This window comes from Ruegeria sp. H9, from assembly GCF_056532915.1.
The window spans coordinates 1-115,343 of sequence record NZ_JBQFNX010000006.1 but is presented as its reverse complement, the minus strand read 5'-3'; the positions used below and the strand labels follow the sequence as shown (position 1 = coordinate 115,343).

At 57.2% G+C, this 115,343-nt stretch carries 94 protein-coding genes and 2 tRNA genes (1 of these 96 running past the window's edge); 46 read left to right on the top strand and 50 right to left on the bottom strand.

Annotation, left to right across the window (positions count from 1 at the left end; all coding sequences use genetic code 11):
- Nucleotides 1-282, bottom strand: the 5' portion of a protein-coding gene (locus tag ACR0CZ_RS19360) for a complex I NDUFA9 subunit family protein (protein WP_170466705.1). The gene continues 702 nt to the left of window position 1, outside the view; 282 of the gene's 984 nt are visible here — the first part of the coding sequence; it begins with the start codon at nt 280-282; the stop codon falls past the left edge of the window.
- 198 nt (nt 283-480) lie between these two features.
- Between ACR0CZ_RS19360 and ACR0CZ_RS19355 the strand changes: the two genes are divergently transcribed.
- Nucleotides 481-567: transfer RNA gene (locus ACR0CZ_RS19355), tRNA-Leu, on the top strand.
- Nucleotides 568-877: 310 nt separating this feature from the next.
- Nucleotides 878-2,239: a homogentisate 1,2-dioxygenase gene (gene hmgA / locus ACR0CZ_RS19350; RefSeq protein WP_170399180.1), complete on the top strand. Its 1,362-nt coding sequence runs from the start codon at nt 878-880 to the stop codon at nt 2,237-2,239.
- An 88-nt stretch (nt 2,240-2,327) separates the two neighbouring features.
- On the opposite strand, the gene ACR0CZ_RS19345 is transcribed toward hmgA, so the two are convergent.
- A tRNA-Arg gene (locus tag ACR0CZ_RS19345) sits at nt 2,328-2,404 on the bottom strand.
- Between the two features lie 114 nt (nt 2,405-2,518).
- On the opposite strand from ACR0CZ_RS19345, the gene ACR0CZ_RS19340 reads away from it, so the two are divergent.
- Both ACR0CZ_RS19340 and ACR0CZ_RS19335 read left to right on the top strand, forming a co-directional pair.
- Nucleotides 2,519-3,544, top strand: coding sequence for a LacI family DNA-binding transcriptional regulator (locus ACR0CZ_RS19340; protein ID WP_170399205.1), 1,026 nt, complete (start codon nt 2,519-2,521; stop codon nt 3,542-3,544).
- A 6-nt stretch (nt 3,545-3,550) separates the two neighbouring features.
- Nucleotides 3,551-4,765 carry a winged helix-turn-helix domain-containing protein gene (locus tag ACR0CZ_RS19335; RefSeq protein ID WP_480537239.1) on the top strand — a complete coding sequence of 405 codons (1,215 nt, stop codon included), beginning with the start codon at nt 3,551-3,553 and terminating at the stop codon, nt 4,763-4,765.
- Here the strand turns inward: ACR0CZ_RS19335 and ACR0CZ_RS19330 are convergent.
- Together ACR0CZ_RS19330 and hpaR are read right to left on the bottom strand one after the other, a co-directional pair.
- A complete protein-coding gene (locus ACR0CZ_RS19330) occupies nt 4,758-5,672 on the bottom strand; it encodes a helix-turn-helix transcriptional regulator (protein WP_170399212.1) in 915 nt (304 codons plus the stop codon). The two genes, ACR0CZ_RS19335 and ACR0CZ_RS19330, sit on opposite strands and share 8 nt — an antisense overlap.
- Nucleotides 5,673-5,835: 163 nt before the next feature.
- Nucleotides 5,836-6,270: a homoprotocatechuate degradation operon regulator HpaR gene (hpaR, locus tag ACR0CZ_RS19325; RefSeq protein ID WP_170399215.1), complete on the bottom strand. Its 435-nt coding sequence runs from the start codon at nt 6,268-6,270 to the stop codon at nt 5,836-5,838.
- 127 nt (nt 6,271-6,397) lie between these two features.
- On the opposite strand from hpaR, the gene ACR0CZ_RS19320 reads away from it, so the two are divergent.
- On the top strand, nt 6,398-7,807 hold the full coding sequence (locus tag ACR0CZ_RS19320; RefSeq protein WP_170399218.1) for a pyridoxal-dependent decarboxylase: 1,410 nt from the start codon (nt 6,398-6,400) through the stop codon (nt 7,805-7,807).
- Here ACR0CZ_RS19320 and ACR0CZ_RS19315 read toward each other — a convergent pair.
- Complete coding sequence (locus ACR0CZ_RS19315) at nt 7,804-8,946, bottom strand: DUF3095 domain-containing protein (protein ID WP_170399221.1); 1,143 nt, start codon at nt 8,944-8,946, stop codon at nt 7,804-7,806. The two genes, ACR0CZ_RS19320 and ACR0CZ_RS19315, sit on opposite strands and share 4 nt — an antisense overlap.
- Before the next feature lie 145 nt (nt 8,947-9,091).
- On the opposite strand from ACR0CZ_RS19315, the gene ACR0CZ_RS19310 reads away from it, so the two are divergent.
- From ACR0CZ_RS19310 to ACR0CZ_RS19300, 3 genes are all read left to right on the top strand, one after another.
- Nucleotides 9,092-10,264 carry an MFS transporter gene (locus ACR0CZ_RS19310; protein WP_170399224.1) on the top strand — a complete coding sequence of 391 codons (1,173 nt, stop codon included), beginning with the start codon at nt 9,092-9,094 and terminating at the stop codon, nt 10,262-10,264.
- Nucleotides 10,265-10,279: 15 nt separating this feature from the next.
- Nucleotides 10,280-11,314 carry a glycosyltransferase family 4 protein gene (locus tag ACR0CZ_RS19305; RefSeq protein ID WP_170399227.1) on the top strand — a complete coding sequence of 345 codons (1,035 nt, stop codon included), beginning with the start codon at nt 10,280-10,282 and terminating at the stop codon, nt 11,312-11,314.
- Nucleotides 11,315-11,426: 112 nt separating this feature from the next.
- A complete protein-coding gene (locus ACR0CZ_RS19300; protein WP_170399241.1) occupies nt 11,427-12,449 on the top strand; it encodes an aspartate-semialdehyde dehydrogenase in 1,023 nt (340 codons plus the stop codon).
- A 143-nt stretch (nt 12,450-12,592) separates the two neighbouring features.
- On the opposite strand, the gene ACR0CZ_RS19295 is transcribed toward ACR0CZ_RS19300, so the two are convergent.
- The 3 genes from ACR0CZ_RS19295 to ACR0CZ_RS19285 all read right to left on the bottom strand — a co-directional run bounded on the left by ACR0CZ_RS19295 (nt 12,593) and on the right by ACR0CZ_RS19285 (nt 14,788).
- On the bottom strand, nt 12,593-13,285 hold the full coding sequence (locus ACR0CZ_RS19295; protein ID WP_480503942.1) for a M48 family metalloprotease: 693 nt from the start codon (nt 13,283-13,285) through the stop codon (nt 12,593-12,595).
- A 400-nt stretch (nt 13,286-13,685) separates the two neighbouring features.
- A complete protein-coding gene (locus ACR0CZ_RS19290; RefSeq protein ID WP_170399247.1) occupies nt 13,686-14,222 on the bottom strand; it encodes an SRPBCC family protein in 537 nt (178 codons plus the stop codon).
- Between the two features lie 86 nt (nt 14,223-14,308).
- The gene (locus ACR0CZ_RS19285; RefSeq protein WP_170399250.1) at nt 14,309-14,788 is read right to left on the bottom strand and encodes a phosphoribosyl-AMP cyclohydrolase; all 480 of its coding nucleotides are present in this window, start codon (nt 14,786-14,788) and stop codon (nt 14,309-14,311) included.
- Between the two features lie 214 nt (nt 14,789-15,002).
- On the opposite strand from ACR0CZ_RS19285, the gene ACR0CZ_RS19280 reads away from it, so the two are divergent.
- The 3 genes from ACR0CZ_RS19280 to ACR0CZ_RS19270 all read left to right on the top strand — a co-directional run bounded on the left by ACR0CZ_RS19280 (nt 15,003) and on the right by ACR0CZ_RS19270 (nt 17,572).
- Entirely contained in the window at nt 15,003-15,392 is a 390-nt protein-coding gene (locus ACR0CZ_RS19280; protein ID WP_170399254.1) for a hypothetical protein, read from the top strand.
- 63 nt (nt 15,393-15,455) lie between these two features.
- Entirely contained in the window at nt 15,456-16,838 is a 1,383-nt protein-coding gene (locus tag ACR0CZ_RS19275; protein ID WP_170399495.1) for a M17 family metallopeptidase, read from the top strand.
- Complete coding sequence (locus tag ACR0CZ_RS19270) at nt 16,835-17,572, top strand: NlpC/P60 family protein (protein WP_170399257.1); 738 nt, start codon at nt 16,835-16,837, stop codon at nt 17,570-17,572. Before ACR0CZ_RS19275 ends, ACR0CZ_RS19270 begins: the two co-directional genes overlap by 4 nt.
- Here ACR0CZ_RS19270 and ACR0CZ_RS19265 read toward each other — a convergent pair.
- From ACR0CZ_RS19265 to ACR0CZ_RS19220, 10 genes are all read right to left on the bottom strand, one after another.
- A complete protein-coding gene (locus ACR0CZ_RS19265; RefSeq protein WP_170399260.1) occupies nt 17,569-17,919 on the bottom strand; it encodes a DUF2794 domain-containing protein in 351 nt (116 codons plus the stop codon). The two genes, ACR0CZ_RS19270 and ACR0CZ_RS19265, sit on opposite strands and share 4 nt — an antisense overlap.
- Before the next feature lie 78 nt (nt 17,920-17,997).
- The gene (locus tag ACR0CZ_RS19260; RefSeq protein WP_170466711.1) at nt 17,998-19,662 is read right to left on the bottom strand and encodes an ABC transporter permease; all 1,665 of its coding nucleotides are present in this window, start codon (nt 19,660-19,662) and stop codon (nt 17,998-18,000) included.
- 106 nt (nt 19,663-19,768) lie between these two features.
- Nucleotides 19,769-20,986, bottom strand: a complete 1,218-nt coding sequence (locus ACR0CZ_RS19255; protein WP_170399266.1) for an acyl-CoA synthetase family protein — start codon at nt 20,984-20,986, stop codon at nt 19,769-19,771.
- A gap of 19 nt (nt 20,987-21,005) precedes the next feature.
- Nucleotides 21,006-21,839: an ABC transporter ATP-binding protein gene (locus ACR0CZ_RS19250; RefSeq protein ID WP_170399269.1), complete on the bottom strand. Its 834-nt coding sequence runs from the start codon at nt 21,837-21,839 to the stop codon at nt 21,006-21,008.
- A gap of 72 nt (nt 21,840-21,911) precedes the next feature.
- Nucleotides 21,912-23,195, bottom strand: a complete 1,284-nt coding sequence (locus ACR0CZ_RS19245) for an ABC transporter substrate-binding protein (protein ID WP_170399273.1) — start codon at nt 23,193-23,195, stop codon at nt 21,912-21,914.
- A gap of 73 nt (nt 23,196-23,268) precedes the next feature.
- Entirely contained in the window at nt 23,269-24,345 is a 1,077-nt protein-coding gene (locus ACR0CZ_RS19240; protein WP_170399276.1) for a branched-chain amino acid ABC transporter permease, read from the bottom strand.
- A 3-nt stretch (nt 24,346-24,348) separates the two neighbouring features.
- Entirely contained in the window at nt 24,349-24,606 is a 258-nt protein-coding gene (locus ACR0CZ_RS19235) for a hypothetical protein (protein ID WP_170408766.1), read from the bottom strand.
- A gap of 3 nt (nt 24,607-24,609) precedes the next feature.
- Nucleotides 24,610-25,596, bottom strand: a complete 987-nt coding sequence (locus ACR0CZ_RS19230) for a branched-chain amino acid ABC transporter permease (protein WP_170399282.1) — start codon at nt 25,594-25,596, stop codon at nt 24,610-24,612.
- Nucleotides 25,597-25,625: 29 nt separating this feature from the next.
- Nucleotides 25,626-26,444, bottom strand: a complete 819-nt coding sequence (locus tag ACR0CZ_RS19225; RefSeq protein ID WP_170399285.1) for an ABC transporter ATP-binding protein — start codon at nt 26,442-26,444, stop codon at nt 25,626-25,628.
- A 75-nt stretch (nt 26,445-26,519) separates the two neighbouring features.
- A complete protein-coding gene (locus tag ACR0CZ_RS19220) occupies nt 26,520-28,463 on the bottom strand; it encodes an AMP-binding protein (protein WP_170399498.1) in 1,944 nt (647 codons plus the stop codon).
- A 189-nt stretch (nt 28,464-28,652) separates the two neighbouring features.
- On the opposite strand from ACR0CZ_RS19220, the gene ACR0CZ_RS19215 reads away from it, so the two are divergent.
- Nucleotides 28,653-29,162: an LCCL domain-containing protein gene (locus ACR0CZ_RS19215; RefSeq protein WP_170399288.1), complete on the top strand. Its 510-nt coding sequence runs from the start codon at nt 28,653-28,655 to the stop codon at nt 29,160-29,162.
- 15 nt (nt 29,163-29,177) lie between these two features.
- On the opposite strand, the gene mutT is transcribed toward ACR0CZ_RS19215, so the two are convergent.
- From mutT to ACR0CZ_RS19200, 3 genes are read right to left on the bottom strand one after another with little or no spacing between them, the layout of a single operon-like run.
- Nucleotides 29,178-29,576 carry an 8-oxo-dGTP diphosphatase MutT gene (gene mutT, locus ACR0CZ_RS19210; protein ID WP_170399291.1) on the bottom strand — a complete coding sequence of 133 codons (399 nt, stop codon included), beginning with the start codon at nt 29,574-29,576 and terminating at the stop codon, nt 29,178-29,180.
- Nucleotides 29,573-30,799 (bottom strand): bifunctional glutamate N-acetyltransferase/amino-acid acetyltransferase ArgJ, encoded by a 1,227-nt coding sequence (gene argJ, locus ACR0CZ_RS19205; protein WP_170399294.1) that lies wholly within the window; start codon nt 30,797-30,799, stop codon nt 29,573-29,575. Before argJ ends, mutT begins: the two co-directional genes overlap by 4 nt.
- A gap of 4 nt (nt 30,800-30,803) precedes the next feature.
- The gene (locus ACR0CZ_RS19200; RefSeq protein WP_170399297.1) at nt 30,804-31,652 is read right to left on the bottom strand and encodes a peptidylprolyl isomerase; all 849 of its coding nucleotides are present in this window, start codon (nt 31,650-31,652) and stop codon (nt 30,804-30,806) included.
- Nucleotides 31,653-31,828: 176 nt separating this feature from the next.
- Here ACR0CZ_RS19200 and secA point away from each other — a divergent pair, with 176 nt between their 5' ends.
- The 3 genes from secA to ACR0CZ_RS19185 all read left to right on the top strand — a co-directional run bounded on the left by secA (nt 31,829) and on the right by ACR0CZ_RS19185 (nt 37,146).
- Nucleotides 31,829-34,546: a preprotein translocase subunit SecA gene (secA, locus tag ACR0CZ_RS19195; protein ID WP_170399300.1), complete on the top strand. Its 2,718-nt coding sequence runs from the start codon at nt 31,829-31,831 to the stop codon at nt 34,544-34,546.
- Between the two features lie 100 nt (nt 34,547-34,646).
- Nucleotides 34,647-35,564 (top strand): hypothetical protein, encoded by a 918-nt coding sequence (locus tag ACR0CZ_RS19190; protein WP_480503936.1) that lies wholly within the window; start codon nt 34,647-34,649, stop codon nt 35,562-35,564.
- Between the two features lie 25 nt (nt 35,565-35,589).
- Entirely contained in the window at nt 35,590-37,146 is a 1,557-nt protein-coding gene (locus ACR0CZ_RS19185) for a phosphate ABC transporter substrate-binding/OmpA family protein (RefSeq protein WP_170399302.1), read from the top strand.
- A gap of 3 nt (nt 37,147-37,149) precedes the next feature.
- Here ACR0CZ_RS19185 and radC read toward each other — a convergent pair whose 3' ends face one another.
- From radC to dnaK, 3 genes are all read right to left on the bottom strand, one after another.
- Nucleotides 37,150-37,905 carry a RadC family protein gene (gene radC / locus ACR0CZ_RS19180; RefSeq protein WP_170399305.1) on the bottom strand — a complete coding sequence of 252 codons (756 nt, stop codon included), beginning with the start codon at nt 37,903-37,905 and terminating at the stop codon, nt 37,150-37,152.
- 159 nt (nt 37,906-38,064) lie between these two features.
- Nucleotides 38,065-39,216, bottom strand: coding sequence for a molecular chaperone DnaJ (gene dnaJ, locus ACR0CZ_RS19175; RefSeq protein WP_170399308.1), 1,152 nt, complete (start codon nt 39,214-39,216; stop codon nt 38,065-38,067).
- Between the two features lie 74 nt (nt 39,217-39,290).
- Entirely contained in the window at nt 39,291-41,198 is a 1,908-nt protein-coding gene (gene dnaK, locus ACR0CZ_RS19170) for a molecular chaperone DnaK (protein WP_170399312.1), read from the bottom strand.
- Between the two features lie 214 nt (nt 41,199-41,412).
- Between dnaK and ACR0CZ_RS19165 the strand changes: the two genes are divergently transcribed.
- On the top strand, nt 41,413-42,015 hold the full coding sequence (locus tag ACR0CZ_RS19165) for an alpha-ketoglutarate-dependent dioxygenase AlkB (RefSeq protein WP_170399314.1): 603 nt from the start codon (nt 41,413-41,415) through the stop codon (nt 42,013-42,015).
- On the opposite strand, the gene ACR0CZ_RS19160 is transcribed toward ACR0CZ_RS19165, so the two are convergent.
- On the bottom strand, nt 42,012-42,833 hold the full coding sequence (locus ACR0CZ_RS19160) for an ABC-2 transporter permease (RefSeq protein WP_170399317.1): 822 nt from the start codon (nt 42,831-42,833) through the stop codon (nt 42,012-42,014). The genes ACR0CZ_RS19165 and ACR0CZ_RS19160 overlap by 4 nt on opposite strands.
- Nucleotides 42,834-42,955: 122 nt before the next feature.
- Between ACR0CZ_RS19160 and cysQ the strand changes: the two genes are divergently transcribed.
- The 7 genes from cysQ (at nt 42,956) to ACR0CZ_RS19125 (ending at nt 50,846) form a co-directional block, all read left to right on the top strand.
- Entirely contained in the window at nt 42,956-43,753 is a 798-nt protein-coding gene (gene cysQ, locus ACR0CZ_RS19155; protein WP_170399504.1) for a 3'(2'),5'-bisphosphate nucleotidase CysQ, read from the top strand.
- Entirely contained in the window at nt 43,753-44,553 is an 801-nt protein-coding gene (locus ACR0CZ_RS19150; RefSeq protein ID WP_170399320.1) for a 3-deoxy-manno-octulosonate cytidylyltransferase family protein, read from the top strand. Before cysQ ends, ACR0CZ_RS19150 begins: the two co-directional genes overlap by 1 nt.
- Complete coding sequence (gene galE / locus ACR0CZ_RS19145; protein WP_170466715.1) at nt 44,550-45,533, top strand: UDP-glucose 4-epimerase GalE; 984 nt, start codon at nt 44,550-44,552, stop codon at nt 45,531-45,533. Before ACR0CZ_RS19150 ends, galE begins: the two co-directional genes overlap by 4 nt.
- Nucleotides 45,530-46,576, top strand: coding sequence for a glycosyltransferase family 2 protein (locus ACR0CZ_RS19140; RefSeq protein ID WP_480537237.1), 1,047 nt, complete (start codon nt 45,530-45,532; stop codon nt 46,574-46,576). The genes galE and ACR0CZ_RS19140 overlap by 4 nt, the downstream gene beginning before the upstream one ends.
- 146 nt (nt 46,577-46,722) lie before the next feature.
- The gene (locus tag ACR0CZ_RS19135; RefSeq protein ID WP_170399507.1) at nt 46,723-47,709 is read left to right on the top strand and encodes a glycosyltransferase family 2 protein; all 987 of its coding nucleotides are present in this window, start codon (nt 46,723-46,725) and stop codon (nt 47,707-47,709) included.
- Nucleotides 47,706-49,406: a DUF5927 domain-containing protein gene (locus tag ACR0CZ_RS19130; protein WP_170399329.1), complete on the top strand. Its 1,701-nt coding sequence runs from the start codon at nt 47,706-47,708 to the stop codon at nt 49,404-49,406. The genes ACR0CZ_RS19135 and ACR0CZ_RS19130 overlap by 4 nt, the downstream gene beginning before the upstream one ends.
- Nucleotides 49,407-49,412: 6 nt before the next feature.
- Entirely contained in the window at nt 49,413-50,846 is a 1,434-nt protein-coding gene (locus ACR0CZ_RS19125) for a sulfotransferase family protein (RefSeq protein WP_170466718.1), read from the top strand.
- Between the two features lie 7 nt (nt 50,847-50,853).
- On the opposite strand, the gene ACR0CZ_RS19120 is transcribed toward ACR0CZ_RS19125, so the two are convergent.
- From ACR0CZ_RS19120 to hslO, 8 genes are all read right to left on the bottom strand, one after another.
- Nucleotides 50,854-51,372: a L,D-transpeptidase family protein gene (locus ACR0CZ_RS19120; RefSeq protein WP_170399336.1), complete on the bottom strand. Its 519-nt coding sequence runs from the start codon at nt 51,370-51,372 to the stop codon at nt 50,854-50,856.
- A gap of 62 nt (nt 51,373-51,434) precedes the next feature.
- Nucleotides 51,435-52,220 carry an ion transporter gene (locus tag ACR0CZ_RS19115; RefSeq protein WP_170466720.1) on the bottom strand — a complete coding sequence of 262 codons (786 nt, stop codon included), beginning with the start codon at nt 52,218-52,220 and terminating at the stop codon, nt 51,435-51,437.
- 22 nt (nt 52,221-52,242) lie between these two features.
- Complete coding sequence (locus tag ACR0CZ_RS19110; RefSeq protein WP_170399342.1) at nt 52,243-53,466, bottom strand: class I SAM-dependent RNA methyltransferase; 1,224 nt, start codon at nt 53,464-53,466, stop codon at nt 52,243-52,245.
- Nucleotides 53,467-53,505: 39 nt separating this feature from the next.
- On the bottom strand, nt 53,506-55,338 hold the full coding sequence (locus ACR0CZ_RS19105; protein ID WP_170399345.1) for an ABC transporter ATP-binding protein: 1,833 nt from the start codon (nt 55,336-55,338) through the stop codon (nt 53,506-53,508).
- The gene (locus tag ACR0CZ_RS19100; RefSeq protein WP_170399348.1) at nt 55,335-57,173 is read right to left on the bottom strand and encodes an ABC transporter ATP-binding protein; all 1,839 of its coding nucleotides are present in this window, start codon (nt 57,171-57,173) and stop codon (nt 55,335-55,337) included. Before ACR0CZ_RS19100 ends, ACR0CZ_RS19105 begins: the two co-directional genes overlap by 4 nt.
- 194 nt (nt 57,174-57,367) lie before the next feature.
- Nucleotides 57,368-58,522, bottom strand: coding sequence for a CCA tRNA nucleotidyltransferase (locus ACR0CZ_RS19095; RefSeq protein ID WP_480537235.1), 1,155 nt, complete (start codon nt 58,520-58,522; stop codon nt 57,368-57,370).
- Nucleotides 58,519-59,118, bottom strand: coding sequence for a CoA pyrophosphatase (locus tag ACR0CZ_RS19090; RefSeq protein WP_170399354.1), 600 nt, complete (start codon nt 59,116-59,118; stop codon nt 58,519-58,521). The genes ACR0CZ_RS19095 and ACR0CZ_RS19090 overlap by 4 nt, the downstream gene beginning before the upstream one ends.
- Nucleotides 59,108-60,094, bottom strand: a complete 987-nt coding sequence (gene hslO / locus ACR0CZ_RS19085; protein ID WP_170399357.1) for an Hsp33 family molecular chaperone HslO — start codon at nt 60,092-60,094, stop codon at nt 59,108-59,110. Before hslO ends, ACR0CZ_RS19090 begins: the two co-directional genes overlap by 11 nt.
- Nucleotides 60,095-60,170: 76 nt before the next feature.
- Here hslO and ACR0CZ_RS19080 point away from each other — a divergent pair, with 76 nt between their 5' ends.
- Nucleotides 60,171-60,614 carry an NUDIX hydrolase gene (locus ACR0CZ_RS19080; protein ID WP_170399359.1) on the top strand — a complete coding sequence of 148 codons (444 nt, stop codon included), beginning with the start codon at nt 60,171-60,173 and terminating at the stop codon, nt 60,612-60,614.
- On the opposite strand, the gene ACR0CZ_RS19075 is transcribed toward ACR0CZ_RS19080, so the two are convergent.
- Entirely contained in the window at nt 60,611-61,885 is a 1,275-nt protein-coding gene (locus tag ACR0CZ_RS19075; protein ID WP_170399510.1) for a SpoIIE family protein phosphatase, read from the bottom strand. The genes ACR0CZ_RS19080 and ACR0CZ_RS19075 overlap by 4 nt on opposite strands.
- Before the next feature lie 121 nt (nt 61,886-62,006).
- Here ACR0CZ_RS19075 and ACR0CZ_RS19070 point away from each other — a divergent pair, with 121 nt between their 5' ends.
- Nucleotides 62,007-62,357 carry an Hpt domain-containing protein gene (locus tag ACR0CZ_RS19070; RefSeq protein WP_480537234.1) on the top strand — a complete coding sequence of 117 codons (351 nt, stop codon included), beginning with the start codon at nt 62,007-62,009 and terminating at the stop codon, nt 62,355-62,357.
- Here the strand turns inward: ACR0CZ_RS19070 and ilvA are convergent.
- Both ilvA and ACR0CZ_RS19060 read right to left on the bottom strand, forming a co-directional pair.
- On the bottom strand, nt 62,354-63,580 hold the full coding sequence (ilvA, locus tag ACR0CZ_RS19065) for a threonine ammonia-lyase IlvA (RefSeq protein ID WP_170399362.1): 1,227 nt from the start codon (nt 63,578-63,580) through the stop codon (nt 62,354-62,356). The genes ACR0CZ_RS19070 and ilvA overlap by 4 nt on opposite strands.
- A 57-nt stretch (nt 63,581-63,637) precedes the next feature.
- Nucleotides 63,638-64,405, bottom strand: a complete 768-nt coding sequence (locus ACR0CZ_RS19060; RefSeq protein WP_170399365.1) for a hypothetical protein — start codon at nt 64,403-64,405, stop codon at nt 63,638-63,640.
- A 138-nt stretch (nt 64,406-64,543) separates the two neighbouring features.
- On the opposite strand from ACR0CZ_RS19060, the gene ACR0CZ_RS19055 reads away from it, so the two are divergent.
- From ACR0CZ_RS19055 to msrA, 3 genes are all read left to right on the top strand, one after another.
- A complete protein-coding gene (locus ACR0CZ_RS19055) occupies nt 64,544-65,770 on the top strand; it encodes an argininosuccinate synthase (protein WP_170399393.1) in 1,227 nt (408 codons plus the stop codon).
- A gap of 135 nt (nt 65,771-65,905) precedes the next feature.
- On the top strand, nt 65,906-66,187 hold the full coding sequence (locus ACR0CZ_RS19050; protein ID WP_170399516.1) for an SCP2 sterol-binding domain-containing protein: 282 nt from the start codon (nt 65,906-65,908) through the stop codon (nt 66,185-66,187).
- Nucleotides 66,188-66,278: 91 nt separating this feature from the next.
- Nucleotides 66,279-66,950: a peptide-methionine (S)-S-oxide reductase MsrA gene (msrA, locus tag ACR0CZ_RS19045; protein ID WP_170399396.1), complete on the top strand. Its 672-nt coding sequence runs from the start codon at nt 66,279-66,281 to the stop codon at nt 66,948-66,950.
- On the opposite strand, the gene ACR0CZ_RS19040 is transcribed toward msrA, so the two are convergent.
- Nucleotides 66,947-67,819, bottom strand: a complete 873-nt coding sequence (locus ACR0CZ_RS19040) for a ribokinase (RefSeq protein WP_170466732.1) — start codon at nt 67,817-67,819, stop codon at nt 66,947-66,949. The genes msrA and ACR0CZ_RS19040 overlap by 4 nt on opposite strands.
- A gap of 3 nt (nt 67,820-67,822) precedes the next feature.
- Nucleotides 67,823-70,078, bottom strand: a complete 2,256-nt coding sequence (locus tag ACR0CZ_RS19035) for an NADP-dependent malic enzyme (RefSeq protein WP_170466734.1) — start codon at nt 70,076-70,078, stop codon at nt 67,823-67,825.
- Nucleotides 70,079-70,239: 161 nt separating this feature from the next.
- Here ACR0CZ_RS19035 and mutS point away from each other — a divergent pair, with 161 nt between their 5' ends.
- Nucleotides 70,240-72,852 (top strand): DNA mismatch repair protein MutS, encoded by a 2,613-nt coding sequence (gene mutS / locus ACR0CZ_RS19030; RefSeq protein WP_170399519.1) that lies wholly within the window; start codon nt 70,240-70,242, stop codon nt 72,850-72,852.
- Nucleotides 72,853-72,883: 31 nt separating this feature from the next.
- On the opposite strand, the gene ACR0CZ_RS19025 is transcribed toward mutS, so the two are convergent.
- Both ACR0CZ_RS19025 and hrcA read right to left on the bottom strand, forming a co-directional pair.
- Nucleotides 72,884-73,447: a nucleotide exchange factor GrpE gene (locus ACR0CZ_RS19025; protein ID WP_170399405.1), complete on the bottom strand. Its 564-nt coding sequence runs from the start codon at nt 73,445-73,447 to the stop codon at nt 72,884-72,886.
- Between the two features lie 10 nt (nt 73,448-73,457).
- Nucleotides 73,458-74,522, bottom strand: a complete 1,065-nt coding sequence (hrcA, locus tag ACR0CZ_RS19020) for a heat-inducible transcriptional repressor HrcA (protein WP_170399408.1) — start codon at nt 74,520-74,522, stop codon at nt 73,458-73,460.
- Between the two features lie 112 nt (nt 74,523-74,634).
- Between hrcA and rph the strand changes: the two genes are divergently transcribed.
- From rph to ACR0CZ_RS19000, 4 genes are read left to right on the top strand one after another with little or no spacing between them, the layout of a single operon-like run.
- Nucleotides 74,635-75,348: a ribonuclease PH gene (gene rph, locus ACR0CZ_RS19015; protein WP_170399411.1), complete on the top strand. Its 714-nt coding sequence runs from the start codon at nt 74,635-74,637 to the stop codon at nt 75,346-75,348.
- Complete coding sequence (gene rdgB, locus ACR0CZ_RS19010; RefSeq protein WP_170399414.1) at nt 75,345-75,959, top strand: RdgB/HAM1 family non-canonical purine NTP pyrophosphatase; 615 nt, start codon at nt 75,345-75,347, stop codon at nt 75,957-75,959. The genes rph and rdgB overlap by 4 nt, the downstream gene beginning before the upstream one ends.
- Nucleotides 75,949-77,103: a radical SAM family heme chaperone HemW gene (gene hemW, locus ACR0CZ_RS19005; protein ID WP_170399417.1), complete on the top strand. Its 1,155-nt coding sequence runs from the start codon at nt 75,949-75,951 to the stop codon at nt 77,101-77,103. The genes rdgB and hemW overlap by 11 nt, the downstream gene beginning before the upstream one ends.
- A 3-nt stretch (nt 77,104-77,106) precedes the next feature.
- Complete coding sequence (locus ACR0CZ_RS19000) at nt 77,107-77,460, top strand: YbaN family protein (RefSeq protein ID WP_170399420.1); 354 nt, start codon at nt 77,107-77,109, stop codon at nt 77,458-77,460.
- On the opposite strand, the gene ACR0CZ_RS18995 is transcribed toward ACR0CZ_RS19000, so the two are convergent.
- From ACR0CZ_RS18995 to hemJ, 7 genes are all read right to left on the bottom strand, one after another.
- Nucleotides 77,450-78,343, bottom strand: a complete 894-nt coding sequence (locus ACR0CZ_RS18995) for a ParB/RepB/Spo0J family partition protein (protein ID WP_170399423.1) — start codon at nt 78,341-78,343, stop codon at nt 77,450-77,452. The two genes, ACR0CZ_RS19000 and ACR0CZ_RS18995, sit on opposite strands and share 11 nt — an antisense overlap.
- 20 nt (nt 78,344-78,363) lie before the next feature.
- Complete coding sequence (locus ACR0CZ_RS18990) at nt 78,364-79,167, bottom strand: AAA family ATPase (protein WP_170466742.1); 804 nt, start codon at nt 79,165-79,167, stop codon at nt 78,364-78,366.
- Nucleotides 79,160-79,783, bottom strand: a complete 624-nt coding sequence (rsmG, locus tag ACR0CZ_RS18985) for a 16S rRNA (guanine(527)-N(7))-methyltransferase RsmG (protein WP_170466745.1) — start codon at nt 79,781-79,783, stop codon at nt 79,160-79,162. Before rsmG ends, ACR0CZ_RS18990 begins: the two co-directional genes overlap by 8 nt.
- Complete coding sequence (gene mnmG / locus ACR0CZ_RS18980; RefSeq protein WP_170466748.1) at nt 79,780-81,648, bottom strand: tRNA uridine-5-carboxymethylaminomethyl(34) synthesis enzyme MnmG; 1,869 nt, start codon at nt 81,646-81,648, stop codon at nt 79,780-79,782. The genes rsmG and mnmG overlap by 4 nt, the downstream gene beginning before the upstream one ends.
- A gap of 12 nt (nt 81,649-81,660) precedes the next feature.
- The gene (gene mnmE / locus ACR0CZ_RS18975) at nt 81,661-82,947 is read right to left on the bottom strand and encodes a tRNA uridine-5-carboxymethylaminomethyl(34) synthesis GTPase MnmE (RefSeq protein ID WP_170399435.1); all 1,287 of its coding nucleotides are present in this window, start codon (nt 82,945-82,947) and stop codon (nt 81,661-81,663) included.
- A 31-nt stretch (nt 82,948-82,978) separates the two neighbouring features.
- Complete coding sequence (gene rho, locus ACR0CZ_RS18970) at nt 82,979-84,250, bottom strand: transcription termination factor Rho (RefSeq protein WP_170399438.1); 1,272 nt, start codon at nt 84,248-84,250, stop codon at nt 82,979-82,981.
- Between the two features lie 126 nt (nt 84,251-84,376).
- Complete coding sequence (gene hemJ, locus ACR0CZ_RS18965) at nt 84,377-84,826, bottom strand: protoporphyrinogen oxidase HemJ (protein ID WP_170399440.1); 450 nt, start codon at nt 84,824-84,826, stop codon at nt 84,377-84,379.
- A gap of 403 nt (nt 84,827-85,229) precedes the next feature.
- Between hemJ and ACR0CZ_RS18960 the strand changes: the two genes are divergently transcribed.
- Genes ACR0CZ_RS18960 through dnaQ form a run of 4 tightly spaced genes read left to right on the top strand, consistent with a single transcriptional unit; the run spans nt 85,230 to nt 87,964 of the window.
- Nucleotides 85,230-85,829 (top strand): Maf family protein, encoded by a 600-nt coding sequence (locus ACR0CZ_RS18960; protein WP_480537233.1) that lies wholly within the window; start codon nt 85,230-85,232, stop codon nt 85,827-85,829.
- The gene (locus ACR0CZ_RS18955) at nt 85,826-86,659 is read left to right on the top strand and encodes a shikimate dehydrogenase (RefSeq protein WP_170399446.1); all 834 of its coding nucleotides are present in this window, start codon (nt 85,826-85,828) and stop codon (nt 86,657-86,659) included. Before ACR0CZ_RS18960 ends, ACR0CZ_RS18955 begins: the two co-directional genes overlap by 4 nt.
- The gene (coaE, locus tag ACR0CZ_RS18950) at nt 86,656-87,249 is read left to right on the top strand and encodes a dephospho-CoA kinase (protein ID WP_170399449.1); all 594 of its coding nucleotides are present in this window, start codon (nt 86,656-86,658) and stop codon (nt 87,247-87,249) included. The genes ACR0CZ_RS18955 and coaE overlap by 4 nt, the downstream gene beginning before the upstream one ends.
- Complete coding sequence (gene dnaQ / locus ACR0CZ_RS18945) at nt 87,242-87,964, top strand: DNA polymerase III subunit epsilon (RefSeq protein WP_170399452.1); 723 nt, start codon at nt 87,242-87,244, stop codon at nt 87,962-87,964. The genes coaE and dnaQ overlap by 8 nt, the downstream gene beginning before the upstream one ends.
- 25 nt (nt 87,965-87,989) lie before the next feature.
- Here dnaQ and secB read toward each other — a convergent pair whose 3' ends face one another.
- Entirely contained in the window at nt 87,990-88,493 is a 504-nt protein-coding gene (gene secB, locus ACR0CZ_RS18940; RefSeq protein ID WP_170399455.1) for a protein-export chaperone SecB, read from the bottom strand.
- A gap of 54 nt (nt 88,494-88,547) precedes the next feature.
- Nucleotides 88,548-89,048: an FxsA family protein gene (locus ACR0CZ_RS18935; protein WP_170399458.1), complete on the bottom strand. Its 501-nt coding sequence runs from the start codon at nt 89,046-89,048 to the stop codon at nt 88,548-88,550.
- Nucleotides 89,049-89,156: 108 nt separating this feature from the next.
- On the opposite strand from ACR0CZ_RS18935, the gene ACR0CZ_RS18930 reads away from it, so the two are divergent.
- From ACR0CZ_RS18930 to ACR0CZ_RS18905, 6 genes are all read left to right on the top strand, one after another.
- The gene (locus ACR0CZ_RS18930; RefSeq protein ID WP_170399461.1) at nt 89,157-89,816 is read left to right on the top strand and encodes a Tim44/TimA family putative adaptor protein; all 660 of its coding nucleotides are present in this window, start codon (nt 89,157-89,159) and stop codon (nt 89,814-89,816) included.
- Nucleotides 89,813-90,853, top strand: coding sequence for a murein transglycosylase A (gene mltA, locus ACR0CZ_RS18925; RefSeq protein WP_170399463.1), 1,041 nt, complete (start codon nt 89,813-89,815; stop codon nt 90,851-90,853). Before ACR0CZ_RS18930 ends, mltA begins: the two co-directional genes overlap by 4 nt.
- On the top strand, nt 90,853-91,440 hold the full coding sequence (locus tag ACR0CZ_RS18920) for a Smr/MutS family protein (protein WP_170399466.1): 588 nt from the start codon (nt 90,853-90,855) through the stop codon (nt 91,438-91,440). Before mltA ends, ACR0CZ_RS18920 begins: the two co-directional genes overlap by 1 nt.
- Nucleotides 91,441-91,739: 299 nt before the next feature.
- Nucleotides 91,740-99,707, top strand: a complete 7,968-nt coding sequence (locus tag ACR0CZ_RS18915) for a SpvB/TcaC N-terminal domain-containing protein (protein ID WP_170466751.1) — start codon at nt 91,740-91,742, stop codon at nt 99,705-99,707.
- A gap of 28 nt (nt 99,708-99,735) precedes the next feature.
- The gene (locus tag ACR0CZ_RS18910) at nt 99,736-106,683 is read left to right on the top strand and encodes a neuraminidase-like domain-containing protein (protein WP_170399472.1); all 6,948 of its coding nucleotides are present in this window, start codon (nt 99,736-99,738) and stop codon (nt 106,681-106,683) included.
- Between the two features lie 19 nt (nt 106,684-106,702).
- The gene (locus tag ACR0CZ_RS18905) at nt 106,703-110,062 is read left to right on the top strand and encodes a Tc toxin subunit A-related protein (RefSeq protein ID WP_170399475.1); all 3,360 of its coding nucleotides are present in this window, start codon (nt 106,703-106,705) and stop codon (nt 110,060-110,062) included.
- 23 nt (nt 110,063-110,085) lie between these two features.
- Here ACR0CZ_RS18905 and ACR0CZ_RS18900 read toward each other — a convergent pair whose 3' ends face one another.
- On the bottom strand, nt 110,086-111,615 hold the full coding sequence (locus ACR0CZ_RS18900) for a sulfatase-like hydrolase/transferase (protein ID WP_170399478.1): 1,530 nt from the start codon (nt 111,613-111,615) through the stop codon (nt 110,086-110,088).
- Nucleotides 111,616-111,990: 375 nt separating this feature from the next.
- Between ACR0CZ_RS18900 and ACR0CZ_RS18895 the strand changes: the two genes are divergently transcribed.
- The 3 genes from ACR0CZ_RS18895 to ACR0CZ_RS18885 are packed head-to-tail and all read left to right on the top strand — an operon-like array spanning nt 111,991 to nt 115,245.
- Nucleotides 111,991-112,794, top strand: a complete 804-nt coding sequence (locus ACR0CZ_RS18895) for an inositol monophosphatase family protein (protein ID WP_170399481.1) — start codon at nt 111,991-111,993, stop codon at nt 112,792-112,794.
- A 4-nt stretch (nt 112,795-112,798) separates the two neighbouring features.
- A complete protein-coding gene (locus ACR0CZ_RS18890) occupies nt 112,799-114,499 on the top strand; it encodes a Na/Pi cotransporter family protein (RefSeq protein WP_170399484.1) in 1,701 nt (566 codons plus the stop codon).
- A complete protein-coding gene (locus ACR0CZ_RS18885) occupies nt 114,496-115,245 on the top strand; it encodes an N-formylglutamate amidohydrolase (protein ID WP_170399487.1) in 750 nt (249 codons plus the stop codon). Before ACR0CZ_RS18890 ends, ACR0CZ_RS18885 begins: the two co-directional genes overlap by 4 nt.
- Nucleotides 115,246-115,343 lie beyond the last annotated feature (98 nt).

Genomic DNA, 115,343 nt, shown 5'->3' with positions numbered 1-115,343 from the left:
GGCCTGCACTGCGTCGAACGCATTCTTGCCCAGCTCATTCAATACGCCAACGCAATTCACCACGGCGTCCACACCATGCATCGCTGCAGCGACCGAGGCGTCATCACGGATATTGCACAAGATAGGCTCGACCTGACCAACCGCGCCATAGGGTCTGACGAACATCGCTTCATTGGGCCGCCGCACAGCGACGCGGACACGCCAGCCTTCGGCAGCCATACGCCGCGCGATATATCGGCCGACAAAGCCCGATCCACCGTAAATCGTGACGAGTTTCGACATGATGGCGCTCCTGCTGTCTTGGTCTGAATTGATCTAGCGCCCACGAGCCCGTCGAACAAGGCGCAATAACGCCGCGCTTCTCTGAAAATCCGTCGCGTGAACCAGAAGTTGGGGCACGCATCAAAAAACTTTCAAAAACACCCCCGAATCTGGTTGACGCCCCCTGCCAGTCAGCTTAAACGCCCCTCCACGACACCTGCCCAGGTGGCGGAATTGGTAGACGCGCTAGCTTCAGGTGCTAGTGTCCGTATGGACGTGGAGGTTCGAGTCCTCTCCTGGGCACCAAAATTTCCATGAAATTTGAACCCCTGGCACTTCCGGTCACTTGACCGATGTACAATCAGACTGGTTTGGCCTGTCTGAGTCAATTTCTTTGTTTGACCCCGAGAATCGACCCGTAGCTACCGGAATTAACAATCTCTGTTGCACTACCTTTTGCCAGTCTAAGAAGGACATGGTGCAAGGCTATGGCAATTTCCTGCAAATCAAACTCATCTTTTTTGAAGATACCTTCCCGTCACGCTTGTTAGTTACAAAGTCAACTATTACCACACCGATTAAATTCGATCGTATCTGTCCGGAAGGAACGTGCAAAATGAATGAGCTGACCAAGAATGAACGCATGACAGTTGCCCCATCCTTGAAAGGGCCGCACGAAGGGTACATGCCGGGCTTTGGCAACGATTACGAAACCGAAGCGCTTCCTGATGCTCTGCCCCAGGGTATGAACAGCCCGCAGAAATGCAATTACGGCCTCTATGGTGAGCAGCTTTCAGGCACTGCGTTCACGGCACCCTCGCACCAGAACGAGCGCACCTGGTGCTATCGAATCCGCCCGTCAGTAAAGCATTCACATCGCTATGAAAAAATCGAAGTTCCCTATTGGAAATCAGCGCCAAATGTCGATCCTGACGTTGTCAGCTTGGGACAGTACCGCTGGGATCCGGTGCCCCATACCGGTGAACAGACAACCTGGGTCACGGGCATGCACACCATGACCACTGCCGGGGATGTGAACACTCAGGTCGGGATGGCCAGCCATATCTATATGGTGAATACTTCGATGCAGGATGATTACTTCTTCTCGGCTGACTCCGAGCTGCTGGTGGTGCCGCAAGAGGGCGTTCTGAGATTCTACACCGAATTAGGGATCATCGACCTTGAACCCAAGGAAATCGCTATCATTCCACGCGGCCTTGTCTACCGGGTCGAAGTTGTGGAAGGCCCTGCGCGCGGGTTCGTGTGCGAAAACTACGGCCAGAAATTCGAATTGCCTGGCCGCGGCCCGATCGGCGCCAACTGCATGGCCAACCCGCGTGATTTCAAAGCACCGGTCGCGGCGTTTGAGGACCGCGAAGTGCCTTCAACCGTGACCGTCAAATGGTGCGGCCAGTTTCACCAGACTAAAATCGGTCACAGCCCGCTGGACGTGGTGGCGTGGCATGGCAACTATGCACCCGTTAAATACGACCTGCGTACCTATTGCCCGGTCGGAGCCATCCTGTTCGATCATCCGGATCCGTCGATTTTCACCGTTCTAACCGCACCTTCAGGCCAGCCCGGCACCGCAAATATCGACTTTGTTCTGTTCCGCGAGCGCTGGATGGTCATGGAAGATACCTTCCGCCCGCCTTGGTACCACAAGAACATCATGTCCGAACTGATGGGCAATATTTACGGCCAATATGATGCTAAACCGCAGGGCTTTGTTCCCGGTGGTATGAGTCTGCACAACATGATGCTGCCCCATGGACCGGATCGCGAAGCCTTTGAAAAGGCGTCGAATTCAAACCTGGGGCCAGACAAACTGGAGAACACCATGTCCTTCATGTTCGAAACCCGCTTTCCGCAACATCTCACAGCTTTCGCCGCCAATGAGGCACCACTGCAGGACGATTACATCGACTGTTGGAGCGACATCGAAAAGAAATTCGACGGCACACCCGGCAAGAAGTGACGAGGGTATAATTCCTTCGTCTCCCAAAGGGCAGAGATTTAGAACGCTTGATCTGTAACGCATTTAATCGGGTACGTTCAGAAAAGCTTGGCGACCCCGGCAGGATTCGAACCTGCAACCTGCCCCTTAGGAGGGGGCTGCTCTATCCAGTTGAGCCACGGGGCCGCGCGTCGTTTTCTCTAGCGGGGTTTTTTCAGATTGTCATGGGCTTTGCACAACAGTTGAACAATTCGCCCTGTTCACGCTACCATCGGCCAAACAAACAATGCAGGTATCTCGGTGACAACAGAAACAAAACGCCCGCTTACCCTTCGTGATGTCTCGGAAGCGTCCGGAGTATCCGAAATGACCGTTAGCCGGGTGCTACGTAATCGCGGGGATGTGTCGGATGCCACCCGTACCCGTGTTTTGGCCGCCGCAAAAGAGCTGGGATATGTGCCCAACAAGATCGCGGGAGCATTGGCGTCAAGCCGGGTGAATCTGGTCGCTGTGATCATCCCGTCATTGTCAAATATGGTCTTCCCCGAAGTTCTAACCGGTATCAATCAGGTGCTGGAAGATACTGAACTGCAGCCGGTGGTTGGCGTCACGGACTATCTGCCAGAAAAAGAAGAAAAAGTGCTGTACGAGATGCTCTCGTGGCGGCCCTCAGGCGTGATCATTGCCGGGCTGGAGCATACCGAAGCCGCGCGCGCTATGCTGGATTCAGCTGGCATACCGGTGGTCGAGATCATGGATACCGATGGCAAACCGGTGGATGCGATGGTGGGAATCTCTCACCGCCGCGCCGGGCGCGAAATGGCGCAGGCAATCCTGAAAGCGGGCTACGAGCATATCGGGTTTATGGGCACCAAGATGCCGTTAGACCACCGTGCCCGTAAACGGTTCGAAGGGTTCACCGAAGTATTGGGCAAGCACGGGATCGAGATTGAGGACCGTGAATTTTATTCGGGTGGCTCAGCGCTGGCCAAGGGGCGCGAGATGACACAAGCGATGCTGGAACGCTCGCCCGAGTTGGATTTTCTGTATTATTCCAACGATATGATCGGCGCGGGTGGGCTGCTGTATTTGCTGGACCAAGGGATCGATGTGCCCGGTCAAATCGGATTGGCCGGATTCAACAATGTGGAGCTGCTGCAGGGGCTACCACGCAAGCTGGCCACCATGGATGCCTGCCGGACCGAGATTGGGCGCACCGCGGCCGAGATCATTGCGGCGAAGCTGGCCGATCCGGATTCCGAGGTTGAAACCCGCGTTACCCTAACCCCCAAGATCAGCTATGGCGACACGCTGAAACGGCGATAACGCCAGATGGCGCAGCAACGTCTGGACAACCGCGCTGCGCGGGCGCTGTTCATGGATCGGCACGCGCTTTTGGAACAGCCTACCGGAAGTTCCAAAGGCGATGACTTGTTACAGCTGATCCATCGTTTAGGGTTTGTCCAGCTTGACAGTATCAACACCGTCGCCCGCGCGCATGACATGATCCTATATGCGCGTAAGCCCAGCTATCGCGCGCGCCACCTCAAACACCTCTATGAACGCGACCGCGCGCTGTTTGAGCATTGGACGCACGATGCGGCGGTGATTCCAATGGAATTCTATCGCCACTGGCATCTGCGGTTCCTGCGCGATGCCGACATGCTGAAAGCTCGTTGGAAGAACTGGCGGCGAGACGGGTTTGAGCAAAAGTTCGAAACCGTCCTACAACATATCCGCGACCATGGTCCGGTTGGCTCGTCCGATGTGGGAAAGGACGAGAAAAAGGGTTCTGGCGGTTGGTGGGACTGGCATCCATCCAAGACCGCGCTGGAATATCTCTGGCGATCCGGCGCGCTGACCGTGGTTGGACGCGATGGGTTTCAGAAACGCTATGACCTGACAGAGCGGGTTATAGAAACTCAACTTTGCCCCGGCAATTTGCACAGCGACGCAAATGAAACTGTGGATTGGTTGTGTAACGCCGCACTCGACCGGCTGGGGTTCGCCACATCTGGAGAGCTTGCCGCGTTCTGGGATACGGTAAGCGCTGCCGAGGCAAAATCCTGGTGCCAACAGGCTCTAACACAGGGTGAAATCGAAGAGATCTGCGTCGAATGCGCAGACGGGCGGGAACGAAAAGTGTTTGCCCGCCCCGGTCTATGTGAACACGCAGTGGCGCTGCCGGATGCGCCGGGCCGGATCAGAGTTCTCAGCCCTTTTGACCCTATGTTGCGTGACCGGAACCGGGCCGAGCGGTTGTTTGGATTCCACTATCGTATCGAGGTGTTCGTCCCCGAACCCAAGCGTACCTACGGCTATTATGTCTTTCCGTTGATTGAGGGGCACCGGTTGATCGGACGCGTCGACATGAAGGCCCAGCGAGACCGTGGACTGTTGCAAGTCCGATCCGTATGGCCAGAACGGTCGGTGCGTTGGTCTGACGCAAGAACCCGCCGCCTGCAGGCCGAATTGGACCGGGTACGGCGATTTGCGGAACTGGACGGGGTGAAATTTGAAAAGGATTGGCTGAAAGATCCTAAATAGAACCCAATTTTTCGATCAGGAAACCTTGTTCCTCAATCAGTAGGCGCAGCTCGTTCAGCGAAACATGGGGCGCCCTGCCCGATGTATCCAGCTGCGCATTTGCCCGCCCATACAAAGCCTCGCGACTGGCCAATATGTTCTTGAGCTGTTCCATCGCCTTGGGATTTCCGGCCATCGGGCGTTCGTCGCCTTGGGCGCGCACGCGATCCATATGCTCGGTCGGTGACGCGCGCAGCCAGATGGTGTGAAACCGGCCAAGCAGGGTAGCATAGGTCGAAGGCTCTGATACGATCCCGCCCGCGACTGCCAGTACGACCCGATCATGCTCTGCAATCACCCGATCCAGCGCCTGCGCTTCCAGATTGCGATACCCGTCTTGCCCGTAGAACGCCATCACTTCAGACATGGGCATGCCGGCCATCTCTTCAATCATGGCTGTGAGTTCAACAAACGGCAGTCTTTGTGCGGCAGCCAGCATAGCACCAAGAGTTGACTTACCCGCTCCGCGTAATCCAATCAGACAAACCCGATGCGCACGTGCATCCTCATCTGGGTGAGGTTGCAATGCACGCCTGACGCTTTCTTTGACGTCGTCGCTGGCTTGTCGGAAAAGCTCAACTATCTGCAAAGCATCCGAATCCCACGGATCATCTTCACCAATCAACCATTCGGCTTTGTAATCCAGTGCCTGTGCGACACGGTGCAACACGCCGATCGAGATGTTGCCCTCACCCGCCTCAAGCTGCGCCAAATAGCGTGGGGAAACGCCCGAGTTCTCAGACAGAATCCGGCGCGGGATGCCTCGCATTTGACGCGCCCGGCGTACTCGCGCGCCCACTCGCTCGCTTAAATCCTGCTTTGCAATATGTGCAGGCAGTGCCGGTTCTGGCGGTTTGGGCCCATCCATCTGCATTGAACCGTTTGTTAAAGGTAAGGATGAGGCTACGACGCGAACCATCTACGGGCAACGAATATTACCTTCTCCGCCCACAATGCTTATCGTTTGGGGCCCTGAACGAGGTCTGAACGACGACAAGCAGTTTGGTTAGAGCCTGTTCTGAGCATTGCGCTCAGCCTTCCAGCTGGTGAAGCTCTACCAGAAGGTCCAGCAACTTCTCGTGCTGCTCTGCCCCGAGCAAAGAGCGGGTGTGTTCCGCCAGCTCCAACATTTCCGCCAGATTTGCGTCGATAATATGCAACCCATTCTCGCTGATTTCGACAATCTGTCGGCGGCGGTCTTTGGTATCCGGCCGCCTCATGATCAGCTTGCTGTCTTCGAGCTTTTTCAGAATGCGCGTCAGGCTGGGCAACAAGAGGCAGGCGCGCTCGGCGATCTGAGTAGGCTCCTGAGGTCCTTCTTCCTGCAAAACGCGCAGAACGCGCCATTGTTGCTCGGTGACGCCAGCATCCGTTAGCACACCACGAATAGGCCCCATCACCTTTTCCCGAGCGCGCAACAACGCTATCGGCAATGATCGGGACGTCTGTGGTAAGTTCTTTGACATATGGAATTTTCGCGCAATTCCAAATATTTCGCAATAGAACGTTGGTTGTGGTTGAGTTTCGTTTACTGGACTTTACTTAACTTGTTTAGCATATGATACTGACAAAAAGGCTACCGAGGCGGATAAGATGAAATGGAATGAATTCTCCGATTGGGGCAAGAAGGTTGCCGAGTGGACGCAAGACTATCACCTGACGGTGGGCGACAAGCCCGTGCGCGCCCGGACCGAGCCGGGCGATATCCTGAACGCTCTGCCCGCGCATCCCCCTGAGCAGGGCGAGCCGATCGAGGACATCTTTCATGATTTCGAACAAATCGTGATGCCCGGCATTACCCATTGGCAACACCCTCGGTTCTTCGCCTACTTCAATTCGAACGCCTCGGCCCCGTCTGTTCTGGCCGAGTTCCTGGCCAGCGCCATCGCGCCGCAATGTATGCTGTGGCAGACCTCGCCCGCCGCAACCGAGATGGAAACACGAATGATGGACTGGCTGCGCGAAGCGCTGGACCTGCCCAAAGGTTTTGCCGGGGTCATTCAGGATTCGGCGTCATCTGCGACATTGGCGGCTGTGCTGACCATGCGCGAGAAGGCGATGAACTGGCAGGGCAACACGCTGGGGCTGTTCGGTCAAAAGCCACTGCGCATTTATTGCACTTCCGAGGTTCATACCTCAATCGACCGCGCAATCTGGGTTGCGGGGATCGGACAGGACAATCTAGTGCGCATCCCCGTGCAAGGTGATTGGCGTGGAATGAACCCCGAGGCGCTTGAAGCAGCGATTCAATCAGATTTAGAGTCTGGTTTCCACCCGGCGGGCGTGATCCTTTGTGTTGGAGGGACCGGAACCGGGGCAACTGATCCAGTGGATCGCTGCCTTGCGATCGCACAGAAATACGGCCTTTATTCCCATGTCGATGCAGCCTGGGCGGGGTCGGCGATGATCTGCCCCGAATATCGTCACTACTGGCCGGGGATCGATCAGGCCGACAGCATTGTATTCAATCCCCATAAGTGGCTGGGCGTGCAATTCGATTGCTGTGCGCATTTCCTGAAAAACCCCGATGATCTGGTCCGCACGCTTGCGATCAGCCCGGAATATCTGAAAACCCACGGCAAGGACGGGATCATCAATTACTCGGAATGGTCGGTGCCATTGGGACGTCGGTTCCGCGCGCTGAAACTGTGGTTCGTCATCCGCACCTATGGGCTGGAGGGGCTGCGCGAACGGCTGCGGAATCACGTCAATTGGTCGCGCGCGCTGCATGACCGTTTAGCAGCAGAACCGGATTTTCGGATCGTGACGCCTCCAATGTGGTCTCTTTGGACCTTCCGATACGAGCCGGATGGGGCCGACGATCTGGATGACCTGAACCTGCGGCTGGTGAATGCAATCAATGATGATGGGCGGATCTACCTGACACAGACCCGCGTGGATGGCGATCTGGTCATCCGCTTTCAGGCCGGTCAGTTTGAAACCACAGAACAGGACGTGATGATGGCCTATGACGTGATCACTGAAATCGCTCGAGGGCTTTAGGCCCTCATTGACGCTGCAGCCTGAGCGTATCCCCCCGAGGCCCCGTCAACAAAGTGCACATGGTCGTCGCGTATGGCCGATGGAACAAAGCAGGTCATCATCGCCTCTTGCTGGGCGTGCATGCCATATCTGATTTTGCCTTTTGTTTGCGCGTCGTCCAGCATCTGAGTGAGCTTTTCCAACGTGCTCGAGTCACAATCCAGCGTCATTTTCAGACCGTCATCAAACTTTCGGAAATCAGCGTTGCGACTGACCATCTCTTTGTAATGCTTGGGTTCGAATTGACCCAGGCGCATCCCGGTTTTGAACAACAAGCCGATCAACATATTCCCGATCATCAAGCGTGTTTTCTGCATCAGAAGATTCCGACCCGCGCGTGAGACATGGGCATCGATATCGACGCCGGGCGGAGGGAAACTCATCGGAGGTCCTTTGGCCGGAACCGGGTGACCGGCGCGTTCTAGCCCTTCGGCGACGGACAGGATGGATTGAGTCAGGGCGGCGAATTCAGCCTCATTAGACTCTGATGTAGGCTGAATAACCAGTGAAACGATCTGACCAACCCTCGCTGGACTGTTGGACCAACGACAAGATAGGCCGGTCAGATCGGGCTGCGCGTCAGGTCCGGCTGGTTGCACAACAAGTTGCCCGGATTTCATCTGAGCCTCGGCCCAGGCCAGTCCCCCGCCGGTAAACATCGCATAGTCAACGCCGGTGGACGGCGCAAAGCGCGCAACACGCAGATCACGTCCAGCGGCGCGGATGTCGGCCACCGAAACCAGCGCCGCGCGCAGAGTGATGGCGAATTCCGTTTCGGCCCAGCTTTGCAATGTTGCCAGCGTATCCCGCGCGATCTCGGCATCCTCACCCGATACGGCGAATCCAGCACCATCACCACCGAAGACATACGGAAATATGCGCCCGCCCAGCGCATTGATCATGCCTGAAATCACGGCCGCCCCCACCATGTTGACGGTCTTGTACCGGCCCCGCGCGATTTCACCGGTCGAATCTACGATATCGGCGACGCCCAGAACCCATGTCTCTGGCAAAGGTGTGAACTGCGCGGGGTCACTGAGGCTGAGGAAATTGTCCGAAATGGGGACGGAGTCATAAAATACAGAGTCTGAGAGGGTCATAACACACTCGGGAAATCCAAAATCTGCCGTGATGATAGCTCAATTGTGAAGAATGTCCGCCCCAATCGATTCAATCATGGCACTTGTGCCGATCAACGCGGCGTGCCAAGCATCGGGGCGGGGCAGCTAGACAATAGGTCAAGAAATGCAGGCAGGTTTGGTGATCTTGTGTCTGGCCTATGTACTCAGCCAGTTTTTCCGCGCTTTTCTGGCAGTTTTGAGCACCGATCTGGGACGCGATATCGGCGCAACACCCGAAGACCTCGCCTTTGCCTCAGGTCTTTGGTTTCTAATCTTTGCGGCGATGCAGATCCCGGTGGGCTGGGCACTGGACCGCGTCGGTCCTCGGCGCAGTTCTGCGGTGCTGCTGCTGATCGGCGGGGCTGGCGGGGCTGGCCTGTTCGCGGTCGCAACGACCCCATTCCATGTGGCACTCGCCATGGCGCTGATCGGGGTAGGATGCTCGCCGGTTCTGATGGCATCCTACTATATCTTTGCACGAGAGTTTCCGCCCGCCAAATTCGCCACGCTCGCCGCCGTGATGCTGGGCGTAGGGTCTGTCGGCAATCTGGTCGCCTCATACCCCACGGCGCTGGCGGTCGAGCTGATGGGCTGGCGCGCTACGCTGGCCGGTCTGGCGATCATCTCTGCCGCAGTGGCTGCGGGGATCTGGCTGACGGTACGTGACCCTAAAAAGGCCGAAACCGAGCAAAAAGGATCACTTCTGGACCTGCTGAAAGAACCTGCGCTGTGGACCATTCTGCCGCTCATGCTTGTGTCTTATGCGCCATCGGGTGCGATCCGAGGGCTTTGGGCCGGGCCGTATTTGAATGACGTGTTCGGGCTCAGCACCGCTCAGATCGGGACGGCAACGTTGATCATGGGGGCCGCGATGATCGCGGGAACCTTCGCCTATGGGCCGCTGGACCGTATGCTGGGCACCCGGAAATGGGTGATCCTGGGCGGTAACGTGTTAGGGGCCACGACGCTCGGCCTGTTGTGCCTGTGGGTCGACAGCGGCGTTTGGGTCTCGGTGCTGCTGTTGGCAGTGATCGGCTTTCTGGGCGCCAGTTTTCCGGTGATCATGGCCCATGGCCGGGCCTTCGTGCCGCCGCATCTGGTCGGGCGGGGCGTGACCCTGCTGAACCTTTTTGGCGTCGGCGGCGTCGGTCTGGCGCAATTTGCCACCGGACGCATCCATGCGGCCAGCGCCGGGATCAACCCCTCAGCGCCTTATACGGCGATCTTCGGCTTTTTCGCGGTCACTCTTGCCATTGGCTGCGTGATCTATCTATTCAGTCGGGACAGCGTAGACTGAAACCGGAGACCGCCCGTGCAAGATATTGAGGTGATCGCGCCCAATCTGAAGCATTCCCTGTCGGGCGTGACAACCACGGTGATCCGACTGCTGCCAATCCAGCAGAAAATGATCGGCATCCGCGCCACCGGTCCCGGCCTGCCGGCAGATTTGCCCCATATCAGACTCTGGAAACTGTTGTTTCTACCCAATCGCAAACGGGTCTGGCATGCACGCCGGAATACCGAAATGCTGATGGGTCTGATCCTGCGCACTGTGTTCCGACGCAACTATAAACTGCTGTTCACTTCGGCCGCGCAACGTGACCATTCCGGATTCACCAAGCAGCTGATTTCGAAAATGGACGCGCTGATCGCGACGACGCCTCAGGCCGCTTCCTTTCTGGAGCATCCCGCAACCGTCATCATGCACGGTGTGAACACCAAACTGTTCCATCCCACCGATGACAAACACGCTTTGCGCCAGAAGCTCGGCTTGCGAGATGGCCTGCTGATCGGCTGTTTTGGCCGTATCCGCCCTCAGAAAGGGGTGGACCTGCTGGTCGATGCCGCCCTGAAGGTGCTGCCTAATCACCCCGATGCGCATGTGATCTTCACCGGGCGCGCCACCAAAGAGTTCGAAGCGTTTCAGGCTGAACAGGAACAAAAGCTGCAGGATGCCGGGCTTGGCGACCGCGTGCATTTTCTGGGTGAACGCCCTTGGGATGAGATTGTCGAGACCTACAGCGCGCTCGACCTGTTCGTCGCCCCTGCGCGACACGAAGGTTTCGGCCTGACCCCGCTGGAGGCGATGGCCTCGGGTGTACCCGCCATTGCCTGCGATGGGGTTGGCGCGTTCAGTGCGCAGATCAAGGATGGCGAGACGGGTCGATTGGTCGAGAAAGACAATGCCTCAGCACTAGCCGAAGCGCTAGAGGATATGGTGCAGGACCGCGCCGCGCTGGCCGCCGCCGGGCAAACTGCGCGTGCCCATGTTGAACAGAATTTTCGAATCGAGGGCGAGGCGCAGGCCATCGTAAAGGTCTATCGGCAGCTTCTGGACGCGGACTAGTCCCCGGCAACCGTGACAAATCGGTGTGCGCAGGCGAAATATGCCCCAAAGGCCCTTTTTTCTTCGCCGCAACGCAGCTATGAACGCGCGTCCTTAACTTTGGAGACATGAAATGGGCTATCGCGTCGTAGTCGTCGGCGCCACGGGTAACGTGGGCCGCGAAATGCTGAACATCCTGGCGGAACGCCAGTTCCCCGTCGATGAACTTGCCGCTCTGGCAAGCCGTCGTTCGCTGGGCACCGAGGTGACTTTTGGCGACAAGACGCTCACTACCAAAGACCTGGACACCTTCGATTTCACCGGCTGGGACATGGCGCTGTTTGCCGTGGGTTCCGAGGCCACCAAGGTCTACGCCCCCAAGGCGGCGGCGGCTGGCTGCGTGGTGATCGATAACTCGTCGCTCTATCGCTATGACCCGGACATTCCGCTGATCGTGCCGGAATGTAACCCCGAGGCGATCCACGACTATAAAAACAAAAACATCATCGCCAACCCCAACTGCTCGACCGCGCAGATGGTCGTCGCGCTGAAGCCTCTGCATGACCGTGCCAAGATCAAGCGCGTGGTTGTGTCGACCTATCAGTCGGTGTCGGGCGCCGGTAAGGAAGGCATGGATGAGCTTTGGGATCAGACCAAGGCCATCTATAATCCCACGACCGAGGTTGAACCGAAGAAATTCCAGAAGCAGATTGCCTTCAACGTCATTCCGCAGATCGACGTCTTCATGGAAGACGGCTCGACCAAGGAAGAGTGGAAGATGGTTGTCGAGACCAAAAAGATCGTCGATCCGTCGATCAAGGTCACCGCAACCTGCGTTCGCGTTCCGGTATTCGTCGGCCACTCCGAGGCCGTGAACATCGAGTTCGAAGAGTTCCTCGACGAAGACGAAGCCCGCGACATCCTGCGCGAAGCACCGGGCATCATGGTGATCGACAAGCGCGAAGCCGGTGGCTACGTCTCGCCCATCGAATGCGCGGGCGACTTCGCCACCTTCATCAGCCGTATCCGTCAGGACTCGACCATCGAGAACGGCCTGAACCTGTGGTGCGTATCCGACAACCTGCGCAAAGGCGCGGCGTTGAACGCTGTTCAAATTGCAGAATTGCTGGGCCGTGAAGTTCTGAAGAAGGGGTAACCTTCGCCAGTTGGTTATGACTCTATTAAACCCCGCTGCACCGCCAGTGGGGTTTATTATTTTGTGGACGGGCAGAGATGGCAATATTGCGGGGCAAAGCCGCCCTGTGCATGCGTTGCCATTGCCTATCCAGCACCAGTTGGTCAGCCACCGATCTGGGACATTGTCGCTTTTACCGCATGGTATCTTTGAGAGTTTGGGGGATGCGTCCCCAGAAAGCGATCACCAGGATCAGGAACTCGTGCGAAGTACAGCGCACCCTTGAGTGGATCATAACCCGCTTTGTAGGCTATTACAGTGCCTAGTCGATCAGCTTCCAATTCAAAGTTCTTTGAATAGCTGCGGCCGCCAACAAAGGCTCCAATGTCTTGTGCTGCGGCAATGTCATTCGGCCCTGACCCCGCAATTGTTGCTAGACCGGCCAAAAGCACCGCACCAGCCGCCGCATTTTGGGCCTGTCGCGCCAAATGCCCTTGAATGTGGTGAGCGGCCTCATGCGCCATAACAAATGCAAGTTCGTCAGTGTTGTTTACATTCCCTATCAGCGCTTGAGTCATTGTGATAACGGGGCGCCCCGACTTGCTTAAACTCTGATACGCGTTTGAGGGTGCTTTTTTGTCTGGATCAATGCGGATCAAAAAATCACAATTCACATTCTTAGTGCGGCGGCGGCATTCTCGTTCTGCCACAGGTTCTATTCGTGAGGCGACCTGACGGAACCTTATTTGTGCCTGTTGTGAACTGACGGGCGCGCTCGCGCGACCGGGGTTTGGAATAGGTGCTGATGGAGGAGTGGTGGTTGAAGCGCATCCCGCTAATGCCAAAACAGCTAACATCAATACCGTTCGCCTCATAAACACACCTTTCCAAATGTTCAGAGCATCAAAATCGAATCTGTGGCTTTCGAGAAACCAACTTGCACATTCGAACCTACGGTCTTCACGATTTGATATTCAATAACAGACGGGTTGTCGGTGGTCGCCCCGATAAGCTGTCGTCAAAATGGTAGGCACTACAAATGGCATTGAAGCGAAGGACCAACCGATCCACGCCCCGTTCTGTATGGGCTTGAACCGAGTTGAACACCGCATCAGCGGAGGCGATTTGCGCTGCACGATGGCTTGATCCCAGCCTCCTGCGCGGCAAAGGGACTGCTATGAGCGCACGTACAGTTCAACAATCGTTTCTGGTATGGCCTCAAAGCAGTCATCAGAGAGATGCCTCCTGCCTGATCGTTCACCCCTGTCCCTCGACCAGCGTCTTCAAATTCTCCAACCCGCGCTCGTAATCTCCGCCGACCCAATTGTCCATCATTAGGCCCATCCAGCGGGACATGGGGTTCATACCAAGGTCGGATACGAATCCCCAGGTAACCTGTGTGCCTGATCCTTCGGGCCGCAACTGGAACGAGGCGGTGGCTGTCCCCATCGGGCCAAAATCCAGTGCGGTTTGCACGGACTGATCCTGGGTGCTCTCGGTGATTTCCTGCGAACCGGTGCCCACCTGCGGGTTATCCGAGGCCCAGTTCAGTGTGTTTCCGACACCCGCTTCCGGGCCACTATAGCTCAGCTTGGTTTCGGGGTCTCGGGACAGCCAGGGGGACCATTTCTCGGTCTCCTGCATCGAATTCACATAGGGAAAGATCGCCGAGGCTGGTGCGTCGATTGTGATGCTGCGGGACACCTCGGCCTGACCAGGCAAAAGATATGATACTCCGACAAGCGCCAGAATGATCACCAGTAGGGTGACGAGAATACGTTTAATCAATTTCATGAGCTCGATCCGATTCTGACAACATCATCGGAAACATATCAAAAAATCGACGTAATTTCAGAGGCCCGATCGTATGGCCCGCAGGATCAGGCCGGTGGCTGGTAAGGCAGCGACGAATGGTGCAGCACGATGCGAAGCACTCCGTCAGCGTCTTTTTTGTAGCCGAAGCTTTTGTCGACTTGCGTTATGTTACCTTGGCTATCCGTCAGAATGACCTTGCCCATCCACATGGCGACATCGCCTTCGACGAAGCTGGCCGATGTCTCACTTGCCATTTCGCGCCAACCCTTGATTCCGAAACCGCCATCAAGCGGAAATTCGGCATCGTGACCGACAAAATAGGCCAGTGCACCGTGGCGAGTCGGGCGAAAGGTTTGATCTCCGGATGCCATAGTTGGTTTGAACAGGACCGGACCCAGATTATAGCCGTATGCCGCATCTAGAACACCCTCGGCAACGGAACGGGCCGCATCGATCCCACCGTCTTCAAAAGCTTTGGAGATCGCAATCAACCCATCGCCCCAGGCGGTACGGGCAGCGGCCAGCTCGTCAGTGGTAATCGGCATGATCCTGTCCTTCTCTGTCCGGTTTCTATGGTACTGGCAGCAAGTGAGCGTCAACGCAAGAGGTGTGACCTGACTCTCGCCCGGTTTTGCCCACAGAACCGCGTGGAAGCCTGAATTCTCAGAAAATTCGACCCATTCTTTTGAACCGGTGCAAGGTTTTGCAAAGTATTTTGCCGCCAATCTCTGACAGTGCCGTGGGGGCACTTCAATTGGGGTGAATGTGGTGGACAAGATTATCACACTGGAACAGAAAGAACCCGTGCGTCTGGACCCGGACCGCCTGAGCAGCCTGTACAATCAGCTCGGCGACACCAACGCGATGGACGTGCTGTGCCGCACGGTTGAAGAACTGGCGTTGCGGCTGTCGAATTGTGAACGGTTTTGGCGGCAACGCGATTGGGCCGGGCTGCGCAAATGCGCAAAATCTCTCGTGGCCATATCCGAGCAAATCGGCATGACAGCACTGGCACGTGTGGCAGGCGATGTAGCCTGTACTGTCGACGCTGGCGATGCTGTGGCGACAGGGGCGACTCTGAGCCGCCTAATCCGGGTGGGTGAGCGATCGCTGACCGCCGTCTGGGACCAGCAAGATCTATCCGTCTGAGGGGGGTTGCGAGTGCGCCGCAGACAGATAGTCTGGGCGAAAATCCAACCAGCCGAGACACGCATGACCCTGTCCTTCGCCCCTGCCTCCGACCCATCGCTGCCACTACATGTGTTAGAGCAATCAGATTTTGAAAGCTGGCTGACCGATCAGCCGGATCATATCCGAGCTTGGGTTGCGGCCGATGGGTTTTCCGGAGCTCTGGGTCAAACACTTCTGGTGCCCGGCACAGATGGTAATCCGCAGTTTGCCTTGGCGGGATATGGCAGCGCGGCAAAACGGGTACGCAAGCGGTTTCCGCTAGCCGCTGCGACAGAATCGCTGCCCAAGGGCACCTATCATATCGCCTCGGGCGTTCCCGCAGATGTGCTTGAGGCCGAATGCCTGGGCTGGCTGATGACGGGATATGCCTTTGATCGCTATGCGGCGCAAAGCCCGGCTAACGCCACGCTGATCGCGCCCGAGGGCGTAGATGCCCGGCGGATCGAAATCATGGCCAATGCCGAGGCATTGACACGGGATCTGGTCAACACACCCGCTTCGGACATGGGCCCGGCGCAATTACAACACGCGGTTGAGGCACTGGCACGGGAACACGGCGCAGACATCTCGGTCATCACAGGCGATGCGTTGCTGGAACAGAATTTTCCGATGATCCACGCGGTCGGGCGTGCTGCCGAACAGGCCCCGCGTCTGATCGAGATGAACTGGGGTGACCACGGGCCAAAACTAACATTAGTTGGGAAAGGGGTCTGTTTCGATACCGGCGGCCTGAATCTGAAACCCGGTGCTTCGATGGGGTTGATGAAAAAAGATATGGGCGGAGCGGCCAATGTGCTGGGTCTGGCCCGTATGATCATGGCGCTGGATCTGAAGGTGCAATTACGGGTCCTGATCCCGGCGGTCGAAAACGCAGTAGCGGGCAATGCTTTCCGCCCCGGCGACATCCTGACGGCGCGCAATGGGCTAACGGTTGAGATAAACAACACTGATGCCGAGGGTCGGTTGGTGCTGGCCGATGCCCTTGCTCTGGCGCATGAAGGGGCACCAAACCTGCTCATCTCGATGGCCACTTTGACTGGCGCGGCCCGGGTTGCATTGGGCGCTGATCTGGCCCCGTTTTATACCGATGACGACAAAGCCGCGGACGTGCTGGCGCATGCTGGCCGGGCTGCCGCTGATCCGGTCTGGCGTATGCCTTTTCATGACCCCTATGAAGCGATGATCGAACCCGGCATCGCTAACCTCGACAATGCGCCTTCTGGTGGATTTGCAGGCTCTATCACCGCGGCACTGTTCCTGCGCCGGTTCGCTGCCGAAAGTCGCTATATGCATTTTGACATCTATTCGTGGCAACGCAGTAAGGAACCCGGTCGCAGCAAGGGTGGTTTGGGCCAAGGCCCGCGTGCCCTTCTGGGTGCTTTGCCAGAGATCCTTGGCCTATGACTCAGGCGCACATCATTCAACCGGTCATAGACCTGCTACGCCACCCTGACGGTCCGCGCGACCGGCAATTGTTGTTCGGCGACACGGTCACTGTTTTGGACGACCAAAACGGCTGGAGCAAGATCTCAGCCAGCAAGGACGGCTATACCGGATGGGTGGCGACGGACCATCTGGGACCAATTGAGCCACAGACTCACTGGATCGTCGCCGCTTCGACCCATGCCTATGAGAAGCCCGATATAAAAAGCCGCGATCTGACCTCGCTGAGCTTTGGCAGTAAAATCAGGGCTCTGTCTGAGGAGGGCGGATTTCTGGAAACGCCAATCGGGTTCATTCCGGGGGTGCATGCCGTGCCCGCCTATTCCCTGCTGACCGATCCCGTTTCCGCGGCCGAACTTTTTCTCGGCACCCCTTATCTTTGGGGTGGTAACAGTCGATTCGGGCTGGATTGCTCGGGCCTCGTACAGCTCGCACTGCTCGCCTGCGGCGTTCCTTGTCCCGGAGACAGCGGCGATCAGGAACGCGAAGTTGGTGGATCGGTGCCCGAGGGCGATCCCGCACGGCGCGGAGACTTGCTGTTCTGGAAAGGCCATGTTGCCTGGGTTGCCGCCGAAAACCTTCTACTTCACGCCAACGCCTATCACATGGCCGTTGCGCTCGAACCGATGGATCAGGCGATTGCCCGGATCGCCGCCCAGGGTGACGGGCCGGTTACAGCGCATAAAAGGCTCTAATCTAGGTCAACGGCCCGGATAAGCTTGCGTTCCAGAACCCTCAGAACCGCGCGCAGATCGTGCCCGCGCTTCAAAATACGCCCATCCATGCCGACCACGGAATACATGCCCTGACGTAGCCGCAGGCGCGGGTGCTTCTCGACCCTGTAGATGGGATGTTCCGCCGTGCGCCGAAAAATCGAAAATACCGCCATATCCCGCAGGTTCGAGATTCCGTAGTCGCGCCATTCACCGGCAGCGACCATTCGGCCATAAACAGACAGGATTTGAGACATCTCACGCCGGTCAAACGCGACCGGCATCTGGGCAGAGCCGGACCCGAACCGGCTGGGAGGCTGCATGTTCATATGACAAGCCTTGCCGGAAATCGCCGTCGAATCAAGCCCACTGGCATCAAGGTGTTGTATTTTTGGATCGCCCGCCCGCTATCTGCGCCCAACCTGACGGCAAATCAGGATCACCGGCAACAACCCAACCGCCAGAATAACCAGCGACGGAACCGCTGCACCTTCAAGCCTCTCATCCGAGGCCAGACGATAGGCCTGCACTGCTAGCGTGTCGAAGTTAAAAGGCCGCATGATCAGGGTCGCGGGCAGCTCTTTCATCACATCCACAAAGACAATCAGCAGTGCCGTTAGCAGCGAAGGCGTAAGGATCGGCAGATGCACCCGTCGCAGCGTTCCTAACGGGGTTTGACCCAGTGACCGCGCCGCGGCATCCATATTGGCGTGAACGGTACTCTGCCCACCCTCATACGCGCTGAGCGCGGCGGCCAGAAAGCGTACCATATAGGCCGCGATCAACAACCAGATAGATCCCGTGACCAACAGTCCGGTCGAGATACCAAAGGTTTGGCGCATCCACGCATCCAGTGCGTTGTCGAATCCCGCAAAGGGGACGATCAGCCCCACGGCAATCACGCCACCCGGCACCGCATAGCCCAACCGCGCCACATAAGCCGCCATTGCGGCCCCGCGTCCGGGGCGCAGGCGTTGGAAGAATCCTATCGAAATCGCCGCGCTGACGGTGATAACCGCCGCAGTCCCCGCCAGTGTCAGCGAGTTCTGTATGAACCCGATATATCGGCGCGACAGCAGGTTCTGCTCGGATTCCAACCCCATCTGCACCAGGATAACCACAGGCAGAAGGAATCCGAACAGGACGGGAATTGCGCATAGCAGAAATGCCGCAAGTGATTGCCATCCCTTGAGTTGCGCCGCTGGCAGACCTGCGTGGCGCTTGCCTGCCTGATAATATTTGGCTTTGCCGCGCTGTGTCCGCTCGGCCACGGCCATGACAAGCGCAAAACCCAGCAGACAAAGGGCGAGTTGCGCCGCAGCAGCGCGATCAGCCATGGAAAACCAGCTTGTGTAGATGCCAGTGGCAAAAGTCTGCACACCGAAATAGGCGACTGTGCCGAAATCGGCGATGGTTTCCATCACCGCCAGCAAGACGCCCCCTGCAATCGCCGGGCGTGCCATCGGCAGGGATACGCGCCAAAAGGCATGCCAGGGGCCGTTGCCCAGCGCCCGGGCCGCCAGAAAGGCCGTGGCGCTTTGCTGCAGAAATGCCGCGCGCGCCAGCAAATAGACATAGGGATACAACACCAGAATCAACATCACCGCCGCGCCCTCGGTCGAGCGAATCTCGGGGAACCAATAGTCGCGCGGGCCCCAGCCGGTCACATCCCGCAGCGTGGTCTGAACGATTCCGGGGTGATCCAGAATGAAGGTATAGGCATAGGCCAGCACATAAGCCGGAAAGGCCAGCGGCAGGACCAGAGCGATTTCCAGCCACCGCACTCCGGGAAAGCGGGTCATCGTGACCAGCCAGGCAGCGCCGACACCAATCGAAAACGTCCCTGCTGCGACCAGCACCACCAGGATCACCGTGGTCAGCACATAGCCAGGCAAAACAGTCTCTAACAAATGGGAAATTGTGTCGGTGCCACCGGTCACCGCCGCTAGAACAACCGCCACCATTGGCAACAGACAAGCGGCCGCCACGACATAGGCAATGCCGCCCACAAAGCGTGTACCTAAGGCGCCGCGATTATGCGTTCCGTGTTCTGAATATTCGACTTCGGCCATGGCGTCTGACTGAGAATCCCGTAGGGTCTGCCTTTAATCGACTAAAACTCTAAGAAACACCAGTGGGCGGACTAACAAAAACTGCGGCAATGTTCGCCGCAGATGCCTATTCATAAACGCGCTGATCCTCGATCACCAAGCCATCTTTTGGTAATGAGCCCGGCGCCACTACCTCGATCGCGCCTTTCAGCTTCAGCACCTCGACCACCGATTTTGCATAGGCACCATCGTTCTCGCAGGGGCTTTCGATCTGAACGGTCATGGTATCCATCTCGCCCTGTCGCGCCGCAATGACACGCGCCTTGACGATTTCATCATGCTTGTCGACCAGCGCGGCCACCTGTTCGGGGCGGACGAACATGCCCTTGATCTTGGTGGTCTGATCGGCGCGACCCATCCAGCCTTTGATACGCATATTTGTGCGCCCGCACGTAGACTCTCCGGGCATGATCGCCGACAGATCACCGGTGGCAAAACGGATCAACGGGTAATCGGGGTTCAGCGTGGTCACAACCACCTCACCTACTTCACCAGGTGCAACCGGGGTTCCTGTGCCGGGGGTGACGATCTCAACAATCACGTGTTCGTCGATGATCATACCCTCCATCGCAGGGCTTTCATAAGCTATGTTGCCCAGATCAGCGGTCGCGTAGCATTGCAGGCAGACGATGCCCCGATCGGCGTAATCTTGTCGTAGGCTAGGAAACAGCGCCCCGCCACCCACAACGGCCTTGGAAAATTTCAGCGCGACGCCCATGGCTTCGGCTTTATCCAGAATGACTTTCAGATAGTCAGGCGTACCTGCATATGCGGTGCAACCCACATCGCGCGCAGCTGTCACCTGCAACTCGGTCTGACCTGTACCTGCAGGCAGGACCGACGCGCCAACGGCCTGCGCGCCGCTTTCAAAGATCATGCCCGCGGGGGTGAGGTGATAGCCAAAACAGTTCTGAACGATATCGCCTGGACCAACCCCAGCAGCATTCAGGAACCGGCCCATGCGCCACCAGTCGTGATCAGTGCTGCCGGGCTCGTAAATCGGACCCGGAGATTGAAAGACATGCTGGAAATTCTGCGCTGGTTTGACGGTGAACCCTCCAAACGGAGGTCGGGTGCCCTGCGCCTTTGTCAGATCGGATTTTCGCAGAACCGGCAGTTGTGCCAGCGCCTGCATGTCTGTCACTGTGCCGGCGTCCACGTTGGACAGGATGCCGGCATATCCGGGCGCTTTTTGCGCGCGGGCAATCTGTTCTGGCAAGGCGCGCGCGTGATCAGCGGTGCGCTCGTCAGCGGATCGGGTTTCAAGCTTATCAAAATAGGTCATTGAAATATCCTCCACCCGCTTACAGCCATCTCTTGCGGCGGCGGTATGAGCGCACGTCTCGAAAGCTCTTGCGGCCTTCGTCAGACATGCCGAGATAAAATTCCTTTACGTCCGGGTTTTCGCGCAATTCAGCGGCGGGGCCGTCCATCACCACGCGGCCAGATTCCAGAATATAACCGTAATGAGCAAACCTTAGAGCCACATTTGTGTTCTGCTCGGCCAGCAGGAAGGACACGCCTTCCTTCTCGTTCAGGTCCCTTACGATGCCAAAAATCTCTTCGACAAGTTGCGGAGCCAGACCCATTGAGGGTTCATCAAGAAGGATGGTCTCGGGGCGCGACATCAGAGCCCTGCCCATCGCAACCATCTGCTGCTCACCTCCCGAAGTATAACCGGCCTGACTACGACGGCGTTCCTTCAAGCGTGGGAAGTAATTGTAAACCAATTCAAGGTCCTGCTGGATCGCGGCAGACCCGTCCTTCCGGGTATAGGCACCGGTCAGCAGATTTTCCTCGACTGTGAGGTGTTCGAAACAGTGGCGGCCTTCCATGACTTGAATGACGCCCTTCTCCACCAAGGCAGCCGGGTCGCTTTCATGCACGCCCTCGCCGCGATATTTAATCGAGCCTTTGGTGACCTCGCCCCGTTCCGAATGCAGCAAGTTCGACACGGCCTTCAATGTGGTTGTCTTGCCCGCACCATTGCCACCCAGTAGGGCTGTGATGCCGCCCTTGGGCACAGTCAGGCTGACGCCTTTCAGAACAAGGATCACATGGTTGTAGATCACCTCGATATTGTTGACCTCAAGCAGGGTTTCCGCCTGCACGTCAGTGGTTTGTGCCGCATCCAACATCAGCGCGTGTCCTTGTGCGAGTGTGGGGTTCGGGGCGGCAGCGATCCGCCGCCCCGTTTGGTTCAGAGCACCTTATTCGCAGCGCTGAGAAATATTGTTCTCAGCAGCATATGCGCCCGAGTCTTCGTCGATCAGTGCGTTGATGACCTCAGCGTCAGTCGGTTCGAAGCCCTGAATCGAGTTCCAGGTACCCGCCGCTGCATCCCACTGAACAACGCCGACAAGGCCGGGGCCGCCGTGGTTTTCGCATGAGACCGCGAATTCAGGTCCGAAACCGGCCATACCCAGCGCTTCCATCTTGGCGTTGGTGATCTCCAGCGCCTCCATGCCATCGCGCATCATCGATGCGTCGATTTCGGCAGTGCCGTGCATCTCTTGCGCGGTTTTCACTGCTTCTGCGGCCAGCATCGCAGCATAGAGGCCGCGGTTGTACTGCACTGTACCCAGTTGATCACCGGCGCCTGCAGCTTTGCCCGCGTCGACGACATATTTCTTCAGGTCGTCATAGACAGGATAGTCGTCGCCCAGACCGGTGAAGGTCAGCGCTTTGTAGCCGGTGGCCTTATCACCCGCAGGCTCAACATCAAACTCGGCCCCGGACCACCAGACACCGATGAAGTTCTCCATTGGGAAGCGGATATTGGCAGCTTCTTGCACGGCGACCTGGTTCATCACGCCCCAGCCCCACATGATCACATAGTCGGGCTTTTCCCGGCGGATTTGCAGCCACTGCGACTTCTGCTCCTGACCGGGGTGGTCGACGGGCAGCAGGGTCAGGTCATAGCCATGTTTTTCAGCCAGTGTTTCCAGCGTACGGATCGGTTCCTTGCCATAGGCCGAGTTGTGATAGACCAGCGCGACCTTCTTGCCGCTCAAGTCGCCACCGTTTTCGTCCAGCAGATAGTTGATCGCGCCCGACGCCCCGTTCCAGTAGTTGGCAGGATAGTTGAACACGTTGCTGAACACCTTACCGTTCGCCGCCGAGGTGCGGCCATAACCCATTGTGTGCAGCGGAATGCCGTCTGCGGTCACTTTAGGGATCAACTGATAGGTGATGCCGGTGGACAGGGGCTGATAGACCAAAGCACCTTCGCCCTTGGTCGATTCATAACATTCCACGCCTTTTTCCGTGTTATATCCGGTCTCGCATTCGATCACGTTGGCCGCAACACCGCCGATACCGCCATCGCGTTCGTTCAGAAGTGTGAAGTAGTCGGCATATCCGTCCGCAAATGGGATACCGCCGGCCGCATAAGGCCCGGTCCGGTAACTGAGCGACGGGAATACGAGGTCGGCCATGACCGGACCTGCGGCCATCACGGCGCCCAGCGCCAGGGTTGCCAGTTTCTTTTTCATCGGGTGTCTCCTCCCTTGATTGATCCGATGTTGGGTTTCGGGTTTCACACCCGTCTTTTCGTTGGGCCGGTCCTTAGTGCGGGAACGGCCAGAGTCTGAGTTTCTCTTTCGCCACACGCCAAAGCTGCGCCAGACCGTGCGGTTCGAGGATCAGGAACATGATGATCAGAGCACCGACGATGACGAGGTTCAGGTGCGCCACGATATCTGTGGGCCAGCCCAGCAGATCGACGCCAAGCAGTTTCAAAACGACTGGCAGCAGCACGAGGAAGGCGGCACCGGCAAAGGATCCAAAAATAGACCCTAATCCGCCGATAATCACCATGAACAGCACCAGGAACGATTTTTGAATGCCGAACACTTCTCCAACCTCGACCGCGCCCAGATAGACCGCAAAGAACAGCGCCCCGGCGATGCCCACAAAGAACGAACTGACGGCAAAAGCTGTCAGCTTGGCCTTGAGCGGGTTCACCCCGATGATCTCGGCAGCGATGTCCATGTCGCGGATTGCCATCCAGGTACGACCAGTGGTGCCGCGGGTCAAGTTACGCGCGATGATCGCGCAGACGGTCAGGAAGATCAGGCAGAACAGATAAGTCGCCCATGCCGGAGCATTCGGGCCGGTGATGATGATCCCAAATACGTCGCGTTCCGGTGCATTGATCTGACCCGAAGCCGAATAGTTGTAGAACCACGGCACCCGGTTGAACAGCCACACCAGAAAGAACTGCGCCGCCAGCGTCGCCACCGCCAGATAGAACCCCTTGATCCGCAAGGAGGGCAAGCCGAACAACACGCCCACGATGGCCGTGATCCCGCCTGCCAGCAGCACATGAATGAACATGCTGACATCCGGAAACGCTGTCATCAGTTTGTAGCAGGCATAAGCCCCCACCGCCATGAACCCGCCGGTGCCCAGCGAAACCTGTCCGCAATAGCCCACCAGAATGTTCAGCCCGATCGCCGCAATCGCATAGATCAGGAATGGCAGCAGCAGCGCGTTGGCCCAATAATCGTTGATGATGAACGGAATTATTCCGAACGCCACCGCCAGAACGACATAGTACCGATACCGGTCAAACTTGATCGGGAAAGTCTGGCTGTCGGCGATATATGAGGTTTTGAAATCCCCGGCCTCACGATAGAACATATCTTACTTACCCCATTCTTCCTGTGCCCGATTGCGGGCAGCGGCGTCCAGTTGATTGGACCCTTTGGCATATCCGGTGGCCTCGGAAGCGCGCACCAGTTTCATGTAAGCCAGGATGCCCATGACCAGCCCGGCAAAGGCCAGAATTACAGCGATCACAAGCTGGCCCTCGGTCAGATCGCTCGATGTCAGGGCGATGTAGCCGAAAGCCCAAAACCCCGCCCATGCGATCACGTTGATGATGGCAATCAGCTTGGTCACGCCCTACACCCTCTCGATGATCTTCTCGCCGAACAGGCCCTGAGGTCGGAACACGAGGAATATCAGCGCCAATACATAGGCAAACCAGTTCTCAGTCGCACCGCCAACCATTGGGCCGATGGCGAACTCGAACAGCTTCTCGCCCACACCGATGATCAGGCCACCGACGATGGCTCCGGGGATTGAGGTGAACCCGCCTAGCATCAGCACCGGCAGCGCCTTCAGCGCGATCAGCGACAGCGAGAACTGAACGCCCGATTTGGTGCCCCACATGATGCCCGCGACCAGCGCCACAAACCCGGCGACCGACCAGACCATGATCCAGATGAAGTTCAGCGAAATCCCGACCGATAGCGCCGCCTGATGGTCATCCGCCACCGCACGCATCGCGCGGCCCTGCTTGGTGTACTGGCTGAACGCGACCAGAGCCACCACCAGAAGCGCTGCGATGATCGTGGCCACGATGTCCAGATTGTCGATGAAGAAACCGTAGTCGAAGATGTTAAAAGTCGTCTCGTCAATCCACAGGTTGATACCCTGCGGCAGACCCACATCCAGCGTCTTGATCTCGGACCCCCACATCAGGTCGGCGACGCCCTCAAGGAAATAGGCCAGACCGATGGTCGCCATGAACAGGATGATCGGCTCTTGCCCGACCAGATGGCGCATGACAAACCGTTGCACACACCAGGCCAGCAACACCATCACGGCCATGGTCAGGATAATCGCCAGCAAAGCGGGCACATTCCAACCAAAATTATAGACATGCGTGCCGAAAGTCGCGTTGATCAGATGCGCAAAAGGTACCTGCCCATTCATGATTCCGACCAGCGTCATCGCCGCAAACAGGGCCATAACCCCCTGGGCATAATTGAAAATCCCCGACGCCTTGTAGATCAAAACAAAGCCCAGTGCGACCAGCGCATACAGCACCCCAGCCATCAGACCGTTGAGGATGACCTCCATCGCGAAGATTAATTGTTCAGGCATGCCAGCCCCTCCCCAATTCTGCCCGGACCTCAGTCATGGCTGACCCCCAAATAGGCATCAATGACTTCTTGGTTGTTGCGCACCTCATCCGGGGTGCCGTCACCAATCTTTTTGCCGTAATCCATCACAACCACACGGTCGCTCAGATCCATTACCACGCCCATATCGTGCTCGATCAGCGCAATCGTGGTGCCAAACTCGTCATTCACGTCGAGGATAAAGCGGCTCATGTCCTCTTTCTCTTCGACGTTCATCCCGGCCATCGGCTCATCCAGCAGCAGCAGTTTCGGTTCCGCCGCCAGCGCGCGCGCCAGTTCGACGCGTTTCTTCAACCCGTAAGGCAGGCGGGACACCGGCGTTTTGCGGATGTGCTGAATCTCAAGGAAATCAATGATCTTCTCGACCGCCTCGCGGTTCTCGGTCTCTTCTGCCTCGGCCTTGCCCTTCCACAGCGCTTGCTGAAGAATATTGGTCTTCATAAAACCCAAACGCCCGGTCATCACGTTATCCAACACGCTCATGCCTTCGAACAGAGCGATGTTTTGAAACGTCCGCGCGATCCCCTGCTGCGCCACCTCAAACGGCCGCATCGGAGGGCGCTTGGAGCCGTGAAACCAGACCTCACCTTCTTGCGGGACATAGAACCCCGAGATCACATTCAACATCGAGGATTTGCCCGCGCCGTTTGGCCCGATGATCGCACGGATCTCACCCTCACGGATGTCGAACGAGATATCCTTGATCGCCACCACGCCGCCAAAGCGCAGGGTGATGTTCTTCATCTCCATCACCACACCGCCGATCTTGCGGCCGTCTTCGGTGACATATCCTTCGGAGTTATCCAGCATCAGAACCTCCCTGACACAAAAACGGGACGGCGGGCGGGGCGATGACCGCAGGTCGAGCGGCGCGCTTCAGCCCACTCATTCCGCCGCCACCTTGTGCTGCGCGACCGGAACCACTGGCGCATCGACAATTTCCAACGTCGCAGAAATCGATCCCTTACGACCATCTTCATAGGTCACTTCAGTCGTGGTCGAAACGCTCGACGACCCGTCATACAACGCCGCAATAATGTCGCTGAATTTGTCCTCGACAAACCCACGCCGCACCTTGCGGGTCCGAGTCATCTCGCCATCATCGGCATCCAGTTCCTTGTGCAGAACCACAAAGCGATGCACCTGACAGCCCGATAGCATTTCATCCGCCGCGACCGACTTGTTTACCTCTTCAACGTGGCTCCGAATCGTCTCTAACACACGAGGATGTCCCGCAAGTTCCTGATAGGACGCGTAGGCCACGTTGTTGCGTTCCGCCCAGTTTCCGACCGCCGTCAGGTCGATATTGATGAAAGCGACGCATCGATCCTTGCCATTCCCGAACAGCACGACTTCAAGAATATCGGGATAGAATTTCAGCTTGTTCTCGACATATTTCGGCGCAAACATCGAACCATCAGCCATCTTGCCCACGTCTTTGGCACGATCAATGATCCGCAGATGGCCTGAATTCTCCTCGATGAACCCGGCATCCCCCGTCGCCACCCAACCTTCGGCATCCTTGGTCGAAGCCGTCGAATCCGGGTTGTTGTAATACTCGACGAACACGCCGGGTGAGCGGTAATGAATCTCGCCCTTATCATCGATCTTCAGCTCGACATCCGGCGCCGGAACACCAACCGTATCCGCCCGAACCTCGCCATCCGGCTGCACGGTGATGAACACGGTCGCTTCGGTCTGACCGTAAAGCTGCTTCAGGTTGATGCCCAAAGAGCGGTAGAAATCAAAGATTTCCGGCCCAATCGCTTCACCCGCCGTATAGCCCACACGGAACCGGCCATAGCCAAGCGTATCCTTGAGTGGCCCATAGACCAGCAGATTGCCCAACGCATATTTCAACTTGTCGCCAAAGCCCACCGGCTTGCCGTCCAGCAGCAATCCACCAACCCTCTTGGCATGGGCCATGAAATAATGGAACATGCGCTGCTTCAGCTTGCCCGCATCCTCCATCCGGATCATCACATTGGTCAGCTGGGTCTCGAACACGCGCGGTGGAGCAAAGAAATAGGTCGGCCCGATCTCGCGCAGGTCGGTCATCATCGTATCGGCGCTTTCGGGGCAGTTCACACAGAACCCGCACCAGTAGGCCTGACCGATGGAGAATATGAAATCGCCAACCCAAGCCATCGGCAGGTAAGACAGGATGTCTTCGTTCCGGGTAAGATGATCGAATTCCGCCGAGTTCTTAGCGCTTTCGATAACATTCCGGTTCGACAGCACCACGCCTTTGGGCTTGCCCGTGGTGCCTGAGGTATAGAGCATCACGCAGGTATCGTCATAGGTGATTGCCGCAATGCGCTTATCCAGTTCCGCATCAAACCGCGCGTGACCCGCGCTGCCCTCGGCCATGATGTCCTCAAGCGCGTTCATCTGCGAGTGGTCATACTTCCGCATCCCGCGCTTGTCGGTATAGAGTATGTGTTTGACTTGATGCAGGTTTTCCTGAATCTCGATGACTTTGTCGACCTGCTCCTGATCACCGCAGACGACATATTTCGCGCCGCAATGCTCCAGCACATAGGCCATCTCTTCGGCGACCGAATCCTGATACAGAGGCACCGGCACCGCGCCTACCATCTGAGCGGCAACCATCGACCAGTAATGGGCGGGACGGTTCCGACCAATCACAGCAATATGGTCACCCTTTTCAACGCCAAGTTCTAGAAACCCAAGCGCGATGGCACGGATTTCTTTGGCGGCTTCCGCCCAGGTCCAGCATTGCCAGATCCCGAATTCCTTTTCCCGATAGGCCGGGGCATCCCCGAACTGGGTCACATTGCGGTGTAATAGCGCCGGAAGAGAGTCCATCCCTTCAGCGCCCGACTGCGTCTGAGCCAATCTTTCTCTCCTCCCCATCCGACCCCTCCCCGGGCCGAAAATGGCGGGTTCGGGATGGTGCCCGAACGCCAATGCCCCGATAAGGGACGTCGTAACGATCAGCGTCAAGTTTTGCCTGATGTTTTCTCAATTCTTACGAATTGTAACAGGGGCTGAGGAATGAAGTTCCGAGTTGTACAAGATGTAAAAATCGTTGAACTGGATAAACCAGCGCTGCCAAAAGCGAATACAACCGCCGCATTTTTTTGGGCAACGCGTGAGTTCGTGATAGAATTGATAATGCATAGAGCTCAGCAGATCATATTTGTGGCCATCGCGGTTTTTGTGATCGCTGGTAGCGGGAGTGGACCGATTTCAGCCGATGAGCTAAAGGATTGCCCCGGCCATATTGGTGAACTTGACTTACCCATTGAGTGCATGTGCACAAAAGAGGCGCAACGGATACGGCCGTTCAATGTACAGGGATGCGAAGTGTACGCTTGGTGGAGCAACATTTGTATGGCCGCGGTGCATGCGGGAATTGCTACGCGTGAGGGCGGGCCAGTCCGGATCGAACAAAGGGAACCTCAAGCAGAATACGTCGGTTGCCTTCGTAACGATATGTTCAGCAATGACATGCACCACAGTGATTTGCCAAGCTTTGTCGTTTTGCCAGTTGAGTCAGATTAGAGTCTTTTTAAGGGCTTATAGCCAATCCCTCAGAACCGGGATCAACGGCACATCTGCCGCAGGCATCGGGTAGTTCCTCAGATCATTCGCACGCACCCATTTCAGCGCCTGACCTTCTTTCGACTGCGGAATCCCCTCCCATTTGCGGCAGGCAAATAGCGGCATAAGCAGATGGAAATCGTCATAGCTGTGGCTGGCAAAGGTCAGCGGGGCGAGGCACGAGGCCCAGGTGTCGATGCCCAGTTCCTCGTGCAACTCGCGGATCAGGGCGGCCTCGGGGGTTTCTCCGGGTTCGATCTTGCCGCCGGGGAATTCCCAGAGACCGGCCATGGATTTGCCTTCGGGGCGTTGGGCCAGTAGGACGCGGCCCTCGATGTCGATCAGAGCGACAGCAGACACCAATACTGTCTTCACGAGCGATAATCCGCGTTGATCTCGATATATCCGTGGGTCAGATCGCAGGTCCAGACGGTGGAAGCGCCCTGACCCAGTCCCAGATCGACTGCGATCACCAAATCCTGACCTTTCATATAGGCCGCAGCGTCTTCCTCGCGGTAGTCGGGGCTGACCCAGCCTTTTTCAGCCACAAGGATGTCTCCGAACGATATGCTCAAAAGGTCGCGGTCTGCAGCAGCACCGGATTTGCCGATGGCCATGACGATGCGGCCCCAATTCGGGTCCTCGCCCGCGATGGCGGTTTTGACCAGCGGGGAGTTGGCGATAGCCAGCCCGTGGGTTTTGGCATCAGCATCCGTGGCGGCGCCGGTCACACGAATTTCGACGAATTTCGTGGCCCCTTCGCCGTCGCGGACCACTTGCTGCGCAAGGTCCAACATCACTGTTTCCAGCGCTTGCGCGAAAGCGGCATTGCCGGTGGCATCGACGCCCGATGCCCCGGTGGCGCAAAGCAAGAGGCTGTCGGATGTCGAGGTATCGCTATCCACAGTGATGCAGTTGAAGGTCCGGTCGGTCTGCGCGCCCAGCATCGCCTGCAGCGCTGTCTGCTCGATCTGAGCGTCGGTGAAGATATAAACCAGCATCGTCGCCATATCGGGCGCGATCATGCCGGAACCCTTCGCTATCCCCGCAATAGAGACTGTTTGGCCGCCAATATCGACCTGCGCCGACGACCCCTTCGGGAAGGTGTCGGTGGTCATGATCGCGCGCGCCGCGTCCTCGATCGCGTGACGGCTGAGGCCCGCCTTCAACGCCTCAAGCTGTGCAACGATGCGGTCATGGGGCAGCGGCTCGCCGATGACACCGGTCGACGAGGTAAAAACCCGATCTACCTCAACACCGGTAGCTTTGGAGACGGCTTGCGTCACCTCGGCCACTGAGGTCTGCCCGTAATGGCCGGTAAACGCATTGGCGTTGCCCGAATTCACAAGGATCGCTGCAGGCCCGTCGCCGGGCCCGCCGATCTTGTCCTGACAATCCAGAACGGGGGCCGCACGGGTGGCCGAGCGGGTGAACACTCCGGCCACCGAGGTGCCCGGATCAAGAACGGCCAGCATCACATCGGTGCGGCCTTGATATCGGACACCAGCCTCGACAGTGGCGAAGCGCACACCGTCGATCGCGGGCAATTCGGGGAAGGCCGCCGGGGCCAGCGGTGAAACCTTGGTTATCGTGGCCACGGGGTTACTCCTGCAGCAGCTCCAGCTGGCGCATGACCTCGGGGCCGGCGCCCTCGAGCGCGGGACGCTCGATCTGCGCTTGCTGCGTCAACTCGTCAATCTTGGCCTGAATTGCTTCTTGCCGAATGGTCTGAGCCAATTCATCGCGCACGACCGCCAATTCGGGGGCCTCGGTCTTGCGCTTGTCGTTCAGCGTGACCACGTGCCAACCAAACTGGGTTTGCACCGGATCCGAGACCTGACCCTTTTCAAGGCCAAGCACGGCACCTTCAAACTCGGGCACCATCTGGCCTTTGCCGAACCAGCCCAGCGCACCGCCATTGGGGCCAGAGGGTCCTGTGGATTTTTCTTTCGCTAGCTCAGCGAAATCTGCGCCTTCTTCAAGTTGGGCTTTGACAGCTTTGGCTTCGTCCTCGGATTCGACCAGAATGTGGCTGGCATTGAACTCGTCTTCGCCCTGAAACTCGGCGAATTGCGTGTCATAGGCGGCCTGTATGGCCTCATCAGTGACACTGGCGGCTGTCAGCGCTTCGACGGTTTGTACGGCGCGCAGGGACCGGGTTTCGTTTTCCAGTCGAAGGGCGTTTAGTGTATTCAGCTCTTCCTGTTCAAGGCTCAGCAGGTGCTGCTGGACCAGTTGCTCGAGGATGAAATCATATAGCACCTCATCTTCAAGCTGCTGATACTGCGCCGGCAGCGCCGAGGCGGTGGCGATGACGTGACCCAATGTGATCTCGTCGCCGTTCACGCGGGCAACCACGGTGTTGGCATCCGGTGCGTCCTGGGCGGCCAGCGGCAACGCCATCACGGCAGCAAGCGCAAGCGATGGCAGAAAAGTGAGGCCTTTGGGCATGGAATTATCCTATTTCTTTGCCGCGACAGGGCGCAGCGTTGACACTGTGGAACCTGCCCCTTACATCGCTTTGAAGCCTTGGACAGGGCCGCCTTTCACCCCCCGTATCTAGGGGCTGCGCGCAAGGTGGGCAAGCCTGTCGCAACCAAGAAAAAAACAGATCCGCTGGAGTGAACATGCTGGGACTCGGAACGCTCGCCAAAAAGGTGTTCGGAACACCGAACGACCGCAAGATCAAGGCGGCCCGCCCGCTGGTCGAAAAGATCAATGCGCTGGAGCCGGAGTTCGAGATCCTGACCGACGATGGCCTGATCGAGAAAACCGCTGAGCTGCGCAAACGAGCGCTGGACGGTGAAAAGCTGGATGACTTGCTGCCGGAAGCATTTGCCAATGTCCGCGAAGGGGCCAAGCGCGCCCTGGGTCTTCGGGCCTTTGATGTGCAGTTGATGGGTGGTTTGTTCCTGCACCAGGGCAATATCTCGGAAATGAAAACGGGTGAGGGCAAAACCCTGGTCGCCACCTTCCCCGCCTATCTGAATGCTCTGACCGGCAAGGGCGTGCATGTGGTCACGGTGAACGAATACCTGGCCAAGCGCGACTCGGAATGGATGGGCAAGGTGTTTGCGTCCGTTGGCATGACGACCGGTGTGATCTGGTCGGGCCAACCGGATGCCGAGAAGATGGCGGCGTACAAGTGTGACATCACCTATGCCACAAATAATGAGTTGGGTTTTGACTATCTGCGCGACAACATGAAGGCCGATCTGGAACAGGTCTATCAGAAGCACCACAATTTCGCGATCGTCGACGAAGTCGACTCGATCCTGATTGATGAGGCGCGGACGCCGCTGATCATCTCGGGGCCGGCACAAGACCGATCGGACCTTTATACTGCCATCGATACCGTGATCCCGACGCTGCAGGACGATCATTACTCGCTCGATGAAAAAAGCCGCAGCGTGACGTTCACCGATGAAGGCAACGAGTTTTTGGAGCAGCAACTGCTTTCAGCGGGTCTGCTGCCCGAGGGGCATTCGCTGTACGACCCCGAAAGCACCACTGTAGTGCATCACGTCAATCAGGGCCTGCGCGCGCATAAACTGTTCCAACGTGACAAGGACTATATCGTTCGGGATGGCAATGTGGTGCTAATCGACGAATTCACCGGTCGGATGATGCCGGGCCGCCGCTTGTCGGAGGGTCTGCACCAAGCCATCGAAGCCAAGGAAGGCGTACAGATTCAGCCCGAGAATGTGACTCTGGCCAGCGTGACATTCCAGAACTATTTCCGCCTCTATGACAAGCTGTCCGGCATGACCGGCACTGCGCTGACCGAGGCGGAAGAATTTCAGGAAATCTATGGTCTGGGTGTGGTCGAGGTTCCGACCAACAAACCAATCGCGCGTGAGGACAAAGACGACCAGGTCTATCGCACGACAGCCGAAAAGTACGGTGCCATTATTGAACAGGTCAAAAAGGCCGGTGAAAAAGGTCAGCCGGTTCTTGTCGGTACCACGTCGATCGAAAAGTCCGAAGTGATCAGCCAGATGCTGGACAAAGAGGGAATCGAGCACAACGTTCTGAACGCCCGCCAGCATGAACAGGAAGCGCAGATAGTGGCCGATGCAGGCCGTCTTGGCGCGGTGACCATCGCCACCAACATGGCGGGCCGCGGCACCGATATTCAGCTGGGCGGCAATGTCGAGATGAAGGTGCTGCAGGCGCTGGCCGAAAACCCCGAGGCTGACCCGGCCGAGTTGCGTGCGGCAGAAGAAGCCAAGCACGCGGAAGAAAAGGAAAAGGTGCTGCAGGCCGGTGGTCTTTACGTAATGGCGTCCGAACGTCATGAAAGCCGCCGGATCGACAACCAGCTGCGCGGGCGTTCGGGACGCCAGGGTGACCCGGGCCGCACCGTGTTCTACCTGAGCCTGGAAGATGACCTGATGCGCATCTTCGGTTCGGAACGTCTGGACAAGGTCCTGACCACGCTGGGCATGAAAGAGGGCGAGGCAATCATTCACCCCTGGGTGAACAAATCGCTGGAACGGGCGCAATCCAAGGTCGAAGGTCGCAACTTTGACATGCGCAAAAACGTTCTGAAATTCGACGACGTGATGAACGATCAGCGGAAAGTCGTGTTCAGCCAGCGGCGTGAAATCATGTCAGCAGATGATCTGTCGGATGTCGTGTCCGATATGCGTGAGCAGGTGATCGACGATATGATCGACGAATTCATGCCGCCAAAATCATATGCAGATCAATGGGATACAGAAGGTCTGCACGAAGCGGTCAAAGAGAAGCTGACCATCGATGCGCCGGTTCAGGACTGGGCCGCCGAGGAAGGCGTAGATGACGAGCAAATCCGCGAACGTCTGATCAAGGCCGCCGATGAAATGATGGCGCAGAAGGCCGTGGCGTTTGGCCCGGAAAACATGCGCAACATCGAAAAGCAGGTTCTGCTGCAGACTATCGATGGCAAATGGCGCGAACATCTTTTGACGCTGGAACATCTGCGCTCGGTCGTGGGTTTCCGTGGCTATGCACAGCGCGATCCGCTGAACGAGTACAAGAACGAAAGCTTCCAGCTGTTCGAAGGGATGCTTGATTCCTTGCGCGAAACCGTCACTCAGCAATTGTCGCGCGTGCGCCCGCTGAGCGAAGAAGAACAGAAGGAAATGCTCGCGCAGATGGCAGCGCAACAGGCACAGGCGCAGAAAGCTGTGGATCAAGCTGCCGGGAATGCCGAGGCGATCGCCGAAGCCGAAGCGTCTGGTGACAGTCGTCCGGGTTTTGTCGAGGATGATCCTTCGACTTGGGGTAACCCGTCACGCAATGATCCTTGCCCTTGTGGCTCGGGGAAAAAATTCAAACATTGCCACGGCAGGTTGACTTAACGTCACCTGTTTTCCACCACAATGAGTCCGCCTCACGGCCACATATTGGCCTTGATTGGGAAGCAAATTGCGACTCGCTCCTTCAACTGGGGAGGGTGTCTTGTTTGTCATTAAGAACTACGTGACCACGGGCGGAACCGTTGCCTGCGCTCTGGCCATTGGATATTTGATGCAAAGCGGATCGGCGCAGCAACCCAATGCTGAGCCGAGCGGCGAACGCGTCGCTTCGATCTCGGAGCAGGACTCGGACCTGACCGGACTGGAAAGCGTTGTCCTGACCTCTTCTTCCCCGACAGAAGCGCGTCCCAAGGATCTATCTCAATCCACGCGCCCGGCGCAAGAAACCAGCCGTTTGCCTTCGAATTGCGATATGAGCGCGCGCGCCATGGCTGTGCCCGGCGCCAACGTACGGCTGCGGGTCAAGGCCCCCTGCCACGCCAATGAGATCATTGAGGTTCATCACAACGGGCTGGTTTTCAGCACCGAGACCGATGCGCTTGGCGGCTTGAACCTGACCATCCCGGCGCTGTCGGAATACGCTATTTTCCTGATCTCGCTGCCGGATGAGAAAGGCACCGTTGCGACGACGCATGTGCCCGAGATCAACAGCTTCAACCGGGTTGCCTTGCAGTGGCAGGGCGAAACCGATCTGCAGCTTCATGCGCTGGAATTCGGCGCAGGTTACGGGGAAGAAGGCCACGTGTGGTCCGGGTCCCAGACCGGCGGCGCGGGCTCGGTGATCCATCTGGGTCAGGGTGGTTCGGACGTCGCGCGCAATATCGAGGTTTATTCATACCCCATCGAGACCGCAACCGAGGCCGGAAGTATCACTCTGTCGGTTGAAACTGAGGTCACCGAAGCAAATTGCGGCAAGCCCCTAAGCGTGCAATCGTTGGAATGGCGCGCGGAACGGCTACGCTCACGCGACCTGTCGCTGGATATGCCCGGTTGTGAGGCAGCTGGCGATTTTCTGGTGTTGAATAATCTGTTCTCAGACCTGACAATCGCTGCCAAATAAGCAGCAGGCAAATCTACGGTTTCCAATGAACATTCTTCGTGCGGCGTTCGCCGCGCTTTTTGCCTTATCCTTGGCACAAAGCGTATTCGCGCAGGACATCACTTTGACCTCGCATGACGGCAAGGTAGAAGTGGTCGGCACCCTTCTTGGTTACGACGGTGAATTCTACCGTGTCGATACGCAATTCGGAGAGCTGACGGTCGATGGATCGGGGGTCACCTGCGACGGCCCAGCCTGCCCCAACCTGACGGATTTTGTGGCCGAAGTTCGTTTCTCTGGCTCATCAGTGATCGCCGAGACACTGCTGCCCGCCCTTGCACAGGGCTTTGCCATCGAGGAAGGGTTAACCCTGTCACAGCCCGAGGGCACCGGAGACCTGCGGATCTACGCTCTGAATCACCCTGATCGGCAGGCGCCTTTGGCGAGGTTCATATTTCGTGCAACGGATACGGCTGACGGCTTTATCGATCTAGTTGATAACACCACAGATGTCGTGTTGGCGCAGCGGGAAATTCGATCAGACGAACTGGAGTTGACCAAAGCCGCTGGGCTCGGAGATCTGACGCAAACCCGCCGGTCGCGCGTCTTGGCTCTGGATGCAATCGTGCCAATCGTGTCGGCCGACAATCCCGTGCGCCAGATATCGCTTGCTGATCTGGTGAAGGTTTTCACCGCCGAGGTCGCAAATTGGGGCGATCTCGGTGGGCCTGATGCGCCGATCTCTCTGCATCTGCCAAAGGTCGGCTCCGGGCTGGATCAGGCGGTCGAGGATTTGCTGTTAGCACCTGCCAACGCACATATGACCGCTCAGATCACGCGCCACGATCGAAACAGCAATCTGGTGCGCACGGTCTCGAACGACCCGTTCGCGCTCGGCGTCGCCAGTCTTGCCGAGGCCGGGACTGTGCGCGCCCTGCCTCTGACCGGTGGGTGCGGACATGCCCTGTCGGCAACACGGCAATCGGTCAAGACCGAAGATTATCCGCTGACCTCACCCATGTTTTTCTATTTGCCACAAAGACGATTGCCCAAAGTCGCGCGACAGTTTTTGGCCTATACCCAAAGCAGCGCCGCACAGATGGTCATCCGGCAAGCCGGATTTGTCGATCAATCCCTTGAAACAATCCAGGTTGGGCTGCAAGGCGATCGGCTGGCCAATGCGATCAGCACCGGTGGAGCTGAGGTCGGGTTGCAAGAGTTGCAGCGCATGATCGAAACCCTCCGTCCACTTTCGCGGCTATCTTTGTCCTTTCGGTTCGAACCGGGGTCTTCGCGACCCGATGCTCAGTCCCGGTCAAACATCTTGAACCTTGCGCAAGCTTTGGAAAGCGGAACGTTGGAGGCGCGTCAATTGATCTTTGTTGGGTTTAGTGACGGCGAGGGCGCGGCGGTCGCCAATTCACGTATTGCCCTGCAGCGAGCCAAAACCGTCCGAAACGCAGTGCTGGCATCGGTCGAAACCAGCCTCCCCGACAGCATCGAAATCAGTGTCGAGGGCTTTGGCGAGGCCATGCCGATGGCCTGCGACGACACCGAATGGGGCCGCAAGGTGAATCGTCGGGTCGAAGTTTGGATCCGATAACCCTTACAAATAGCCTTGCGAGCGGAAACTCAGTTCAGCCGATTTCCCGATGATCAGGTGATCATGCAAAGTCAGCCCAAGGGCGGAACACGCATCCTGAATCCGGTTGGTCATATCGATATCCGACTGCGACGGCGTCGGATCACCGGATGGATGATTGTGGACCAGGATCAGAGCCGAGGCATTGAGTTCCAACGCCCGCTTCGCAACCTCTCGCGGATAGACCGGCACATGATCCACCGTGCCTTTGGCCTGCTCTTCATCCGCAATCAGCACATTCTTGCGATCTAGATAAAACACACGAAACTGCTCGATCTCGCGGTGCGCCATCGTGGTGTGACAATAGTCCAGAAGCGCATCCCATCCCGAGATCACATGCCGTTGCATCACCCGGGCACGCGCCATGCGATGGGCACAGGCCTCAAGGATTTTCAGATCGGTAATCACCGTGTCCCCAACGCCTTTGATCTGACGCAGCCGTTCCTCGGGTGCAGTCAACACACGATTGAAATCACCAAACTCTTCCATCAGTGCCCGAGCCAGCGGTTTCACATCCTGACGCGGGATGGATCGGAACAGAGCAAGTTCCAGCAGTTCATAATCCGGCATCGCTGCTGATCCGCCAGACATGAACCTTTCGCGCAGCCGCTTGCGATGGTCTTTGATGTAGGAGGGTAACCGACCAACGGGCAGCGGCTGCGCCGGTGCTTCATCCGTATCGAACAGCATGGGGGCTTCGGCAAAGGCGTCTTGGGTCATAACACCACTCTGACGCAGAATCGGTTTCCGAAAAGTTAACGCGCCTTATCCCTGCCCGCCGGATCGGCAACACACGGATCCCCTGCTTCATCTGGCCATAAATATCTCGGGGGGGTCGCCCAAAGGGCGATGGGGGGCAGAGCCCCCCTGCTTAACCGTTTAACCCTTCATGCCATCCCAGAAGGACTTTACAGAAGAGAAAAAGCTTTTAGATTCCGGATGGTTATCCTCACCCAAATCGTCAAACTCACGCAGAAGTTCTTTCTGACGACTGGTCAGATTGACCGGAGTTTCCACGGCAAGTTCGATGAACATATCCCCGATGCCTCCGCCACGCAGGGCGGGCATGCCTTTGCTACGCAGGCGCATCTGGCGACCCGACTGGCTGCCGGCAGGAATCTGTACACGACCGCGACCACCGTCGATGGTCGGCACCTCGATCGAACCGCCAAGTGCTGCCTTGGCCATGCTGACTGGCACACGGCAATAGAGGTTCACGCTGTCACGTTCGAACAGCTTGTGCTCGGAAACTTCGACAAAAATATAGAGGTCACCCGGAGGACCACCACGCATTCCGGCCTCACCCTCACCGGCCAGACGAATCCGGGTGCCGGTCTCGACACCGGCAGGGATGTTCACGGACAATGCGCGATCTTTTTCAACGCGCCCCGCACCTTGGCACGACTTACAAGGATTCTTAATGATCTGACCCAAACCAGAGCAGGTCGGGCAGGTGCGCTCAACCGTGAAAAAACCCTGTTGCGCGCGAACCTTGCCCATGCCGGAACAAGTCGGACATGCAGTAGGTTCAACCCCACCTTCGGCACCAGTTCCCTCGCAAGAGGAACAGGCCACAGCCGTAGGAACGTTTATGGTTTTCTGTAGGCCTGCATAAGCCTCTTCCAGCGTGACCCGCAGGTTATAGCGCAGGTCTGAACCGCGTGCGGCGCGACGGCCCCCGCCTGCCCCACGCTGGCCACCCATGAAGTCGCCGAACAGATCGTCGAACACGTCAGAGAACGCGCTGGAGAAATCGCCCTGACCGAAGCCGCCACCGGGACGGCCGCCGCCGCCACCCATGCCGTTTTCAAACGCAGCGTGACCAAAGCGGTCATAAGCGGCTTTCTTGTCAGCATCACGCAGAACATCGTAAGCCTCGTTGGCCTCTTTGAACTGCGCTTCGGCATCGGGGTTGTCCTTGTTGCGATCGGGATGCAGCTGTTTGGCTTTCGAGCGAAAGCCTTTCTTGATCTCATCCGCAGAAGCGCCCTTGGACACGCCGAGCACTTCGTAATAGTCGCGTTTGGACATCAGTATTTCCTTCTGCCTCAACGTAATCGGGCCGGCCCGGCAACCGGACCGGCCCAAATTGGCCCGGTTACCCGTTAGTTACGCTTGTCGTCGTCCAGATCTTCGAACTCGGCGTCGACAATGTCATCGTCACCCGGCGCGGCATCTGCGGCTGCGGGCTCATCTTCGCCCTCTTCCGCCTGTGCCTTATAGATCGCCTCACCCAGTTTCATGGCCGCTTCGGTCACGTTCTGGATGCCCGACTTGATCTTGTCGGCATTGTCCGTTTCCAGCTCATCCTTGAGCGCAGCAACGGCCAGCTCGATCGCTTCTACGGTCGACGGGTCGACCTTGTCGCCATGTTCCTCGATCGATTTCTCGGTCGCGTGGACAAGGCTTTCGGCCTGGTTCTTGGCTTCGACCAGCTCTTTGCGGGCCTTGTCTGCCTCGGCGTTTTCCTCGGCATCCTTGACCATCTTGTCGATATCTTCGTCCGACAGACCGCCCGAGGCCTGAATGGTGATCTTCTGCTCTTTGCCAGTGCCTTTGTCCTTGGCCGAAACCGAGACAATGCCGTTGGCGTCGATGTCAAAAGTCACCTCGATCTGAGGCATGCCGCGCGGTGCGGGCGGGATCTCTTCCAGATTGAACTGACCCAGGATCTTGTTGTCCGCAGCCATTTCGCGCTCACCCTGGAAACAGCGGATGGTCACGGCGTTCTGGTTGTCCTCGGCGGTCGAGAAGACCTGAGACTTCTTGGTCGGGATCGTGGTGTTGCGGTCGATCAGGCGGGTGAACACGCCACCCAACGTTTCGATGCCCAGCGACAGCGGGGTCACGTCCAGCAGAACCACGTCTTTGACGTCGCCCTGCAGAACACCGGCCTGAATGGCGGCACCCATAGCAACAACTTCGTCCGGGTTCACACCCTTGTGCGGCTCCTTACCGAAGAACTTGGTGACCTCTTCGATCACTTTCGGCATCCGGGTCATACCACCAACCAGAACAACCTCATCCACGTCGCCAGCCGACAGGCCTGCGTCTTTCAGGGCAGCCTGGCAAGGCTTCATCGACTTCTTGATCAGGTCGCCAACCAGCGATTCCAGCTTGGCACGGGTCAGTTTCATGACCATGTGCAGCGGTTGACCGTTCGAGCCCATCGAGATGAACGGCTGGTTGATTTCGGTCTGCGAGGTCGAGGACAGCTCGATCTTGGCTTTTTCAGCAGCTTCTTTCAGACGCTGCAGGGCCATCTTGTCGGCAGACAGATCGACACCGTGTTCCTTTTTGAACTCATCCGCCAGGTAGTTGACGATGCGCATGTCAAAGTCTTCACCACCCAGGAAGGTGTCACCGTTGGTCGACTTCACCTCGAACAGGCCGTCGTCGATTTCCAGAATGGTTACGTCGAAAGTACCACCACCAAGGTCATAAACCGCGATGGTTTGGGTTTCTTCTTTGTCCAGACCATAGGCCAGTGCGGCAGCTGTCGGTTCGTTGATGATCCGCAGCACTTCCAGACCGGCGATTTTACCGGCGTCTTTGGTGGCCTGACGCTGTGCGTCGTTGAAGTATGCCGGAACGGTGATAACCGCCTGCGTGACTTCCTCACCCAGATAGCTTTCTGCGGTTTCCTTCATCTTGCCCAGAGTGAAGGCCGAGATCTGGCTTGGGGAGTACTTTTCACCACGGGCTTCAACCCACGCGTCGCCATTGCCGCCATCAACGATGGCGTAGGGCACCATTTTCTTGTCTTTTTCGACTTCTGCATCATCCACACGACGACCGATCAGACGCTTGACGCCAAAGATCGTGTTGTCGGGGTTGGTGACCGCCTGACGTTTTGCAGGCTGACCGACCAGACGCTCATCTTCTGTAAAAGCGACGATCGAGGGCGTGGTCCGCGCCCCTTCAGCGTTTTCGATGACCTTCGGCTGCGAGCCGTCCATGATGGCCACACACGAGTTGGTGGTACCGAGGTCAATCCCGATTACTTTTCCCATATTTTCAATCCCTTTCCATTCAAGGCGATGTCCCGAGGGTTGGACCCGTTGCGGCATCCTGCCCCCCGATTGATGTGCGCGACAGCACTACACCATCGCGCGTCGAGGCGTATATAAGGGCGAGAACAGGGGCCTGCAAGCGTTCAGAAACGCAGGTTTTCGGGAATCTGTGGCCTTTTTTGGCAAGGTTTTGGCAAGGTTTGGGGATTCTGGAATGGCGCGGCTGCTATTGCGCGGATTTGATATTCGGAAAGGCTATTTGGATGCGGCGGCGCAGTCGCATCTAGTTGACCTGCTTAGGCCGATACTGAAAGTGGCACCGCTTTATCGGCCCGTGACACCTTCGGGCAAGGAAATGTCAGTGCGCATGACCTCGGCCGGGGTGCTGGGATGGGTCACTGACCGGGCGGGCTATCGGTATCAGGACACGCACCCAAAGGGCATGACATGGCCCGCGATTCCAGATGAGATTTTGACCATCTGGCAGGACCTGACCGGCGCGGATCGCCGGCCCGATTGCTGTCTGATCAACTATTACGGTGAAGGCACCAAGATGGGCCTGCATCAGGACAAGGATGAGGCCGATTTCTCGTGGCCCGTCCTGTCGATTTCATTGGGCGATGACGCGCTGTTCCGAATCGGCAACACCACACGCGGCGGCAAGACTGAATCGATCTGGCTGGGCTCGGGCGACGTGGTGGTCATGGGTGGCCCGGCACGGCTGACCTATCACGGGGTGGATCGCATCCGGTTCGGATCATCCAAACTGCTGCCGAAGGGCGGGAGGATCAACCTGACGCTGCGAGTTGCGACCTAACGGCGGGCGTCCCAGCTTTTTGAAACCTGCTTGCGCGTGTAGAATTCGGCGAGCAAGCCGATCATAGTCAGCACGATGCCGATCCACAGCGCATACTCCCAGCTGGAATTGCGCGGAAAGTAATTGCGGAACACAAAGCCCCGACATTGATCAATGACATGAAACAATGGGTTCCAGGCGAACATGGTCAGCATGAATCCACCCAGTGCGTTGCCGACGACCATCTTGCCGGAAAACACCATATTCATGCGACGATAGACATTGGTCAGGATGGCAACCGTATTGGGAAACCACGGCTTGAGTGACAAGAACACAAGGCCCACCGAACACCCCGTGAACCAAGCCAGCGCGAGCATGGCAAAGGCGCCCCCAGGTTCCTGAATTTCAAGCGGTGAAACCGTAACGCTGTAGACAAACAGGATCACCAGGATCGAGGCGAGCTGCGTATAAAACGTGCCAAGAGCAGCAGCAGATAACATCACCATCATGGTCATGGGCGAATGCAGCGTCATGGGATTGTTGCCATCCCCGACGCCCGCTATAGCGCCGACCGACTTGATATGTGTCAGGAACAGAAACACGCCGGACAACAGGAACAGGATGAACTCTCCCCGTATCTTGGCAATCCGGGTGCCCATCAGCGAGAGGATAAAGTAGAACGCGGATGCGACAATAACGACTTGCAGAATATTGATCAGGATCGCTATGACCGCGTTTGAATGCTGCGAGCGGATATTGCGGACCACCGCATGGAAAATAAGCTCGGCGGTGGTGAAAACCCCGCCCAGCAACGACTGATTTCGCTTGTAGTGAAACACTCGAATACTCTTTCCTGCTGTGTCAGCCGCAAATTGGCACGAAATTCTTGCTGTTCCGTATCCATCGCATCATAAGTCCGTGAGATGCCTTGATCAACAAACCACAGGAACGGAGCTTTTTTGTGACTTATGACGCGCTTATTCCCGTCATCCGGCGGCTGGCCTTGCAGGCAGGCGACAAGATCATGCAGATCTATGAAGCGGATGATTTCGACGTCAAGGTCAAGTCAGACTCAAGCCCGGTAACCGAGGCGGACGAGGCGGCGGATGCTTTGATCTCGGCCGGATTGCGCGAGGCTTTTCCAGATATCCTGCTGGTGACCGAGGAACAGGCAGCTTCGCATTCCGAAAAGGGCGAGACCTTTCTGATTGTTGATCCACTGGACGGCACCAAGGAATTCATAAATCGGCGCGGCGATTTTACCGTAAATATCGCTTTGGTCGAAAACGGCGTACCGACGCGTGGCGTGGTCTACGCCCCTGCACGGGGCCGGATGTTCTATACGCAAGCTGACGGGCAATCGGTTGAAGAAATCGGGGATCTGGACAAAGATCAGCCGGGCGCGTTGACGCCAATGTCAGTCTCTAAACCAAACAATTCTGCGCTGATGATCGTTGCATCCAAGTCGCATCGGGATCAGGCGACCGAGGACTACATCAACAAATATCAGGTGCGCGACAGCAAAAGTGCCGGGTCGTCGCTGAAGTTCTGTCTGGTGGCGACGGGAGAGGCCGACCTCTACCCCCGTGTTGGCCGCACCATGGAGTGGGACACCGCTGCGGGCCACGCGGTTCTGGCCGGTGCGGGCGGACATGTGGTGCGCTTTGACGACCATTCGCCGCTGACCTATGGCAAAGACGGCTATGCCAATCCATTTTTCATCGCCTATGCTCCGGGCGTTGAGCTGAAGGAAGCCTGATGTCAGTATTGATTGTCATTCCCGCGCGCTACGCTTCGACCCGCTATCCAGGCAAACCTCTGGTTCCGCTGACCGGGGCAAACGGAACCAGCATGACTCTGATCGAACGATCCTGGCGCGCTGCGATTTCCGTGTCAGGCGTAGATCGCGTGGTTGTGGCAACCGACGATGACCGTATCCGCGAAGTCTCAGAGGAATTTGGTGCCGAGGTGGTGATGACTTCAGACACCTGCCGCAACGGTACCGAACGCTGCGCCGAGGCGCACTCGGCTCTGGGTGGCGGTTATGACATCGTCGTCAACCTGCAAGGGGATGCGCCTTTGACCCCGCATTGGTTTGTTGAAGACCTGATCTCGGGTCTGCGCAACGCGCCAGATGCGGGTGTGGCCACCCCCGTGCTGCGCTGTGGCGGGGACGCACTGAACGGATTACTGAACGATCGCAAGCAAGGCCGGGTCGGGGGCACTACAGCGGTGTTCGGCAATGACCACAGCGCGCTTTACTTCTCGAAAGAAGTGATCCCTTTCACTGCCGAGACCTATGCCAGCAGTGACCCGACACCGGTATTCCACCATGTCGGAGTTTATGCCTATCGGCCGGACGCTCTGACTGCTTATCCGGGCTGGACCAGCGGTCCGCTGGAGACACTGGAAGGGTTGGAACAGCTGCGCTTCATGGAAAACGGCCGCAAGGTTCTGTGTGTCGAAGTTGAAGCCAAAGGTCGTCAGTTCTGGGAGCTGAACAACCCGCAGGACGTGGCCAAGATCGAAGAAATGATGGCCGCTATGGGGCTTGAATGACAAATATTCTGGTTACAGGTGGCGCAGGTTATATCGGCTCTCATGCCTGCAAGGCACTGGCAAGGGCGGGGTATACGCCCGTAACCTATGACAATCTTGTCACCGGATGGCAGGACGCGGTGAAATTCGGCCCTTTCGAGCAGGGCGACCTGCTGGACCGCGCCCGGCTGGACGAAGTGTTCGCCAAATACCAACCCGCCGCCGTGATACATTTCGCCGCCCTCAGTCAGGTCGGCGAAGCGATGGTTGAGCCCGGAAAATATTGGTCGAACAATGTCACCGGTTCGCTGACACTGATACAGGCGGCTGTGGATGCGGGATGTTTGAACTTTGTGTTCTCGTCGACCTGCGCCACCTATGGCGAACATGACAACGTTGTGCTGGACGAGAGCACTCAGCAGCAGCCATTGAATGCCTATGGTGCCTCGAAACGAGCGATCGAGGACATCTTACGTGATTTTCAAGCCGCATATGGCCTGAAGCACGTGATCTTCCGCTATTTCAACGTGGCCGGGGCCGACCCGGATGCCGAAGTTGGAGAGTTCCACCAACCAGAAACCCATCTGGTGCCGCTGATGCTAGACGCCATCGACGGCAAGCGGAGTGGCTTGACTGTATTCGGCACCGATTACGATACACCCGACGGCACCTGCATCCGCGATTATGTACATGTTTGTGATCTGGTCGATGCACATGTTCTGGGGTTGAAATGGCTTGAGCAAGGCAAAGAAAGCCGCGTGTTCAATCTGGGCACCGGGTCGGGGTTTTCGGTGATGGAAGTCATCGAGCATTCCAAGGCCGTCACCAACCGCGCGGTACCCTACAGCATCGGCCCGCGCCGGGCCGGGGATTGTACGCTTCTAGTTTCAGGCTCGGTCCGAGCCAAGGAAGAGCTGGGCTGGACACCAAAAAGATCAACGTTAGAGACGATGATCACGGATGCCTGGCGTTGGCATCAGAATGGCAGCTATACCAAGTGAACCTTGAGGATCAGCCGCTTACCTGGGTGCAGCGCTACAAGCTGCGCCTGAAACGCAAGCGGCTGTTGTGGCGATCTTTTCGCAGCCGCCATCAACTGAAGTCGTTGACTGACAACACGCAAAAGATCACACCCGGCGCCATTCTGGCCTTTACCACGCTGCGGAATGAGATCAGCCGTCTGCCGTGGTTCTTTCACCATTATCGCACGCTGGGCGTTGATCATTTTCTGATGGTGGATAATGGCAGCGATGACGGCTCGGTCCCGTATTTGCTTAAACAGCCGGATGTGTCGCTGTGGCGGACTACGGCAAGCTATCGCGCGTCTCGGTTCGGGTTGGATTGGCTGACTTGGCTGCAGTGGAAATTTGGGCACGACCACTGGACGTTGATGGTCGACGCCGATGAGTTGCTGATCTACGCCCATCACAACACCCATACGCTGCGCGATTTGACCGCATGGCTGGACGCGCGCGGTCAAACCACGTTTGGGGCGATGATGCTGGATCTCTATCCCAAAGGTCGGCTGGGCAAGCAAAGTTATGATCCGCATTCCGATCCAACCGATTGCCTGAACTGGTTTGACCCCGGCCCCAATCGTGCCCAGCGCCAAAGGCCGATGGGCAACCTTTGGGTTCAGGGAGGCGTACGCGAGCGGGTGTTTTTTGCAGATCAGCCCCAAAAATCACCGACCCTGAACAAAATCCCTCTGACCCGGTGGTCACGGCATATGGCCTATGTGAATTCGTGCCATTCCGCGCTGCCCCGGTTCCTGAATTTTGAATATGACGGTCCGGGTGGGCAGACCGCCTCGGGCGTGTTGCTCCACACGAAATTCCTGCCCGAGGTTGTCGACAAATCGCGGATCGAAAAACAGAGGCGGCAACATTTTCACGACCCCGATCGGTTCGGCGCCTATTATGACGGGATCATCAGCGGGCCTGATCTTTGGACTTCTGACTCGGTCAAACTAGGTGATTGGCAACAGTTACAAGACCTTGGGCTCATGAACGCGGGCGGATTTCCTGCCACAGGGGGGAAGTAAACCGGATTTAAACCCGTTGCCTCACAAGGTGCAGAGATGTCATAAAACGTTAATGTCCGGCACCACTCAGGCCTCAGGCGGCCCCGGGCAGACGCGCGTATCAAAAAAGGTTGGGCAGCCGCGTGAGCCTTTTGGATTCCTATCGCATGAGATTGCGGCGCAAGCGCCGCCTGCTGCGTTGCCTACGTCGGCGTCGGGATCTGAAAGCGGTGCAAGATAACACCAACAAGATCAAAGAAAACGACATCTTGTTGATGAGCGTGATGCGGAACGAAAAGATCCGCCTTCCCTATTTCTTAGACTACTATCGAAAGCTTGGCATCAATCACTTCCTGTGCGTGGACAACAACAGCGATGACGGCACCCACGAATACCTGAGCAGCCAGCCGGACGTTTCGCTGTGGTGGACGGATGTAGGTTACAAGAATGCGACCTTTGGTCTGGATTGGTCCAACTACCTGCTGCGCCGCTATGCGCATAAGCACTGGGTTCTGACGGTCGATCCGGATGAATTCTTTATCTATCCTTTTTGCGATACCCGCCCGATCCGCGCCCTGACCGATTGGCTGGACGATACTGGTGTGCGCAGTTTCGGCACCATGCTGATCGACATGTATCCCGAAACCGGAATCATGGATGCGCCCTATCATGAGGGCCAGAACCCCTTTGAAGTCGCGCCTTGGTTCGATTCAGGCAACTTCATGATTACCCGCAACCCGACCTATGGGAATCTGTGGATTCAAGGCGGTGCACGCGCACGGGTTTTCTTTCAGGACAATCCCCTGAAGGCTCCGGCCCTGAACAAGATACCTCTTGTGAAATGGCACCGGCGCTACGCCTATGTCAGCTCAACCCACGCCTTGCTGCCGCGCGGGCTCAATCAGGTCTATGAAGAGCAGGGCGGTGAAAAAACCAGCGGAGCGCTGCTGCATGCAAAGCTGATCAATACGCTTGGGGAAAAAGCTAAAGAAGAGTTGCTGCGCGGACAGCACTATGCTGCGTCGGGCGAGTACAAGGCTTATGCCAAGCAGTTAGAGGATAATCCGGTTTTCTGGAACAAATGGTCCGAGAAATACATCAACTGGCGACAGATTGAGATCCTCGGCCTGATGTCCAAGGGGAACTGGGCATGAGCAGCTTGGGCATCGTAATGCTGGTGCACACTGCGCTGGATCGGGTTGAGCAGGTGGCACGCCATTGGGCCGCCTCGGGCTGTCCTGTGGTCATTCATGTAGATCAGAAAGTCGGCGATCCGGCTTATTCCGATTTTGTCGCCGCTTGTTCGGATGAACCGCTGATCCTGTTTTCAAAACGCCATGTCTGTGAATGGGGCGGCTGGGGTATTGTCGCCGCATCACAATCCGCCGCATCGCTGATGTTGGAGAGGTTTCCAGATGTCCGGCATGTGTATCTGTCTTCAGGCGCGTGTCTGCCGCTGCGTCCGGTCGCTGATCTGATCGACTATCTGGCCGACCGGCCCCGTGTCGATTTCATCGAAAGCGCCACCACGCGCGACGTGAGCTGGACGATCGGCGGCCTGGACCTGGAGCGTTTCACCCTGCGGTTCCCCTTCTCATGGCGCAGGCAACGAAAACTGTTTGACAATTACGTGCGATTGCAACGCGCCCTCGGTCTGCGCCGCAGAATTCCAGACGGTCTGGTGCCCCATATGGGCAGCCAGTGGTGGTGTCTGACCCGCCAAACCTTGTCGGCCATTCTTCAGGATCCTAAGCGCGCCGAATATGATCGCTATTTCCGCCAGGTCTGGATTCCCGATGAAAGCTATTTTCAGACACTGGCACGGCTCTATTCCACCCATATCGAAAGCCGATCGCTGACTCTGTCGAAGTTCGACTATCAAGGTCGGCCGCACATGTTCTACGACGATCACCTACAATTGCTGCGCCGGTCCGACTGTTTCGTGGCGCGCAAAGTCTGGCACAGCGCGAACCGGTTGTATCAGACCTTCCTGACCGACCACGAAGGTGCACTGACCCCGGCCGAGCCCAACCCCGGCAAGATCGACCGGGTGTTTTCCAAAGCGGTCGAGCGGCGCGTTCGCGGTCGTGATGGTCTTTATATGCAAAGCCGCTTCCCTCGCGCGGCTACGGAGCGCAGCCTGACAGCCTTTCCCTATTCGGTGTTTCAAGGCTTTACCGAGTTGTTCGAGGATTTCGAACCTTGGCTGACAAACGCCATCGGCGGGCGGGTGCATGGGCACCTGTTCGGTCCCGAACGGGCGCAATTTGCCGAAGATGAGACGATCATCAACGGTGCGCTCAGCGATTGCGCCACGCTACGCGACTATAACCCCTCGGCCTTTCTGTCGAACCTCATCTGGAATACACGAGGCGAGCGTCAGTGCTTTCAATTCGGGCCAACGGATATTCAGAAAATCAATGAATTCCTGACGCAAGACCAGAATGCACATATTGCGGTCATCTCGGGGGCCTGGGCGGTTCCATTGTTCCGTTCGAACCTGAATTTTGCCGATATCCGGTGCGAAGCTGCCCGCCTACAACAGATCGAAAGCAAACAGCTCAAGCTGCTGGATGCCGCCCGCGCAAAGACGCGCATTCGAATATGGACGATGGCAGAGTTTGTGGAATCCCCCATGGAACAACTGCAGACCGTTCTGGAAGACATGGGCGCGCCCAAACCCACCCATCTGACTGAGGCACCGACGATGGTGGATCTGACCGGGTTCGGAAAGTTCCTGCAAAACCTCAAGAACCAAGGGATGCATCCCTATCTGATGGGGGATTTCCCTGTGAATGACGTGTTTGGCGCACAGTCCAAATCGTTCAAGAAGCCCTATTTGGTGCAGTAACCTAAAATGACCCGCCGCTTCGATTATTTCATCGTTCTGGCCGATATGCGCACCGGTTCGAACCTGCTTGAATTACAGCTGAACACGCTGGATGGCGTCACGTGTCACGGAGAAGCGTTTAACCCCTATTTCGTCGGCCTGCCAAAACTGGACAGCGTTCTAGGCTTTACCCTGGAAGATCGTGAACGCGACCCGATGGCGCTGATCGACGCCATCCGAAACGCGCCGGGCGAGATGAACGGCTTTCGCTTTTTCAGCGACCACGATGCGCGGGCGCTGCCACCGGCGCTGGATGATCCGCGCTGCGCCAAAATCATTCTGATGCGCAACCCTCTGGATAGCTACATATCGTGGAAAATCGCCTTGGAAACAAAGCAGTGGCGGTTAGTGAACATCAAGCAACGGCGGGAGGCTCAGATCACCTTCGATGCCGAAGAATTCGCCGAACAGCTCGACCAGCGGCAAGCATTTCAACAAACAGTGCTCAAACATCTGCAGACCACCGGGCAAACACCGTTCTATATCGACTATGACGATCTAACAGATTTGGACGTTCTGAACGGCCTTGCCGCGTGGCTTGGCGTCAGCGCACGTCTTAAGGAGCTGAACCAGCATCTCAAACGTCAAAACCCAGCGCCTGCCCTGTCGAAAGTGACCAATCCGGATGATATGGAGCTGGCCCTGTCGCAACGTGACCGCTTCAAGCTACACCATATCCCAAGTTACGAGCCGCACCGCGGGCCGGCTGTTTCGCGCTATGTGGGTGCTGCGCAAACTTCGCTGATGTACCTTCCGGTGCGCGGCGGCCCCGAGGCTGAAGTGGTGCAGTGGATTGCCGATCTGGACGGGGTGTCACAAGCCGACCTGATCACCGGCCGCAATCAAAAACAGACCCGTCAATGGATGCAGGATCATCCCGGTCACCTCAAATTTACGGTGCTGCGCCATCCGCTGGCGCGCGCGCACGCTGTGTTCTGCGACCGTATTCTGCACACAGGCCCCGGCGCATATGTCAGCATTCGCAATATGCTGAGCCGACGGTACAAGGTCCCGCTGCCTGCCAAGGGTGATCTCAGCAATTATACCCGCGATCAGCATTCCGAGGCGTTCGCGGCCTTTTTGGGCATGCTGCGCAGTATTCTGGCGGGTCAAACCCCGATCCGTGTGGATGGGGAATGGTGCGGACAGGCGCAGACGCTGGAAGGCATGGCCGGTTTCACCATGCCCGACCTGATCCTGCGCGAGGATGAGATGGAAACCGCCTTGCCCGACCTTGCCTACAAAGTTGGGCATACAGCCCCGCCAACCCCAAACAGGGCCAAGCCGGACGCGCCGTTTGCACTTGATCAGATTTACGACGCACAGCTTGAAGCGCTGGCGAAGGAAGCATACCAGCGCGACTATACAATATTTGGATTTGGTGACTGGAAACCGCTTTGAACCTTGCTTAGGGGCGCAGGGTAATCACGGTTCCTTCATTCACCATGGCGTAGATCTCTTCGATCTCATCATTCTTGACCGCAATACAACCTGCCGTCCAATCCGGGGTCTTCTTCGCCCGCTTGAACTCGGATCGCAGATTGGGTTGTCCGTGAATGAAGATGTCGCCGCCCGGATCAACACCTGCGGCCTTGGCTTTAGCCAAGTCTTCCGAATTGGGATACGATATACCCAACGATAGATGATACCTGCTGCGCGGATTGCGACGGTCGATCAGATAGGTACCCTCGGGCGTACGGCCATCGCCTTTTTTGTTTTTCGTGCCGGTGGGCGCAAATCCTAGATCGATATCATACTCCCGCAAAATCTGCTCGTTATGGAGCAAATACAGCTTGCGTGCACCTTTGTTGATGACCATCGAGGTCACCTCGGGCCCGCGATAAGAAAGAAATCTGGGTTTGGCTGAGGCACACGCTGAAAGGCTCAGCGTTGCCATTGCGCCCATTCCGAATGCTCGACGATCCATTATTTTCACTGCCTGATGCTCTTTTTTGTCAATTATTATGTCAGATTTTCGCGAAACTTAAATCACTTTTTGCTGTTCGACTGTTCCGTCAGTCGGCGTTCAATCGATTCCAGCCTTTCAAGAACCTCATCACGATATGCATCGGTCTTGACCTCATCCTCGGCATGGTGGGCATCCTGCATCGAGTTCACGATGAGACCGACCAGCAAGTTCACCACCGCAAAGGTGGTCACCATGATGAAGGGAACAAAGAAAAGCCAAGCGTAGGGATACACCTCCATCACAGGGCGGACGATGCCCATGGACCAGCTTTCCAGCGTCATGATCTGGAACAGCGTATAGGCCGACAGACCCAGATCACCGAACCAATCGGGGAACGTGCTCGAGAAAAGCTTGGTTGAGATCACAGCGCCGATGTAAAACAGGATCGCCATCAGCAGGAACACGCTGGCCATGCCCGGCAGGGCTGAGATGAAGCCTTCGACCACTCGGCGCAGGCGCGGCGCGACCGAGATAACGCGCAGGACCCGGAGGATACGCATTGCCCGCAGAACCGAAAGCGCCCCTGCACTGGGAACTAGGGCGACGCCCACGATCACGAAATCAAACACATTCCAGCCGCTGGTGAAGAACCGGCGCCCTGTGGCGATCAGTTTCATGACGATTTCGATGACGAATATGGTAAGGCACAGCTTGTCCAACGTCACGATCAGTGGACCCGCTGCGTCCATCAGCGTGGGCGATGTCTCCATCCCCAGCAGTACCGCGTTGAACAGGATCACACCGGTGATGAATTTCCCGAAAGCCGGTGCTTCGATGATGGGCAGCAGTCGTTGGGCGATCACCATGCGGGCGGTCCTTATCTCAGGGTTATTTGTTCAAAATGAACCGAGCGGCAAGTTCGGTGTGTGACGACCATCGAAATTGGTCAACCACCTGTACCCATTCAAGGGCATATCCGGCGTTAACCAGCATTTTTGCGTCACGGGCAAAGGTGATCGGGTTGCACGAGACATAAACAACCACCGGGCGCATGGCCTGCGCCAGCTCGGCCACCTGCGCCTCGGCCCCAGCGCGCGGCGGGTCAAGCACAACGGCGTCGAATTTCTTGAGTTCATCGGGCATGAGCGGGCGGCGGAACAGGTCTCGGGCCTCGACTGTGACCTGTTTCAAACCTTGCGCCTTGCGCCAGCCCTGATCCAAGGCCTTCGTCATCTCGGCCTCACCTTCGACTGCATGAACTTCAGCTGTCTGTGCCAGCGGCAGCGAGAATGTCCCGCATCCAGCGAATAGATCGACAATCCGCTTTGCCCCCGACGTAGCGTCGGAAACAGCCCGTAATAGAGCCTGTTCTCCGTCTTTTGTGGCTTGCAAAAACGCTCCGGGCGGTGGGGTGACGCCAGCGGTTCCAAAGCGTTGGATCGGAGGCACACGCATGGCGATAACCTCATCATCCCAACTAAGCCGGGCAAGGCCGTGATGCTCGGTCGCTTGCGCGAGCGCAAGTTCCAACGGTCCATCCAGCGGTTTGCCGCCCTTGACCACAACATCCAAACCGCCTTCGGACAGGGTCAGCGTTACGGCCAACACACCTTTCCGACTTCCACCCAACAACGCCAAGGCTTCGGCCACCGGGATGGCAGCAATCAAGGTTGGGTGCAGCAAATGGCAATCCGGGATTTCGGTAATCGTGTCAGAAGCGCGACCATGAAACCCGGCCAGCGTACCCTTCTTGGTGCGCCGCACGGCGATGGTGGCCCGACGGCGGGATCGATCAGGCGAAGTGTAAATGGGCCGCATCGGGGCATCGAGCCCCTGCGCGGCCAACGCGTTGCGCACCACCTCAACTTTCCACTCGGCGACAAAATTATCGGTCGCATGTTGCAACTGGCAGCCGCCGCAGGCCTTGTAATGACGGCAGGGTGCCTTCACCCGCTGATCCGAGGGTGTTTCGACGCGAATATCGTTCAGAAACTGACCCAGCAACGTACCGCTGACCACTTCACCCGGCAGAGTGCGTGGCGCATAGATCGGACCATCGGCGATTCCGTCGCCCTGATGTCCAAGGCGGTTTATTGTGTATTGCTGCGTCATGGAGGCCTGATAACTGGGGTTTGAGCGCAACAAAACCCTTTATTCTGCAGCCTCGGCCTGAATGAAGCCGCCCGATTGGCGATGCCAGAACCGGGCGTACAACCCGCCACGCTCCAGCAGAGCCTCGTGCGTCCCGCTTTCAACGATGTGACCGTGGTCCAGAACAATAATCCGATCCATCTCGCTAAGCGTGGACAGGCGGTGGGCAATAGCCAGCACGGTCTTGCCCTGCATCACCCGGTGCAGTGCCGTCTGAATCGCTGCCTCGACCTCGGAGTCCAATGCCGACGTCGCCTCGTCCAGAACCAATATCGGTGCGTCTTTCAGGATAGCGCGAGCCAGGGCGATCCGCTGTCTTTGCCCGCCGCTCAGCTTCACGCCGCGTTCGCCCAGATGCGCGTCATAGCCCTTGCGTCCTTGCGCATCCTCGAGACCGAGTATGAATTCATGCGCCTCGGCTTTGGTCGCGGCCTCTATCAGCTCATCTTCAGTCGCGTCAGGACGACCATAGAGGATGTTCTCGCGCGCCGAACGATTGAACATTGCGGTTTCCTGCGTGACCATGCCGATCTGGCGGCGCAAGCTGTCCTGAGTGACTTGGCTGACATCCTGCCCGTCGATGCGAATGACGCCTTTTTCGCCGTCATAGAGCCTGAGCAGCAGTGAAACCAACGTTGATTTCCCTGCACCAGACGCCCCGACAATGCCCAGCTTTTCGCCCGGTGCGGCGGTGAAATGCAGATCGGAGACACCGCCAATATCGCGGCCATAAGCAAAACTGACATGATCAAACGCAATCTCCCCTTCTGAGACGATCAGTTCAGAGGCGTTCATCGCGTCCTCGACCCGGTCGCGCTTGGTCAGAGTATGCATCCCGTTTTCAATCTCACCGACATTTGCGTAAAGACCCATCAGTGTGAAACTGACCCAGCCTGTCATTTGTGAGATACGGATCGCCACGGCCCCCGCCGCTACGATATCCCCGGCGGTCGCGCCACCCGCCCGCCACAGCCATAGCGTTGCGCCGATCAACAGGACCGGCAGAACCCCCGCCAGAGTCATCAGGATGAACCGGAAACTGGCCGATAGTTTGCCGAATTCCAGCGACCGTTCACGCAGGTCGACCATGGAATTTCGGGCGGTATGATCTTCGAACTCGGAATGGGCAAACAGCTTGACGGTCTTGATGTTGGTGATCGTATCGACCACCTGCCCCGACACCATCGCCCGCGCCCCCGCCCGCGCGGCAGAGCGTACGCGGATGCGTGGAAGATACCAGCGCACCAGCAGGAAATAGACTACAAGCCAGGCAACAAATGGCAGCATCACAAGCGGGTGAATAGACCCTAATAAAAGCAATGAGCCTGCAAGTGAGGCAATAGCGAAGACAATAGCGCTGATTGTTTCGGACACCACTTGCGTCATGGCGTTCGATGTCTGCATCTGTTTTTGGGCGATACGTCCGGCGAAATCGTCATCGAAATAGGTCACAGACTGGCCCAGCGTCCAGCGGTTCAGTTTTGCCAAAACCAACGGCGTGATGTTGGGCATGACGATGTAGTTGTTTGCCACCGATGACAGTCCGAACAGTGCGGGGCGTAGAAGCATGAAGAATGCGACAGCACCCAAAATGATCGCGAGATTGCCGCCGGTCAGAAACGCCTCGGGGCTGCTGTTGGTGGTCAGATCAATCACGCGGCCCAAGACCCAGGCGGTGCCAGCCTCCATCGCACCCGCGATCGCCGAGAAGGCGGCTGCGACGAACAGCATCGGCCAGGCGCCGGACAAGCTCCAACGGATGAACGCCCCCAGCGTTTGCGGCGGGGGCGTTTCTGTGTCTTTGAACGGTTGGATGAGGTCGGCAATCCTCATTCAGCAGCCTCCGGGTTCAGGAAGCCTCCAGATTGCCGCGCCCAGAACTGGGCGTAAAGCCCTCCTTGCGCCAATAGATCGGAATGGCCGCCTTGTTCAACGATCCGGCCGCCATCCATCACCAGGATGCGATCCATCTGTGCAATCGTGCTGAGCCGGTGCGCGATGGCGATCACGGTCTTGCCTTGCATCATGCCGTAGAGTGTTTCCTGAATCGACGCTTCGACTTCGGAATCTAGGGCGGATGTGGCCTCATCCAACAGCAAAATCGGAGCATCTTTGAGGATCACCCGCGCAAGCGTCACCCGCTGTCGCTGACCACCCGAGAGTTTCACGCCCCGCTCGCCCACATGCGCATCGTAGCCGGTGCGGCCCTCCGGGTCCTGCAGGTCAAGGATGAAATCATGCGCCTCGGCCTGTTTCGCAGCGGCGACCATCTGTTCCTCGGTCGCATCAGAACGACCATAGAGGATGTTAGCCCGCACCGATCGATGCAGAAGAGCGCTGTCTTGTTGGACCATCCCGATATGGCTGCGCAAACTGTCCTGCGTGACCTTCGAGATATCCTGGCCATCGATCAGGATCGCGCCCTTCTCGACGTCGTAAAACCGCAAAAGCAGCTTTACTAGGGTCGATTTTCCGGCTCCTGAGCGACCGATCAGGCCGATCTTTTCGCCTGGCCGGATGGTCAAGTTGACGTGATCCAAACCACCGGTTTCCCGTCCATAGTGATGAGACAGATCGCGTATTTCGATCTGGCCATTACCCAGCCGCAAAGGTTTCGCATCAGGTTCATCCAACAGATCGATGGGCTGCGCGATGGTCTGCATACCCTCGGCAACGATACCCAATTCGCGAAAGAAGCTGGTCAGCGCCCACATGATCCAACCGGTCATGGCATTCAGCCGCAGCGTCAAGGCTGTGGCGGCGGCCACCACACCGACCGTTGCGCTTCCTTGCGCCCAAAGCAGGATTGCCCAACCAACGACACCCACGATCAGCACACCGTTCAACGCAACAAGCGCGGCATCCATAATGGTGAAAATCCGCATCTCGATCTGGAAAGTGCGGCGGGTTTCCGCAATCGCCTCGCGCGCATAGTCCTGTTCCTGAGTGTCATGGGCAAACATCTTGATGGAGTGGATGTTGGTATAGCTGTCCACCACCCGGCCCGTCACGGTAGATCTTGCATCCGACGCCGCCTGCGACGCGGGGCCGACCCGCTTGACGGTCCACCGCACCAAGGCCCCATAGAACACCAGCCAAATCAGCAACGGCAGCAACAGGCGCGGATCAGCTGCCATCAGCAAAATGGCCGCGCCGATCATGTAGGCGATCGAGAATGAAATCGCGTCAAAGACCTGAAACACCACCTCGCCCGCGGCGGGTGGGGTCTGCACGACCCGGTTTGCGATGCGCCCGGCAAAGTCATTCTCGAACCAGCCAACCGATTGACGCAGAACATGTTTATGCGCCCGCCAACGGATCAGAGTGCCAAAGTTCGGCAGGATTGTGTTGTTGAGCAGCAAGACGTCAACAAGCTGAAGGATGGGACGAATAAACAGGATCAAGGCGGCAACCACGATCAATTCAGTCCCGTGCGCCTGCCAGAATTCAGCAGGAGAACTGCCCAACAGGTCCACAACGCGACCCATATAAAAGATCAGCCCGACCTCGACAGCAGCAACGACCACGGACATCAGCGCGGCCAATACGAAAACGCGTTTGAAAGGCTGCGAGTAGCCCAGCATGAAAGGCCATAGCCGCGTCGGTGGCTTGTCCACCTGTTCATAGGCAACAAAAGGGTCAATGAGATTTTCGAAGTAGCGAAACATGGAGAGTGCTCCGATTGAGCAGAAAATAGGTCATGCGAAGAAAGATGGCGCCAGAACACCACCCCTACGGGTCAAAGTGTTCCGGGCTTTAGCCGAACCAGATCCCGTAATACATTCGCATTCCTCCCTCCATGTGAGTCAGGCGCACCCTGCCAAATCAAATCGGGTTTGTCATCCCTTTTTGAGACTTCAAATCAGTCGGCCAGCAATTCTTCGCGGCTAAGCGCGAAATCCGACGCGATCCAACGCGCCTCAAGCTCGGCCAGTTTTGCGCCCAGCGCGGGGCCCGAGAAGGCGGGGATCAAATCCGCCGCCTTGATCGGGAAACTGGCCGCGGACCCTTTTTGCAAAGCTCGGTTCAGGTCTTCGGACCAAGGCTGTTCAAGAAATGCATGACGCAAAAGTGTCTCGTGCAATCCGCCTTCCGACCCATAGCGATAACCCAATTCTGCGACACTGGTCGTCGCCATCGCTTCGTCGCGCATCCGAGCCAGACGCTGCAGTTGCGCGCGGCTAAGACGCAGGGTTTTGGCCACTTCGGGCGATGCAATCGCGGCCAAACGACGAATCGCTTCGGGCGCTGCATGGGCGTCTTGTTCCAGCTGAACCAGGATCGCCAGCGCCCGGTCATCAGCCCCGGGCAAAAGCTGCGCCAAAACGCCAGTGACGCGCATGGCGGCAACCGACGGCGCGGGGTCAGGCGCTGCGAGCAGTTTAAGCATCTCGGCCCCGACCCGTTCGCGCGAAAGTGTCTCTAACCCGTCCAAATTTGCAGCTATTGCATCCAGTGCAGCGGGGTCAAAGCCACTGTCCGCATCCCCGTACCAAGCATGAAACCTGAAATATCTGAGCGATCGTAGGTAGTCTTCTTGGATGCGATCACAGGCCTCCCCGATGAACCGCACGCGACGCGCCTGTAGATCCGGCAGACCGTTCAGCGGGTCAAGGATTGTGCCGTCAGGTTTGGCATAAAGCGCGTTCATGGTGAAATCACGACGCGCGGCGTCTTCTTCGACCTTGTCGGAAAAGGCGACGACAGCACGCCGACCATCCGTTTCGACGTCACGGCGAAACGTCGTGACCTCGTGCGGGATACCTTTGCTGACAATCGTCACGGTGCCATGGTCTATCCCTGTTGGTATCGGCTTCAGCCCAGCTTTCTGCGCCAGTTCCACGACGTGTTCCGGCTCGGCGTCTGTGGCGATATCAATGTCAGAAACCGGCGCCTGCAGCAGAGCATTGCGCACACAGCCACCAACGAATAGCGCCTGCGCCCCGCCGTTGGTCAGGGCGGTGCATACATCCTGCGTGGCTTGGTCGGTTAACCAATCTTCTGTGATCCGCTTCATTCACTCATCCGCGCTGCCAATCCCCGCAGCATCCGTGCCGTCGCACCCCAGATATAATAGGGGCCATAGGGCACAGCATAGTAATACCGTCTTTGGCCACGCCAACGGCGCGACTCGACGACATAATTCTCTGGGTTCAGGACATGCGCAAGCGGAACGAAGAAGATCTCATCCACCTCGCCCGGTTCGGCGACTGGTTCAAAACTGGCTTCAAGGATCGCAACAACCGGCGTGACCGAAAAGGACGTCACGGTTTCATGAGTCGGCAGATGACCCAGAATACTGGGTAGTTCTGGCGGAAGACCAATTTCTTCCTGTGCTTCGCGCAAAGCTGTCGCAGTAACGTCGATGTCGCCCTCATCCTGTTTTCCACCCGGAAAGGCGATCTGGCCCGGATGGTGTTTCAACGCCGAAGAGCGTTTGGTCAGGATCAATCTGGGTGCGTCTCCGGTCACGGAAACAGGCACTAACACGCCTGCAGGGCGCAGTTTGCGTCCCGCCGGCAGCACCGTTTCCGGGTTCAAATCAAAGTCACTGGACCCGGACCCATCACGGCTCAGCGCCTCGGTCAGGTCTGTGATCAGATCACGCGCCATCCGGGCCTTCGGCCTCGAACCCGACGGTCGCAGGGTCCAGCACATAGTGCGCACCGCAGAATTGGCAGTCTGCTGTGACGGTGCCTTCGTCCGTGGTCATTGTCGCAATATCCTGCGCCGAATAGATCGACAGGCTTTGGCGCACGCGATCTTCGGAACAAGTGCAACCGAATTTTACCTGCTGTGCATCATAGACGCGAGGCTGTTCCTCGTGAAACAGACGCACCAGAAGGTCGGTTGGCGCAACGGATGGCCCGATCATCTCCAGATCATCCACGGTGTCGAGCAGGATGTTGACGCGATCCCAGTTCTCGCCCTCTTCACCATCCACCAAATCCGAGGCAGACAGGATCTCTCCGCTGCCCTCCCCGGAAGCGGCAAAGGGCGAGGCTTTGGGCATGTGCTGCAGCATGATCCCGCCAGCGCGCCAGTGTTCACCGACGCCGGGTTCGGTCGATTTGCCGAAGCTCAGCGAAAACCGGGTCGGCAGCTGTTCGGACTGCGCGAAATAGGCTTCCGCACACGCGCTCAGTGATCCCCCGGCCAGTGGGGTGATGCCCTGATAAGGCTGTGTACCTTCACCTTGGTCAATCATGATGGCGAAGTACCCGTCACCCACCTGATCGAAAGGGGCTGCATCGGTCAGCCGGTCGCGGTCAAAGCTCGCATAGGCGCGGATCTGCGCGGGTTCGCCCTCGACCTGTGGCGCATAATAATCGGTTGCGATCATCCGCACCGCGCCCTTGGATTGCACCTGCAGAGACAGCTTCCAGCGCAGCGATACCGTTTGCCCTATCAATGCAGTCAGCAGGGCCATCTCGGCCACCAGCGCCTCGACCACCTCGGGGTAGTCGTGCTGTTTCAAGATGCCGCCCAACACGCCGTCCAGCCGGGCCACGCGGCCTCGCATGTCGGGTATATCGAGTTGAAAGGGCAGGACGGTATCGTCCCACGCGATTTTGGTTCCAATAGACATGGGGTTTCCTTAAGCGCCACAGGTTGGCATACCGCCACCATATAGGTTGAACAGTTTGGGTTGAAAGGGGCCTTACATGATCAGACGGTTCGGTGAAAGCCCCGAGGCAGAGCGAAAATACACCCGGCGGGTCGGCGTTTATGCCCTATTGCCACAAGGCAACCGATTGCTGCTGACCTGTCAGCTGGAACCCGGACCCGATCTGCAGCTGCCGGGCGGCGGCATCGATCCGGGGGAATCACCCATTACAGCGCTTCACCGTGAGGTTTACGAAGAAACCGGCTGGCTGATCGCCGCGCCCCGGAGAGTGGGTGCGTTTCGTCGATATACCTATATGCCGGAATACGATCTGTGGGCCGAGAAGGTCTGCCTGATTTACCGCGCCCACCCGGTCAGACGCCTAGGCCCTCCGACCGAAGACCTTCACGAGGCCATTTGGATGGAGACCGCAGATGCCGTTCATCTGTTGGGCAACGAGGGCGACGCCCATTTCGCCCAGCGCCACCTGCATGGGCTTTAAGGTCCGTTATATTCAAAAAACACTGCAGAGACATCATCCGCAATTCCGCTGTCCGGTGACATCACCTGTGTAAGACGCCAGAACATGTCATCCAGAAATTCCGGTCCACCGTGATCGGCGGCGCATTCAACAGCCATCGCCTTCAACCCGTCATCATCCAGCAGACTGCCGTCGGCGAGCTGGCATTCGGTGAACCCGTCCGAATGCAAGAGCAGCTTGTCGCCCGGTTGCATATAGGTTTCCGTCTGCTGAAACTGCGCCTCAGGCAGCAGACCAATGGGCAACCCGCCTTCGCCCAGAAACTCGGTTTTACCATCACGGCGCAGCAACAGCGGATGCGGGTGTCCGGCCTGCACCATTTTCAGATGTCCGTTGCGCAGATCGATGATGGCATAGACCATGGTGAAATATTCTTCGATCCCGGCATCGGCGATCAGACGCGAGTTGAGCAACGACGCGACCTCTTCGGGTGGCAGAAGGGCGTAGAATTTATTAAAACGCCGCTCCATCGCGATGTTCTGATCGAAATGCGTACTGGACAGATACCCGCCTAGCCGTGCCGTCATCATCGCAGAGGTGATCCCGTGGCCGGAGACATCGATGCTGTAAAACCCGAGCCGATTGACACCGGGCGAGAACATCCCCACCAGATCACCGCCGATATGACCACAGGGTTTCAGAAGCAGGCTGACCTGTGAGTTGCCAAAGGTCCCCTTCAATTCAGGCACCAGCGAATCCTGAATTTTGCGCGCCTGCATCAGGTCTTTATCGATCGCATCATGGGCAAGCTTCAGTTCGTTCAGCGCTGTTTCGATCAATTGGTTTTTTCGGGACAATTCGCGTTGCATGTCAAGAATACGCGCCCCGGCCGATATGCGAGCACGCAGCTCATCAGCCTCAAGCGGCTTGATCAGAAAATCGTCTGCCCCAGCATCCAGACCGCGCGCGACCTCCTGCTTTTCGCTTTTTGAGGTCAGAAGAATGAAATAGCTATATTGCTCACTGTCCAGCTCTCGGAAGGCGCGACAGAACTCAAGCCCGCCCATACCTGGCATGACCCAGTCGCTTAGAACAAGATCAGGTGGGTCCGAGGTGCAAAGCTCTATCGCGGCTTCACCACTGTCGGCTTCAAGAACCTCGAATCCCCACTTTTTTAGCGAGGCCACCAGAATGCGCCGCTGCAGACGGCTGTCGTCCACAACAAGAACCTTGCGGATCGCGCCAAAATCCAGCTCGACCCGGGCCTCTACTTGACTGGCATCCGGCACCATGAAGTCCCTGTACTTGCTCAACTCTCCAGTTGTCGCAACGCTATGCCTCTCAGCTTAACATCCTATGAAAAACCAAATGGCCGCGATTTAACCCCATCTTTACCCGCGACGGTCTAACAATATGCAAACGCAAGAGGGTGGCATGATTCAGTGGTCCAGAGTCAGACAGTTACGTGATGAAGTCGGCGCAGACGAGTTCACCGAGGTTGTCGAAATCTTTTTGGACGAGGTTCAGGAAGTTATCACTAAGCTACGCGATGACACTACCCGCTCCGAGATCGAACAGAACCTACATTTCCTGAAGGGCAGCGCGCTGAGTCTTGGCTTTGATAGTTTCTCGAAACTGTGCCAGGACGGTGAGCGACGCGCAGCCGCAGGTGAAAGCGCCGCCGTTGATTTGCTGGCGATTATCGCGGCCTACGACGAGTCGAAAATACTGTTTCAGGCCGGTCTGGCCGAAAACCTGCGCTAGATCACAAACTGTGCCAGCGTCTCGTCTTCGGTGATATCCGTATAAGTAAACCCGGCTTCATCCAGATGCGCAAACAGGCGCATGAAATTCTCGGGCTTGCGGGTTTCGATCCCGATTAGCACCGAACCAAAATTGCGCGCCGATTTCTTCATGTATTCGAACCGTGCGATATCGTCTTCGGGCCCCAGAATACCCAGAAATTCTTTCAAAGCGCCAGGACGCTGCGGCAGGCGTAAGATGAAGTATTTCTTGACCCCGGAATAACGCTGCGCGCGCTCTTTGACCTCAGGCAATCGTTCGAAATCGAAGTTGCCACCCGATGTCACACAGACCACCGTCTTGCCACGCACAAAGCTTTGTACGTCACCCACGGCCTCAACCGCCAATGCACCGGCAGGTTCCAGAACGATGCCCTCGACATTCAGCATTTCGATCATGGTGGTGCAGATGCGGTCTTCGGACAAAGTCAGCACGTCCGACAGATGCCGCGATTTCAGCAATTCAAACGGTTTCTCACCAATCCGGCCTACTGCTGCGCCATCGACAAAGGTATCCACATGATCCAGAGCCACCGGGTGCCCCGCTGCAAGCGCCGCGCGCAAACACGCCCCGCCGGCCGGTTCCACGAACAGGCAATGCGCCCGGTCCCCGAACCAGGTCGCCACCCCCGAAGACATACCGCCGCCGCCAACCGGCAGAATTACATGATCAGGCACTCGGCCCAATTGCTCTTCGATCTCAACCGCCAATGAGGCCTGCCCCTCGATCACATCCGCATCATCGAACGGAGACAGGAAATATCCGCCCTGTTCTGCGCACCAGCTTTGCGCCGCAGCCAGCGTGTCATCGAAATAGTCACCGATCAAGTGAACCTCGATATTGTCGCCGCCGAAAATGCGCGTCTTCTGGATCTTCTGCTGCGGCGTGGTCACCGGCATGAAGATCACACCCCGCACACCCAGATGCTTACACATATAGGCCACGCCCTGCGCATGGTTGCCAGCGCTGGCGCAAACGAAAAGGTCCTGCCCTTGCTGCTTGCGCATCGCATTGAACGCACCACGGATTTTATACGACCGCACCGGGCTGAGGTCTTCGCGCTTGAGCCAGATATCCGCGCCGTAACGGTCGGACAGATGGGCGTTCCGCTGCAACGGAGTTGCCGGAAACACTGAGCGCATTGCCTTTTCGGCAGCGCGGGCGCGGGTCGTGAAATCAGTCATGCTGGATTCCCTGCCCCATCATCGTCGAAAGGGCAAGGAATACATATGTGTACGGGCTTAGGCCAGCTCACGCTTTTCAATGAACACACCATAGATCGTCGTCAAGATACTGACATTGATCAATGGGACGATCAGCATGCTCGCAAACAAGACAATCAAGACACCGATGATCGGGACGAAAAGCAGCAAAGACGCCAGTAGCTGAAGCAATATTTGGAAGAGGATGGACAAGACAACCAGAAGTGCGATGGCTCCGCTTGCGCCCGAGGTTGCTTGCCACGCTTCAGACAGCTTTATTGGTTTTCCGATCGCTGCGCCGGGTAAAATCGGGGAGGCCCGATAGAATCCGATCGTGAGAAAGATGATCAAACCCAGCCAAACCAGAACTCCCAGCGCCACAGAGGATTGCGCCATCATGCCCATGATCAGCGCTCCCGGCATCATGATGATAAGAGCGATTAGGCCGAGCATCAGAAGGCGTCCGAAATAGGCGAGCACACGGTCGAACCTGAAAGGCGGAACCAAACCGCTTGGATATTCCTCAAGTAGAACGAAACGGTGCCACGACACGACAATCCACAGCATGACCCCAAAGACAACGGCCATAAGGCAGAGCAGAAATCCGGTGAAGGACGCGGCCGTTACGCCTTCAGGGAAGCCATTGGTTTCACTGTTGAATTCTTCGAAAGGGATGCCAAACAGGAAGAACAGGCCGATGGCTAAAAAGCCGCCAATGAGCGCCGGTACGACTGAAATCTGTAGCGCCTGCGTCAGGTTCCTCAAAACCATCTTCACCGAATGTACGAAAATCTCCAGCCCCAGCATGAAACCGCCCTTTCAACCAATCCTTGTTCTCTATCCGCCCGTTTCACCGCAATTCCCGCCCTGCGTCAATGCACGCCGCTTGCCCCCACGTCCAAAACCCGCTAGGGGCCAGTCGTTCTACGTACAAAGGGAAATCAGATGTCCGCGCCCAAGAAAGTTGTTCTGGCCTATTCCGGTGGCCTTGATACCTCGATCATTCTGAAATGGCTGCAGACCGAGTATGGCTGTGAGGTCGTGACCTTCACCGCCGATCTGGGTCAGGGCGAGGAGCTGGAACCCGCCCGCAAGAAAGCCGAGCTGCTGGGGATCAAGCCCGAGAACATCTATATCGAAGACATCCGAGAAGAATTCGTCCGCGACTTCGTCTTCCCGATGTTCCGCGCCAATGCGCAGTATGAAGGCCTGTATTTGCTGGGTACGTCGATTGCGCGCCCTCTGATCTCGAAACGTCTGGTCGAGATCGCCGAAGCGACCGGTGCTGACGCTGTGGCCCACGGCGCGACTGGCAAGGGCAACGATCAGGTTCGTTTTGAACTGGCTGCTTACGCACTGAATCCCGAAATCAAGGTGATCGCGCCGTGGCGTGAGTGGGACCTGACCAGCCGTACCAAGCTGTTGGAATTTGCCGAGGCGAACCAGATCCCGATCGCCAAGGACAAGCGTGGTGAGGCCCCGTTCTCGGTCGATGCCAACCTGCTGCACACCTCGTCCGAGGGCAAAGTTCTGGAAGACCCCGCCGATATGGCACCCGACTATGTCTATCAGCGCACCGTCCACCCCGAGGATGCGCCGAACGAGCCGGATTTTATCGAGATCGGTTTTGAAAAAGGCGATGCGGTCAGCATCAATGGCGAGGCGATGAGCCCCGCGACCATCCTAACCAAGCTGAACGAATATGGCGGCAAGCACGGCATTGGCCGTCTCGATCTGGTCGAAGGCCGGTTCGTGGGCATGAAATCGCGCGGTATTTACGAAACCCCCGGCGGCACCATCCTGTTGGAAGCGCATCGTGGGATCGAGTCCATCACCATGGACCGCGGCGCGATGCATCTGAAGGACCAGCTGATGCCGCAATATGCCGAGCTGATCTATAACGGCTTCTGGTACTCGCCCGAGCGTGAGATGCTGCAGGCAGCCATCGACAAGTCGCAAGAGCATGTCACCGGCACCGTTCGCGTGAAACTGTACAAAGGTCTTGCCTCAACTGTGGGCCGCTGGTCGGATCATTCGCTGTACTCCGAGGCGCACGTTACCTTTGAGGAAGACGCCGGTGCATATGACCAGAAAGATGCGGCAGGCTTCATCCAGTTGAACGCACTGCGCCTGAAGCTTCTGGCCGCGCGTGACAAACGGCTGAGCAAGTAAGCGTTTAGAATTTTAGATCTGGCCCCGGTGTCTGATCAGGCACCGGGGTTTTTCTTTGCCGGGTTTCCGTCGGGTCGGGCTTGCCCGGATCAGGCGATTGTCTTTACGCATACGTCAATCAGGGAAGGACGAATAATGCTGCAAGACATCGCCGACGGAATTCAAAAGGGTTTGAACGGCAAAAACTTTGACGGATCGCTTAAGTTCGATTGTGGCGACGAGGGCGTGATCGTTCTGGCGGAGAATACTGCCTCAACCCAGGATCGGGACACAGACTGCACCATCCGCATCTCGCGCGAGAACCTCTCTAAGTTGCTGAACGGTAAGCTGAACCCAATGACCGGGGTTGCGCTGGGCAAGCTGAAAATCTCGGGCAACATGGGTGTTGCGATGAAGCTGGGGCAACTGCTGGGCTGATAAACTCGTCTCACCAGCGCGTGACAAATCATGTCAGCGCATTGCAAGCACAAAAATCTGCGGGCAGCTTGGTTTCGGAAGGAGACCTGCCATGACCCGGATCACTTACCTTGATTGCCTGAAACCTTCACTTCTGTTCGTGCTGATCTTGTTGGCAGCAATGCTGCGCGCCTTACCTGCTCCGGCCGCTGGCACTGAAACGCTAACAGTCGCCGGTGGCTGTTTCTGGTGCGTGGAATCCGATTTCGAGTCCGTGCCCGGCGTGATCGGCGCGGTCTCGGGCTATACCGGTGGCAAGACGGATAGTCCCACCTATGATCAGGTCTCGAAAGGCGGAACAGGGCATTACGAGGCGGTCCAGATCACCTTCGATCCCGCCCGCGTTTCCCGTGCAACCTTGCTGAACATGTTCTTCCGCTCAGTCGATCCCACGGATGCGGGTGGCCAGTTCTGCGATCGCGGCGACAGCTATCGCACAGCAATTTTCGTCTCTAACAAAGGGGAAAAGGCGCAGGCACAGCAAGCCAAGACCAGCGCACAAAACGCGCTGGGGCAGACTGTGGTCACGCCGATCCTGCAAGCCGGAACGTTTTATCCAGCCGAGGCGTATCACCAGGATTATTACAAGGGTAGCAAGCTGGTACTGACCCGCTTTGGCCCCAAGCGCCAAAAGAACGCCTATAAGGCCTACCGCGAAGCCTGCGGTCGCGATGCGCGGGTCAAACAATTGTGGGGCAACGAAGCGCCCTTTGCAGGGTCCTAGTCAAACTGCGCTTCGCGCACCTCTTTCAGATCAGGAATGACATCTGCAGTGCCGTGCCGCGTGACCATCAGGGCCGCGGCGCGGTTTGCTTGGGCAATCGCCTGCGCCATCGGCATACCCCGGTCCATTCCAGCCAACACATAGCCGGTGAATGTGTCACCTGCCCCGGTGGTATCCACAGCGTTGACCTTATGGGCCTGAAACGCTTGGGGTTGATGATCTTGCTGATAATAGCGCGCACCTTTTGAGCCAAAGGTGACGATCACATGTTCGACCGGCAGGTCTGAAGGGGCGAGACCCGTTGCATCCTGCAATTGCTCGGCCTCGACTTCGTTGAGGATCAGAAAATCCAGATACGGTAAAACCGCTTGCACTGCGTCTGCCTGAAATGGGGCGGCGGCGTAGCAGACAGTCAGCCCCATTTCGCAACCTAGTTTAGCGGCCTCAATCTGCGCATTGGTTTCGTTCTGCATCACCAGAAGATCACCTGAAACCGCCGAGGACAACGCCTGCCCAAGTTGGTCGTTCGAGATGGCATGGTTGGCGCCTTGATACAGAACGATCAGGTTTTCACCCTGCGCATCTACTGCGATGATGGCGTGACCGGTCGGCACATCCACCTCGGCAATATGCCGCGTGTCCACGCCATATTCGGTCAGCCGGTCCCGTGCCCAAAGGCCATCCGCGCCCACCGCGCCGATATGGGATACCCGCGATCCGGCTCGTGCAGACGCCACAGACATGTTGGCGCCCTTGCCACCCAGAAACCTCTGTAGCCTGCTGGCCGCCAGTGTCTCACCCGCTTCGGGCAAATGCGGCAGGGCATAGACCATATCCGCGTTGATTGAGCCAAGGTTCCAGATTGTCATGATTTACCCGATATCGCAGGAGGCCAGGATGGCCATGTTCAGAATGTCATTTGCGGTCGAGACCGTCGAACAGATCTGGATCGGCTTGTCGACGCCGGACAGGATCGGGCCGATCACGGTGGCGCCGCCCATTTCCTGCATCAGTTTGGTCGAAATCGAGGCCGAGTGTCGTGCAGGAACAATCAGGATATTGGCTGGTCCGGTCAGTCGTTGGAACGGATAGGCTTCCTGCTGATCAACATTCAGGGCGACATCAACCGTCATCTCGCCCTCGTACTCGAAATCGACGCCGCGCTCGTCCAGCACTGCCGGGGCACGGTGCATCTTCTCAGCACGTTCAGACACCGGGTAACCGAAGGTCGAGAAACTGACAAAGGCCGCCCGGGGCTCTAGCCCCATGTGGCGCGCCACGGCTGCGGCGCGCTCAGCGATATTGGCCAAATCGTTCTCATCCGGCCATTCATGCACCAAAGTGTCGCCAATCAGAACAATCCGTCCCTTGTGCAGCAACGCGGTAACCCCAGCCGCGCCATGGGCGGCATCGGCGTCAAACACATGGTTGATACGGTCCAGCACGTGCGCCGACTTGCGTGTGGCCCCGGTCACCAGACCATCCGCATGACCATGCGCCAGCATCAGAGACGAAAACACATGTCGATCCCGTGCAGCGAGTCGGTGAATATCTTTGTGATCAAAGCCCTTACGCTGCAGGCGCTGATACAGAAAATCCTTATAGGCCTCGAGATGCGCGGTGTTGGCGGCGTTCACCACATCAATTTCACGCACCGCGTCCCCAAGACCAGCGGATTCGAGCTTTTCCTTTACGTCGTCTGGCCGGCCCACAACCAAAGCCTTACCAAAGCCCGAGCGTTGGTACATAACGGCCGCGCGCAATACGCGCGGATCGTCACCCTCGGCAAAGATCATCCGGCTTTGCGCCTGACGCGCCCGCGCGTTCAAGCCGCGCAGGATACTGGCCGTCGGGTCCATGCGGGATTTCAGGCTCAGCTCATAAGCGTCCATATCGATGATCGGACGTCGCGCCGCGCCGGTATCCATACCAGCCTTGGCAACCGCAGGCGGGATACGGTGGATCAGGCGCGGATCAAAAGGCGTTGGAATGATGTAGTCGCGCCCAAAAGTCAGCGACTTGCCATAGGCCATGGCAACCTCATCCGGAACATCTTCACGTGCCAATCGCGCCAGAGCATGAGCGCAGGCTATTTTCATCTCGTCATTGATCGCACGGGCATGAATATCCAGCGCACCGCGGAACAGGTAAGGAAAACCCAGAACGTTATTCACCTGATTCGGATAATCGCTACGGCCCGTCGCGACGATCGCATCAACGCGCACCTCGTGCGCCTCTTCCGGGGTGATTTCCGGGTCAGGGTTCGCCATGGCGAAAATCACCGGATTGTCAGCCATGCTAGCGACCATGTCTTGTGTCACCGCCCCTTTGACCGATACGCCCAGAAATACATCCGCATCCTTCATGGCCTCTTCCAAAGTGCGAAGATCAGTCGTGATGGCATGGGCCGACTTCCACTGGTTCATGCCCTCGGTCCGGCCCTGATAAATCACGCCCTTGGTGTCGCAGACGATGCAATTCTCATGCCGTGCACCCATGGCCTTGAGCAGTTCGATACAGGCAATTCCTGCAGCGCCTGCCCCGTTCAGGACGATTTTTACGTCTTCGATCTTCTTGCCCGAGATGTGCAATGCGTTTAGCAGACCCGCCGCGCAGATCACTGCTGTTCCATGCTGATCATCGTGGAAGACCGGGATATCCATCTCTTCCTTCAAGCGTTGTTCGATGATGAAACATTCGGGTGCTTTGATATCTTCCAGATTGATACCGCCAAAGGTCGGACCCATCAGGCGCACAGCGCGACAGAACTCGTCCGGGTCTTCGGTATCCAGCTCGATATCGATCGAGTTCACATCAGCGAACCGCTTGAACAGGACCGATTTGCCTTCCATCACCGGTTTTGAGCCCAGTGCACCCAGATTTCCAAGGCCCAGAACGGCGGTACCGTTCGAGATCACGGCAACCAGATTGCCTTTGTTTGTATAGTCATACGCCGTCTCTGGTGCTTCAGCGATGGCTTCACAGGGAACCGCAACACCGGGGCTGTAGGCCAGCGACAGATCGCGCTGCGTGGTCATGGGTACGGTGGCCTGCACCTCCCACTTGCCGGGGGTCGGGTCTAGGTGAAAGGCCAGCGCCTCTTCTTTGGTGATCTTCGCTTTGGGCATCTTACAGGTCGTTTCCATGACTTTGGGGCTTTTGCCTCATAACGCAGGCGGGGCCGCGCCTCAACGAGAATGAGTTTTCACCTTTTACTGAAGATGCGGGATTTGTAAGGTCGCGCCCGGAACACGCCAGAAGGGGACCGAATTTGTCCACAGTCACGCCGATGATGGCGCAGTACCTTAAGATCAAAGAGGCTCATGCAGATGCCCTGCTGTTTTATCGCATGGGTGACTTCTACGAGATGTTCTTCGAGGATGCGGTGAACGCGGCTGAGGCGTTGGATATCGCGCTGACCAAGCGCGGCAAACACAATGGCGACGATATCCCGATGTGCGGCGTGCCGGTGCATTCTGCCGAGGGCTACTTGCTGACCCTGATCCGAAAAGGGTTCCGCGTCGCGGTCTGCGAGCAGATGGAAAGCCCGGCGGAAGCCAAGAAAAGAGGCTCTAAATCGGTGGTAAAGCGCGGTGTTGTGCGTCTGGTGACGCCCGGCACACTGACCGAAGATGCCCTGCTAGAGGCGCGGCGGCACAACTTTCTGGCCGCCTATGCCGAGGTTCGGGACGAAGCCGCACTGGCCTGGGCCGATATCTCAACCGGTGCGTTTCACGTGATGCCGCTGACGTCAATCCGGTTGAGCCCCGAACTCGCTCGGCTGGCCCCATCTGAGCTGATCGTGGCCGATGGGTCCGAGGAAAAGCTGCATGAAACCGTCATGGACCTTGGCGTATCGCTTACGCCTGTCGGACGCGCCAGTTTTGACAGCGCTGCAGCCGAGAAACGCATCTGCGGGTTGTTTCACGTGGGCGCTCTGGATGCATTCGGGAACTTCGGGCGCGCCGAGGTTTCGGCCATGGGCGCGCTGATCGATTATCTGGAGATCACGCAAAAGGGCAAACTGCCCCTGCTGCAAACTCCCCTGAAGGAATCCGAGGATCGCGTGGTTCAGATCGACGCCGCAACGCGACGCAATCTGGAACTGACCCGGTCGCTGTCTGGTGGGCGCGCCGGGTCGCTGCTGTCCGTGGTCGACCGAACAGTAACGCCAGGTGGCGCAAGACTTCTGGAACAGCGACTGTCCAGCCCCTCGCGTAATCTGGATGTGATCCACGCCCGGCTGGACGCGGTATCTTTCGCAGTCGAAGACAGCCTGATCGCCTCGGACCTGCGCGAAGCTTTACGCAAAACACCTGATCTGGATCGTGCCCTGTCCCGGCTTTCGCTGGACCGGGGCGGCCCGCGTGATCTGGCCGCTATCCGCAATGGATTGGAACAAGCCGCAACAATCGCCGAAACCTGTGCCTCACAGGATCTGCCTGTTCTGCTGGCCACTGCCGTCCAGAACCTTGTCGGATTTGACGATCTGTTGGCTTTGCTGGACGAAGCATTGGTTGCCGAACCACCCTTGCTGGCCCGCGATGGCGGCTTTATCGCCCCCGGGTTTGATACCGAATTGGACGAAGCGCGCACCTTGCGTGACGAAGGCCGTTCGGTCATCGCAGGTTTCCAACAGAAATACGCCGAGCATACCGGCATCACGTCACTGAAGATCAAACACAACAATGTGCTTGGCTACTTCATCGAGACCACGGCAACCCATGCCGAGAAAATGTTGAACCCGCCATTTAGCGAGACTTATATCCACCGCCAAACCACCGCCAATCAGGTGCGCTTCACCACGGTGGAGCTGTCCGAGATCGAAACAAGGATTCTGAATGCCGGAAATCTCGCGCTAGAGATCGAAAAACGGCTCTATCAAAGGCTTTCTGGGGCTGTTCTGGATCTTGCCGCCCGATTGAATCAAGCCGCGCGCGGACTGGCTGAGCTGGATTTAACCACTGCACTCGCCGATCTGGCTCGCGGCGAAAGCTGGTGCCGTCCAAAGGTCGACGGGTCACGCGCATTCGACATCAAAGGAGGCCGTCACCCGGTGGTCGAGCATGCCCTGAGGCAGCAAAGCGGCGATGCTTTCATCGCCAACGACTGCGATCTGAGCGCCGATGCAGGCGCTGCAATTTGGTTGCTCACCGGTCCCAACATGGCCGGTAAATCAACCTTCCTGCGCCAGAATGCGCTGATCGCCCTACTGGCGCAGATGGGCAGCTATGTTCCGGCGGAACAGGCGCAAATCGGATTAGTCAGTCAATTGTTCAGCCGCGTCGGAGCGTCAGACGATCTGGCGCGGGGCCGCTCGACCTTTATGGTCGAAATGGTCGAAACCGCAGCTATTCTGAATCAGGCCGACGACCGCGCGCTCGTAATCCTTGATGAGATCGGCCGAGGCACCGCGACCTACGACGGCCTTTCCATTGCCTGGGCCACACTGGAACACCTACACGCGGCAAACCAATGCCGCGCATTGTTCGCCACCCACTACCACGAATTAACTGCACTCGCTGGAAGTCTGAACGGAGTAGAAAACGCGACCGTTGCAGTCAAAGAATGGGAGGGTGAAGTCATCTTTCTGCATGAAGTACATAAAGGCGCTGCCGATCGGTCTTACGGCGTCCAGGTTGCACAATTGGCTGGCTTGCCCGCCTCGGTCGTGGACCGCGCCCGTATCGTGTTGGATCAATTAGAAAAAACCGAACGTGAAGGCGGTAAGCAGAAAGCACTGATCGACGATCTGCCCCTGTTTTCAGCTGCGCCGCCGCCTCCCCCTGCGCCAAAAACCTCGCCCGTTACTGATATGCTGGAAACCATCCTTCCAGATGAACTCAGCCCCCGCGAAGCCTTGGACTTGATCTACAAACTGAAAGAGGCGGCCAGATCCTGACCGCCTCGAACCCGGTTGACCCAGGAACTGTTCAGCTTGCGGGCGTTGACGACACCCCAACCTGCGCCGGTCGCAACAACCTGTCGTGCAGCATGAAGCCTTCTGCCGACACCTGAATGATGTCGCCGGCCTTGGTTCCGGGCACAGGGGCCTCGAACATCGCCTCATGCACATTCGGGTCGAACCTGTCCCCGACCTGAGGCGTAATCACCTCAATCCCATGCTTCTGGAACACATCCTTCAGCGCGCGCATGGTCAACTCGACACCTTCCAGCAAACCGGCGGCAACCTCTTTCTGCTCATCCGTTGCGGCCTCGAGGGCGCGTTTCATGTTGTCGTAAACCGGAAGCATGTCGCGGGCCAGTTTCGACCCTCCATACTGTTCCGCATCCCGACGCGCCTTGTCGCCACGCTTGCGCGCATTTTCGGCATCGGCCAGCGCACGCATGAACTTGTCTTTGTAATCATCGCGCTCAGCACGCAGTTGATCGACCTCAAGCGCCTCATCGCTGATCTCAGCAAAATCTTCGGCAAACTCTTCCGCCTCGGCGGACATGATGTCGTCCAGAAAATCTTCGTTCTTGGGCTCTGCCATCTCTTACCCTCTAGCTCCGGTCGGAAATCAGCTTGCCGACCAGTTGCGCCGTATAATCCACGATTGGTACGATTCGCCCGTAATTCAGACGTGTGGGTCCAATGACCCCAACCGCACCGATTATCTTACGATCAGCGTTCATATATGGAGACACCACCAAAGAGGAACCCGAAAGTGAGAAAAGTTTGTTCTCAGAGCCAATAAAAATGCGCACACCTTCGCCTTCTTCGGTCAATTCAAGGAATTCGGCGATATCGCGTTTGCGTTCAAGGTCGTCAAACAGGGTGCGGATTCGATCAAGCTCTTCTGCCTGACCCGGCTCATTTAACAGATTCGCACGCCCGCGCACGATCAGCCGGGCCGAGTCGCCGCCGTCCCCGTCCCAAGCGGCAATGCCGCTCTCGACCATCTCACGCGCCAGAACATCTATTTCCTGTTTCCGCGCGTCGATCTGTGACAGCATCTGACGGCGCACTTCGCCAAGCGTTCGACCTTCGATCAGTGCGTTCAGGAAATTTGCGGCCTCGCGCATCGAGCTTGGCGTCTGCCCAGGCGGAGGTGTAAACAGCCGGTTTTCTACCTGCCCGTCCGAAAACACCAAAACCACCAAGGCCCGGTCATGACCAAGCGAGACGAACTCGATATGCTTGATCTCGGCCTCATGCTTTGGCGTCAGAACCAGCGAAGCCCCTTGTGTCACGTGTGATAGCGCCGCGCCGACGCGATCGAGCATACCACCCACATCGCCTGCGTTAGAGCCTAGTGTTTCGTCCAGCTTCTGCCGATCATCCGCACCCAGATCGCCCATTTCTAGCAATCCGTCCACGAACATGCGCAGCCCCTGCTGTGTTGGAATTCGACCAGCGCTGACATGCGGACTGTCGAGCAAACCCAGAAATTCAAGATCCTGCATCACATTGCGTACGGTCGCAGCACTGACTTTCTCGGACAATGTGCGCGTCAGAGTCCGGCTGCCCACGGGTTCACCGCTTTCCAGATAGCTTTCGACAATCAACCGGAACACCTCACGCGACCGGTCATTCATCTCATCCAGAATTTTGCTTGCTTCGCTCATCGGCGGCCCTCTGCTGGATCGTCATTAAATCGCAGGCAAATGAAAGGTCAATCGGGCTTGCATCGTAACGCCGCAGGACGGTATCCCCAACCCAGCAGATAAAGGATTTCTCATGCGACCCTCAGGACGTGATCTAAACGAAATGCGCGCCGTTTCAATTGAAACGGGGTTCACCAAACATGCCGAAGGCTCTTGCCTGATCAAGATGGGCGACACCCATGTGCTATGCACCGCCACAATCGAGGATCGCGTGCCACCGTTCATCAAAGGCTCGGGCCTGGGCTGGGTTACCGCTGAATATGGCATGCTGCCCCGTGCGACCAATACGCGGATGCGGCGCGAGGCTGCCAGCGGCAAGCAAGGCGGACGCACCGTGGAAATCCAGCGCCTTATCGGCCGCGCCTTGCGCGCCGGTGTAGACCGGGTTGCCTTGGGAGAACGGCAGATCACTGTTGACTGCGATGTCATTCAAGCCGACGGCGGCACCCGCTGTGCCTCGATCACTGGCGGTTGGGTGGCGCTGCGTCTGGCCGTGAACAAGCTGATGAAAACAGGCGATGTGATCTCTGACCCTTTATTAGACCCTGTTGCCGCCGTTTCATGCGGAATTTATGCCGGTCAGCCCGTGCTAGATCTGGACTATCCCGAAGATAGCGAAGCTGGCGTTGACGGCAATTTCATCATGACCGGCTCGGGCAAGCTGATCGAAGTGCAGATGAGCGCCGAAGGATCCGTTTTCAGCCGCGCGCAAATGGATCAACTGATGGACCTGGCCGAGAAAGGCGTGGGTGAACTTGCTGCTGCCCAGAAAGCTGCAACCGCATGACTCGCAGGTTCGAAGGTGATCGACTGCTGGTCGCCACCCACAACAAAGGCAAGCTCGAGGAGATGGCGCATCTGCTTGAGCCCTTTGGCGTAACGGTTGTCGGCGCGGGCGAAATGAACCTGCCCGAACCGGAAGAGACCGAGGACACTTTCGTCGGTAACGCCCGGATCAAGGCCCACGCAGCTGCAAAGGCGACCGGCCTACCTGCCCTGTCGGACGATTCCGGGATCACCATCGATGCATTGGATGGCGCACCCGGTGTTTACACCGCCGATTGGGCCGAAACCGGCAATGGCCGCGATTTCCTGATGGCGATGACTCGCGCCCATAATGAGCTAGAGGCGAAAAACGCCCCCCACCCGCGTATGGCCCAGTTTCGCTGCACTCTGGTTCTGGCCTGGCCCGACGGGCATGACGAAGTTTTCGAGGGCGTCGTGCCCGGTCACCTGACTTGGCCGATCCGTGGCAAGGACGGGTTCGGCTATGACCCGATGTTTGTCCCTGAGGGGCACGACATTACCTTTGCCGAAATGGATCGCTGGGAAAAGAACAAGATCAGCCATCGCGGGCGCGCGGTGGAGATGTTCGTGAAAGGCTGCTTTGGCGGATGATTGGCGAAACGGGGGCTTTGGCCTTTATGTGCATTGGCCCTTTTGCGAGGCCAAGTGCCCCTATTGCGATTTCAACAGCCACGTTTCCAAGAATATTAATCAAAAACAATGGCTTGAGTGTTATCTCAGTGAACTGAGCCGCTCGGCCACAGAAACTCCTGACCGGGTTTTGAACACAATCTTCTTTGGCGGCGGAACTCCATCACTGATGGCCCCCGAGACCGTCGCCACCATCATCGACAAGGCCCGCGCCCTTTGGCGATCGGCCAACGATATGGAAATCACGCTTGAGGCCAATCCAGGCTCGGTCGAGGCCGGGCGGTTCGCGGCCTATCATGATGCGGGCGTGAACCGCATCTCGATGGGTGTTCAGGCCTTGAACGACGATGACCTGCGTCGTCTGGGGCGCATTCACACGGTTGCCGAGGCTCGCGCTGCCTTCGATATCGCGCGCTCTTGCTTTGACCGTGTGAGCTTTGATCTGATCTATGCCCGCCAGCATCAAACTCTGGACGCCTGGCGTGCTGAGCTGACCGAAGCCCTATCGATGGCAGTTGATCACCTGTCGCTATACCAACTGACCATTGAGGAAGGCACAGCCTTTGGTGATCGCTATGCCCTGGGCAAGCTGCGCGGTTTGCCCGAGGATGACAACGCTGCGGATATGTATCTGGCGACGCAGGAAATCTGCGAAGCGCATGGGCTGCCTGCCTATGAGATCTCAAACCACGCCCGGCCCGGAGCGGAATCACGGCATAACCTCATCTATTGGCGCTATGGTGACTACATCGGTATTGGACCCGGCGCACACGGTCGGATCACCCTGGATCGCCGGAAATTCGCGACGGAAACTCATCTTTCACCAAACAAATGGCTGACGGCTGCCTCCAATGGGCACGGCGAAAGCAATCGGTTCGAGCTTAGCCAACGTGAACAAGCCTCAGAATACCTTATGATGTGTCTACGTTTGGTCGAGGGCCTAAATATAGACAGATACACTCTGCTTGCAGGTGAAGAGCTTTCGCATGACAAACTTGATTCGCTGATCGATCTGGGCATGCTAACCCTTGATCGCAATCAATTGCGCGCCACTTCAAACGGGCGCGCCGTGCTCAACGCGGTAATCCGAGAGCTGTTGGAGTAACAGATGCAATTTCTCTGGGCCGGATTGGGGTTATTATGCGTTGCGCTTGCCATGATCGGAGTCGCTCTGCCGCTGCTGCCGACGGTGCCATTTCTTCTGTTGGCCGCGTTCTTTTTTGCTCGCTCATCGTCACGGCTGCATAACTGGTTGCTGAGCCATCGAACCTTTGGCCCTATGATCATCGATTGGCAAAGCTCTGGCGCGATCAGACCCGGTGCAAAAAAGGCGGCCACCCTTTCGGTTGCCGCCGTATTTGGCTTATCGGTTCTGCTGTCGGTTCCTTCTCACGTCCTGATCATTCAGGCCATTGTGCTCAGCGCTGTGATGCTGTTTATCTGGACCCGACCTAACGGCTGAGCTTTGCGCACAGATCATCCAACTGATCCAGGTTCTCATAAGCCAACACAACCTGCCCGGATTCAGATCCGGCCTTATGGTTGATCGTCACCTTCATCGCCAGAATCGCAGACAAATCCTTTTCAAGCGCTCGGGTGTCTGCGTCCTTCCCTGCATTCAGGTTTCTGGATTTCGGAGCCGGCTTATCCGTCCCACCTTGCTGCTTTTTCACTAATGCCTCGGTCGCACGCACCGAAAGGCCCTCACGAACCACCTGTTTCGCCAGCTCCGATGGGTTTTCTGCCGTGATTAACGCCCTTGCATGACCGGCGGATAATTTTCCTTCTATTACAAGGGATTGCACGTCCAATGGGAGTGACAAAAGACGCAGCAGATTAGCGATATGGCTTCTGCTTTTACCAAGCGCTTCGGCCAGCTTTTCTTGCGTGTGACCAAAGCGATCCATCAATTGCTTAAAGCCTGCCGCCTCTTCCACCGCGTTCAGATCTGCGCGCTGAATGTTCTCGATAATCGCGACCTCAAGCACTTCGGTGTCATCAAATTCGCGAACAATAACTGGGATATCATGCAGTTGCGCCATTTGCGCAGCACGCCAGCGCCGTTCACCCGCAACGATTTCGTATTGGCCACCATCGATGCTGCGGACAATCAGCGGCTGGATAATACCCTTTTCCTTGACCGAGGCCGCAAGCTCATCCAATTGCTCTTGCGCGAAACGGCGGCGCGGCTGATCTGGGTTCGCCTGCAGTTTTTCGATCGGTACCGTGAGATCCGGACGGCGGGGTTCAGATACAATCCGACCGTCAGCTTCTGGTGCGACATCAGCCATCAACGCAGATAGCCCGCGACCTAATCCTCGGGGTTTTCCTTTCCTGGCATTCATGTTGCCCTCCTCACGGCCACTTAAATGGCTATCTTGTTGTTCTTGTGCATAACCTCTCGGGCCAAATGCCGGTACGCCATCGCCCCAAGCGAACCCGAATCATATTGCAGCACAGGAAGCGCGTAAGATGGTGCCTCGCTGACCCGCACATTTCTGGGTATCTTGGTTTTAAATACCATCTCACCCAGATTGTCACGCGCATCCTTTTCGACCTGACGGGACAAGTTGTTGCGGTTGTCATACATCGTTAACACAACACCTTCGATTCTGAGGTCAGGATTAGCGGTCTGACGAACCTCGCGAATGGTCAACATCAATTGTGACAGCCCTTCCAGCGCAAAGAACTCACTTTGCAATGGAACAAGGACGGAATGCGCTGCTACCATTGCGTTTACGGTGAGCAGGTTCAAGGACGGCGGACAATCAATCAGCACAAAGTCCAGATTGAAGGCATCAATTGCAGTCTGTCGAAGCGCGTCATGCAGCAAATAACTGCGCTTTTCATTCGAGATCAGCTCAATATCTGCCGAGCTGAGATCTACGGTCGCCGGAACCACAAAAAGATTACCGATCTCGGTCTCCTGCACCACAGCTTCCAATGGTGCATCGTCGAGAAGAAGATCATATGTCGTCCAGTCGCGATCTTCGACCCCTAGACCCGTAGAGGCATTTCCCTGAGGATCGAGATCGACCACAAGAACCTTGCATCCGGCCTCGGCCAATCCGGCTGCGAGATTGATCGCTGTAGTGGTTTTCCCGACCCCGCCCTTTTGATTGGCAACCGCGATAATCCGAGGCCCAGCAGGACGAGACAGATCAACCACGTGCAACTCCTTTGATTTTCAGGATAACGGCTTGGGGTTCTGTTGAACTCTTAATGGGTTCAGCCTCGAATTTCCATTCTTTGCGCGCATCTTCCAGCTCTTTTTTCCAGGTTACGCCTTTTGGCAACAACGCTGTACCGTTTTTACTTAAATGCCTGTCACAAAATGACATTAGAGTGGTCAGATCAGCCAGAGCCCGAGCTGAAAGCACGTCCGCATCCAAGGGATCAATGGCTTCAATTCGACGAGAGATCACGGAACAATTGGCGCCACTCTCTCTGGTCACACTTCGAAGAAATGCGGATTTACGTTGGTCGCTTTCGACTAATGTGAAACGCGTTTCAGGTGCAAATTCAATTGCCATGATGGCGCAGACCATGCCAGGAAAGCCGCCTCCGCTGCCTAAATCCACCCAATGATCTACGCGATCTGCGTTCTGAAAAACTTGAATGGAATCTTTGATATGGCGAATCCAAATCTCTTCAAGACTATTTCTTGAAACCAGATTGATTTTTGGGTTCCATTTTTCAAGCAGAGATACATAGATCACCAGGCGTTCGAATGTTTCACGTGAAACATCCAGAGCCTCCGCAGAAACGGCGTTCTGATAACTCATGCTTTTCTGGCTTTCACATCGCGCCTGAGCTTCGCCAGGACGAGGGTTAAAGCTGCAGGCGTGACACCTTCAACCCGACTCGCCTGCGCAATATTCGCAGGCTTCGCCTGCGATAGCTTTTGCTTCATTTCATTCGACAGACCATCAAGCGCAAAATAATTGAAATCCCGAGGAATTTCATGCGCCTCATCGCGCCTCATTGCTTCGACATCCCGTTGTTGGCGCGCAATATAGTTTGCATACAACGCATCGCGCTCGACCTGACGGCGAATTTCATCGTCTGTATTCTGTAGATCGGGTTCGAGTAAAACCATGTCTTCAAACGATACTTCTGGAAAAGCAAGAACCGCCATTCCATCGCGCCGGTTTCCGTCCTGATTTATGCTGATACCAGCTTCGCGAATTTGCTTTGGCGTATATGTGGTCTCTGTCAGTTTGTTCTTTGCCTTTACAAGTTTTTCTGATTTCTCAGCAAAAACCTTGCGGCGGAGTTCACCCACACAGCCCAACTGCTCACCAATCGGGGTCAGTCTTTGATCTGCGTTGTCAGCGCGAAGTGATAGGCGAAACTCTGCACGGGATGTGAACATCCGATAAGGCTCGGCAACGCCTCGTGTTGTCAAATCGTCAATCATTACGCCAATATAGCTGTCTGAGCGTGTAAAATGTATTGGCGCACGCCCCTGTGTTTCCAGAGCTGCATTCAAACCTGCAACGAGGCCTTGCGCGGCCGCTTCCTCATATCCTGTGGTCCCATTGATCTGTCCTGCAAGATATAGACCAGGAACATCGGGCACAGACAAAGACGCAGATAGAACGCGCGGGTCAACGTAGTCGTATTCAATCGCGTATCCGGGTTGTAAGATTACCGCGTTTTCCAATCCTATGATGGATTGGACATATTCGACTTGTACATCTTCGGGCAAAGACGTTGAAATCCCGTTTGGGTACACCGTATGATCCCGCACGCCTTCCGGTTCCAGAAATATCTGGTGTGACTCCTTTTCCGCAAATCTGACGATTTTGTCTTCGATTGAAGGGCAATATCTGGGACCAACACCATCAATATGACCTCCATACATTGCTGATCGCGATAGATTTTTCTCGATTATTCCGTGCGTCTGAGCATTGGTATGAGTTATTCCACAGGCAATTTGCGGCGCTGTCACCGCTTGGGACATGAATGAAAACAGTGTTGGCTCTGCATCGCCATCCTGTCGTTCAAGTATATCCCAATTTATGGTTCGTCCGTCCAACCTCGGTGGCGTACCTGTTTTTAGTCGTGCCGTAGGCAAATCAAAGGCATCAAGGCGTTCAGCCAGCCTGATCGATGGGCGATCCCCCATGCGGCCACCTGGTTTTGAAACGTCCCCTATGTGGATCACGCCGCGCAGAAATGTACCTGACGTCAGGATAACTGTCTGTGCGGGGACCTCGGATTCATCTGCCAGTTTAACACCGGTGACGCGGTCGCCATCCATTAGGAAATCAACCACTTCCCCGGTAATCACCGACAGATTGTCTTGTTTTTGCGTTTCCCCCGCCATTGCTGCCCGATAAAGGGCTCGATCCGCCTGCGCCCTCGGCCCTTGAACGGCCGGTCCTTTTCGCCGGTTCAATAAGCGAAACTGGATACCCGCACGGTCCGCCACGCGCCCCATGACCCCGTCTAGTGCATCGATCTCGCGGACTAGATGCCCTTTGCCCAACCCACCTATTGCCGGATTGCAAGACATGACACCGATGTCCCGTTCGGAAAGAGTGACTAGTGCTGTGCTCGCACCCATCCGTGCTGCTGCATGTGCGGCTTCTGCACCTGCATGTCCGGCACCGATGACGACAACATCAAATTTCGAATGTTTCACGTGAAACACTCCCTATTTTCCCAGACAGAAACTTGCGAAGATTTCATCCAAAAGGGTCTCGACATCAATCCTGCCAACCAGAGACTCAAGCGACCGAATGGCCGTCCTTAGTTCTTCAGCAGCTATATCATACATATCTGGGCCTGATTCCAGAACAGCTTGCGCTGCGGCAAGAGAGTCAGCTGCTTTTGTCATCGCAACGCGATGGCGTTCCCGCGTTGCAATACCATGACTAGCAGTTTGGGCTATCAATACACGCGATATGTTGTCTATCAGCTGGTCAATCCCCTGCCCGGTTTTCCCTGATATGCCGCCGGCAGAAGGCCCACGTAGGTCAGATTTTGGCAGAACATGAATGTCTTCCGCCTGCCTCGGTACACCTAAGTGATCAGGGTCATCCGTCAGAAACACCCGCAAATCAGCGGCCTCTGCCCGTTTGCGCGCCAATTCAATTCCCAGGTTTTCAACGTGATCATCGGTTTGCCTCAAACCGGCCGTGTCCAGCAGCGTGACAGGCAATCCGTCCAAGTCCATACGAACTTCAATCACATCACGGGTTGTCCCGGCATATTCCGAGGTAATAGCGGCTTCCCGACCTGCCAACGCGTTCAGCAAGGTCGATTTCCCTGCGTTCGGAAGGCCAACAATGGCGACCTCAAAGCCGGTGCGAATGCGCTCGGCGATCCGAACACCTTTGGCTTCTTGGGTCAATTCGGCCATCACACCAGAGATCAACGTCCGAACCTCAGGTGATACATCTGTCGGCACCTCTTCATCAGCAAAATCAATCACGGCTTCCAACAAAGACGCCGCACGGATCAGATCACGCCGCCAACTTTCTGCCAATGTGCCCAAAGCACCAGCCAAAATCGTCTGTGCTTGTTTCCGTTGTGCTTCGGTTTCTGCATCAATCAGATCAGCAAGACCTTCGACCTGCGCCAGATCCATCTTGCCGTTTTCCAGTGCACGACGCGTGAACTCACCAGGTTCGGCCAGCCGAAGATCGTCCATATCCGAAAGAGAGGTCAGCACAGCGTTGACAGACGCCATACTTCCGTGAATCTGAAGCTCGACCACGTCTTCGCCGGTAAAGCTGGACGGGGCCTGAAACGTCAGAACCAAGCCCTCATCCAACCGCGATCCATCCGACGCGCTGAGTGTTCGTACTCTCAATCCACGCCTTGGCAGGCCCCCGCCAGACAACTCATTGGCGGAGGCATATGCCTGCGGACCAGAAAGCCTGATCACAGCCACGCCTGCTTTGCCCTGGGCGCTGGCCAGGGCGAATATCGTATCCATTGATAGCCCCCGCGTCAGTGCCAGAACCTTGTCAGGTGTTCATTGAATCGAAGAACTCGCCGTTCGTCTTGGTTTGTTTCAACTTCGACAACAGGAACTCGATTGCATCTGTTGTGCCCATCGGATTGAGGATGCGGCGCAGAACGAATGTCTTAGCCAGATCACCCTTGTCGACCAGCAGATCCTCTTTCCGGGTGCCGGATTTGAGGATGTCGATTGCCGGGAACACGCGTTTGTCTGCAATCTTACGATCCAGTACGATTTCCGAGTTACCAGTGCCTTTGAATTCTTCGAAGATCACTTCGTCCATGCGGCTGCCAGTATCGATCAGGGCGGTGGCGATGATGGTCAGCGAACCACCTTCTTCGATGTTCCGCGCAGCACCAAAGAAGCGCTTGGGCCGTTGCAGGGCATTTGCATCTACACCACCGGTCAGAACCTTACCCGAAGATGGCACTACAGTGTTGAATGCCCTACCAAGTCTTGTGATCGAGTCGAGAAGAATAACAACATCTCGTTTATGCTCAACCAAACGCTTGGCTTTTTCGATCACCATCTCGGATACGGCCACGTGGCGGGTCGCGGGCTCATCGAAGGTTGAAGACACAACTTCACCCTTCACCGAGCGTTGCATGTCAGTCACCTCTTCCGGGCGTTCGTCGATCAGCAGGACGATCAGATAACATTCCGGGTGGTTCTGTTCGATGGAATGCGCGATGTTCTGCAGGATCACCGTCTTACCAGTCCGCGGCGGTGCCACGATCAGCGATCGCTGACCTTTACCAATCGGCGAAACCAAATCGATCACGCGAGCAGACTTGTCCTTGATGGTCGGATCTTCGATTTCCATCTTCAGACGCTCATCCGGATACAGAGGCGTCAGGTTGTCGAACAGAATCTTGTGTTTGGCCTTGTCCGGATTTTCAAAGTTGATCTTGGTGACATTTGTCAGCGCAAAGTAACGCTCGTTTTCATCGGGCGCTTTGATCTCACCTTCAACCGTATCTCCGGTGCGCAGCGAATGCTTGCGGATCATGTCAGGCGAAACATAGATATCATCCGGTCCGGGTAGATAGTTCGCCTCGGGCGAGCGCAGAAACCCGAACCCGTCTTGTAGAACCTCCAGCACGCCGTCGCCACCGATGGTCCAGCCCTCATCTGCACGTTCGCGCAGAATCTGAAACATCATCTCGCCCTTGCGCATGGTTGAGGCGTTTTCGACCTCAAGCTCCTCGGCCATCGCCAGAAGGTCTTTGGGGCTTTTGGCCTTCAGATCGGCCAGATTCAGGGATTCAGTTGTCATGATGATACGAACCTCGGCCGCTTGGATCGCGGCACCAGAGTGGAATTTCAGAACGGAAGATACCTCGCCCGGACGGGCGCGTTACGCGTTAGATAAGCGCTTACCTCAAAAGAGTCAAACAGGCCCTCAGAACTTCACAACGACCGCTAGAACGATAACAACCATTAGAACGGTCGGAACCTCATTCATCATGCGGTACTGCCGCCCAGTCAGCTTATTTCGCCCCTCAGCAAAGTCCTTGCGCCGAGCCATAAGCCAATGGTGAAACCATGTCATGCCGATCACTGCTGCGCCTTTGACCCAGGGCCAGCTCCAGTCCCATCCGACGATACCAGGCGTGAACACCATGATCAGCCCGCAGACCCAGGCCACGACCATTGCGGGGCGCATGATCACACGCAGCAGCTTTTCTTCCATTTCAAAGAAAATCTGTTGCGCACCCTCTACGGCTTGCGCCTTTTCAACGTGATACACGAACAATCTGGGCAGATAGAATAAACCAGCCATCCATGAAATCACGGCCATGATGTGCAGCGATTTCACCCAAGGGTATATTGCGAAAAGAATATCGGTCATTGGGTATTCCGGGCTTACCTGAACCCCTCCTAATAAAAAAAATAAGAAATAAAAAGGATGATGGTTTTGTAGGGAGGTCAAATTCGGTGGATTACTTTTTTGTCCTGCCTTTTTCCCCAGGTGGAAAAAGTGAAGCACATCGGCGCAGAATCTGTTGATCAAGAAAAAAAATTATTAATAACAATAAATTATGAGATAAAAGCTCAGACTGAATCGTGGATAACCATTGGAACAATCCGGGACAGGATGCTTATCCGAGTATTCCAACTTATCCTTGTCCCGTCTGGACAGGATCCGGGCGACTCGGGGAAGTCTTGCGCCAAATTCCCGGGGTTGCGTGTCAACCGGAAAGCCATACAAACCATTCGAGACTACTCATTGATTTGCACACGGGGTTTTCCACATGACTGTCCCCATAGTCCTTGCCTCAGGGTCCGTGATCCGCGCGCAGTTGCTCAGAAACGCAGGCGTCCCGTTTTCGGTTCAGATCGCGCGGGTGGATGAAGACACAGCCAAACGCGCCCTGATGGCTGAGGGAGCTCCGCCCCGTGATGTTGCCGATGCGCTTGCCGAAATGAAAGCACGTAAGATCAGTGACAAAGTGCCCGGCACTATGGTTCTGGGTTGCGATCAGGTTCTGGATTTCGAAGGTCAGATGCTGTCGAAGCCGGAAACGCCGGAAGAAGCACTGGCGCAGCTTAAAGCAATGCGCGGCAAGCGACATATGTTGCTGTCGGCGGCGGTGATCTATCAGGATGGTGAGCCCATCTGGCGGCATGTAGGTCAGGTGCGTTTGCGGATGCGGGCCAGCTCGGATGCTTATTTACGTGATTACCTGGCGCGGAACTGGGACAGTATTCGGCACGCAGTGGGGGCTTATAAACTGGAAAAAGAAGGCGTGCGCCTGTTTGCCACCATTGACGGCGACTACTTTAACGTCTTGGGTATGCCCCTGTTAGAGCTGCTCAATTTTCTGGCCGTGAAGGGAGTGATCGATCAATGACGGAGCATCGCGTTCCTCTGGCCGGCGTGATTGGGCAACCCATTGCACATTCCCGCTCGCCAAAACTGCACGGGCATTGGCTGAAAACCTATGGATTGGTGGGGCACTACATCCCAATGGATGTCGCCCCGGCCGATCTGGAAACCGTTCTGCGGACACTACCCAAGGCTGGGTTTGTTGGGGCCAACGTGACCGTACCCCATAAAGAGGCTGCTTTGCGGTTAGCGGATCATGTCTCGGACCGAGCCTCAGTCATCGGGGCGGCAAATACGCTTGTATTCCGCGAGGATGGTTCAATTCACGCGGATAATACGGATGGCTACGGGTTCATGGCCAATCTTCGCAGCGGTGCGCCTGATTGGAACCCGCAAGATGGGCCTGCGGTAGTATTTGGTGCGGGCGGTGCTGCGCGGGCGGTGCTTCAAGCGCTGGCAGAAGCCGGAGTGCCTGAAATCCTGCTGACCAATCGCACCCGCACCCGTGCGGATCATTTGAAAGAAGAGTTCGGCCAACGGATTACGGTCGTCGACTGGGTGCAGGCGGGCAACGTGATCGAAGATGCAGAACTGGTCGTGAATACTACGTCTTTGGGTATGCAAGGGCAGCCAGAGTTACGCGTTCCACTGGATGGATTGCAACCCGGCGCTGTTGTCACCGATCTGGTATACGCGCCGCTTCAAACGCATCTGTTACAACAGGCGGAAGAGGTTGGATGTACAACGGTCGACGGGCTGGGAATGTTGCTGCATCAAGCTGTTCCCGGGTTTGAACGCTGGTTCGGTGTTCGCCCCGAAGTGGACGCTGAAACCCGCGCGGCGGCCTTGGCATGAGTTTTGCGCTGGGGCTCACCGGATCAATCGGAATGGGAAAAAGCACGACCGCTCAGATGTTTGCAGATGAAGGCTGTGCGCTTTGGGATGCGGATGCTGCGGTGCATCGGCTCTATGCAAAGGGCGGTGCGGCGGTTGAGCCCATGCGGATTACGTTTCCCACCGCCATTGCCGAGGATGCGGTCAGCCGGGATGCATTGAAGCAAATCATTGCGGATAATCCTAACGCGCTAAAAACAATTGAAAAAATCGTACACCCTCTGGTAGCGGCGGATCGCGCCTCATTTCGATCTTCGTCGTCCGCCGATATCTTGGTATTCGACATTCCGCTGTTGTTTGAAACCGGTGGTGATGCGGCGATGGATGCTGTTGCTTGTGTTTCAATCTCTGCTGAAGAACAAAAAAGACGGGTCATGGCGCGCGGCACAATGAATGAGGCGCAGTTTGAGCAGATTCGCTCCAAGCAAATGCCAAACGAAGAGAAATGCGGGCGGTCGGATTTCGTGATTGTCACGGATACTCTGGACCATGCTCGCGCGCAGGTGCAGGATATCGTCAGGCAGATACGGGCAGGGTTGGCAGATGCGTGAGATTGTACTCGATACCGAGACCACAGGGTTTGATCCCGAAAGCGGCGACCGGATCGTCGAGATCGGCGCGGTTGAGCTGTGGAACCACGTTGCCACAGGAGAAACTTATCACGTCTACATCAACCCCGAGCGTTCTATGCCGGAAGAGGCATTTGGTGTGCATGGCATCGGCCCCGACCTGCTGGAAAACCCGCGCCCGCCGGAAAAGGGCGAAGTGACGCTGAAGGACAAACCTGTCTTTGCCAAGGTTGGGCAAGGGTTTCGTGAATTCGTGGGTGACGCCAAGCTGGTGATCCACAACGCCTCGTTCGACATGAAGTTTCTGAACGCCGAACTGGGCTGGATGGGGGTGTCGCTGATCCCGATGGATCAGGCAATCGACACGCTGGCCATTGCGCGTAAGCGGTTTCCTGGATCACCCGCTTCGTTGGATGCGTTGTGCCGCCGGTTTGGCATCGATAACTCAAACAGGGTGCTGCACGGCGCGCTGCTTGACTCGGAAATTCTGGCCGAAGTGTATCTGGAGCTGATCGGAGGCCGTCAGCCCGACTTTGGATTGTCAACGTCGGCAAGCGCAGCGTCTGGCGGTGGTGAGGAATGGCGCCCGACAGCGCGACCCGATGCCCTGCCATCCCGGATCACCGAGGATGAGCGCGCAGCACATCAGAAATTTGTTGAAAAGCTGGGCGAGAACGCCCTGTGGACCCGCGCCTGACCCGAACCAGACGCGGACCAAAACCTTAGGCGTCGGTTTTTTGCTCTTGTGCGGCCGCCTGACGGCGCGCCAGTTCGTTGCGATAGAGCGCCACGAAATCAATGTTATCCAGGTTGACCGGCGGGTAGCCACCGTCGCGTGTGATGTCGCTGACGATGCGGCGCAGGAACGGGAACAGCATGCGCGGGCATTCGATCATCAGGAACGGATGCATTTGATCTTCGGGCACACCTTCCACGTGGAACAGGCCGCAATAGTCGATTTCGCACAGGAACAGGACGTCTTCCAGGCCCTTGGCCTTGGATGTCAGTTTTAGCTTGATCGAGACTTCATACTGGTGCTCGGTCGTGCGTTTCTTTGCGTCCAGATTGACCTGAACTGAAATCTCGGGCTGTACGTCGCCTGAGACGCCTTTTTGCGCCATGACGTTTTCAAAGGACATGTCGCGAATGAACTGTCCCAGAACGCGCATCTGGATCTGAGGGGCTGCCTGTGCGGCGGTGTTTTCTGCAGGGCTTTCGTCAGCCATGAAACTTCTCCGGAATTGAAATTCGGCACTGCTTAGCAATTTGGGCCGGATAGCTCAATGCTGGTGCGGGCCTTCCACCCACTTCGACGGCTTTCCGGAGTTCTGGCGAGGGCGAACCTCGGTGAATTCGCCATCTATCACATCGTCCTGATCAAACGGGTTTGGCCCCGACCTGAATTGTGCGCCGGTGCCCATTTGAAAATGGGTGATGGTCGCCTTGGACTTGAGATAGCGGAACACTGCGACCCGGATGCCGGGAACAAGCAGCGCAAAACCAATGGCATCGGTGAAAAACCCTGGTGTCAGCAGCAAAACACCGGACAGCAAGATCATCGCCCCATGGGCCAGCGGTTCGGTTGGGTCGTCCAATTCGGCAAAGGATCGCTGCAAATTCGCCAGCGCCATGCGACCTTGTGTCCGCACCAGAACCGTGCCCAGAACGGCGGTCAGAACCACGATTGCAAGCGTCGGCCAAAGCCCGATCAGACCGCCAACCTGTATAAACAGGGCGATCTCGATGATCGGAACCAATAAAAAAGCCAAGAACAAGTACATTTGCGGTATCCTTTAGCATGGTCCGGGCTGTGGACTTGGCCCCGACTGTCACCTACATAGTGGCAGAGGGCAGCGTATACAAAGCCCGGGTTCTGAAAAGAGGACGAAATGAACTCACCCCTGATCCAGCTTCTGGTGCTGGCCGGAATTGCCATTTTCCTGATCCTGCGCTTGAAAAGCGTGTTGGGTACACGCGAAGGTTTTGAGAAACCGCCCCTTCAGCAACAGCCTGATACCAATGGCGCGCGCCGTGATTTCGAAGTGATTGAAGGCGGGCCAGATCACGACATCACCGACCATGTAGCCGAAGACAGTGAACAGGCGCAAACTTTGGCCGCAATGAAGCGGGTCGAACCCAGTTTTTCTGTCAGCGAATTTGTACAGGGCGCGCGCGGCGCCTATGAAATGATCGTGATGGGCTTTGAAAAGGGCAATCTGGACGAAATCCAGCCGTTCCTGTCCGAAGAAGTATTCGACAGTTTTGTATCGGTTGTTGCGGATCGCGAAGACAAAGGTCTGACCATCGAAGCCGAATTCATCGGGGTGCGTGAAACCACTCTGGTCGATGCGACCTTCGATAAGGATACCAATCAGGCCGAGATCACCATGCGCTTTATCGGTGAGCTGACGTCGGTCGTGCGCGATCGCGGCGGGGATATTGTCGAAGGCAACCCGAACACCGTCAAACGCCAAAAGGACAGCTGGACCTTTGCCCGTGTCATGGGCGCGGACGATCCGAACTGGCTGCTTGTTGCCACGGACGCATGATTGCAGCGCTCCGGTCGCTATTTCTGGGGGTCGTCATGACCACTGCCAGCGCCGCCGGAGCCGAGGCGACGCGATCCATCCTGTCATTCGATGACCTCGATGGCTGGGCCGCCGACGATCACGGGGCGGCCCTTTCGGTTTTTCTGAACACCTGTGGTGATCTGGACGATCCTGATTGGCAGGCGCTGTGTGGCGTGGCTCAGAGTTATGAACCTGGCGCGGCGCGGGCTTTTTTCGAGCTGTTCTTTCGTCCTGTTCTGGTCGAAGACGGCGATGACGCCCTGTTCACCGGATATTTTGAACCTGAACTGGATGGGTCAAAAACCCCAACTGACAAATACCGCTATCCACTCTACCGGATGCCGCCCGAGGCGCGAGAGGCGGGCAAGTGGCTCAGCCGCCGTGACCTGCTGACCGGTGACGCCCTAAGTGGTCGGGGCCTTGAGATAGCGTGGGTCGATGACCCTGTTGAGTTGTTCTTTCTGCAAATTCAGGGCTCAGGCCGGATACGCCTGCCCGATGGCGGTGCATTGCGGGTTGGATATGGCGGTGCGAATGGGCATCCCTATCGCTCGATCGGCGCGGAACTGGTCCGACGGGGTGCGCTGGGCGCGCACCAGGTCAGCGCGCAGATGATCCGGACCTGGGTACGCAAAAACCCTGAAGCCGGGGCTGAGCTGTTACTACACAACCCTTCGTATGTTTTCTTCCGTGAAGTGACGCGTGTCGCGCCCGAGTTCGGGCCGTTAGGCGCCATGAACCGCTCAGTGACCACAATGCGCAGTATCGCGGCAGATCCGGCTTATACACCTTTGGGCGCGCCAGTTTGGGTAGAAAAGGATGGCAAAAACCCGCTGCGCCGATTGATGATCGCACAAGACACCGGATCGGCGATCAAGGGTGCGCAACGTGCCGACATTTTCTTTGGCACAGGGGATGATGCCGGGCAGGCCGCCGGTCGCTTGAAGGATCCCGGCCGTATGGTTGTGCTGTTGCCGATACAGAGGGCCTACGCCCTGTTACCGGATGAGTTCTGATGACCCGGCGCAAACTGACTGCGGATGAGATCGATTTGTGGCGCAAGGTCGCCAAACAGGCTGAGCGTTTGCACCCCGAACTGCCTCAGACTGTGCACCCCACTACTTTGCCCAAGCCCAAACCGACCAAAACGCCCAAGGCGCGGATAGAAGCCTTTGAACTGGGTCAGACTGCGCCAACCAAACCGTCACGGAATAACCTGAAGCCATCGATCACCGAAGGTTTACGGACAAATCCGGTGCAGATGGACACCAAGTCTTTTGGTCGCATGAAACGCGGCAAGCTCAAGCCCGAAGGCAAGCTGGACCTGCACGGGATGCACATGAGCGCAGCCCATCCCGCATTGGTTCGGTTCATCCTGACCGCACAGGCACAGCGCAAACGGCTGGTGTTGGTCATAACCGGCAAGGGCAAGGACCGGGACGAACCGGGACCCATTCCAACGCCGCGTGGGGTCTTGCGCAATCAGGTGCCCCACTGGTTGTCTATACCGCCACTTGCACAAGCGGTGCTGCAGGTAACACCCGCACATATCAGCCATGGCGGCGATGGCGCCTATTACGTTTACCTCAGGCGCGTCCGTTAGTCGGATCGCTGATTCTAGCTGGTCCGCATGAACCGGATTCGCACGCGAACCCTGCCCTTACCCCTACTGATTTATTGTTTCTGCAGGTCCCGCAACCCCGGTGATAAGCTGCCGGCGCAATGAAACTTCGTAGCCTTGTCCAAGGCTTGCGAGGTTGTGCTTAACAACACAACCAGAACGGTACGGCAGACAATCGCCGATCCCATCTGATTGCATTGACCCAGCGGTTTCCGATTGCTTACCCTACGTAAAGCACCCCTGTGGCGCTGATATTTTTATGACGAATTTATGGTGGCCGAATGTTAGGCTCCACTGCCATTTCCCGACCTCAAAGGTCGGAAGCATCCGCCATTTCAGGTGACAATGGCGCCAACAAAGATGTGCTGTCGCTTAATCTGCCGAAAGGCGGTGGCGCGATTTCTGGTATTGGTGAAAAGATTACCTCGAACCCGGTGACCGGGTCTGCGTCCTTGACGATTCCGGTTCCTGTCAGCCCTGGGCGTGGTGGTTTCACACCAGAGCTGCAACTGAGCTATGAGGCTGGCACCAGCAGCGGCATTTTCGGCTTTGGATGGTCACTTTCGCTGCCCGAGATCACGCGCAAAACGGAAAAAGGCCTGCCCCAATACGACGATGCCGCCGGATCGGATGTCTTCCTGATTTCGGGGTCTGAAGATCTGGTGCCGCTGCTCGATTCTCAGGGGGCACAATGGGAAGATCGCGCGCGGTTTCCAGGTGTGACCATCCACAGGTTCCGCCCACGGATCGAAAGCACTTTTGCCCGCATTGAGCGGTGGACAGACGAGGCGACGGGTATCGCGCATTGGCGTGTCACGTCGCGCGAAAACGTCACTTCGATCTATGGCGCGTCAGGCCTATCAAGAGTGGCAGACCCGGACGACTCCGCCCGTGTATTTCGCTGGTTGTTGTCCGAGACCTTTGACGACAAAGGCAACGCCATCCGATACGAGCATGTCGCCGAAGACGCAGTTGGCATCGATCAGGCGCAGGCGCACGAAGCCAATCGGTCCCGCACAGCCGAGCGGTACCTGAAACGCATCCGCTATGGTAATCGGGTCTCTCGTTTGGTTGATCCGGATGTGAATGCAGCTGGATGGCTGTTCACGGTCGTATTCGATTATGGCGAAGACCACCTGATGCCAATCGCACCTGATCCCAACGTGGCGGCGGACGCGCAGCATGAGTTTGTCCATGCATCCGCTGATCCCGGCCGAAATTGGCAAGTGCGCCCGGACCCCACATCAAGCTACCGCGCGGGCTTTGAGGTTCGGCGCTATCGCCGCTGCCATCGAATTCTGACCTTTCATGATATCCCCGACTTGCCGACGGGCGAACCGGGCTATCGCGGTCTCGTGAAGGCAACCGAGTTTTCCTATGACGATTTCACCCCTCCCGGTGCTGACACTGATGACGAGCGTCAGCACCCCGGCAGTACGCGCTATGGCTCATTCCTCATGGCGGTCGCGCAGTCGGGCTTCGCTCCGGACGATACGGTTGCACCGCTCGATGTGAACGGAGCCACGTTCCTTGCCTATCGGCGTCAGGCGATTCCGCCCGTGGAATTCACATATAGCCGGGCCGAGGTGAACGATATTGTGCACAGCCTTGACCGCGGGCAGACCGAAGGTGCTCCGGCCGGACTTACCGATCCGGCAAACTGGGTTGATTTGGACGGTGACGGTGTTGGTGGAATTCTGACCTCGACCCCGGGTGCCTGGCATTACACTCGCAACCTTGGGCCAATGAACGGCACGGCGCGCTTTGCGGCCCCCGTGCTGGTTGCCGAGCGGCCTGCATTTGCTGAGTCAGGCCAATGGATGGACCTTGCAGGGGACGGTCGCCCGGATCTGGTGGTAATGGACCGGACAACCCCGGGGTTCCATGAGCGCGACGCGCAATCCGGCTGGTCCGACTTCCGCGCGTTTGAATATTGGCCACATGTAGATGCGTCCAATGACAGCATGAAGATGGTTGACCTGACAGGCGATGGCCTTGCAGACATTCTTCTGACCGAGGACACCGCTTTTGTCTGGCACCCCTCTGAAGGCGAGGCCGGGTTTGGCCCCGCGCGCAGGCAAGCGCAGCCATGGAACGACACTGACGGACCCCGACTTGTGTTTTCCGATCCGGAGGCTGCAATTTTTCTGGCGGATATGTCCGGCGACGGATTGTCTGATCTGGTTCGTATCCGCTGTGGTGAAGTCGCCTATTGGCCCAATTGCGGATATGGGCGTTTCGGCACCAAAGTGGCGATGGACGACGCGCCACAATTTGATCGCCCCGAAATGTTCGACCGCAGCCGCCTGCGCCTGACGGATATCGACGGCTCGGGCACCACCGACATTGTCTATCTGGGTGCAGAAGGTATCGACCTCTATTTCAACATGTCTGGCAACCGGCTTGCACCGCGCCGACGCCTAGGGAATGTGCCGCCGCTTGATACCGAAACTTCGGTCGATCTGCTCGATCTATTTGGAACGGGCACCGCCTGTCTTGTGTGGTCCTCTACTTTGTCCCGCGACGCAGGTCAGCCTCTGCGTTACGTCGATCTGATGGGCGGACAAAAACCGCACCTCATGACCCGATATGTCAACAATTTCGGTGGCGAGACCGAATTGCGCTATGCCTCGTCGTCGCGGTTTTACCTGCAGGACCTTTATGAAGGCCGCCCTTGGGCCACGCGCCTGCCGTTCCCGGTGCAGGTGGTTGATCGCATCGTCACACATGATCGTGTGGCGCAAACCCGGTTCGTATCTCGCTTTGCCTTTCACCATGGTCATTTCGACGGGGTCGAGCGCGAGTTTCGCGGGTTCGGCATGGTCGAACAATGGGAAACCGAGGAATTTGCGACGCTCTCGTCAGATGCGCTGGGGCCACTGGCATCAAACGAAGACCCGGCATCTCATGTTCCGCCCGTACTGACCAGAACATGGTTTCATACCGGCGTGTATCTCGACCAAGGTAGTCTGCCCGATGTCTTGGCTGGTCTGCTTGATGGGCAGGATCGTGGGGAATACTGGCGCGCACCCGCTTGGCGTGACGACGATGTTGAAGCGCGACGGCGGCTTTTGCCAGACACGGTGTTGCCACCCGGATTGACAACCGGAGAAACCCGCGAGGCTGCGCGCGCGCTTCGCGGCACGGTGCTTCGGCGTGAAACCTATGCGCTCGATGGCAGGGCGGAGCCCGGCTATCCCAACGGTCACCCCTATCAGGTGGTCGAGCAAACGCAGACTGTGCATCTTCTGCAATCCCGTGGACCCAACCGTCATGCCGTGTTTCTGACCCATGCCCGGGAAAGTCTAACCGCGCATTATGAGCGGATCCCCGATGACCCACGCCTTCAGCATCAGGTCATACTGGAGGTTGACCCGTTTGGGACTGAACTGCGCCGCGTCGATGTCATGTATGGCCGGCAAACACCTGATCCGACGCTGACGCCTGAAGATCAGGCGCGTCAGGCGCAGTTACATGCGGTATTACACACGCGGCGCGTCACGGACCTGATCGCGACAGATCAAACCTACCGCGCCCCGGTGTCATGTGAAGAACAAAGCTTTGAGCTTACCGGCTTAAGCCCAGCGCCGGGTACGCGTTTGTCCTTTGATGAGATCGAGACAGAGGCGAACGCTGCAGCCGATCTTGCTTATGAAGCGACCCCAACCGCGGGTCAGGTGCAGCGTCGTCTGATCGAACACCGCCGTCAGTACTTCAGGGATGATACGCTGACCGGCCCACTGCCGCTTGGCCAGATGGGCAGTTTGGGGCTTCTCCATCAAAGCTTCCAACTGGCCTTCACGCCGGGTCTTGTCACGCAGGTTTATGGAGGCCGCGTTGGTGCGGCCGAGATGGCGCAGGCGGGATACACCGAGATTGACGGCGACGGCCAGTGGTGGCGCCCATCGGACCGTCAGCTTTTGTCGCCCTCAAGCGGTGATACGCCCGCGCAAGAGCTGGCATTTGCACGTCAGCATTTCTTTCGACCACATCGCCTGCGGGACCCGTTCCATCAGCCTGCGAAACATACGGAAACAACAGCCCGCTATGACGCTTTCGACCTGCTGATCGAGGAAACGCAGGACGCATTGGGCAATCGCATGTCGGCAGGGGTACGCTCGACCGGTCCAGCTGGCGCAATCACCGAACGCCGACAGGATTATCGCGTTTTGCAAGCCTCGGTATTGACCGATGAGAACGGCAATCGCAGCGAGGTGACCTTTGACGCCTATGGCCGCGTGACCGGCATGGCCCGAATGGGCAAGGTCGATGGGCCCGACGAAGGTGACAGGCTGGATGGCTTTGATCCGACACTGGTGCCTGCAGCACGCACCCAAGTGCTGATTGATCCGCGTGGACCTGAAGCTCTGGCAGCACTTGGGCGCGCGACAATGCGTTATGTTTATGATCCCTGGGCCTATTATCACTCTCGTGGGGATCCTGTCCCATCACCCGTCATCGGTCTTTCCCTGCATCGAGAGGTTCACGACAGTGATCTTTTGCCGGGTCAAGCCACCCCTTTCCTGGCCGAAATTACCTTTACAGATAGGATGGGGCAGGAAATTCAACGCAAGATTCAGGCCGAAGACGGTCCGGTCCCAACGCGTGATAGCTCGGGGAACATCCTGCTGGGACCTGATGGTCGGCCGGTTATGTCCGCATCGCCGTCGCCACGCTGGGTTGGTACCGGCTGGCAAGTGCGTAACAACAAGGGCAATATTGTTCGACAGTTCGAACCGTTCTTCACAGATCGCCCGACCTATGAGTCCGACATCCGCATCGGTGTAAGCCCAATTTTCTTCTACGACGCATTGGGCAGAGAGATCGGGATTTTGAATCCCGATCATACATGGAGCAAACACCGGTTTTCTGTTTGGGACCAGACGACATGGGACCCGGGCGATACTGTACTGATTTCGAATCCCGCCCAAGACCCCGATCTTGGCGACCATTTCCGCAGGTTGCCGCAGGCTGCCTATTTACCCACTTGGCACGCGCTGCGTACTGATCCGGCGCAAGCGCAGGCGTTGGCTACCCGTTTCCCCGATCCCGAAGACCGGCAGCGCGCCACTGAGGCTGCATCGAAATCGGCGCTTTATGATAACACACCGATGCGGGCTTTGGCGGATACCCGTGGTGCGCTGATCGCGCGCCTAACTCCGAACCGCACGCTCTACAGCAACGCGGCCCCGGGCACCCTACCGACCGAGACACTCCACCGCGTTGCGACCGAAATCGATATCGAAGGCAATACGCGCCGAACCTGGGATGAGCTTGGACGCGAGGTTCAGCGTACCGCTTTCGACATGCTCAGCACCGCCATTCGGACCGACAGTATGGAGGGCGGTACCCGTTGGCGGCTAACGGATGTAAGTGGCGAAACGGCGTTTACGTGGGATGCGCGCGACCACCGGCTGCGCCACGAATTCGATGTATTGCGCCGTCCCATCGCCACTCATCTAAGCATCAATGCGGGCCCTGAACTGCGGATCGATGAAACGATCTACGGAGAATCGCTGCCGACGCCCGAAGCCTTGAACCATCGCAAACGCATTGCGATCAGCCGCGACCAATCCGGCACGATGGAAATTCTGGCCCATGATTTCAAAGGCAACCCAATCCGCAGCCAGCGGCAACTGGCGCAGGAGTTTCGCACCACGCTCGATTGGGCCGCACCCGTCGCGACTGAGCCCGAGATTTTCGCAGGGCAAACCCGCTTTGACGCGCTGGACCGTCCGGTTCAACTGATGCCGCTGCAACCGCAAGGGCCGGGCGCGCGCATCCAGGTTGTGCAGTACCGCTATAACCCGTCCTCGCGGCTTGATCGGGTGGACACCTGGCACGCACGACCCGCGGCACCTGACACTTTATTGGATCCCGCCACTGCGGATCATGCCGTGGTCACAGGCATTGCATACAACCCTTGGGGCGACCGCGAACGCATCACCTATGGCAACGCGGTTGAAACAGAAATCCTGCATGATCCGTTGACCCGTCTCACCGAACGCATCATCACCCGGCGAGCGGCAACGGGTTTTGGCTCGGACTGTCCGACACCGCCAGTTGCAGGCTGGCCAGGATGCCACTTGCAGGCGCAGCACATGATCTACGATGTGTCCGGTCACGTGACCCACATCCGCGACAGCGCGCAACAGCAGATCTTTTTCCGCAATCGCCGTGTTGATGCCTCTAACGGCTATACGTTTGATGCCCTGCATCGATTGATCGAGGCGACGGGCCGCGAACATCTGGGCCAGCAAGGCGGCGCACCCGGTGCCCACAGCTATAACGATGCCGCGCGAACCCGGCTGCCACACCGCGGTGATGGTTTCGCCCTTGGCCGGTATCTTGAGCGTTTTCACTATGACATTGCGGGCAACTTGATTGAGATGCGCCACCGGGGCTCTGATCCCGTGGCGCCCGGTTGGACGCGGACCTACACCTATGGCGAGGACAGCGATCTGGCTGCGGGGGTATCCTCGAACCGCTTAAGTCAAACATCGGTCGGTGCCTTGAATGATATCATCAGTCAGGGCGGCGATGGCTATGACGCGATGGGTAACATGTTGCGGCTTTCCCACCTCGATCAGATTGAATGGGATCACGACAACCAGCTGCGTATGTGTCGCCGTCAGGCAGTTGGACCGGGTGATACGGACGGCCTTGCCCATCAGGGGGACCGCACATTCTTTGTTTACGCATCTGACGGGACCCGCATCCGAAAAGTGACAGAAACCTCTGCAGGAGCCATTCGGCGCGAGACAATCTCGCTGGGCGGGTTCGACATTATCCGCGAACCGGGTGCAAACCCGCGGACCCGAGAGACCCTGCATGTGGGGGACGAAGCTGGCCGTATTGCATTGGTTGAGACGACGATCGCCGGTGGAGCGGTCAGCCGCGTCATTCGTTATCAGCACAGTAACCATGTGGGCAGTGCGGGGATCGAACTGGACGAGAACGGCAATGTTCTGTCTTACGAGGAATACAGCCCCTTCGGCAGTACCACCTATCAAGGCGTTGCCACCGCTGGCCTAGGTCCGAAACGTTTTCGATATACCGCGATGGAGCGGGATGCCGAAACCGGGCTTAACCATCATGGTGCCCGCTATGCCGCCCCTTGGCTCGGTCGATGGATCAGCGCTGATCCCATCGGAATTGAAGGCGGGCTGAACCTTTATGCCTATGCCTATAACAACCCGGTAACGCTCAACGATCCCGAGGGCACTGCGCCGCCCACTGTGCCCAACGGAGGCCTTGAAGTTGCATCGTTGCAGAAGGGTCTTGAGACGCTTGATGCGCTGGCGACACAGGTCAGGAACACCGAAGGCAGCGTGCAGGAGTTTGCCCTTATCAAAGAGAACAACACGTTCAAGATATTGAAGGGCACGGCCACCAAGCCCGAGGTCTCGATTCCAAAGGGAACGACGGCTATCGCACACACGCACCCGCCCACTGCCATGGTTTCCTTTGCAGACGTCAACACCACCCATGCCCAGGGTGTGAAGGTCGCCGGAGTCCGGTCTCATCTGGTGGCGCATGGCAACGGCAATTGGACGCTGATCGAGATCCCGAAACAGGGAAACGGAATGTTGACCTCATTCGACACCAATACCGGCATGATCAAGGGCACCGTGCAAGTCTACCGCCCGGGCGCTGCGCCTGACACTGCGTCGATGGTGCAAAAAGTCGACACCATGAACATGGTGAACAAGCAAGGCAAAATCACCTCAATTTCCAAGCTCGCCAAAGCAATGCGGGGTAGCAAGGCAGTGTCGCAGACCCTGTCCGGGGGCCGCGCCATCCTAGGGGTCATGGGCCGTGGGCTCATGGTGATCGGTATGGCGGCCAGCGGCATTCAGGTTGGCACAGGGATCACTCAAATCGCCGAAGGCGAGACCGGCGTTGGCACTGCAAATGTGGTCGAGGGCACGGCCTCGGGCACTCTCAACGTGGTCTCGGTGTCGGGCAAGCTCGTCACGGGTGGTGGTGCCGGATCGGTCCTTGCCGCCGGGCTCGCAGCTTTCGGCTCAATTGCACTGGCCGGAACCGAAGCTCGCTCCGCAATCAAAGGCGAAAAAACCGCCGCACGCGAAGCGGCCGATTTTTGGGTGGACGAAATCGATGCAGGCCATCGTCAGGGCGGCGTTGGCGGCTTTTTCCGACGGTCCGCTGGTTACCTTGGCCTGGGCGCGGCAGGCACGATGTCGATCCTGCAAGGCCAGGGCATCAAAGGCCATTTGAAATGGTGAACGCAGTTGTCAGAAAGGGTACCTCCTCATGACCAAAGTTACGCATCCGCTAAAGCCCAGAATGCGCCGCGCTACGGTGGGCGATCTGCAATCCGCTTTGCTGGCACTGCTGCGTGAAGGCTTGCTGCTGGCCAATGATATCAGCGCGCGCCGAGCGCTGGCCGATATCGTGTCGCGCGAAAAGGATGGCCGCACACCGACCTACGGAAAGGGTACCACTGAAGCCGTTCGCCTGGTTCAAAAAGAGGCCGATCTCTCCCCGACCGGCAGTGTCGATAAAAGAACGGCAGCTGTGATTAACGATCTGGTCGCTCGACTGGACACGCCGAGGGATTTTGGCACCTACCGTGTCAGCGGTCGCGTTATAAGTGCGCAAAGTGCGGCTGTTGATGGCCTTGCTGTTGTTGTTGTCGACAAAGGTGTCGGCGGCGACGTTGAACTGGGGAAGGCTACAACCGGTAAACGCGGTGCCTTCGAGATTGTGTTTACCGGAGATCAGATCACCAAGCGCGGCAAGGATGCGCCAGACCTTCAGGTGCAGGTGCGTTTGAATGACGATGTGGTTGCCGCTTCTGCGGTGGAATATGACGCCGGACCGGATTCCGAGCTTTCCGTGGTTCTGCCTGCTGAAAGTGCCGCAAAACTGTCGTCAGAACACGCCACACTGACCAAGGCGCTCTCTGGTCAGTTCACCGGTGCCTTGTCGAAACTTGAAGAAAGCGACACCCGTCAGGACATCACATATCTGGCCAATAAAACAGGTTGGGACGCGCGCGCCGTGGCACTGGCGTCGCTATCCCAGCAGTTGTCTGACAAGACCGCTGGACGGCGTGGTCAACGCATCGACTCTGGCCTGTTCTATGCGCTTTTACGTGCAGGTGTTCCCGCCGATGACACCGCGGTTTTCCGCACGCCCCCTGCTAAAGTGGCGCAAATCTGGAAATCCGCGCTGGATGAAGGATTGATCGACGCCAAACTGGCGGATCAGACAGATGCCTCCCTTGCCCGATTTACCGAAGTCTCCGCGCGCGTGCGGCTGGATACGCCCCCTCCCGGGGCTTTGGCCGGAATGCAGCCTTTGCTTGCACTTTCGCTGACGCGGGATGACGAGCGTGAAACTTTTGCCGCGCTCCATGCGGCGCATGGTGATGATCTCGATACATTCTGGACCGAGGTAGAGGGTAAGTTGGGTCAGGACAAAGCCACCCGTTTGCAGACCGATGGCAAGCTTGCCTATCTGACGCTCAACAACTCCAAGCTGGTCGAACGCTTGCACCGTGACACCGATGGCGATGCGGACGGTACGTTGGGAGGCCTAGTGAAGGCGGGTTTTCATAAAGCCGATGCCTGGGCCGCGATCATGGATGATACCGACCCCGTGCCAGAGGCAGTTCAGGGCCGGGATGCCGCCGAAAGACGCGCCAACTATGCAGAGTTCATGGCCGCTCAGGTGCGGCTGTCTTTCCCGACTGCGGTTGTTGCGGAAATGGTCCGGGCGCAGGAGACGCCATTGGTCGATACAGGGCTGTCGAATAACGTGCATGGTTTCCTCGCAAAACATGCCGATACCTTCCAGATAGGTCAGCAGCCCGTTGCGCGCTTTATTGCAAAAAATGCGCTGGACGAACCGCCAGAAGTGGTGCGCGAAATCTCACGCATTCAGCGGGTCTATCAGATCTCGCCCGACGACAGCAGTATGAATGCCATGCTGGCTGCAGGGTTGGATTCGGCCTATGCGGTCGTGGCGCTGCCACAAGATGAGTTCCTGCGCGCCCACAAGGCCGTTCTGAACGAGGCCGTCGCGATGCAGATCTACCGCAAGGCCGAACAGGTCCATGGAGCGGTTCTGAATCTGGCCACCGCCTATATGACTCACCGGATGATGCCAGCGATCGGCCCCAGCGTGGGTGCTGCTGACGGGTTTTTGAACCCTACCCCGGGCGGGTCGGACAATTTTGGCGATGTGATCGCATACTCCACATTAGAAGAGCTTTTCGGTTCGATGGATTATTGCGGATGCGAGCATTGCCGGTCAGTCCTCAGCCCCGCAGCCTATCTTGTCGATCTTCTGCTGTTTCTCGATCGCCCCGCGACCGAGATTCCGAACGGCTTCACCAATCCACTTGATGTGTTGCTTGATCGGCGGCCTGATATTCAACACCTGCCTCTGACTTGCGAAAACACTCTGACGCCTGTGCCATACATCGACTTGGTGAACGAGGTGCTTGAGCATTTCGTTGTCAACGGCATGTCTTTGGGTGGATATCAGGGTCATTCGACCGATGGTCAAACACCGCCTGAAGAGTTGTTGGCCAGCCCTCAATTTGTACGCGATGCCGCCTATGCCACGCTGGCCACCGCCCAGTTCCCCACCCCATTGCCGTTTGACCGTTCGTTGGAGGCACTGAAGGCCCTGTTCAATCGTTTCGACGCGCCTTTACATCGGGTTATGGCCGACTTGCGTTCGTCAGACGCGCTGGACGATGCACCGTACGGATGGCGCGACATCTGGCTGCAGCGCTTGAACATCTCGCGCGGTCTCAACGCCGTCCTGACCGAAAGCGTGTCGGTTGCCGGGTCAGCGCGACCCGATCTGACAGTGCGTTCGCTTTATGGTTTTGATGCGGGTGCCAGCGCAGCCGAAGTGCGTGATGGCTTGGAAAGCGTGCGCGACCTGTGCCGCCGCACCGAGATCACGCCGGTTGATCTCGTGAACATCCTAAAGACCGAGTTCGTGAACCCCGGAGCCGCGCTGATCCCGAAGCTTGAGCATCTTGGCCTGGGCTTCGACGATATCCGGGCCTTCCGGGACGGCGCGATCAACTTCGCAGAACTACAAAGCCGGATGGCGGCACGGGTCGAGCCTGAACGCTTTGGGGGTGATATCGAGGCATGGTTGCTTGATGACACTACTTTCGACCGGATCATGGGTCTGATCGTGCTTACAAATCCGCAAGACCCGTCGGATATGTGCGACCTAAGCGCGCTTGAATTGCGTCACCCAGACCCTGATCCGCTGTCCAACCGCCTTGAATGGAATGACTTTATCCGGATTAACCGGTTCGTCCGCCTGTGGCGTGTTCTGGAACTTAGCATTGCCGACACGGATGCTATCATCTCGGCGCTTTATCCGACGAACCAGATGCCGGACGGTGCCGACGCGCAGGTAGACCTGGCTCGCATGGACGCCGGTTTTGCCGAGCTCCTGCCACAGTTGGGCATCGCCATGTCGGCCCTTGATGCGCTGGAGCTAAGGCCCGAGGACGCGCTGCGCCCGATCCTGGCCCTCTTTGGACCAATCAGCACCAATGGAACCGCCGCGCTATTCCGTGAAATGTTCCAGCGGCCTGCTCGCGAAAACCCCGCCTTTGCCGAGGACGGTTTTGGCGGTGTGCTTACAGACCCTGCGGCCCTGTTGCTGCCCGAGGTTGAAACCTTGCGCGCGGCCTTTTCATTGACGGGTCCGGAATTTAACCGGATCGTCGCTGTTTTGGGGTTCGATGACACGACACCCCTGACCATCGAGACGGTCAGCGCAATCTACCGTCGCGGCTGGTTGGCGCGCGCGCTTGAGCAAAGCGTGCCGGGATTGGAGCGTTTGCTGCAAGCCACCGGTCTTGACCCTTATGGCCCGCAAGACGCCACTGCACCCGCTCTGTTGACGGTTATCGATCTGGTGCATCGCCTGTCCGAGCTAGGCCTGTCGCTGGAAACAGCGCTGGCGCTGCTGTTGAACCATGACCCAAGTGGCCAGACGACACCGCCCGCAGAAAACATCACGACCCTGGCGCGCGATCTGCGTGCAGGGTTTGCGGCGATCACCAATGACTTTGTTCTGGTGGACGATCCCGATGGCGGTATTGCCCGGTCCCACATGGCTCTGGTCTATGGGGCCGAAGCGACCGAGCAGTTCTTCGGATATCTGGAAGCCACATCCTCGGCCGAGGTTACCTATGACCATTCTGCCCCTGCGCTAGAGCCGGTGATCCTGGCCGAGGCGCCCGATCAAATCGCTTATGACGATTTCCGCAAGGTTCTGGTTTTCAATGGGCTGATGTCGACCACTGTCAGAGATGCCCTGCAGGCCGTCGCCGGGACACCTGCTGCCTTCGCGCCAGCAATTGACGCTTTGTTCAGCGCCAGCGAGGCACAATCACAGCCATTCTTCACCCGCTTCCCCGAGCTGCTCCCGCTTCACGACGCATACCGCAGCTCAACTGCGTCAAAGGCCGAGGCCTATCGTGCCCTGCTTGAAGGAATCCTGCCGCAGCTGATCTCAAGACGGAAACGCCAGGTGGCGCTGCAGCTTCTGGGTACCGCGATCGAGGTTGAGGCTGATCTGGCAGCCGTCCTGTTCGAAAAGGCCGAGGTTCTGCATGCGGCGACTGATCCGGCCAGCTCCGCGCTTGAGGATGCCCTGATGCTCGAATCCGGGGGTCTGAGTGCTGAAATCAGCGATGGCCCGGCCCACACTGCACCGCCTGCGCGGGTCGAAACTTTATCTGGCGCGATTGATTTTGCCTCCACTGGAACAGTGCTGCCAGACAATCAAACCACACCAGGTTCTTCGATTTCGATCCGGTTACGGGGATATCTGGAAGCGCCTGAAAACGGGTTCTTCAACATTGCTGTCGAAGCTGATGCGGGCGCGACCGTGACACTCAGCATCGCAGGCGAACCTGTTCCTCTGACCGAGGCGGGCGGCATATGGTCAAACACCAACGCGATCGAGCTTCGCGCAGGCACTTTGGTCGAAATCGCGCTGGGCGTGGCCAATGTGACCGACCGTCTGGCGTTGCGTTGGAGTGCACCGGGCCGAGGAACTGGGGTCATCGACGCTTCGCATCTCTACCCGGCTGATCCGGTATCGCATCTGGGCGCGGCCTACCTGCGCACGCGCCGCATTGCCAGGTTGTCCGAAACGCTGAAACTTGACGTCGCTGAGGTCTTGCACCTGACGACACATGGCGATTTGCAGATTGCGGGTGCGGCCTGGCCAAACAGCCTGCCCGTCACCGGCACACCTGATGATCCGACCTCCGCCGCGCTGATGGGGGTGCTAACGGCACACCTGCGCATGGCGCGATTAAAGGCGGCTTATGACCCTGAAAATGCCCGGCTGGTCTCGATAGCCGAGAATCCAGCATTCGCCATAGCCGACGCCGAGGCTGAGTTGTTCCAAGTCACGCGCTGGGATCCCGTGGATATCGCCGCCCTGTTGGTACATTTCGGACTCACCCCAGCCGATATTGGCGATCTGGCCGTTCTGGAGCGGCTTCATGACATCGCCGAATGGCTGACGGCACTTGGGATTCCGGCGACAGCGCTTATCGCTGCCGCAACACCCGCCCCAACCGGACCCATTGTGCGGAATTTCCGCGCCGCCCTTCGTGCGCGTTACAGCCCGGATGACTGGCTCAAAATCCTGCAACCGATCAATGACCGCCTGCGCAAGCGCCAGCGTGATGCATTGGTGGCGCATATCCTGCACGATCTGCGCGGGCGTCCGGATGCGGCGCATATCAACACGCCCGAAAAGTTGTTCGAATACTTCCTGATGGACGTGCAGATGGAGCCGTGCATGCTCACTTCGCGGGTTCGTCACGCATTGTCCTCGGTACAGATCTTTACCGAGCGCTGCCTGATGAACCTTGAACCCCGTGTGGCTGCATCCAGCCTTCGGTCCAAGCATTGGGAGTGGATGAAGCGTTACCGCGTGTGGGAGGCAAACAGGAAAATCTTCCTGTACCCTGAAAACTGGATGGAGCCGGAATTGCGCGACGACCAGTCACCCTTCTTCCGTGAGGCGATGAGTGAATTGTTGCAGGGTGACATCACCGAGGAACGCGCAGCCACCTCGCTGATCGGGTATCTGCAGAAACTGGAAGAGGTCGCCAAGCTGGAAGTATGCGGCCTCTACCAGATCGAGGGCGATCCGGGTGCAGCAGACGATGTGCTGCACGTCATCGGGCGGACCGCCGGGGCCAAGCGCAGTTATTACCACCGAACCCGTGCCTACGGCTCGTGGAGCGCGTGGGAGAAAATCCCGCTGGATATCGAGGATAATCCGGTTATGCCGCTGGTCTGGAACAATCGTCTGTTCCTGTTCTGGATCAAGATGATGCCGGAAAACACGGCACAAGGAACACCCAACGCGGGATCAGGCCCGCTGGCCGAGGTTGAGGCGTCATCGTTGATGGATGTTGATGAACCCACCTTTGACGTCAAGGTCATGCTGAACTGGACCGAACGGGTGGATGGCGTGTGGCAACCGCCGCGCAGTTCGGATCCTGATGAGCCCCTGTTGCTGCGCGAAAACGTGCCAGCCCGAGAGATGCGCAATTTCCGCAAAGGCATCCGCCTGTCTTCATTCCCTTGGACCAACGGGATGCGGATATCGATCTCGTACAAGGATTGGCTGGGCGTTTCGTTCTTTATGTACAACACGTTTAGCACACCCGATACGCGCTCACCCAAGAAGGCGCCGCATTTCTTGCCGAAACGTATTACGTCGACCGGGTCAAACCGCCTTACAGCGATCTATTCCAATGACGGGATCACGCATCGGTTGCTGTCCAATAAGGCGCCCGATCAGGCCACACAGCCGCATCACCCGACCAATGGGGAAGCCTGGGAGTCGCCGTTCTTCTATGCCGACCCGCGATATGTGTTCTACGTGTCCACGAAGCAGCGGATCGTCGAAGTTGTGACTTGGCTTGATTTTGGCCGCGTGGCCGAGGTTGACCCGACAATCGATACCATGGTGCTGGCATTCGAGCCGTTTGCCGAGCAGCCCGACCGGATTGAACGGGTGACTGCAATCCCCGGCTTTGGCAGCGCCGACCTGAGCACTCTTCGTGCATTCGTGACCGAAGACGCCTTTGTCCATACAGCGCTGGGCACCGGTGGCACGGTCCGCTTTGGCGACCGCGACATCGGCCCGATGGGCAGCACCGTCCGCATGCGTCGCACTTGATCCGGAAAGGACTTTGATCATGGATACCAGCAAGATCAGCACTTACGGCTATCATCACCTGCTTGATCAGGACATTTTCGGCCCCCAGAAGATCAAGCTTATCAGCTATGAAAAACACTGGGACTACACGTTTGAAAACTTCTTCCACCCCTTCGTGTCGGAGTTGATCGAGCGTCTGAACATACAGGGTGTGCCCGGGATGTTGTCCCCGGAGTTTCACAAAAGCTTGCGCAAGTCATTCTTCAATTCCCTCTATTCCCCGCAGGAAACCGACAAGATCGACATCCATTCGTTCCCGAAGGAAATCGACACGCGGATGGGTGGGCCTTATGCCAACTACAATTGGGAACTGATGTTCCATGTGCCGCTGACCATTGCGGCGCACTTGTCCAAGACCCAACGTTTCGCCGAAGCGCAACGCTGGTTCCATCTGATTTTCGATCCGACCGAGAATGACCCCGATGTACCGGTGCCCACACGCTATTGGCGTTTCCTTGCCTTTCGCGAGGGCGAAGCCCAATCCATCGATACGTTGTTGACCCTGCTCAGCAAACCAAACGACGAATGCACCGACGCGGAGCTGGCCGAGAAAGAAGCGATCCTAAATGGGTATGAAGCGGTGCGAAACACCCCGTTTCAGCCCTTTGCAGTCGCGCGCACACGGACGATTTCATTCATGATGCACGTGGTGATGAAGTACCTCGACAATCTGATTGCCTGGGGTGACAACCTGTTCCAGCAATTCACGCGCGAAGCCATCATGGAAGCGCTGCAGATCTATGTGCTCGCCTCGAACTTGCTGGGCGACAAGCCCCAGCGGTCGCCTGCGGGTGGAACAACCACACCTCGGAACTTTGCGCAACTTCGGGCGCAAGGGCTTGATCCGATGGGCAATGCATTGGTCGAGCTTGAAGGCGCGTTCCCCTTCAATTTCACAACGCCAACAGGTGCGGGCACCAGCGACAGCGCTGCGCCGTTATTCGGTATGGCCCGCACGTTGTATTTCTGCATCCCGCATAATGAAAAGCTGCTGGGTTATTGGGATACGGTTGCCGACCGGCTGTTCAAAATCCGCAACTGTATGGATATCGAAGGGCAGGTTCGTCCGCTTGCCCTGTTCGACCCGCCGATCGATCCCGGAATGCTGGTCAAGGCGGCGGCGGCTGGGCTGGATATCGGCTCTGTCGTTTCGGGTTTGAATCAACCGGTCAGCCCCGTCCGCTCGCGCGTGTTGATCGAGAAGGCCGCGGAATTGGCCGGAGAGGTCCGCAATATCGGGTCGGCCTTGCTGACCGCCTTGGAAAAACGCGACGCCGAGGCACTGGCCCTGTTGCGGCAAGGTCACGAAGTCAGCTTGCAGAAACTGCAGGTCGATCTGCGTTACCTTCAATGGAAAAACACCGAGGCAGCGACGCAAGCCCTGATCGGCAGTCGCGGCGCGGCGCTTGAGCGATTGAACTACTACAAGCGCTTGCTGGGTCAGGAGGCTGATCCAAATGCGCCCGAGACCCTGGAGCTGACCCGTCAGACCCTGACAAAGGCCAATTTCGACGAAGCCTACGAAGCACTTGTTGCGCAATATGACGTGCCGGTTCAGCGGCTGGAGTTTCCCGATCTTGAGCGTCCGGGCGATGGCGATGGCGCGCAGACGTCAGGCCAAACCGGGGACGGAGACCTTCACCTGTCGAAAAAAGAGAATGAAGAACTTAACATCCTGCTGCCAATAGCCCGGGACACAACGCTGGCCAAATCGGTATTCCACTCGATCTCGGCAACGCTTACCCCGATCCCCGACCCGAAACTGGATCTGCACTATTGGGGTCTCGGCGGCACCATCGATTTTAAGGTGGGAACCGTGCTGTCCTCGGTCATGAGGATCGCGGGGGATGTTTCCGGGATGATCGCGGATTGGAACCGTGATCAGGCCGGGATGGCGGCTCGCGCCGCCGTCTATGAACGCCGCGCCGACGAATGGATTTTACAGCACAATCTGGCGGCCCATGATGTGATGCAGATCGGGCGTCAGATTCTGACATCGTTGATCGCGGAACAGGCGCAGCATCGCGAATACCTGAACTTGAAGAAAGCAATCCGTCTAACAGAGCAGACCCGCGATTTCTTGCAGGACAAATACACCAACGAAGAGCTCTATGGCTGGTTGCAAGGCGAGTTGTCAAAGCTGTATTACGAGTACTACCGCTTTGCCTTCGATACCGCGCGACGCGCCGAGCAGACCATGAAAGCCGAACTGATGCGGCCCGAGCTGGATCAGAAAACTCTGGTGCAGTTCAACTATTGGGATGGCGGTCGCAAGGGGCTTCTTTCCGGCGAAGCGCTGCTGCTGGACGTCAAGCGGATGGAGCTTGCGTATCATGAACACAACCGCAACGAATACGAGCTGACCAAACATGTCAGCCTGCTGCAAATCGATCCACTGGCCCTGGTCAACCTACGACGCACGGGTCGGTGTACCTTCAAAATCCCCGAGGCGCAGTTCGATCTGGATGGGCCGGGCCACTATTTCCGCCGGATCAAGAGTGTTGCGCTCAGCCTGCCCTGCGTGTCCGGGCCCTATATTGGGACCCACGCGAAACTCGTGCATCTCAAGAGCAGCATCCGGCAACGACCGGATATCGGGGATGGCTATGTTCGCACGGGCCCCGAAGACGACCGTTTCGCCGATATTCACAGCGCCGAAAGCAATGTGTTCAGTGCGGCGCAAATGGAAACCGGTCAGTTCGAGGGCATGCCTGATGATCGCTATTTACCATTCGAGAATGTGGGCGCAGTCAGCGAATGGCGGCTAGAGCTGCCGGCGGACCCAACGCAGGGCGATCCGCAACAGTTCGACTATGACACGATCTCGGACGTCGTCTTGCACCTGCGCTACACTGCGCGGGATGGCGGTGGACCCGTGCGTAATGCGGCGGTTGATCATCTGAAAGCCGATATCGCGGCAGACGGGACTGTGGGCAATGTGCGGCTATTCTCACTGCGGCACGAGTTCCCGACAGAATGGGCACGCTTCCGCCGCGAAACACCCGCTGCGGGTGGGCGTCACGAGCTGCGGCTGACACTCCGACCCGAGCACTATCCCTATTGGTCGGCTGGTCGCCTCACGACGCTCAAACGGTGCGATCTTTTTGCTGAAAGCAGTCTGGATGCTGCTCCGGCAACAATCACGGTGTCTGATCGTTCTGATACCAGCGACGGAGGTGTGGTTCAGGACACATTGACCCGCCGTCCGGAACTGGGCGATCTGGCGGTTGGTCAGTTGGCGACGGTTCCGTTACCCGCAGGCCCAACGGGTGAGATCGTGCTGTTTTTCGACACCGCAGAGTTCGAGGATATGCTGATGACTGTAACCTGGGGTGGTTGACGATCCTCAGCCATATAGGAACGTCACGGATGGCGCGGACCATCCGGGGTGATCATCCAGTTTGATAGGGTCTTGTCCATTTTCCGCATCCGGTGGCGCAACATGTCGCGTGTCATGCGTGCCAATGTGGCGGCGTGTTCAGGATGTTCTGCCACGTTCTCCATCTCACCCTGCCCTTCACCGTCAAACAGCATGGGCGGAAGATCAGCCGCAAACTCAACCAATGTAAACCGGTTGTCGCGCAGGATGCTCAGGCAGCTGTCCTCTAACCCCGTTTCCAGTTCGCGTTGCCAGCGGGTTGGGTTCAGCGGATCAGCGAAGTCCAACTCCGAGAATGAATAGCGGCGCCAGTCAGCCGGGGTTGAGGATTCACTCTGAAGGAAGGGCAACAGCGAATGCCCATTCATGGAATCCGGTATTGTCCGCCCGATCCATTCGAGAATCGTCGGAACGATATCAATCGATTCCGTGGGTGCCTCGACCCGTTTACCACGGGCTCCATCGGGCATGCGCACGATCAAGGGTGTATGATAGGCCGCATCATAAACCGACATCTTACCCCAACTGTGCCGATCCCCCAGCATCTCGCCATGATCTGCGGTGACCACCAGCATTGTGTTGTCGTACTGCCCTGTCTCTTTCAAAAACGAAACCACGCGGCCGATATGATGATCTACCTCCGTGGCAAGACCCAGATAGATCGAACGCAGCGTCTGCACTACCTCGTCCGTCGGTTCAAGGTCCGGGAAACCTTCAACAAACCCGGCAACCGTGCTGTTGGCCCGTGCCGGAGCGAAAAACGGATGCAACGCCTCTTCGGCCTCGGCGGTTAGCAGTCGCGATGGCAATGGTAGCGAGGCAGGGTCATACATTCGGTTATATGGTGCCGGGGCTACCAGCGGTGGATGCGGGCGAATGTAGGTCAGATGTGCAAACCATCCCCTGTCATCATCCGCATACGCCGGCATGGTTTCCAGAAACCGATCGGTTAGAAAGGCGGTATCGCTATCCTCGGCTGCGTAGAAGGCCGGGTCATTCAGTGCAGGCTGGCCGCCATCGGGTGCGACCGGTTTGAACACGTCAATATAGTTTTCGAACTCATATCCACGGTTTTTCAGATGAGAACGCCATGGGAATGACATCTCCAACCGCATTTCCAGCATTTCCTGAAAACCGGCCATGTGGAATTCATATGACCTGAGCGCCGGGTCTTTTGCATCAAACACGCGCGGGTCCTGTGATGTGTCGGTATATCCAAAAAGCATCGGCAGATACCCTGCCTTGCGCATCTCGCTGGCGATGGTCGGTGCATCGTGGCGCAGTGGCGTGCCGTTTCGTACCGACCGGTGGTTCATCGCGTATTGCCCGGTCAGCAATGAGGCGCGCGATGGCCCGCAGGGGTTGGTAACGGAAAAGTGCCGCGTGAAAGAAACACTGTCCTCCATCAATGCGCGCATGTGAGGCAGGTCAACATGGGCCTCCAATGCCCCAAACAAACAATCCGCCCGCATCTGGTCGGTAATGATAAACAGGACGTTGTGTTTGTCTGTCATATCCCGGTGCTCCTAATCGCTGAACCGAATCTTTGGCCCTGCGCGTGTATTCCTGCCAAAACTACGCGGCGGTATTGCCTGCTTTGCCTCGGAATGGCGATACCCACCGCTCAAAAATCCACAAACGAAACCGCCAATCAACCAAAAACGGAATAATTTGGTTGAATAAGTTGTTTTTTGTGGGTTAATGTTGCTGTGCTGTGTGGGGTTTTGTGACGTTGATGCTTAAAAGATGTTGCGTAATGCAGCATCGCAGAGTGACGATACAACCGGAACACCCATGTGCAATGGCGATCCGTTAGTCATCCAGTTTACCTGTACCATGGCGGCGTCTCTGAATACTGCTTAAGGCATTGCAATGAGGGACAAAAACAGATGCTAACCCCACCTAATACCGTTGCAACGCCCGAAGGTACGGCAGATATCGCGATTCACGCCGCCGAAATCGCCAATATCGCCGCGCAGGCTGCGCGCGGGTACTTTCGGGGACGTTTGGGGGTTGAGTTCAAGGCGGACGAAAGCCCGGTCACACAGGCGGACAAGGGTGTCGAGGCCGTGGTGCGACAATATTTGGCTGAGAACTTTCCAGATGACGGTATCTTTGGCGAAGAACAGGGGTTCGAAGGTCAGGATCGGCAGAATATCTGGATTGTAGATCCCATTGACGGCACCCGATCATTCCTGTCGGGGCATCCGTTGTTTGGGTTCCTGTTGGGATATCTCACGAATGGTGTTCCCCGATTGGGGGTCATCGGCATGCCTGCCCTGAACGAATTTCTGATCGGCATGAAAGGTCAAGGGGCCACACTGAATGGCAAGCCTGTCTCGGTCAGCGTTACACACCAATTGAGCGACGCAGTTTTTTTCGTCAACGAAGGCGACAAGATTTACCGGGATCATCCGGCCCTGTTTGATCGGTTGATGAATTCGGGACAGACCCGACGCTTCGCCTATGACTGCTACCCGCATGCACTGCTTGCGATGGGCCATGTTGATGCGGTCATCGATTATGATCTGCAGCCTTATGACTATCTGCCGGTTTCCGCCGTAGTTGAAGCTGCGGGCGGGATTATGAGCGATTGGGAGGGCAATCCGCTTAATCTGAACTCTGACGGTCGGGTGATATCGGCGGCGACGCCGCAATTACACGCCGAGCTTCTTGATCTGGTGAACGGATAGCAGGATGGCGATTGTCAGTTTCCTCATAAGTCTGGCTGGTGCAACGATGCTGCTGCTCTACGCTGTGCGCATGGTGCGCACGGGCATCGAGCGTAGCTATGGTGCATCGTTTCAGCGGGTGATGACGGGGCAGCGCAGCTATGCGCAGGCCTCGATGGTAGGGCTTGCAATGGCCGTCGTCTTGCAAAGCTCGGCCGCGGTTGCATTGCTGACCTCCGGATTTGCGGCGGGCGGGATGTTGGCCTTTCCGACCGGGCTCGCGATGGTTCTGGGTGGCGATCTCGGCTCGGCGCTGATCATTCAGGTTCTGTCCTTCAAACTGGATTGGTTGGTGCCGCTACTGCTTGCGGTCGGCGGCTATCTGTTCGTCAAGACAGAGGCCAAGAAACCGCGCCAGTTGGGCCGTATTCTGATGGGTGTCGCATTCATCCTGATCTCACTGCGTTTTCTCCGCGAGGCGATGGACCCAATCCGTGACAGCGCCTTTCTACCCGCCATCGCCGAGTATCTTGCGCGTGATTACATCACAGCGTTCCTAGTCGGTGGAGCGCTGGCCTTTGTCATGCATTCTTCGGTTGCTGCGATCTTGATGTGCGTGACCCTGGTGCAAATCGGGGCGATCCCGTTTGCCGCCGGGCTCTCGCTGGTGTTGGGTGCTAATTTCGGGTCCGCCTTCATCCCGGTTTGGCTGACACGCGGCATGGCCCTGTCTGCAAGGCGCGTTCCCTTCGCTAATCTGGCGCTGCGGGGCAGTTGGTCAATTGTCTCGCTGTTTGCTGCCAACCTGGCGCTGCGAACCGGAGTATTGGGCGATCTGCAAGGCGGGCAGATGCTGGTGAATGCACATCTGATTTTCAACGCCTCGCTTCTGGTTCTGGCCCTGCCGTTCTGCGGCATGCTGCGCGGGCCATTCGAAAAACTGCTGCCCGATCCGAAAAGTCCTGAAAGCAGCGCGCAGCCCGGGCAACCGATCAGCGCGCTTGATCTCGACTCCCTCAGCAGACCCAATCAGGCCCTGTCTAACCTCAAACGCGAGCTTCTGCGGATGAGCGATATGGTTGGCTCGATGTTCCGGCCTGCGCTGGAGCTCTATCGCAGCGGCGACAAGGAGCAGATCCGGGCCATTCGGGACATGGATACTGATGTGAACGATTGCCTTTCTGGTATCCGGCAATATGTGGCGGCTATCCCCGCTGATGCGTTCGGCAAGGAAAATGCCAAGATTGCGCGGGACCTAATGGAATATGCCATTCGCCTGGAAACCGCGGGCGACGTGGTGGCCAAACGCCTGACGGCATTGGCGGATGACATGCGCAAAAAGGGGGCCGCGTTCTCGAAAGAAGGTTGGTCAGAGCTGGTCGAAATGCACGAGGGGATTGTGGCCAACCTGAAACTGGCCTCGAACGTGCTGATCTCGGACGATCTGGAAAGCGCGCGTCTGCTGAGCCTGGAAAAAACCGAAATCAAGCGGGCCGAGCGTGACAGTCGCAAACGCCACCTTAAACGCTTGCAACATGGCAGCGCAGAAAGCTTTGAAACCAGCGACATCCACCTCGAAACGCTGCGCGCCTTTCGCGAATTCAACAGTCACATCGCGGCCGTCGCCTATCCGATCCTGTATCGCAACGGGCAGTTGCTTGAAACCCGTCTGATCGAAGAAATGCCGCAGATGGAACAGGATGCGGATACCGAGGTCAAAGGATGACCGGATCGGTCGAAATCCTGAACCAGGTGGGCGTTGGGCGCGTCGTTCTGCTGTGTGAACATGCAAGCAACCGCATTCCGGCAGAGTTTGATGATTTGGGATTGTCCGCATCCGCGCGCGTCAGCCATGCTGCTTGGGATCCGGGCGCGATGGCGCTGACACGGGCGCTGTCGATAGCGCTTGATGCTCCGGTCGTGGCCTCGACCGTCTCGCGATTGGTCTATGATTGCAACCGTCCGCCCGAGGCGGCAAGCGCAATGCCCGAGAAATCAGAACTGATCGAAGTGCCGGGCAATGTGGGCCTCGATCAATCGCAACGCGATGCACGCATCCAGGCAGTGTATGCCCCGTTCTGTCAGGCAGTTGCACAGGTTCTGGATGCGCGCGGTCCGGATACAGTCGTTGTGACTATTCACTCCTTCACGCCAGTCTATTTTGGGCAGCCGCGCGCGGTTGAACTTGGACTTCTCCATGACGAGGACAGCCGTCTGGTCGATGCCATGCTGGATCACATGGATCAGATCCCGCATCGCCGCACGGAACGCAATCAGCCCTATGGCCCCGCTGACGGTGTAACGCATTCGCTCCGTCTCCATGCGCTGAGCCGGGGGCTGGCCAATGTGATGATCGAAGTACGCAATGATCTTTTGGGCAATGAAATACAGGTTGCCAACATGTCCCGGGACATACTGGCGCTGCTTGAACCGGCGCTGAACGATATCACGATCAGGGAGGACGCATCGTGAGCGCGACGCTGACATTTGAGCATTTGAAGGCTGAGGTTTCGTCTGGCGAGATTGATACGGTATTGGTTTGTCTGGTTGACATGCAGGGCCGTTTGATG

Bases quoted from the DNA above. Each gene is read 5' to 3' on its own strand.
- hmgA (WP_170399180.1), top strand. From the start codon at position 878: ATGAATGAGCTGACCAAGAATGAACGCATGACAGTTGCCCCATCCTTG.
- ACR0CZ_RS19335 (WP_480537239.1), top strand. From the start codon at position 3,551: ATGGCGCAGCAACGTCTGGACAACCGCGCTGCGCGGGCGCTGTTCATG.
- ACR0CZ_RS19330 (WP_170399212.1), bottom strand. From the start codon at position 5,672: ATGGATGGGCCCAAACCGCCAGAACCGGCACTGCCTGCACATATTGCA.
- hpaR (WP_170399215.1), bottom strand. From the start codon at position 6,270: ATGTCAAAGAACTTACCACAGACGTCCCGATCATTGCCGATAGCGTTG.
- ACR0CZ_RS19320 (WP_170399218.1), top strand. From the start codon at position 6,398: ATGAAATGGAATGAATTCTCCGATTGGGGCAAGAAGGTTGCCGAGTGG.
- ACR0CZ_RS19315 (WP_170399221.1), bottom strand. From the start codon at position 8,946: ATGACCCTCTCAGACTCTGTATTTTATGACTCCGTCCCCATTTCGGAC.
- ACR0CZ_RS19310 (WP_170399224.1), top strand. From the start codon at position 9,092: ATGCAGGCAGGTTTGGTGATCTTGTGTCTGGCCTATGTACTCAGCCAG.
- ACR0CZ_RS19300 (WP_170399241.1), top strand. From the start codon at position 11,427: ATGGGCTATCGCGTCGTAGTCGTCGGCGCCACGGGTAACGTGGGCCGC.
- ACR0CZ_RS19295 (WP_480503942.1), bottom strand. From the start codon at position 13,285: ATGTTAGCTGTTTTGGCATTAGCGGGATGCGCTTCAACCACCACTCCT.
- ACR0CZ_RS19290 (WP_170399247.1), bottom strand. From the start codon at position 14,222: ATGAAATTGATTAAACGTATTCTCGTCACCCTACTGGTGATCATTCTG.
- ACR0CZ_RS19285 (WP_170399250.1), bottom strand. From the start codon at position 14,788: ATGCCGATTACCACTGACGAGCTGGCCGCTGCCCGTACCGCCTGGGGC.
- ACR0CZ_RS19275 (WP_170399495.1), top strand. From the start codon at position 15,456: ATGACCCTGTCCTTCGCCCCTGCCTCCGACCCATCGCTGCCACTACAT.
- ACR0CZ_RS19270 (WP_170399257.1), top strand. From the start codon at position 16,835: ATGACTCAGGCGCACATCATTCAACCGGTCATAGACCTGCTACGCCAC.
- ACR0CZ_RS19265 (WP_170399260.1), bottom strand. From the start codon at position 17,919: ATGAACATGCAGCCTCCCAGCCGGTTCGGGTCCGGCTCTGCCCAGATG.
- ACR0CZ_RS19260 (WP_170466711.1), bottom strand. From the start codon at position 19,662: ATGGCCGAAGTCGAATATTCAGAACACGGAACGCATAATCGCGGCGCC.
- ACR0CZ_RS19255 (WP_170399266.1), bottom strand. From the start codon at position 20,986: ATGACCTATTTTGATAAGCTTGAAACCCGATCCGCTGACGAGCGCACC.
- ACR0CZ_RS19250 (WP_170399269.1), bottom strand. From the start codon at position 21,839: ATGTTGGATGCGGCACAAACCACTGACGTGCAGGCGGAAACCCTGCTT.
- ACR0CZ_RS19245 (WP_170399273.1), bottom strand. From the start codon at position 23,195: ATGAAAAAGAAACTGGCAACCCTGGCGCTGGGCGCCGTGATGGCCGCA.
- ACR0CZ_RS19240 (WP_170399276.1), bottom strand. From the start codon at position 24,345: ATGTTCTATCGTGAGGCCGGGGATTTCAAAACCTCATATATCGCCGAC.
- ACR0CZ_RS19230 (WP_170399282.1), bottom strand. From the start codon at position 25,596: ATGCCTGAACAATTAATCTTCGCGATGGAGGTCATCCTCAACGGTCTG.
- ACR0CZ_RS19225 (WP_170399285.1), bottom strand. From the start codon at position 26,444: ATGCTGGATAACTCCGAAGGATATGTCACCGAAGACGGCCGCAAGATC.
- ACR0CZ_RS19220 (WP_170399498.1), bottom strand. From the start codon at position 28,463: ATGGACTCTCTTCCGGCGCTATTACACCGCAATGTGACCCAGTTCGGG.
- ACR0CZ_RS19215 (WP_170399288.1), top strand. From the start codon at position 28,653: ATGAAGTTCCGAGTTGTACAAGATGTAAAAATCGTTGAACTGGATAAA.
- ACR0CZ_RS19200 (WP_170399297.1), bottom strand. From the start codon at position 31,652: ATGCCCAAAGGCCTCACTTTTCTGCCATCGCTTGCGCTTGCTGCCGTG.
- secA (WP_170399300.1), top strand. From the start codon at position 31,829: ATGCTGGGACTCGGAACGCTCGCCAAAAAGGTGTTCGGAACACCGAAC.
- ACR0CZ_RS19185 (WP_170399302.1), top strand. From the start codon at position 35,590: ATGAACATTCTTCGTGCGGCGTTCGCCGCGCTTTTTGCCTTATCCTTG.
- radC (WP_170399305.1), bottom strand. From the start codon at position 37,905: ATGACCCAAGACGCCTTTGCCGAAGCCCCCATGCTGTTCGATACGGAT.
- dnaJ (WP_170399308.1), bottom strand. From the start codon at position 39,216: ATGTCCAAACGCGACTATTACGAAGTGCTCGGCGTGTCCAAGGGCGCT.
- dnaK (WP_170399312.1), bottom strand. From the start codon at position 41,198: ATGGGAAAAGTAATCGGGATTGACCTCGGTACCACCAACTCGTGTGTG.
- ACR0CZ_RS19165 (WP_170399314.1), top strand. From the start codon at position 41,413: ATGGCGCGGCTGCTATTGCGCGGATTTGATATTCGGAAAGGCTATTTG.
- ACR0CZ_RS19150 (WP_170399320.1), top strand. From the start codon at position 43,753: ATGTCAGTATTGATTGTCATTCCCGCGCGCTACGCTTCGACCCGCTAT.
- galE (WP_170466715.1), top strand. From the start codon at position 44,550: ATGACAAATATTCTGGTTACAGGTGGCGCAGGTTATATCGGCTCTCAT.
- ACR0CZ_RS19135 (WP_170399507.1), top strand. From the start codon at position 46,723: ATGAGATTGCGGCGCAAGCGCCGCCTGCTGCGTTGCCTACGTCGGCGT.
- ACR0CZ_RS19130 (WP_170399329.1), top strand. From the start codon at position 47,706: ATGAGCAGCTTGGGCATCGTAATGCTGGTGCACACTGCGCTGGATCGG.
- ACR0CZ_RS19125 (WP_170466718.1), top strand. From the start codon at position 49,413: ATGACCCGCCGCTTCGATTATTTCATCGTTCTGGCCGATATGCGCACC.
- ACR0CZ_RS19120 (WP_170399336.1), bottom strand. From the start codon at position 51,372: ATGGATCGTCGAGCATTCGGAATGGGCGCAATGGCAACGCTGAGCCTT.
- ACR0CZ_RS19115 (WP_170466720.1), bottom strand. From the start codon at position 52,220: ATGGTGATCGCCCAACGACTGCTGCCCATCATCGAAGCACCGGCTTTC.
- ACR0CZ_RS19110 (WP_170399342.1), bottom strand. From the start codon at position 53,466: ATGACGCAGCAATACACAATAAACCGCCTTGGACATCAGGGCGACGGA.
- ACR0CZ_RS19105 (WP_170399345.1), bottom strand. From the start codon at position 55,338: ATGAGGATTGCCGACCTCATCCAACCGTTCAAAGACACAGAAACGCCC.
- ACR0CZ_RS19100 (WP_170399348.1), bottom strand. From the start codon at position 57,173: ATGTTTCGCTACTTCGAAAATCTCATTGACCCTTTTGTTGCCTATGAA.
- ACR0CZ_RS19095 (WP_480537235.1), bottom strand. From the start codon at position 58,522: ATGAAGCGGATCACAGAAGATTGGTTAACCGACCAAGCCACGCAGGAT.
- ACR0CZ_RS19090 (WP_170399354.1), bottom strand. From the start codon at position 59,118: ATGGCGCGTGATCTGATCACAGACCTGACCGAGGCGCTGAGCCGTGAT.
- hslO (WP_170399357.1), bottom strand. From the start codon at position 60,094: ATGTCTATTGGAACCAAAATCGCGTGGGACGATACCGTCCTGCCCTTT.
- ACR0CZ_RS19080 (WP_170399359.1), top strand. From the start codon at position 60,171: ATGATCAGACGGTTCGGTGAAAGCCCCGAGGCAGAGCGAAAATACACC.
- ACR0CZ_RS19075 (WP_170399510.1), bottom strand. From the start codon at position 61,885: ATGGTGCCGGATGCCAGTCAAGTAGAGGCCCGGGTCGAGCTGGATTTT.
- ACR0CZ_RS19070 (WP_480537234.1), top strand. From the start codon at position 62,007: ATGCAAACGCAAGAGGGTGGCATGATTCAGTGGTCCAGAGTCAGACAG.
- ilvA (WP_170399362.1), bottom strand. From the start codon at position 63,580: ATGACTGATTTCACGACCCGCGCCCGCGCTGCCGAAAAGGCAATGCGC.
- ACR0CZ_RS19060 (WP_170399365.1), bottom strand. From the start codon at position 64,405: ATGCTGGGGCTGGAGATTTTCGTACATTCGGTGAAGATGGTTTTGAGG.
- ACR0CZ_RS19055 (WP_170399393.1), top strand. From the start codon at position 64,544: ATGTCCGCGCCCAAGAAAGTTGTTCTGGCCTATTCCGGTGGCCTTGAT.
- ACR0CZ_RS19050 (WP_170399516.1), top strand. From the start codon at position 65,906: ATGCTGCAAGACATCGCCGACGGAATTCAAAAGGGTTTGAACGGCAAA.
- msrA (WP_170399396.1), top strand. From the start codon at position 66,279: ATGACCCGGATCACTTACCTTGATTGCCTGAAACCTTCACTTCTGTTC.
- ACR0CZ_RS19040 (WP_170466732.1), bottom strand. From the start codon at position 67,819: ATGACAATCTGGAACCTTGGCTCAATCAACGCGGATATGGTCTATGCC.
- ACR0CZ_RS19035 (WP_170466734.1), bottom strand. From the start codon at position 70,078: ATGCCCAAAGCGAAGATCACCAAAGAAGAGGCGCTGGCCTTTCACCTA.
- mutS (WP_170399519.1), top strand. From the start codon at position 70,240: ATGATGGCGCAGTACCTTAAGATCAAAGAGGCTCATGCAGATGCCCTG.
- ACR0CZ_RS19025 (WP_170399405.1), bottom strand. From the start codon at position 73,447: ATGGCAGAGCCCAAGAACGAAGATTTTCTGGACGACATCATGTCCGCC.
- hrcA (WP_170399408.1), bottom strand. From the start codon at position 74,522: ATGAGCGAAGCAAGCAAAATTCTGGATGAGATGAATGACCGGTCGCGT.
- rph (WP_170399411.1), top strand. From the start codon at position 74,635: ATGCGACCCTCAGGACGTGATCTAAACGAAATGCGCGCCGTTTCAATT.
- rdgB (WP_170399414.1), top strand. From the start codon at position 75,345: ATGACTCGCAGGTTCGAAGGTGATCGACTGCTGGTCGCCACCCACAAC.
- ACR0CZ_RS19000 (WP_170399420.1), top strand. From the start codon at position 77,107: ATGCAATTTCTCTGGGCCGGATTGGGGTTATTATGCGTTGCGCTTGCC.
- ACR0CZ_RS18995 (WP_170399423.1), bottom strand. From the start codon at position 78,343: ATGAATGCCAGGAAAGGAAAACCCCGAGGATTAGGTCGCGGGCTATCT.
- rsmG (WP_170466745.1), bottom strand. From the start codon at position 79,783: ATGAGTTATCAGAACGCCGTTTCTGCGGAGGCTCTGGATGTTTCACGT.
- mnmE (WP_170399435.1), bottom strand. From the start codon at position 82,947: ATGGATACGATATTCGCCCTGGCCAGCGCCCAGGGCAAAGCAGGCGTG.
- rho (WP_170399438.1), bottom strand. From the start codon at position 84,250: ATGACAACTGAATCCCTGAATCTGGCCGATCTGAAGGCCAAAAGCCCC.
- hemJ (WP_170399440.1), bottom strand. From the start codon at position 84,826: ATGACCGATATTCTTTTCGCAATATACCCTTGGGTGAAATCGCTGCAC.
- ACR0CZ_RS18960 (WP_480537233.1), top strand. From the start codon at position 85,230: ATGACTGTCCCCATAGTCCTTGCCTCAGGGTCCGTGATCCGCGCGCAG.
- ACR0CZ_RS18955 (WP_170399446.1), top strand. From the start codon at position 85,826: ATGACGGAGCATCGCGTTCCTCTGGCCGGCGTGATTGGGCAACCCATT.
- coaE (WP_170399449.1), top strand. From the start codon at position 86,656: ATGAGTTTTGCGCTGGGGCTCACCGGATCAATCGGAATGGGAAAAAGC.
- dnaQ (WP_170399452.1), top strand. From the start codon at position 87,242: ATGCGTGAGATTGTACTCGATACCGAGACCACAGGGTTTGATCCCGAA.
- secB (WP_170399455.1), bottom strand. From the start codon at position 88,493: ATGGCTGACGAAAGCCCTGCAGAAAACACCGCCGCACAGGCAGCCCCT.
- ACR0CZ_RS18935 (WP_170399458.1), bottom strand. From the start codon at position 89,048: ATGTACTTGTTCTTGGCTTTTTTATTGGTTCCGATCATCGAGATCGCC.
- ACR0CZ_RS18930 (WP_170399461.1), top strand. From the start codon at position 89,157: ATGAACTCACCCCTGATCCAGCTTCTGGTGCTGGCCGGAATTGCCATT.
- mltA (WP_170399463.1), top strand. From the start codon at position 89,813: ATGATTGCAGCGCTCCGGTCGCTATTTCTGGGGGTCGTCATGACCACT.
- ACR0CZ_RS18920 (WP_170399466.1), top strand. From the start codon at position 90,853: ATGACCCGGCGCAAACTGACTGCGGATGAGATCGATTTGTGGCGCAAG.
- ACR0CZ_RS18915 (WP_170466751.1), top strand. From the start codon at position 91,740: ATGTTAGGCTCCACTGCCATTTCCCGACCTCAAAGGTCGGAAGCATCC.
- ACR0CZ_RS18910 (WP_170399472.1), top strand. From the start codon at position 99,736: ATGACCAAAGTTACGCATCCGCTAAAGCCCAGAATGCGCCGCGCTACG.
- ACR0CZ_RS18905 (WP_170399475.1), top strand. From the start codon at position 106,703: ATGGATACCAGCAAGATCAGCACTTACGGCTATCATCACCTGCTTGAT.
- ACR0CZ_RS18900 (WP_170399478.1), bottom strand. From the start codon at position 111,615: ATGACAGACAAACACAACGTCCTGTTTATCATTACCGACCAGATGCGG.
- ACR0CZ_RS18895 (WP_170399481.1), top strand. From the start codon at position 111,991: ATGCTAACCCCACCTAATACCGTTGCAACGCCCGAAGGTACGGCAGAT.
- ACR0CZ_RS18890 (WP_170399484.1), top strand. From the start codon at position 112,799: ATGGCGATTGTCAGTTTCCTCATAAGTCTGGCTGGTGCAACGATGCTG.
- ACR0CZ_RS18885 (WP_170399487.1), top strand. From the start codon at position 114,496: ATGACCGGATCGGTCGAAATCCTGAACCAGGTGGGCGTTGGGCGCGTC.